112 protein-coding genes, 1 other RNA gene and 1 pseudogene (2 of these 114 cut by a window edge) are annotated in these 114,892 nt (G+C 51.8%); 65 read left to right on the top strand and 49 right to left on the bottom strand.

Translation table 11 applies throughout. From position 1 onward, the window contains the following. The 5 genes from AEST_RS01700 to AEST_RS01720 all read left to right on the top strand — a co-directional run. Positions 1-1,707, top strand: partial view of a TonB-dependent receptor family protein gene (locus tag AEST_RS01700; protein ID WP_008606614.1) — the 3' portion only. Its footprint begins 369 nt before the window's first position; the window shows 1,707 of its 2,076 coding nt (coding positions 370-2,076); its start codon lies beyond the left edge, outside the window; it ends in the stop codon at positions 1,705-1,707. A gap of 188 nt (positions 1,708-1,895) precedes the next feature. Then, on the top strand, positions 1,896-4,328 hold the full coding sequence (locus tag AEST_RS01705; RefSeq protein WP_008606615.1) for a TonB-dependent receptor domain-containing protein: 2,433 nt from the start codon (positions 1,896-1,898) through the stop codon (positions 4,326-4,328). Beyond that, entirely contained in the window at positions 4,315-4,941 is a 627-nt protein-coding gene (locus AEST_RS01710; RefSeq protein ID WP_008606616.1) for a PepSY-associated TM helix domain-containing protein, read from the top strand. Before AEST_RS01705 ends, AEST_RS01710 begins: the two co-directional genes overlap by 14 nt. Positions 4,942-4,967: 26 nt before the next feature. Further along, a complete protein-coding gene (locus AEST_RS01715; protein WP_008606617.1) occupies positions 4,968-5,459 on the top strand; it encodes a DUF2271 domain-containing protein in 492 nt (163 codons plus the stop codon). A 27-nt stretch (positions 5,460-5,486) separates the two neighbouring features. After that, positions 5,487-6,284, top strand: coding sequence for a DUF4198 domain-containing protein (locus AEST_RS01720; RefSeq protein ID WP_008606618.1), 798 nt, complete (start codon positions 5,487-5,489; stop codon positions 6,282-6,284). Between the two features lie 79 nt (positions 6,285-6,363). Here the strand turns inward: AEST_RS01720 and AEST_RS01725 are convergent, their stop codons facing one another. Then, on the bottom strand, positions 6,364-6,837 hold the full coding sequence (locus AEST_RS01725; RefSeq protein WP_008606619.1) for a GNAT family N-acetyltransferase: 474 nt from the start codon (positions 6,835-6,837) through the stop codon (positions 6,364-6,366). 167 nt (positions 6,838-7,004) lie between these two features. On the opposite strand from AEST_RS01725, the gene AEST_RS01730 reads away from it, so the two are divergent. Next, positions 7,005-8,987, top strand: coding sequence for a PhoX family protein (locus AEST_RS01730; protein ID WP_008606620.1), 1,983 nt, complete (start codon positions 7,005-7,007; stop codon positions 8,985-8,987). On the opposite strand, the gene AEST_RS01735 is transcribed toward AEST_RS01730, so the two are convergent. The 3 genes from AEST_RS01735 to AEST_RS01745 all read right to left on the bottom strand — a co-directional run bounded on the left by AEST_RS01735 (position 8,984) and on the right by AEST_RS01745 (position 11,602). After that, positions 8,984-9,880: a DMT family transporter gene (locus AEST_RS01735; protein WP_238534532.1), complete on the bottom strand. Its 897-nt coding sequence runs from the start codon at positions 9,878-9,880 to the stop codon at positions 8,984-8,986. The genes AEST_RS01730 and AEST_RS01735 overlap by 4 nt on opposite strands. Positions 9,881-9,953: 73 nt before the next feature. Beyond that, positions 9,954-10,838, bottom strand: coding sequence for a cysteine synthase CysM (gene cysM, locus AEST_RS01740; protein ID WP_008606622.1), 885 nt, complete (start codon positions 10,836-10,838; stop codon positions 9,954-9,956). Positions 10,839-10,852: 14 nt separating this feature from the next. Continuing rightward, positions 10,853-11,602, bottom strand: a complete 750-nt coding sequence (locus tag AEST_RS01745; protein ID WP_008606623.1) for a TrmH family RNA methyltransferase — start codon at positions 11,600-11,602, stop codon at positions 10,853-10,855. Positions 11,603-11,796: 194 nt separating this feature from the next. Here AEST_RS01745 and AEST_RS01750 point away from each other — a divergent pair, with 194 nt between their 5' ends. Continuing rightward, on the top strand, positions 11,797-12,162 hold the full coding sequence (locus tag AEST_RS01750) for an HPF/RaiA family ribosome-associated protein (RefSeq protein ID WP_008606624.1): 366 nt from the start codon (positions 11,797-11,799) through the stop codon (positions 12,160-12,162). 51 nt (positions 12,163-12,213) lie between these two features. On the opposite strand, the gene AEST_RS01755 is transcribed toward AEST_RS01750, so the two are convergent. Then, positions 12,214-13,866 (bottom strand): amidohydrolase, encoded by a 1,653-nt coding sequence (locus AEST_RS01755; RefSeq protein WP_008606625.1) that lies wholly within the window; start codon positions 13,864-13,866, stop codon positions 12,214-12,216. 320 nt (positions 13,867-14,186) lie between these two features. Between AEST_RS01755 and AEST_RS01760 the strand changes: the two genes are divergently transcribed. Then, on the top strand, positions 14,187-15,548 hold the full coding sequence (locus AEST_RS01760) for a peptidoglycan DD-metalloendopeptidase family protein (RefSeq protein ID WP_008606627.1): 1,362 nt from the start codon (positions 14,187-14,189) through the stop codon (positions 15,546-15,548). A 95-nt stretch (positions 15,549-15,643) separates the two neighbouring features. Here the strand turns inward: AEST_RS01760 and AEST_RS01765 are convergent, their stop codons facing one another. Further along, complete coding sequence (locus tag AEST_RS01765; protein ID WP_051030603.1) at positions 15,644-17,176, bottom strand: S10 family peptidase; 1,533 nt, start codon at positions 17,174-17,176, stop codon at positions 15,644-15,646. A gap of 238 nt (positions 17,177-17,414) precedes the next feature. Here AEST_RS01765 and bfr (AEST_RS01770) point away from each other — a divergent pair, with 238 nt between their 5' ends. The 6 genes from bfr (AEST_RS01770) to ykgO all read left to right on the top strand — a co-directional run bounded on the left by bfr (AEST_RS01770) (position 17,415) and on the right by ykgO (position 20,556). Then, the gene (gene bfr, locus AEST_RS01770; protein WP_008606631.1) at positions 17,415-17,888 is read left to right on the top strand and encodes a bacterioferritin; all 474 of its coding nucleotides are present in this window, start codon (positions 17,415-17,417) and stop codon (positions 17,886-17,888) included. Continuing rightward, positions 17,888-18,355: a bacterioferritin gene (gene bfr / locus AEST_RS01775; protein ID WP_008606632.1), complete on the top strand. Its 468-nt coding sequence runs from the start codon at positions 17,888-17,890 to the stop codon at positions 18,353-18,355. Before bfr (AEST_RS01770) ends, bfr (AEST_RS01775) begins: the two co-directional genes overlap by 1 nt. A gap of 233 nt (positions 18,356-18,588) precedes the next feature. Then, positions 18,589-19,197, top strand: coding sequence for a superoxide dismutase (locus AEST_RS01780; RefSeq protein ID WP_008606634.1), 609 nt, complete (start codon positions 18,589-18,591; stop codon positions 19,195-19,197). Positions 19,198-19,203: 6 nt separating this feature from the next. Continuing rightward, a complete protein-coding gene (locus AEST_RS01785; RefSeq protein ID WP_008606635.1) occupies positions 19,204-20,082 on the top strand; it encodes a ZIP family metal transporter in 879 nt (292 codons plus the stop codon). An 88-nt stretch (positions 20,083-20,170) separates the two neighbouring features. Beyond that, positions 20,171-20,434: a type B 50S ribosomal protein L31 gene (locus AEST_RS01790; protein WP_039924847.1), complete on the top strand. Its 264-nt coding sequence runs from the start codon at positions 20,171-20,173 to the stop codon at positions 20,432-20,434. After that, complete coding sequence (gene ykgO, locus AEST_RS16925; RefSeq protein WP_083840379.1) at positions 20,431-20,556, top strand: type B 50S ribosomal protein L36; 126 nt, start codon at positions 20,431-20,433, stop codon at positions 20,554-20,556. Before AEST_RS01790 ends, ykgO begins: the two co-directional genes overlap by 4 nt. Positions 20,557-20,604: 48 nt before the next feature. On the opposite strand, the gene AEST_RS01795 is transcribed toward ykgO, so the two are convergent. Continuing rightward, positions 20,605-21,195 (bottom strand): hypothetical protein, encoded by a 591-nt coding sequence (locus AEST_RS01795; RefSeq protein ID WP_008606640.1) that lies wholly within the window; start codon positions 21,193-21,195, stop codon positions 20,605-20,607. Positions 21,196-21,418: 223 nt separating this feature from the next. Here AEST_RS01795 and AEST_RS01800 point away from each other — a divergent pair, with 223 nt between their 5' ends. The 5 genes from AEST_RS01800 to AEST_RS01820 all read left to right on the top strand — a co-directional run bounded on the left by AEST_RS01800 (position 21,419) and on the right by AEST_RS01820 (position 28,858). Beyond that, a complete protein-coding gene (locus AEST_RS01800) occupies positions 21,419-22,168 on the top strand; it encodes a ZIP family metal transporter (protein WP_008606642.1) in 750 nt (249 codons plus the stop codon). A gap of 81 nt (positions 22,169-22,249) precedes the next feature. Then, complete coding sequence (locus tag AEST_RS01805; protein WP_008606644.1) at positions 22,250-24,709, top strand: TonB-dependent receptor; 2,460 nt, start codon at positions 22,250-22,252, stop codon at positions 24,707-24,709. 57 nt (positions 24,710-24,766) lie between these two features. Continuing rightward, a complete protein-coding gene (locus tag AEST_RS01810; protein ID WP_008606646.1) occupies positions 24,767-26,116 on the top strand; it encodes a hypothetical protein in 1,350 nt (449 codons plus the stop codon). Positions 26,117-26,627: 511 nt separating this feature from the next. Further along, entirely contained in the window at positions 26,628-28,016 is a 1,389-nt protein-coding gene (gene ltrA, locus AEST_RS01815) for a group II intron reverse transcriptase/maturase (protein WP_039924848.1), read from the top strand. A 287-nt stretch (positions 28,017-28,303) separates the two neighbouring features. Further along, the gene (locus AEST_RS01820) at positions 28,304-28,858 is read left to right on the top strand and encodes a hypothetical protein (protein ID WP_008606650.1); all 555 of its coding nucleotides are present in this window, start codon (positions 28,304-28,306) and stop codon (positions 28,856-28,858) included. Positions 28,859-28,974: 116 nt separating this feature from the next. Here AEST_RS01820 and AEST_RS01825 read toward each other — a convergent pair whose 3' ends face one another. The 6 genes and pseudogenes from AEST_RS01825 to AEST_RS01845 form a co-directional block, all read right to left on the bottom strand. Continuing rightward, entirely contained in the window at positions 28,975-29,652 is a 678-nt protein-coding gene (locus AEST_RS01825) for a response regulator transcription factor (protein ID WP_237709321.1), read from the bottom strand. Then, complete coding sequence (locus tag AEST_RS01830) at positions 29,630-31,237, bottom strand: sensor histidine kinase (RefSeq protein ID WP_008606653.1); 1,608 nt, start codon at positions 31,235-31,237, stop codon at positions 29,630-29,632. Before AEST_RS01830 ends, AEST_RS01825 begins: the two co-directional genes overlap by 23 nt. Before the next feature lie 80 nt (positions 31,238-31,317). Further along, the gene (locus AEST_RS16930; RefSeq protein WP_238534534.1) at positions 31,318-31,515 is read right to left on the bottom strand and encodes a DUF1826 domain-containing protein; all 198 of its coding nucleotides are present in this window, start codon (positions 31,513-31,515) and stop codon (positions 31,318-31,320) included. After that, positions 31,439-32,144, bottom strand: a pseudogene (locus AEST_RS17490) (GTP-binding protein). Before AEST_RS17490 ends, AEST_RS16930 begins: the two are co-directional and overlap by 77 nt. A 269-nt stretch (positions 32,145-32,413) precedes the next feature. After that, entirely contained in the window at positions 32,414-32,722 is a 309-nt protein-coding gene (locus AEST_RS01840) for a type II toxin-antitoxin system RelE/ParE family toxin (protein WP_008950315.1), read from the bottom strand. A gap of 5 nt (positions 32,723-32,727) precedes the next feature. Next, positions 32,728-32,970 (bottom strand): type II toxin -antitoxin system TacA 1-like antitoxin, encoded by a 243-nt coding sequence (locus AEST_RS01845; protein ID WP_008606656.1) that lies wholly within the window; start codon positions 32,968-32,970, stop codon positions 32,728-32,730. A gap of 230 nt (positions 32,971-33,200) precedes the next feature. On the opposite strand from AEST_RS01845, the gene AEST_RS01850 reads away from it, so the two are divergent. Next, a complete protein-coding gene (locus AEST_RS01850; RefSeq protein ID WP_008606657.1) occupies positions 33,201-33,377 on the top strand; it encodes a hypothetical protein in 177 nt (58 codons plus the stop codon). 135 nt (positions 33,378-33,512) lie between these two features. On the opposite strand, the gene AEST_RS01855 is transcribed toward AEST_RS01850, so the two are convergent. Genes AEST_RS01855 through AEST_RS01875 form a run of 5 tightly spaced genes read right to left on the bottom strand, consistent with a single transcriptional unit; the run spans position 33,513 to position 38,325 of the window. Beyond that, entirely contained in the window at positions 33,513-35,192 is a 1,680-nt protein-coding gene (locus AEST_RS01855) for a M28 family peptidase (RefSeq protein WP_008606659.1), read from the bottom strand. Then, on the bottom strand, positions 35,192-36,553 hold the full coding sequence (locus AEST_RS01860; RefSeq protein ID WP_008606660.1) for a dihydroorotase: 1,362 nt from the start codon (positions 36,551-36,553) through the stop codon (positions 35,192-35,194). The genes AEST_RS01855 and AEST_RS01860 overlap by 1 nt, the downstream gene beginning before the upstream one ends. A gap of 59 nt (positions 36,554-36,612) precedes the next feature. Further along, positions 36,613-37,689 (bottom strand): CobW family GTP-binding protein, encoded by a 1,077-nt coding sequence (locus AEST_RS01865; RefSeq protein ID WP_008606662.1) that lies wholly within the window; start codon positions 37,687-37,689, stop codon positions 36,613-36,615. Then, positions 37,679-38,113, bottom strand: coding sequence for a TraR/DksA C4-type zinc finger protein (locus tag AEST_RS01870; RefSeq protein ID WP_008606664.1), 435 nt, complete (start codon positions 38,111-38,113; stop codon positions 37,679-37,681). Before AEST_RS01870 ends, AEST_RS01865 begins: the two co-directional genes overlap by 11 nt. Next, positions 38,110-38,325, bottom strand: coding sequence for a hypothetical protein (locus AEST_RS01875; protein WP_039924851.1), 216 nt, complete (start codon positions 38,323-38,325; stop codon positions 38,110-38,112). The genes AEST_RS01870 and AEST_RS01875 overlap by 4 nt, the downstream gene beginning before the upstream one ends. 204 nt (positions 38,326-38,529) lie before the next feature. Between AEST_RS01875 and AEST_RS01880 the strand changes: the two genes are divergently transcribed. Continuing rightward, positions 38,530-40,584 (top strand): TonB-dependent receptor, encoded by a 2,055-nt coding sequence (locus AEST_RS01880; RefSeq protein ID WP_008606669.1) that lies wholly within the window; start codon positions 38,530-38,532, stop codon positions 40,582-40,584. A 192-nt stretch (positions 40,585-40,776) separates the two neighbouring features. After that, complete coding sequence (locus AEST_RS01885) at positions 40,777-43,650, top strand: insulinase family protein (protein WP_008606670.1); 2,874 nt, start codon at positions 40,777-40,779, stop codon at positions 43,648-43,650. 174 nt (positions 43,651-43,824) lie between these two features. On the opposite strand, the gene gorA is transcribed toward AEST_RS01885, so the two are convergent. Beyond that, the gene (gene gorA / locus AEST_RS01890) at positions 43,825-45,180 is read right to left on the bottom strand and encodes a glutathione-disulfide reductase (protein WP_008606672.1); all 1,356 of its coding nucleotides are present in this window, start codon (positions 45,178-45,180) and stop codon (positions 43,825-43,827) included. A gap of 211 nt (positions 45,181-45,391) precedes the next feature. On the opposite strand from gorA, the gene prlC reads away from it, so the two are divergent. The 13 genes from prlC (at position 45,392) to AEST_RS01955 (ending at position 58,289) form a co-directional block, all read left to right on the top strand. Continuing rightward, on the top strand, positions 45,392-47,443 hold the full coding sequence (prlC, locus tag AEST_RS01895; RefSeq protein ID WP_008606673.1) for an oligopeptidase A: 2,052 nt from the start codon (positions 45,392-45,394) through the stop codon (positions 47,441-47,443). 31 nt (positions 47,444-47,474) lie between these two features. After that, positions 47,475-47,981, top strand: coding sequence for a hypothetical protein (locus tag AEST_RS01900; RefSeq protein ID WP_008606675.1), 507 nt, complete (start codon positions 47,475-47,477; stop codon positions 47,979-47,981). Positions 47,982-48,034: 53 nt separating this feature from the next. Further along, positions 48,035-48,736 (top strand): DNA-3-methyladenine glycosylase I, encoded by a 702-nt coding sequence (locus AEST_RS01905; protein WP_008606677.1) that lies wholly within the window; start codon positions 48,035-48,037, stop codon positions 48,734-48,736. Beyond that, on the top strand, positions 48,733-49,476 hold the full coding sequence (locus AEST_RS01910) for a class I SAM-dependent methyltransferase (protein WP_008606678.1): 744 nt from the start codon (positions 48,733-48,735) through the stop codon (positions 49,474-49,476). The genes AEST_RS01905 and AEST_RS01910 overlap by 4 nt, the downstream gene beginning before the upstream one ends. Before the next feature lie 45 nt (positions 49,477-49,521). Next, positions 49,522-49,995 (top strand): peroxiredoxin, encoded by a 474-nt coding sequence (locus AEST_RS01915; RefSeq protein ID WP_008606679.1) that lies wholly within the window; start codon positions 49,522-49,524, stop codon positions 49,993-49,995. 77 nt (positions 49,996-50,072) lie between these two features. Then, a complete protein-coding gene (gene glf, locus AEST_RS01920; protein ID WP_008606680.1) occupies positions 50,073-51,221 on the top strand; it encodes a UDP-galactopyranose mutase in 1,149 nt (382 codons plus the stop codon). 12 nt (positions 51,222-51,233) lie between these two features. Further along, positions 51,234-52,061: a DUF707 domain-containing protein gene (locus tag AEST_RS01925; RefSeq protein ID WP_008606681.1), complete on the top strand. Its 828-nt coding sequence runs from the start codon at positions 51,234-51,236 to the stop codon at positions 52,059-52,061. A gap of 13 nt (positions 52,062-52,074) precedes the next feature. Next, positions 52,075-52,815 (top strand): glycosyltransferase, encoded by a 741-nt coding sequence (locus AEST_RS01930; protein WP_237709320.1) that lies wholly within the window; start codon positions 52,075-52,077, stop codon positions 52,813-52,815. An 8-nt stretch (positions 52,816-52,823) separates the two neighbouring features. Next, positions 52,824-53,591 carry a glycosyltransferase family 25 protein gene (locus tag AEST_RS01935; RefSeq protein ID WP_008606683.1) on the top strand — a complete coding sequence of 256 codons (768 nt, stop codon included), beginning with the start codon at positions 52,824-52,826 and terminating at the stop codon, positions 53,589-53,591. A 2-nt stretch (positions 53,592-53,593) separates the two neighbouring features. Continuing rightward, positions 53,594-54,739: a glycosyltransferase gene (locus tag AEST_RS01940; RefSeq protein ID WP_008606684.1), complete on the top strand. Its 1,146-nt coding sequence runs from the start codon at positions 53,594-53,596 to the stop codon at positions 54,737-54,739. Then, positions 54,740-56,785, top strand: a complete 2,046-nt coding sequence (waaA, locus tag AEST_RS01945; protein WP_008606685.1) for a lipid IV(A) 3-deoxy-D-manno-octulosonic acid transferase — start codon at positions 54,740-54,742, stop codon at positions 56,783-56,785. A gap of 1 nt (position 56,786) precedes the next feature. Then, positions 56,787-57,968 (top strand): BaiN/RdsA family NAD(P)/FAD-dependent oxidoreductase, encoded by a 1,182-nt coding sequence (locus AEST_RS01950; RefSeq protein WP_008606686.1) that lies wholly within the window; start codon positions 56,787-56,789, stop codon positions 57,966-57,968. A 12-nt stretch (positions 57,969-57,980) separates the two neighbouring features. Then, a complete protein-coding gene (locus tag AEST_RS01955) occupies positions 57,981-58,289 on the top strand; it encodes a hypothetical protein (RefSeq protein WP_008606688.1) in 309 nt (102 codons plus the stop codon). A 77-nt stretch (positions 58,290-58,366) separates the two neighbouring features. Here the strand turns inward: AEST_RS01955 and AEST_RS01960 are convergent, their stop codons facing one another. Continuing rightward, positions 58,367-59,032, bottom strand: a complete 666-nt coding sequence (locus tag AEST_RS01960) for a thiol:disulfide interchange protein DsbA/DsbL (RefSeq protein WP_008606689.1) — start codon at positions 59,030-59,032, stop codon at positions 58,367-58,369. 140 nt (positions 59,033-59,172) lie between these two features. Between AEST_RS01960 and AEST_RS01965 the strand changes: the two genes are divergently transcribed. Together AEST_RS01965 and AEST_RS01970 are read left to right on the top strand one after the other, a co-directional pair. Further along, positions 59,173-60,201, top strand: a complete 1,029-nt coding sequence (locus AEST_RS01965; RefSeq protein ID WP_238534535.1) for a DUF4862 family protein — start codon at positions 59,173-59,175, stop codon at positions 60,199-60,201. 1 nt (position 60,202) lies between these two features. Further along, positions 60,203-61,222, top strand: coding sequence for a zinc-binding alcohol dehydrogenase family protein (locus AEST_RS01970; protein WP_008606692.1), 1,020 nt, complete (start codon positions 60,203-60,205; stop codon positions 61,220-61,222). Between the two features lie 91 nt (positions 61,223-61,313). On the opposite strand, the gene AEST_RS01975 is transcribed toward AEST_RS01970, so the two are convergent. Together AEST_RS01975 and AEST_RS01980 are read right to left on the bottom strand one after the other, a co-directional pair. After that, positions 61,314-61,916, bottom strand: a complete 603-nt coding sequence (locus tag AEST_RS01975) for a YkgJ family cysteine cluster protein (protein ID WP_008606693.1) — start codon at positions 61,914-61,916, stop codon at positions 61,314-61,316. A gap of 114 nt (positions 61,917-62,030) precedes the next feature. After that, entirely contained in the window at positions 62,031-63,212 is a 1,182-nt protein-coding gene (locus AEST_RS01980; RefSeq protein WP_008606694.1) for a 7TMR-DISMED2 domain-containing protein, read from the bottom strand. 92 nt (positions 63,213-63,304) lie between these two features. Here AEST_RS01980 and AEST_RS01985 point away from each other — a divergent pair, with 92 nt between their 5' ends. Then, positions 63,305-63,622, top strand: coding sequence for a c-type cytochrome (locus tag AEST_RS01985; protein ID WP_008606695.1), 318 nt, complete (start codon positions 63,305-63,307; stop codon positions 63,620-63,622). Here the strand turns inward: AEST_RS01985 and recQ are convergent. Beyond that, the gene (gene recQ / locus AEST_RS01990; protein ID WP_008606696.1) at positions 63,580-65,397 is read right to left on the bottom strand and encodes a DNA helicase RecQ; all 1,818 of its coding nucleotides are present in this window, start codon (positions 65,395-65,397) and stop codon (positions 63,580-63,582) included. The two genes, AEST_RS01985 and recQ, sit on opposite strands and share 43 nt — an antisense overlap. 126 nt (positions 65,398-65,523) lie before the next feature. On the opposite strand from recQ, the gene AEST_RS01995 reads away from it, so the two are divergent. Then, the gene (locus AEST_RS01995; protein ID WP_008606697.1) at positions 65,524-65,976 is read left to right on the top strand and encodes a thioesterase family protein; all 453 of its coding nucleotides are present in this window, start codon (positions 65,524-65,526) and stop codon (positions 65,974-65,976) included. A gap of 43 nt (positions 65,977-66,019) precedes the next feature. Then, positions 66,020-66,697 carry a DUF599 domain-containing protein gene (locus AEST_RS02000; protein WP_008606698.1) on the top strand — a complete coding sequence of 226 codons (678 nt, stop codon included), beginning with the start codon at positions 66,020-66,022 and terminating at the stop codon, positions 66,695-66,697. Between the two features lie 110 nt (positions 66,698-66,807). Here AEST_RS02000 and dolP read toward each other — a convergent pair whose 3' ends face one another. From dolP to AEST_RS02020, 4 genes are read right to left on the bottom strand one after another with little or no spacing between them, the layout of a single operon-like run. Further along, positions 66,808-67,371 (bottom strand): division/outer membrane stress-associated lipid-binding lipoprotein, encoded by a 564-nt coding sequence (dolP, locus tag AEST_RS02005; protein WP_008606699.1) that lies wholly within the window; start codon positions 67,369-67,371, stop codon positions 66,808-66,810. Then, the gene (locus AEST_RS02010) at positions 67,371-67,958 is read right to left on the bottom strand and encodes an SIS domain-containing protein (protein WP_008606700.1); all 588 of its coding nucleotides are present in this window, start codon (positions 67,956-67,958) and stop codon (positions 67,371-67,373) included. Before AEST_RS02010 ends, dolP begins: the two co-directional genes overlap by 1 nt. Before the next feature lie 11 nt (positions 67,959-67,969). Further along, entirely contained in the window at positions 67,970-68,317 is a 348-nt protein-coding gene (locus tag AEST_RS02015) for a YraN family protein (RefSeq protein ID WP_008606705.1), read from the bottom strand. 5 nt (positions 68,318-68,322) lie between these two features. Then, positions 68,323-70,197: a penicillin-binding protein activator gene (locus AEST_RS02020; protein WP_008606706.1), complete on the bottom strand. Its 1,875-nt coding sequence runs from the start codon at positions 70,195-70,197 to the stop codon at positions 68,323-68,325. Between the two features lie 75 nt (positions 70,198-70,272). Here AEST_RS02020 and rsmI point away from each other — a divergent pair, with 75 nt between their 5' ends. Continuing rightward, positions 70,273-71,121: a 16S rRNA (cytidine(1402)-2'-O)-methyltransferase gene (gene rsmI / locus AEST_RS02025; protein WP_008606707.1), complete on the top strand. Its 849-nt coding sequence runs from the start codon at positions 70,273-70,275 to the stop codon at positions 71,119-71,121. A gap of 39 nt (positions 71,122-71,160) precedes the next feature. After that, an RNA gene (rnpB, locus tag AEST_RS16785) (RNase P RNA component class A) lies at positions 71,161-71,535 on the top strand. Positions 71,536-71,585: 50 nt separating this feature from the next. Here rnpB and AEST_RS02030 read toward each other — a convergent pair. Beyond that, positions 71,586-74,429, bottom strand: coding sequence for a TonB-dependent receptor (locus AEST_RS02030; RefSeq protein ID WP_008606708.1), 2,844 nt, complete (start codon positions 74,427-74,429; stop codon positions 71,586-71,588). 186 nt (positions 74,430-74,615) lie between these two features. On the opposite strand from AEST_RS02030, the gene AEST_RS02035 reads away from it, so the two are divergent. Both AEST_RS02035 and AEST_RS02040 read left to right on the top strand, forming a co-directional pair. Further along, positions 74,616-76,013 carry an SH3 domain-containing protein gene (locus AEST_RS02035; RefSeq protein WP_008606709.1) on the top strand — a complete coding sequence of 466 codons (1,398 nt, stop codon included), beginning with the start codon at positions 74,616-74,618 and terminating at the stop codon, positions 76,011-76,013. Between the two features lie 11 nt (positions 76,014-76,024). After that, complete coding sequence (locus tag AEST_RS02040; protein WP_008606711.1) at positions 76,025-77,119, top strand: dipeptide epimerase; 1,095 nt, start codon at positions 76,025-76,027, stop codon at positions 77,117-77,119. Here AEST_RS02040 and AEST_RS02045 read toward each other — a convergent pair. Next, entirely contained in the window at positions 77,116-77,976 is an 861-nt protein-coding gene (locus AEST_RS02045; RefSeq protein WP_338009701.1) for a MurR/RpiR family transcriptional regulator, read from the bottom strand. The two genes, AEST_RS02040 and AEST_RS02045, sit on opposite strands and share 4 nt — an antisense overlap. A 335-nt stretch (positions 77,977-78,311) precedes the next feature. Between AEST_RS02045 and mraZ the strand changes: the two genes are divergently transcribed. The 16 genes from mraZ (at position 78,312) to lpxC (ending at position 95,874) form a co-directional block, all read left to right on the top strand. Further along, positions 78,312-78,776 (top strand): division/cell wall cluster transcriptional repressor MraZ, encoded by a 465-nt coding sequence (gene mraZ, locus AEST_RS02050; protein ID WP_008606714.1) that lies wholly within the window; start codon positions 78,312-78,314, stop codon positions 78,774-78,776. Next, positions 78,777-79,715, top strand: coding sequence for a 16S rRNA (cytosine(1402)-N(4))-methyltransferase RsmH (gene rsmH, locus AEST_RS02055; RefSeq protein WP_008606715.1), 939 nt, complete (start codon positions 78,777-78,779; stop codon positions 79,713-79,715). Then, on the top strand, positions 79,715-80,023 hold the full coding sequence (ftsL, locus tag AEST_RS02060; protein ID WP_008606716.1) for a cell division protein FtsL: 309 nt from the start codon (positions 79,715-79,717) through the stop codon (positions 80,021-80,023). Before rsmH ends, ftsL begins: the two co-directional genes overlap by 1 nt. Beyond that, positions 80,020-81,771, top strand: a complete 1,752-nt coding sequence (locus tag AEST_RS02065) for a peptidoglycan glycosyltransferase FtsI (protein WP_008606717.1) — start codon at positions 80,020-80,022, stop codon at positions 81,769-81,771. Before ftsL ends, AEST_RS02065 begins: the two co-directional genes overlap by 4 nt. Then, complete coding sequence (locus AEST_RS02070) at positions 81,761-83,215, top strand: UDP-N-acetylmuramoyl-L-alanyl-D-glutamate--2,6-diaminopimelate ligase (protein ID WP_008606718.1); 1,455 nt, start codon at positions 81,761-81,763, stop codon at positions 83,213-83,215. The genes AEST_RS02065 and AEST_RS02070 overlap by 11 nt, the downstream gene beginning before the upstream one ends. After that, positions 83,212-84,591, top strand: a complete 1,380-nt coding sequence (locus AEST_RS02075; protein ID WP_008606719.1) for a UDP-N-acetylmuramoyl-tripeptide--D-alanyl-D-alanine ligase — start codon at positions 83,212-83,214, stop codon at positions 84,589-84,591. Before AEST_RS02070 ends, AEST_RS02075 begins: the two co-directional genes overlap by 4 nt. Continuing rightward, the gene (gene mraY, locus AEST_RS02080) at positions 84,585-85,667 is read left to right on the top strand and encodes a phospho-N-acetylmuramoyl-pentapeptide-transferase (RefSeq protein WP_008606720.1); all 1,083 of its coding nucleotides are present in this window, start codon (positions 84,585-84,587) and stop codon (positions 85,665-85,667) included. Before AEST_RS02075 ends, mraY begins: the two co-directional genes overlap by 7 nt. A gap of 6 nt (positions 85,668-85,673) precedes the next feature. Further along, positions 85,674-87,005: a UDP-N-acetylmuramoyl-L-alanine--D-glutamate ligase gene (gene murD / locus AEST_RS02085; RefSeq protein ID WP_008606721.1), complete on the top strand. Its 1,332-nt coding sequence runs from the start codon at positions 85,674-85,676 to the stop codon at positions 87,003-87,005. Continuing rightward, a complete protein-coding gene (ftsW, locus tag AEST_RS02090) occupies positions 87,002-88,201 on the top strand; it encodes a cell division protein FtsW (RefSeq protein ID WP_008606722.1) in 1,200 nt (399 codons plus the stop codon). The genes murD and ftsW overlap by 4 nt, the downstream gene beginning before the upstream one ends. Beyond that, positions 88,194-89,279 (top strand): undecaprenyldiphospho-muramoylpentapeptide beta-N-acetylglucosaminyltransferase, encoded by a 1,086-nt coding sequence (gene murG, locus AEST_RS02095; RefSeq protein WP_008606723.1) that lies wholly within the window; start codon positions 88,194-88,196, stop codon positions 89,277-89,279. The genes ftsW and murG overlap by 8 nt, the downstream gene beginning before the upstream one ends. Then, on the top strand, positions 89,276-90,730 hold the full coding sequence (murC, locus tag AEST_RS02100) for a UDP-N-acetylmuramate--L-alanine ligase (protein ID WP_008606724.1): 1,455 nt from the start codon (positions 89,276-89,278) through the stop codon (positions 90,728-90,730). The genes murG and murC overlap by 4 nt, the downstream gene beginning before the upstream one ends. Further along, positions 90,727-91,638: a D-alanine--D-alanine ligase gene (locus AEST_RS02105; protein WP_008606725.1), complete on the top strand. Its 912-nt coding sequence runs from the start codon at positions 90,727-90,729 to the stop codon at positions 91,636-91,638. The genes murC and AEST_RS02105 overlap by 4 nt, the downstream gene beginning before the upstream one ends. Positions 91,639-91,641: 3 nt before the next feature. Further along, positions 91,642-92,394, top strand: a complete 753-nt coding sequence (locus AEST_RS02110) for a cell division protein FtsQ/DivIB (RefSeq protein ID WP_008606726.1) — start codon at positions 91,642-91,644, stop codon at positions 92,392-92,394. Continuing rightward, positions 92,391-93,626, top strand: a complete 1,236-nt coding sequence (gene ftsA, locus AEST_RS02115; protein WP_039924862.1) for a cell division protein FtsA — start codon at positions 92,391-92,393, stop codon at positions 93,624-93,626. Before AEST_RS02110 ends, ftsA begins: the two co-directional genes overlap by 4 nt. A 28-nt stretch (positions 93,627-93,654) precedes the next feature. After that, positions 93,655-94,821 (top strand): cell division protein FtsZ, encoded by a 1,167-nt coding sequence (gene ftsZ / locus AEST_RS02120; RefSeq protein WP_008606728.1) that lies wholly within the window; start codon positions 93,655-93,657, stop codon positions 94,819-94,821. A gap of 141 nt (positions 94,822-94,962) precedes the next feature. Further along, positions 94,963-95,874, top strand: a complete 912-nt coding sequence (lpxC, locus tag AEST_RS02125; RefSeq protein WP_039924923.1) for a UDP-3-O-acyl-N-acetylglucosamine deacetylase — start codon at positions 94,963-94,965, stop codon at positions 95,872-95,874. 270 nt (positions 95,875-96,144) lie between these two features. On the opposite strand, the gene AEST_RS02130 is transcribed toward lpxC, so the two are convergent. Continuing rightward, positions 96,145-96,612: a DUF721 domain-containing protein gene (locus AEST_RS02130; protein ID WP_008606730.1), complete on the bottom strand. Its 468-nt coding sequence runs from the start codon at positions 96,610-96,612 to the stop codon at positions 96,145-96,147. A 237-nt stretch (positions 96,613-96,849) separates the two neighbouring features. Here AEST_RS02130 and secA point away from each other — a divergent pair, with 237 nt between their 5' ends. Next, on the top strand, positions 96,850-99,570 hold the full coding sequence (secA, locus tag AEST_RS02135) for a preprotein translocase subunit SecA (protein ID WP_008606733.1): 2,721 nt from the start codon (positions 96,850-96,852) through the stop codon (positions 99,568-99,570). Continuing rightward, positions 99,554-99,961, top strand: coding sequence for an 8-oxo-dGTP diphosphatase MutT (gene mutT, locus AEST_RS02140; protein ID WP_039924865.1), 408 nt, complete (start codon positions 99,554-99,556; stop codon positions 99,959-99,961). The genes secA and mutT overlap by 17 nt, the downstream gene beginning before the upstream one ends. Before the next feature lie 9 nt (positions 99,962-99,970). Here mutT and yacG read toward each other — a convergent pair whose 3' ends face one another. From yacG to AEST_RS02180, 8 genes are all read right to left on the bottom strand, one after another. Further along, positions 99,971-100,204 (bottom strand): DNA gyrase inhibitor YacG, encoded by a 234-nt coding sequence (gene yacG / locus AEST_RS02145; RefSeq protein WP_008606736.1) that lies wholly within the window; start codon positions 100,202-100,204, stop codon positions 99,971-99,973. Between the two features lie 58 nt (positions 100,205-100,262). Continuing rightward, the gene (gene zapD, locus AEST_RS02150) at positions 100,263-101,012 is read right to left on the bottom strand and encodes a cell division protein ZapD (RefSeq protein ID WP_008606737.1); all 750 of its coding nucleotides are present in this window, start codon (positions 101,010-101,012) and stop codon (positions 100,263-100,265) included. Beyond that, on the bottom strand, positions 101,002-101,643 hold the full coding sequence (gene coaE / locus AEST_RS02155) for a dephospho-CoA kinase (RefSeq protein ID WP_008606738.1): 642 nt from the start codon (positions 101,641-101,643) through the stop codon (positions 101,002-101,004). Before coaE ends, zapD begins: the two co-directional genes overlap by 11 nt. Beyond that, positions 101,640-102,518: a prepilin peptidase gene (locus AEST_RS02160; RefSeq protein WP_008606739.1), complete on the bottom strand. Its 879-nt coding sequence runs from the start codon at positions 102,516-102,518 to the stop codon at positions 101,640-101,642. The genes coaE and AEST_RS02160 overlap by 4 nt, the downstream gene beginning before the upstream one ends. Then, the gene (locus AEST_RS02165) at positions 102,518-103,747 is read right to left on the bottom strand and encodes a type II secretion system F family protein (RefSeq protein WP_008606740.1); all 1,230 of its coding nucleotides are present in this window, start codon (positions 103,745-103,747) and stop codon (positions 102,518-102,520) included. The genes AEST_RS02160 and AEST_RS02165 overlap by 1 nt, the downstream gene beginning before the upstream one ends. Positions 103,748-103,822: 75 nt before the next feature. After that, a complete protein-coding gene (pilB, locus tag AEST_RS02170; protein WP_008606741.1) occupies positions 103,823-105,523 on the bottom strand; it encodes a type IV-A pilus assembly ATPase PilB in 1,701 nt (566 codons plus the stop codon). Between the two features lie 188 nt (positions 105,524-105,711). After that, a complete protein-coding gene (locus tag AEST_RS02175; protein WP_008606742.1) occupies positions 105,712-106,521 on the bottom strand; it encodes a substrate-binding periplasmic protein in 810 nt (269 codons plus the stop codon). A gap of 93 nt (positions 106,522-106,614) precedes the next feature. Then, on the bottom strand, positions 106,615-107,361 hold the full coding sequence (locus tag AEST_RS02180) for a PilZ domain-containing protein (protein WP_008606743.1): 747 nt from the start codon (positions 107,359-107,361) through the stop codon (positions 106,615-106,617). A 313-nt stretch (positions 107,362-107,674) separates the two neighbouring features. On the opposite strand from AEST_RS02180, the gene AEST_RS17125 reads away from it, so the two are divergent. Then, complete coding sequence (locus tag AEST_RS17125; RefSeq protein ID WP_008606744.1) at positions 107,675-108,466, top strand: NF038132 family protein; 792 nt, start codon at positions 107,675-107,677, stop codon at positions 108,464-108,466. A 134-nt stretch (positions 108,467-108,600) separates the two neighbouring features. Here the strand turns inward: AEST_RS17125 and AEST_RS02190 are convergent, their stop codons facing one another. Continuing rightward, the gene (locus tag AEST_RS02190; RefSeq protein WP_008606745.1) at positions 108,601-108,876 is read right to left on the bottom strand and encodes a BrnA antitoxin family protein; all 276 of its coding nucleotides are present in this window, start codon (positions 108,874-108,876) and stop codon (positions 108,601-108,603) included. After that, entirely contained in the window at positions 108,860-109,129 is a 270-nt protein-coding gene (locus AEST_RS02195; RefSeq protein WP_008606746.1) for a BrnT family toxin, read from the bottom strand. The genes AEST_RS02190 and AEST_RS02195 overlap by 17 nt, the downstream gene beginning before the upstream one ends. 147 nt (positions 109,130-109,276) lie before the next feature. Between AEST_RS02195 and AEST_RS17495 the strand changes: the two genes are divergently transcribed. Beyond that, positions 109,277-109,411 (top strand): hypothetical protein, encoded by a 135-nt coding sequence (locus tag AEST_RS17495; RefSeq protein WP_008606747.1) that lies wholly within the window; start codon positions 109,277-109,279, stop codon positions 109,409-109,411. A gap of 169 nt (positions 109,412-109,580) precedes the next feature. Here the strand turns inward: AEST_RS17495 and AEST_RS02205 are convergent, their stop codons facing one another. Continuing rightward, a complete protein-coding gene (locus tag AEST_RS02205; RefSeq protein ID WP_008606748.1) occupies positions 109,581-110,393 on the bottom strand; it encodes a nidogen-like domain-containing protein in 813 nt (270 codons plus the stop codon). A 238-nt stretch (positions 110,394-110,631) separates the two neighbouring features. Between AEST_RS02205 and AEST_RS02210 the strand changes: the two genes are divergently transcribed. After that, a complete protein-coding gene (locus AEST_RS02210; protein WP_274517112.1) occupies positions 110,632-111,330 on the top strand; it encodes an NF038132 family protein in 699 nt (232 codons plus the stop codon). 268 nt (positions 111,331-111,598) lie between these two features. On the opposite strand, the gene AEST_RS02215 is transcribed toward AEST_RS02210, so the two are convergent. The 8 genes from AEST_RS02215 to AEST_RS02250 form a co-directional block, all read right to left on the bottom strand. After that, positions 111,599-111,895 carry a CcdB family protein gene (locus AEST_RS02215; RefSeq protein ID WP_008606750.1) on the bottom strand — a complete coding sequence of 99 codons (297 nt, stop codon included), beginning with the start codon at positions 111,893-111,895 and terminating at the stop codon, positions 111,599-111,601. Continuing rightward, positions 111,895-112,140 (bottom strand): type II toxin-antitoxin system CcdA family antitoxin, encoded by a 246-nt coding sequence (locus AEST_RS02220; protein WP_039924869.1) that lies wholly within the window; start codon positions 112,138-112,140, stop codon positions 111,895-111,897. Before AEST_RS02220 ends, AEST_RS02215 begins: the two co-directional genes overlap by 1 nt. A 348-nt stretch (positions 112,141-112,488) precedes the next feature. Then, on the bottom strand, positions 112,489-112,764 hold the full coding sequence (locus AEST_RS02225; RefSeq protein WP_008606745.1) for a BrnA antitoxin family protein: 276 nt from the start codon (positions 112,762-112,764) through the stop codon (positions 112,489-112,491). 234 nt (positions 112,765-112,998) lie between these two features. Further along, positions 112,999-113,709, bottom strand: coding sequence for a transposase (locus AEST_RS02230; protein WP_008606752.1), 711 nt, complete (start codon positions 113,707-113,709; stop codon positions 112,999-113,001). 122 nt (positions 113,710-113,831) lie between these two features. After that, complete coding sequence (locus tag AEST_RS02235) at positions 113,832-114,113, bottom strand: BrnA antitoxin family protein (protein ID WP_008606753.1); 282 nt, start codon at positions 114,111-114,113, stop codon at positions 113,832-113,834. Further along, positions 114,088-114,387, bottom strand: coding sequence for a BrnT family toxin (locus AEST_RS02240; protein WP_338009702.1), 300 nt, complete (start codon positions 114,385-114,387; stop codon positions 114,088-114,090). The genes AEST_RS02235 and AEST_RS02240 overlap by 26 nt, the downstream gene beginning before the upstream one ends. A 71-nt stretch (positions 114,388-114,458) precedes the next feature. Next, positions 114,459-114,650 (bottom strand): hypothetical protein, encoded by a 192-nt coding sequence (locus AEST_RS02245; protein WP_039924871.1) that lies wholly within the window; start codon positions 114,648-114,650, stop codon positions 114,459-114,461. Then, a protein-coding gene (locus tag AEST_RS02250) for an ATPase (RefSeq protein ID WP_008606755.1) crosses the window boundary here: on the bottom strand, positions 114,643-114,892 show its 3' end. Its footprint extends 326 nt past the window's final position; the window shows 250 of its 576 coding nt (coding positions 327-576); its start codon lies off the right edge, out of view; the stop codon is at positions 114,643-114,645. The genes AEST_RS02245 and AEST_RS02250 overlap by 8 nt, the downstream gene beginning before the upstream one ends.

Genomic DNA, 114,892 nt, shown 5'->3' on the forward strand with positions numbered 1-114,892 from the left:
GCACCAGGCTTATTTATCGGTAATGATCGCTACTTTAACACCCGTATTCAGCGGGTGGAGTCGGTTGAAGTGTTAAAAGGTTCGGCCTCTTTACGTTATGGCCCTTCGACTATCGGTGGCGTAGTAAACTATATCACCAAAACTCCTACTGATGGTGTACAGCTGTCTGCCCGCGCCGGTTCTTTCAATCTACGTGAGATGACACTGGAAGCCGGTGCTAAAAACCAGGCCGAAGATGCCTTCTTAGGCGTGGTGGCCACTAAAGCCAAGAGCGATGGCTTTATGGACAAGGGTTACGATATGTCTGATGTGATGGTTAAAGCCGGTTTAGCCATTAGCGATAAGCAAAAAGTCGGGATTAAATTTGCCTATCATGAAAATGAGGCCAATATTTCCTATCGTGGACTTTTGCTGCAGCAATACCTGAATGGTGAGCGTAACAACCCGGCACCGGATGACTGGTATCTGACCGATCGCACGGCTTTTGACCTGAACCATGAATATCTGTTCGACAATAATGCCAAATTAAATACGCTGATTTACTGGAGCGATATTACCCGTGATTACTGGCGTTATGATGTTAATACTGCCGCCTCGAATACCGCAGGGCGTTGGGTTTACACCAATAATATCGTCGGTAACAACCGTAGTTTTGAACGTTTGGGCATTGAAAGCCGGTTAAGCTTTGATCAACAACTGTTTGGTTATGCTGCCGCTACCGAGTTTGGTCTGCGCCTGATGGAAGAAGAATCGAATGATACCCGGATCCGGGCGACCCGTGCGGCTGATCGCTCAGGTAACAATGACCGTCATATTATTGATTCTGCTAACAGTGTCGCCGGCTATGCGCAAAGCCGTATTCAGCTGACTGATGATTTTGCCGTTACCCCAGGTTTACGGGTTGAGTCTTATGAGCAAAAACGTACCATCCTGACGCAGAATGGCGATAGTGCTAAGACCTCCAACACCGAATTGCTACCAGGCGTAGGCGCAACCTATGAGTTAACAGCAAATGCGCAATTATACGGTGGTGTCTATCGTGCTTTCTCGCCAGCATCAAATGGTGTAGCACTGGATGGTTTAACCGATCAGCAGTTAGATGGTGAACGTTCAGTTAACTATGAGCTGGGTTTACGTGGCACAGTGGGTGCGGCTAACTACGAAGTATCGGCTTTCTATATGGACTTTGCCAATCAGGTCGTTACCGGCAACAGTGATCCCAACCTGTCCCAATCCAATGCCGGTAAAACCGAGCATACCGGTATGGAGTTTCTGTTTGGTTATAATCTGGGCGCCGGCTTCCGCTTAGATACCAATGCGACCTGGGTGCCGACTTCTGAGTTTAAAACGGGTGTCAATGCCGGTAACCGTCTGCCGTATGCCCCCAAGGTACTGGCCAATGTGGCCTTAAGCTACAGCGCTGATGCCTTTAGCGTTGCTCTGACCGCACACCACCGTGGTGAACAGTTCGGCGATCCAAGCAACCGCATCGATATTCCGGCTAACGCTGCTGGCGGCATCTGGGGTGGCTTATTACCGGCTTACACTGTCTATGATTTACTGGCGCAATATACTGCTTTTGAAGGCTTTACTGTTTATGGCTCAGTGAAGAATCTGACCGATAAGCAGTATATCGCAGGTCTGCGTCAGGGGATCTATGTTGGTCCTGAGCGCGCCTTTGAAGCCGGTTTCCGTTACCGCTTCTAAAGCTAAACATTGGTATGACTAAGCCCGCTTTGTGCGGGCTTTTTTATGAACCACTATTGCTGTTTATCCAGCTTAAAAAAGTTCCCTAAATCACAACAATCCTCATTATCGATATTGATCTTAATAATGATAATGGTTATCATTTGCGCCATCTTTTAGGGCGGGAAGCCATTACAGGAGTTAGGTTAATGTTGTTTGCTGATAAGTCACTGCTTCGTCAAAGTGCTTTGGCGCTGGCTATCGCCAGTGCGCTGAGTAGTCCAGTTACCCAAGCGGAAGAGGCGGCCGGTAGCCATATAGAGGTGATCGTGGTAACAGCCTCGGGTTACGAACAGAAGCTGGTGGATGCACCGGCCAGTATCTCGGTGATTACTCAGGAAGAGTTGCGGGCGCGGCCCTACACCACACTGTTAGATGCAGTTAGAGATCTGGAAGGTGTCGACATTGGTGAAACGCGCGATAAAACCGGCCAGGGTACCATTAGCCTGCGCGGTATGGGCGCGGATTATACCCTGACCCTGGTTGACGGTAAGCGGCAGAATAACCATGGCGATATCTATCCGAATGCTTTTGCTGGCAATCAGTTTGGCCATATTCCACCGCTGGATGCCATTGATCGGATTGAGGTGATCCGCGGCCCGGCGTCAACCCTGTATGGCGCCGATGCGCTGGGCGGCGTGATCAATATTATTACCAAAAAGGTCACCGAAAACTGGAGCGGCTCTGTGACCCATAGCCGTTCAAAACAAAGCGACAGTGCTTACGGCGATGATATTACCACCGACTTTAACGTAATGGGCCCGTTGATCCCCGGTGTATTGGGCATGGCAGTACGCGGCAGCGTCTATAATCGTCTAAGTTCGACGCCAGAGTATGCGCCTGTCGTTTATCCAAATGGTGAAACTCGCACCCGCTCGCTGGGTTTTGGCGGTGGTGGCAAAACCGTAGATAACGAAAACCGGGTACTGGGTGGGCGTTTAAGCTGGACGCCGACCGCGCAGCAGACGATTTGGTTTGATATCGAGTCTTCAACGCAGGACTATGACAATACGCCCTTTATTAATGCTAATGGCGTGCGCGAATTCCCGCTCGGTACTGTAGATAATATCAATACCATCTGGGCGGCCGGCTTTTTCTGTAAAAACGGTGTCGGTAGTCGTGAAGCGGCTTGCGTACAAAGTGGCGGCACCTGGGCGCGGCGCGCTAACCCTCAGGTCGGCTACAGTGAAACCCAGGAGTTTACCCGTGATACCTGGTCGCTGACTCATGAAGGCAAATGGGACCAGCTCAACAGCTTTATCTCGCTCTCTTATGTCGATACTAATAACAACGGTCGAACTCTGCCTTTTAGTGTGGCAGAGCGGGCGTTGCTGCTGCAAATGATTGATGGCACGGGGTCTTACACTGGTTTAACCGAAGCGCAGCGTAAAGCATTGGCGGAAGCGACCTTCCTGCCGCGACCGAAGCGGGTGATGAATAGCAATCAGTATACCCTGGACCTGAAAGTCGACTTTCCGTTTGAAGCCGCCGGACGGCATACCATGGTTATGGGGGCGCAACTGATCCGTGGTGAACTGGAGGATGGCGTTTTTGGGATTGAAAGCGGCACTCCGGGGGCAGTACAGAAACATAATATGTGGTCCCTATTTGCTGAAGATACCTGGGATCTGACCGGCGCTTTCTCGCTAACTGCTGGCCTGCGGCACGATGATCATCAAGTCTTTGGTAATCAGTTAAGTCCGAGAGTCTATGGTGTTTATACGCTAAGCGATGCCTGGACCATTAAAGGTGGCGTCAGTACCGGCTTTAAAACACCTAAAACTACTCAGTTGTATGATGGCGTAGTCGGTTTCGGCGGTCAGGGCACCTCGCCGATGTTTGGTAACCCGGATTTAAAACCGGAAACCAGTGTATCGACCGAGCTGGCGGTGTATTGGAGTCATCCAAACGGGCATAACGTTAACGCCACAGTGTTTAAAAACGATTTTGATGACAAGCTCGCATCCCAGCCTTGCGGTGCGGGTACGAGTATTGTCTGTACTGAAACCGGTGAATTTGCCGAACTGGGTTATGCCACCAGCAGTAAGACCGTCAATATTGACAAGGTCACTATTCAGGGCGCTGAGCTGGCGGGCCGGGTCGAGTTGCTGGCACAACTGGCGCTGCGTGCAAACTATACCTATACCGATAGCGAACAGAAAAGCGGTGCGTTAAAAGGCCGTCCGCTGGGTAATACCGCCAAACATATGGCTAACCTGACATTAAGCTGGCAGGCCAGCGATATGTTAAATCTGTTCTTAACCTCTGAGTACCGCGACCGGCGCTACCGCTCCTGGGATACCGTGAACAACGAAGCGCTGTACTTTAAAGGCTATAACGTGCTGCATCTGGGTGCGGCTTATCAGGCCAGCGATGCGGTGAGTTTTAATTTCCGCATCAATAACCTGCTGGATAAAGACTTTACCTCATACAACATTGTGTTTACTGAGTGTAATGATACCGCCGCCAGCTGTGTTCGCGATAGCAGTGGCCAGAACGGTTACAGTGCCGCCTTTGTTGATGATTTCAACAACAAGGACAAAAGTCGCAATTACTGGGTAGGGATGAATGTCCGCTTCTAATCGTAAGAAGCCGGCAGCAGCCATGGCGCGCCTGATGCGCGCCCTACACACCTACAGTGCAATGTGGGTGTTGTTGTTACTGCTGTTTTTCTCTGTTACCGGCATCACCCTTAACCATCCGGACTGGCAAAGCAAATGGGGAGCGCGACAGCAGTTGCAGCAGTTGCCGCTGCCTGAACCTCTGCAGCATTGGCCACTTACCACGCAGCAGCAGGAATATGCAACAACGCTGGTGGACTGGTTGAAACGCACTCATGGCGTCGCTGGCATCAGCTGGCAAGCCCGTTTTGACAGCGATGAACAAACCCTGGAGCTGAGCTTTAAACGACCAGCGGGTTTTGCCGTAGCCCTGGTGGACTTTTCTGCCGCAGAAATAGAGCTGGAGCAACAGTTTAACGGCTATCTGGCGTTGGCAAATGACCTGCACAAAGGGCGGGATAGCGGTGCCCTGTGGAAAGCCCTGATTGACATTACCGCTATCGCCTGCCTGTTGTTTGCGCTGACTGGTTTTTATCTGCTGCTGAAAATGCCATCGAAAAAGCAGTTAGGTAACGCCCTGGCTTTGCTTGGCGGCGTGATGGCCGTGCTGGCGTATCTGCTGGCCTTTCACTAAAGCCGATCATTAACAAGGAGAACATTGTGAGAAAACCGCTATTTGCCCTGGCATTGCTGCTCGGCCTGGGCAGCCAGCCGCTGTCGGCGGCACAGGCCGACATTGTGCTGACGATCCCCGAGATTGCTACGGCGCAGTACTACCGGCCTTATGTCGCTGTCTGGGTGGAAGACGCCCAGCAGCAACCGGTAAAACTGATTGCCCTGTGGCGTAAGGAGCCTGACTGGCTAAAAGATATCCGCCGTTTCTGGCGCAAAATTGGCCGTAGTGATACTGCGCTGGTTGATGCGATGACCGGTGCCACCCGCACCCCCGGTCAGTACCGGTTAAGCTGGGACGGCACCGATGATCAGGGGCAGGCGCTGGCCCCTGGTGCTTATACGCTCTATGTCGAAGCCTCGCGGGAGCAGGGCGGGCGTAGCCTGCAAAAAATTGATTTTCAGTTAAATGGTCAACCACAACAACTGAATGCGGCGGCGGCTGAAGAGCTGGGGCCGCTGACGCTGACGCTTAAATAAGTGACTAAACAGAAGAAGGATATAGCGATGAAGAACTTACTTACTGCTGCCATGCTGGCACTTTTTAGCCAGGCGAGTCTGGCCCATACCCTGTGGGTGATGCCAAGCCATTTTATATTATCTGGCGAAGATACCTGGATTTCGGTCGATGTGTCTGCCGCCAATATGACCTTTGTCGCCGATAAAGGGGTGTCGCCGGACAATCTGAGTCTGGTGTTTCCCGATGGCATCCGGCATAAGTTTAGCCAGAGTTACCAGGGCAAACGCAAATCCCAGGCCGACCATCAGCTGGTGCAGGAAGGCACTTACCTGATTGAAAATGGTGGCCCGGCGCGCTACTTCACTATGTTTGAGGTGAACGGCGAGCGTAAGCGCATTATGGCGGATAAGCGGGCGGCGGCTAAAGAGCTACCGGCTGGCGCGACTAAGGTGACGACCAGCCGGGGGCAGAGTAAAGCCCTGGCGGTGGTGACGGTAAAGGCACCGAATCGCACTGCGCTGGACCCGAAAGGGGATGGCTTTGAACTGAACTTTATTACCCATCCGGCGGATTATGTGGCAGAGGATAAGATTGAATGGCAACTGCTAATGGACGGTAAACCCGCTGCCGGTGTTAAGGTCGAGCTTTCTCAGCAGGATGAGTTGTACCGTAATGCGGCCGGGCGTCAGACGCTGGAAACGGATAACGCGGGTAAACTGGCTTTTATCCCGGCGCAGGCAGGTCGTTACCTGATCGAGGCCAGCTATCAATCAGCAGAAAAAACTGAACTGGCAGATCAGATCCGGGCGACACTGACCCTGACTTTTGAAGTCGGTTTACCTTAACAGTAGCCTACTTTTACGGGGCCTATCTTTAAAGGGGATTAAGGCGACGGCTGTCTGTGCGGGCAGCCGTCGTCGCACTTTATGCTGTTGCAGTCTGCTGAAAGTACTTAATCATCTGTAAATGCGGAATATCGTCTTCCAGGTAAGGCTCACTGGCGGCACGGAAACCGAGATCTTCATAAAACCGCTGCAAATAGCACTGAGCTGAAATATAAATATCCGTTGCCGGCCACAATTCATTGGCCACCGCCAGCGTACGCTCTACTAACACCCTGCCAAGCCCCAGGCGGCGTGCCGTTTGTGACACACAAACCCGGCCAATGCCCGGATAGCCGGCAAAGCTGACGTTGGGGGCCAGTACTCTGGCATAAGCAATCACCTTGTCGCCTTTCTTCAGCAGCACATGGCGACTTTGCGGCTCTAAATCCTTTTCATCTAACTCCGGATAGGGACAGTTTTGTTCGACGACAAACACATCCACCCGCAATTGCAAAAGGGAGTACAGGGTTCGCGTGTCCAGCTCGTCGAAGGTCAACACCTGCCATTGCATCATTTGGGTTCCTCTGGTTTACTCTTTTTTACTATAGCAAAGCAGACTGGGCGACGACCAGCCCGCTGTGCTGCGAAATAGCCCGAGCATAGCCTTGGTCGTCACAAATTTGCAATCAACTGCTGGCATATTAAGACTATTTTCCCGAATGATAATTATGGCGAACGTGAATGACTAAATCCCAGCAAGTACACTACGACATTTCTGGCGTTGAGCCACAGGCAAATTTTTCTGATAACCCCAGTTTTCAGCAGGTCGTCGCGCAGCGGTTAGATCGGCGCCAGTTTTTGCGCGGTGCCATGGCACTGGCGGTCGGCAGTTTTATTGGTACTAGCCTGGTAGGTTGCGCTACTAAGGTTAGCGCCGTCAGTTCAGCAGTCAAACAGGGTTTAATGGGCTTTGAAGCTGTGGCGGTAAACCGTTTTGACAGTGTCACTGTGCCAACGGGTTACACTGCTAAGCCATTTTTACCCTGGGGCACACCGCTGCTGGACGGCGCGGCGCCCTATAAAGCGGATGGCACTAATACCGCCGCCGATCAGGAAAAACAAATTGGCTCGCACCATGATGGCATGCACTTCTTCCCGATTGATTTAAAGGATGGTGGCACGGACTCGGGTGAAGGTTTGCTGGTGATGAACCATGAGTACTGCGATCCGATGATCCTGCATGCCTTTGGTGGTGCCGGTTTACCCCGGCAGGCGGAAGAGGTGCATAAGGAGTTGGCGGCACATGGCGTTAGTGTGGCGCATATCAAACGGGATGATAGTGGTCAGTGGCAACTGGTTAGCGGCAGTCAGTACAACCGTCGGATCACTGGCATGACACCGATGCAGCTGACTGGCCCGGTGCGCGGTCACGCCAAGGTGCGTACTCAGTACAGCCCGGATGGCACCGCCACCCGCGGCACACTGAATAATTGTTCGCATGGTGTCACCCCCTGGGGCACCTATCTGACCTGCGAAGAGAACTGGGCGCTGCTGTTTGTAAACCGTGATCAGCGGATGCCGCGTGAGCATCGCCGTTATAGCGTGTCAGATTTTAATAGCATTATGCATTGGGAAACGGCGGCCAGGCAGGATCCGCTGCTGGCGCGTTTTGATGCATCAGCGGTTGCCGAAACTGCGGAGCAGGATTTTCGGCATGAGCCCAACACCTTTGGCTGGATTGTTGAGATTGACCCCTTTAACCCGAGCAGTGTACCGGTTAAGCACACGGCCATGGGGCGCTTTGCCCATGAAGGCGTGATTTTCGCCAAAGCAGAAGCCGGCAAGCCGCTGGTCGCCTATTCCGGCGACGACTCACGTTTTGAGTATATCTATAAATTTGTATCTAAAGAGCTCTATGATCCGGCAACGGCCGGTCCGCATCTGCTGGATAACGGCACCCTCTATGCCGCCCGCTTCAATGATGATGGCAGCGGTGAATGGCTGCCGCTGGACCTGGCAGATGCCGACTTCCGGGCCAAGGCCGAGGCGGCCAAGGTCGAGTTCAGTGATCAGGCTGATGTGCTGTTAAATACCCGGTTAGCGGCTGATATCGCAGGAGCTACCAAAATGGACCGGCCGGAATGGGGCGCGGTGCACCCGCAAACCGGCGAAGTATATTTTACGCTGACTAACAATGATCAACGGCATAGCTCACAGCTCAATGCCGCCAATCCGCGAGCCAGCAATAGCCAGGGCCATATTATCCGCTGGCGTGAGCAGGCACAGCAGCGCTTTAACTGGGATATCTTTATGCTAAGTGGCGACGTCTTTACCTACACGCCGCAGCATCAGTTTATGTTGACAGCTGAGAATCACCACGCCTCGCCGGACGGGCTTTGGTTTGACCCTAATGGCTTGCTGTGGATCCAGACCGATATGTCGGGCAGTCAGCTCAGTGGCGGGGCCTTTGGTAACAACCAGATGCTGGTCGCTGATGTGGCAACGCATCAGATGAAACGCTTCCTGGTGGGGCCGGTGGGCTGTGAAATCACCGGCGTGGTGATGACGCCGGACTGCCGTACTATGTTTGTCAATATTCAGCATCCGGGGGAGGGGTCAGGCCCGTACAGCTTTAGCAGTACCTGGCCGGATCGCGGTACCCGCAGGCCACGCTCGGCAACGGTAATTATTACCAAGGATGATGGCGGCATCATCGGCAGTTAACGGATCAATAGGGCGATACCCGCTACGGTTAGCACGGCGCCTGCCCAGGCGCCCCAGGCTGGCCGGCGGCGGTATACCAACCATAGCATAGGTAGAATCAACACCGGGCTGACAGAGGAAAACAGCGCTACCATACCGGCATCACCACTTTTTAGCGCCTGTAGAATTAACGTCATGCCCAGCACCATCGACAGGCTGGCGTTAATAAACACATAGCCAAAGATTTTCGGTGTCAGGGGTAAATAGCTTTTCGCAATACGCCAGCCCAGTAACCAGACCAGCAGGTGTAACGCAAAGCCGGTGCTCATCCGCACGGCAGAACCGGCTATTGCATCCAGGCCCTCTACCATCAGCGGTTTCAGCATCAGGGTTGAGACGGCCTGACAGAGTGCCGACAACAGCGCCAGTGCCACCCCGCTTTTCATTGCCGCGGGTGACGCCTCCCACTGATGTTGCTCTTCACGTCTTTTACCAAAGGAAATAGCGATCATCACGCCGCCAACTAACAGCCCACTGCCAACCAGCGTCATACCCCACAGCGTTTCACCGAGAAACAGATAAGCCAATAGCACCGAAAACAAGGCATGGGTAGCGAACAGCACACCAGCGCGGCGTGGCCCTAAGCGGTTCATCGCGGCAAAGAGCGCAGTATCACCGATAAAGATGCCAATTGCACCTGACAGGATGAGTAACAATACCTGGGGCAGTTGCAGACTTTGCCAACTGCCGGTGGCGAAGCTCAGCAGCCACAGCAGCGACATGGCAATCAGCATTCGGTAGCGGGTAAAGGCAAAGGCACCCAGATGCGTTGCCGCCTGCGCCGACAATAAACTGCCAAAGGCCCAGCAGGCAGCTGCCAGCAGCGCCAGATATTCGTATGACAAAAGGGCCACTCACTTAGCCGAAAAGGCCCTTATTATACCGCCAGCCGGTAGTTTAGCGTGCGGGCTTTAAGAACATTTTATGCTAATAAATACCGGATGATAAGTAACGGTCACCGCGATCACAGATAATCGCTACAATCACCGCATTATCCAGCTGCTCTGCCAGTTTGATCGCCGCATAAACAGCGCCACCTGAACTGACACCGGCACAGATGCCTTCTTCCCGGGCCAGCCGGCGCATCATCTCTTCGGCATCTTTTTGGTAGATATCGATTACTTGATCGACGCGCTCAGGCTCAAAAAAGCCCGGCAGGTATTCTTTGGGCCAGCGGCGGATGCCGGGGATACTGGCGCCATCTGCCGGTTGCAAGCCAATAATCTGAATCGCCGGATTTTGCTGCTTTAAATAGCGGGAGGTGCCCATAATGGTGCCGGTGGTGCCCATGCTGGAAACGAAATGCGTAATGCAGCCATGCGTTTGTTGCCATAACTCTGGGCCGGTACTGACATAATGCGCCGCCGGGTTATCAAGATTATTAAATTGATCCAGTACTATGCCCTTGCCCTCGGCCTGCATTTGTAACGCCAGATCACGCGCGCCCTCCATTCCCTGCTCTTTGCTCACCAGGATCAGCTCGGCACCATAGGCGCGCATCGAGGCTTTGCGCTCTTCGGTGGCGTTCGCTGGCATAATCAGCGTCATCGGGTAACCTTTAATGGCGGCTGCCATCGCCAGCGCGATACCGGTATTGCCGCTGGTGGCTTCAATAATCCGATCACCGGGTTTGATAGTGCCACGCAGTTCGGCCTGCACAATCATATTCAGCGCTGGCCGATCTTTTACTGAGCCGGCTGGGTTATTGCCTTCCAGCTTGCATAGTACCGTGCTGTTGGTATGGTTCGCCAGCCGTTGTAAGCGGACCAGCGGCGTATTGCCCACATAGGCTTCAATAGTCGGAAAGTTCATAGCCAGTTCCCGGTTCAGGCGCCGCTTAAGCGACGCAGATTATCGCAAATAATAGCGCAGGCAATACCAACATTCAGCGATTCCGCCTGACCAAAGGCCGGAATCGTCACTTTACGGCTGATATGCTGACCGACAGCTGCGCTGATGCCATTGGCTTCATTACCCAGCACCAGGTACCCCCCGGGCGCAGCCAGCGCTAACTGATGCACCGACTCTCCGCCCAGGTAAGCGCCATATACCGGACGCGCGGCGTGTTCCAGCAGCGGTACTAACGGCTGATAATGCAACTGCACCCTTAAAAATGATCCTTTGGCGGCAGCAATGACCTTGGGATTAAAGGCATCCGCGGTATCCTCGGAGCAGAGAATGTGCCGGATGCCGTACCAGTCGGCAATCCGAATAATGGTCCCCAGATTACCCGGATCGTTAATGCTGTCTAAAACCAGCACCCACTCGTGAGGTGCCGGTGGGCTAAAACTTCGTTGCGGTATCCGTACCACCGCCAAGGCGGCATCATTGCTGCTAAAGGTGCCCACCCGCTCCAGCTCGCTACTGCTGCAGCTTTGTAGTAGGTCAGCGCGTTGACTGTGCACACCGTGCGCGGAAAGAAAGCTTTCAGTGGCAAATAAGGCGACGACCGGCCAGTCTGACTGTAACAGCTCCAACACCGCTTTCTCACCTTCGACGAAGAACAGTTGCTCGGCTTTACGATGCTTTTTCAGGTGCAGCGATTTAATGAGCTTGGTCCACTTATTACTGATCATGCGCTTATATTTGGGCTGTAAGGTATAGCGCTATTTTAACCAGTCTTGCCAAAGATGTCTGACTTTCTCGCTTTATTTTCTGCGTCAGCCCTTGAAGTTAGCGCCAAGCGGTGCCAATTATTCGTTAAGACGACGCAACCTATCGACTAAAACGGCGTCTTACTCTGCAGTCCCTATTGCCACAGGAGTGACCTATGCAAGTTCAGATTAACAGTGACCGCAATATTCAGGCGGATGAGCGCCTGGCCGAATTTGTCCGCGATACGCTACAACATAAATTACAGCGTTTTGCAGATCACCTGACCCGGGTTGAGGTACACCTGAGTGATGAAAACGGTAGCACCAAACACGAAGGTAACGACAAGCGCTGCTTGCTGGAAGCCCGCCCGCAAGGGCTGGAGCCGGTAGCGGTAACCGAGTTTGCCCCGACAGTGGGGCAGGCCATTACCGGTGCGGCTGACAAGCTACAGCGCAAATTAAGTACGGTTATTGGCAAATTACGTGATAAGCAAAGCCACGGCCAGCGCCCGGACTTTGTAACAGAAGACGAAGTTAACTGAGGTTAGTTCAGGCCCGCCACCAGGCGGGCCTGAACCTTACTGCTATTTTGGTTAGCGGCTAAAACGTAGCTGACCGTGGATCCAGGTTTGCTGAGCGCGGGTTTGCCACAGTTGTTCTGCCGGTATCGCAAAAATATCGCGGTCGACCAGAATAAAATCAGCCCAGCTACCCGGTGCCAAGGTGCCCATTTTGTCTTCCTGAAAGGCACCGTAGGCGGCATCAACGGTAAAAGAACGCAGTGCTTCAACTAAGGTCAGGCGCTGTTCTGGCAACCAGCCACCAACCGGCTGATTTTGCTGATCTTGCCGGGTGACTGAGGCGTGTAAACCATGAAACGGATTTGCCAGCTCTACCGGAAAATCTGACCCCCCGACAATAATACTGCCCTGATCAACAAAGGTGCGCCAGGCATAGGCACCACGTAAGCGGGATACGCCAAGCCGGTCGCCGGCCATATTCATATCTGACGTAGCGTGTACCGCCTGCATCGAGGGCAGAATGTGCAGCGCTTTAAAGCGCGGAATATCCTGTGGTGAGACAATCTGCGCATGTTCGATGCGATGGCGGCCAGCGGCGCGCTGTTCGGCTGAGGCCAGCAATTCAAAGCGATCCAATACCAAACGGTTAGCCCGATCGCCAATCGCGTGCACATTGGCCTGATAGCCGGCGTTAATGGTCAGTCGCATAATCTCAGTCAGGGCATCGGGTTCGGTAACTAATAAGCCGCGCTGGCCGGCCTGATCGCTATAGTCAGCTAACAATGCCGCACCGCGGCTACCCAGGGCACCATCGCCATAAATTTTTACCGAGCGGATATCCAGCCAATCAGTCGGGTCGTCAACGATGCCGTTAGTCAACCATTGCTCCAGTGCCGGATCCTTGGCTGATAGCATCGGGTATACCCGGACGCCCAGCGCCTGCTCCTGCTGTAATTGCTGATAGAGCGCGACCAGTTCGCTGCTGACACCGGCATCATGCACTGCAGTGATCCCCAGTTCCTGCAAATGGGCAAATGCTGTTTGCAGTGCGGCTCTTTTATCGTCAGTGCTGGGGGCAGGGATTTGTTGCTGTACCAGGTACATGGCGTTATCAATTAACACACCGGTCGGTTCGCCGGCGGCATCTCGGATAATTTCTCCGCCTGGTGGATCCAGGGTGTCTTTGCTGATACCGGCCAAGGCCAGCGCTTTGCTATTGACCCAGGCCGCATGGGCGTCGATCCGCACCAGATATACCGGCTTATCCGGTAATAGTTCATCCAGTGTCTTTTTCGCCGGAAAAGCATTGCTATCCCATAACACCTGATTCCAACCGCGGCCAACCACCCATTGCTGTTCCGGGTTCGCGCGGGCAAACGCCGCGACCTGAGCCGCCGCAGCCTGTTCACTGCTTAGGCCCCGCAAGTCGGCTTGTTTCAGATATTCACCCAGCCCCAGTAAATGGCCATGGCCATCGATTAAGCCCGGCAGCAGGGTTTGTCCCTGACCATCAATCACCCTGGCCTTTGGATAGTCGGCAGCAATGCCGGCTGCGCCGCGAGCCAGTACCTGGCCGCTTTCATCATCAAATACCAGCGTCTGGAAGTTCACCAGTTGCCGCTGCTGGTCAAAACCATAGCCCTGAACATTTTTCAGCACCACAGGCGCGGCCGACAGGCCAAAGCTTGTCAGCGTAGCGAGTAATAACAAGGGTTTAAGTTGCATACGGGATCCTGCTGTTAATTTTGACATCAATATAACAACAAAGTAGCGGCCGTTCATCTGATATGCGGTGAAGTCGAAGTTAAAAAAGTTGTATGATTTTTCGCCGCATTCTGGTAAAAGTTTTGTCTGGGATATAATACAGGGCATAAACGCTTGTCGTGCTATGTCGCCAGGTGGCGGGTGCAATTATCGTTGCTATGTCATAGAATGAACTTATTGAGGGTACGGTTATCTTAGGTAGCCAGAGTCGGCCGCCGCTGATAGCAGGTTGCGCCAGCGCCATCCACACTAAAATTAGAATAATGATTACGATTTAATTCATGCCGAACAGTTTAATTCAACAATTCCGGGACCGTGTGCCCGTGCTGCATCAACGGTTGATGCTGGGCTGTGCGCTGGGCTTGAGCGTGTTGCTCGCCTGGCCGCAGCCTAAGCCAACACAGAGTAGCCTGGGCTTTATGCCGTTAATGCTGGGTATGGGGCTACAACATGGGCCCCAGCAGCTGCAGCAATTTCCGGTGGCCGAGCTTACCGCCTGGTTGCAAAGCCAGTTGCATATTGCACCCGCCGAAGATCCCTTTATCAAAGTTTATAATATCCGTGCCGGTGATAGCCTGAGCCGGATCTTTGCCCGCTATGGCCTGAACTACCAAACTGTACAGCAGGTGATGGCGGCAGACGAGTCCTTGCTGGCGTTAGACGTACTGCGCCCCGGTAATCGTCTGACCCTGCAGCTGGATGAAAATGGCCAGCTACAGAGCATGGAGTTGTATGTGCATGCCGGCAAGAAAGTGCTGTATAAACGTGAAGCCGCCGATGAATTCAGTTATCAGGAACTGCTGGATGAAGGAGTATGGCAAAATACGATTCTGGTGGGTGAAGTCTTTGGCAGCTTTTACGCTTCAGCCCAGCGAGCTGGTTTGAATGATGCTGATATTTACAATATTAATCAATTATTTAAAGAGCGGATTAATTTCGCCCGCGACTTGCAAGCCGGAGCCCAGTTTCAGGTATTGCGCAGTGAAAACTTTGTTGGTGAAGAAAGTACGGGCTTAAGCCGGATTGAAGGCATCCGTATTCTAAACCGGCGTCAGACGTTAACCGCCTTTATGCATGACGACGGCCAGTACTATGATGCCAATGGCGATAGTCTGGAGCGGGCTTTTTCGCGCTTACCTCTGGCTAGCCAGGTCCGGGTTAGCTCACACTTTAATCCACGCCGTCTGCACCCTATTACGCAACGGGTGTCGCCGCACAATGGTACCGATTTTCCGTTACCGATCGGGACGCCGATTATTGCACCGGCCGACGGGGTAGTGACCCGGATTGAAAACCATCCGTTTGCTGGTAAGTACATTGAGATCCAGCATTTTGGTAACTATAAAACCCGCTACCTGCACTTAAGCCGCTTTTTGGTTCAGCGTGGGCAACGAGTGACGCGGGGACAGCGTATTGCCTTATCCGGCAATACCGGGCGCTCCACCGGACCACATTTACATTATGAGCTGCATGTGAATAACAGACCGGTAAATCCGATGACCGCGCATATCCCATTGGCGCGTCCGGTACCAGCAGAATCCAAGGCCGCTTTTGCTGCCCGGGTGAAGCAGCTGACGGCGCAGATGGAGCAACAAACCCTGTTAGCCAAACAGCAAAGCGCCGAACAGGAACTGGCAGACTAAGTGAGTTACCGTAGATCTCAGACCTAAAAAAGCCCCCGCTGTTGCGGGGGCTTCTGTTTCAAATACTGACGGCACTCGGCAGTAACAATTACGGTTTAGTATTTAGCGGGCTGGCCAGCAGCGGGTAATGATTGCAGGATAAACTCGCGCAGATCATCATTTGATTTCTTTAAATCTTCATAGCGTAAATACATCATATGGCCGCTGCGGTAGCCTTTGAAGCTGAGGCGATCTTTCATTTTACCGCTCGGGTCCAGCTGCCACATATTGTACTTAGCATCAAAGTAGTTAGTGGCGCCGTCGTAATAACCTGCCTGCGTCAGCACCCGCAGATAGGGGTTTTGTGCCATCGCCTGGCGCAGGTTTTCACCGGTATTGTCGTTACTGCGGTCCCACGGGTGCACATTGCCGAACATATTGTACTTAATATCGGTTTTATAATTCAGCTCAGTGCGCAGATAGTGATTAATTGCCGGGGTAAAAGAATGTAACCAGGAGGTCAGCTCGGCCCAGTAGTCCGGGCTGGCACCGACATCATTTTTATCGATCCCCAGATAACGTGAATCCAGCCGGCCAACGGTTTGACCACGGTCGCGTAATAGCTCTTTCCAGAAGTAGCTGGTGCTGATATCCAGATTAGAACGCAGCACATTCTGCACGCTGATACCGGAATAACGGCTAACCTGCTCGGCAATACGTTGCTTGTCCTGTGCCGGCAGCGAATTGCCGCGGGCCAGTGCTGGCAGGTATTCGTTCAGCGTAAAGTTTTCAACTTCCGGCAGAATATCATACAGATCTTTTTGTTGTAGATCGGCCGGCAGGGCTTGGTGATACCAGGCCGTCGCGGCAAAGTATGGCAGGCGATTGGCAGCCTTGACCGGGCCCTGACGTTCAATGCCAATATCGGTCGGCGACACCAGGATCACACCATTTAAATACATCCACTGATTGTTTTGCAGTGCCAGCGCCAAACCGGCGACCCGGGTAGTGCCATAGCTCTCACCAATCAGAAATTTAGGCGACGGCCAGCGCTCGTAGCGGGTGACAAAGCTGTTGATCCAGCCGGCAAGGTAGTTAACGTCAGCATTGACGCCAAAGAACATTTTCTGTTGTTGTTCACGGGATGGCATTTTACCGTCTGGCCCGGGCAGGACACGCGAATAACCGGTATTAACCGGATTTACAAAGACGATATCGGCGACATCGAGTACCGAGTAAGGGTTGGTTTTTACGCCGTATGGCTGAATAGGGTAGCCTTCGCTATCAATAATCAACGCTTTGGGGCCGGTGTAGGCGATATGCATCCAAACTGATGCCGAGCCCGGACCACCGTTAAACGAAATCAGCAAGGGGCGCTTGCTGTTATCCTTAATATCAGTGCGCTGATAGTAGGTATAAAACAGCGTAGCAGTGGGATGGCCATTGTCATCCCACACCGGCTGGGTACCGGTATAAGCTTTGTAGCTGATCCTTTGGCCGTTAATCTGCGTGCGGTGTTCGGTAACCACCACACTATCGGCGTCGATACTGATGGCTTCGGTTTTGTTGTTAGCCAGCGCCGGTAGCGCGGGGCCTAGTGTTAAACCCAAACCCAGCAAAAGGGGCAGGGCGTAGCAGGATAGTCGCATAATGTTGTCCAAGGTCGATAATGAAAATCTTATGCTTACCATAACGTTAAATGCCAGCGCTGCGAAGCAACTTGCGATTGGTTGCAGATTTACAGGACGGAGGGCTGTGCTGAGCCTGGTTGACAGTAGAAATGCAAAGCATTCTTAATTACATATTGCTGATATTAAACATAATTTTGCTTAACTGCACGGTTTGAACTAAGCTTAAAGCCTGCTTTTAATCTAGCCGGAGTCTGCTATGCACGGTCATCCACAGGTACTCAGCAAATTGAATGAAGTACTGACTGCCGAATTAACCTCTATTAATCAGTATTTTCTGCACGCCAGGATCTATAAAAACTGGGGGCTAAAAGCCCTGAATGATGTTTGCTACAAGAAATCTATCAAAGATATGAAGCAAGCCGACGAACTGATTGAGCGTATTCTGATGCTGGAAGGGTTACCGAATTTGCAGGCGCTGGGTAAGCTCAGGATTGGTGAAGATACGCCGGAGATGCTGCAATGCGATCAGGATTTTCAGCTGGAGCAATTGCCGTTATTAAAGGAAGCGATAGCACTGTGTGAGAGTTTGCAGGACTATGTTAGCCGGGATCTGTTAACGGAAATCCTGGAGTATGAAGAAGAACATCTGGACTGGCTGGAAACGCAACAGCATCAAATTACGGTGATGGGATTAGCCAATTATCTGCAAGCGCAGCTGGGAGGTGAATAATGCAGGGTAGTCCGAAGGTAATCAGTGCCCTGAATTTGTTGCTCGCTAATGAGCTGGCGGCAATGGATCAATATTTTATTCACTCCAGAATGTATCACGACTGGGGCCTGCACAAGCTGTTTGAGCGCATCGATCACGAGTTCGACGATGAAAAAGGTCACGCTTCGGCGCTGATTGAGCGCATTATCTTTCTCGGCGGCACGCCGGATATGAGCAAACGCGATGCCATTCAGGTCGGGCAGACGGTGCCGCAGATGTTGCAGAATGATCTGAATGTTGAGTATGCGGTGCAAAAGCTGCTGAAACAAAGCATGGCCTTGTGTGAACAGGAACAGGATTTTGTGACGCGTAATATCCTGCAGGGGCTGCTGGACGATACCGAAAATGATCACGCGCATTGGCTGGAGCAGCAACTCCGCCTGATTAAACTTCTGGGATTAGAGAATTATCTGCAATCGCAGCTCTAATGGATAGCAGTACTCGCCATCTCGAATAGTACCGCTGAGCTGTGTTGCAGGCAGCGGTGACAATCCAAAGCATGCCGGCACTGTTCATGCCTGAGCCGGCAACGCAATCTTTTCCAATCCTCTAACCAACACATCTGTAGTCCTCCTTTGGCAGGTAATAACCACCAGTTTGGCTTGCCTTTTATCTTTTTGCAAATGATAATGATTTTCAATACGACAAAAAGGAGTGCAAGATGCCGTTCCAACTACCTGCTTTGCTCTATGCTTATGATGCACTGGAGCCTTATATTGATAGTCAGACCATGCAAATTCATCATCAGCGCCACCATCAGAGCTATGTTAACGGCTTAAATCAGGCGCTTGCCGATACTGAGTACGCTGACTGGACTCTGAATGCGTTGTTGCTGAATATTGCCATGCTACCGGTATCGATTCAGACTGCAGTAAGAAATCATGGTGGCGGGCATGCCAACCACGCCTTGTTCTGGCAGGTTATGTCACCCGATGGCGGTGGAGAACCTAAAGGTGAACTGGCCAAAGCCATTCAATGTGATTTTGATAGCTTTGCCGCCTTTAAACAGCAATTCATCCAGGCGGCTATCAGTCGTTTTGGCAGCGGCTGGGCCTGGCTAGTGATGACAGAAGAAGGGCGCTTAATGGTGACCAGTACCGCGAATCAGGACAGTCCGCTGATGGAAGGGCTAATTCCGCTGCTCGGCCTTGACGTTTGGGAGCATGCCTATTACCTGAAATACCAAAATAAAAGACCTGATTATGTGGCGGCCTTTTTTGAAGTCATGAACTGGGCAGAAGTCGCAAAACGCTTTGAGTTAGCGGAGTAATTAGCCATGCAACAGGTACTTCCCGCCCGTTCTGTGCTGCGCCGGCTAAGCGGCTGGACCATCCTGCTGGCTGGCACGGCTTATGGGTTAAGCCAGTTCGTGCTGTTACTGCAGCAACAGCCGGCAGTGCGTTACGCCTTTTATGCCGGGTTGATCGCAGCGGCAGCGACGGCATTGGGGACTTTGCCTGCTTTAGTCTCAGCAAGGCTGTCGGCCAGAAGTAATGCCGCGATGTTGGGATTTGGTGGTGGTGTCATGCTCGCCGCCAGTATCTTTTCGTTATTGCTACCTGCGCAAACGCTGTTTACTCAATACAGTAGCGCTTTTGGCCATTACTATCTGGCGCTGGCCTTAGTTTCAGGTATGGCATTGCTGCTGCTGTTAGAGCGACTGATCCCACACGAACATTTTATCAAAGGCTCTGAGGGGCAGCAGGCGTTGGCACTAAAGCGTAGCTGGTTATTTGTGCTGGCGATAATGTTACACAACATCCCGGAAGGACTCGCGATCGGCGCGGCCTATGCCGGTGGTGAAGCGGTGGGCGCCACAGCCTTGGCCATGGGTATCGCTATTCAGGATCTGCCAGAAGGTTTAGTCATTGCAATGGCGCTGCTGGCGGTTGGCTACCGGCGGCGAACCGCGGTACTGGTGGGGAGTCTATCCGGCCTGACAGAACCGATTATGGCAGTGTTGGGAGCTAGTGTATTGGTGACAGCGAGCGTCTTTTTACCCTGGGGGCTGGCGCTGGCTGCCGGGGCAATGTTGTTTGTGATTAGCCACGAAATTATTCCGGAGTCACACCGGCAGGGACATGAACTGTCGGCAACGCTGGGCTTGTTACTAGGCTTTATTCTGATGCTATTGCTGGATAGTCAGTTTGGCTAAAGTGTGACAATATCGCATATATTTATTGTAGTGATAATTATTTGCATTTAAAATGCAGGATTAGATTGATCTTTACACGGAGATTGTTATGAAACCTGCAATACACCCCGAGTATCGTCCGGTACTATTTCATGATATGGCGGTAGATACGTTCTTTTTAGTTGGCTCGACCATTAAAACCACCCGCACTCACACCTGGACTGACGGCAAAACTTATCCTTATGTTACTTTGGATATTTCCAGCGCCTCCCACCCTTACTATACCGGTAAGCAAAAGCAGGTGAGTAATGAAGGGCGTTCAGCGAATTTTGATAAGAAATTTGGCCGTTACGTCAAAGGTGGCACAAAATGAAGATACTCGCTTCGTTAAAAACAGCAAAAAATCGCCACCCAGACTGTCAGGTTGTAAAACGACGCGGCAAATTGTACGTGATCTGCAAAACCAATCCGCGTTTCAAGGCACGTCAAGGATAAGTCATTGAGAGGCTTTGCTGCGAGTCGCCACACGCAGCAAAGTTAATCTCATCCGCAGCGGATATAGATTAATTGAAACCGAATCGCCTGTTGCTGCAGCCAGTGATAGCAGGCGCGAGACACGCAATCTGTGGTGACACAGTGCAGGTTGAGGCTGTCGTCCGTATCCCAAGATTCTAACACCTGAAAACGTCCCGCTATTAGCCTGGGCTGGCTGGCCAGCCAGTCATTTAGCGCTGATGCCGGTATTTGACAGGCTTGAGTTAAATCAACACAGGAAAGAGCCTGACAGAGCGGCACCCGTTGCCGTGCAAACTGTACTATCTGACAGCCACTAAGTCTGAGTCGGGTTAACCAGAGTGCCACCTGGCTATAGCTATTCTGAGGTTGTAATTCCAGCAGTGTTGGCAATACAAGCCTCTCTGATGGCGATTCCAGCTTCAGCATAAACTCGTACCCCGCGCTATGTTCAGCCAGACAGCGATAACCGAGAATGCGTAAATGTTGCCAACCGGCAGCAGGTGGAAATAACACCTGTTGTTGACAGGGGGCGGGCGAGCTGTTGCTGCGTAACGATGGCCAGCATTCGGCCAGGATACCAAGCGCTTTCTTCAGGGATCCGGCTGCCAGCAATGGCATAATTAATTTTCCTCCAAAAAAAGGGCAAGCAAGCTTGCCCGAACAATGCAGGACGAGCCACAAAGACCAGAGAGATGCCATCCATGACCGGCTCTTAATCCGTTGCAGAGAGTATAGCGCGGCTTTTTGTAAATGCAAATAGTTATCATTAATAATTTGTGTCAGGCAGCAGCATCGGCTACACTAGCAAGTGAAATGTTATATTATCACAATTTGGTGTCTTATGCTGCAGATCGTCTTTGCCTGTTTCCTGGTTTGTTTGGTATCGCTAAGTGGTGGCTTGTTGCTGCGGTTGTTCGGTAGCCTGCTGCACAGCGTTATCCCTTGGTTGTTAGCGGTGGCCATCGGCGTATTGCTTGCTGATGCGCTTTTTCACTTATTACCCGAAGCCCTTGCCAGTTCGGCGACGGTCTGGCCCGTTCTAAGCTGGCTGGTCGTAGGGCTGGGCGTATTCTTTCTTTTCGAGCGGGGACTCAACTGGCAGCATCGCGTTTTTCACCGCGCTTATCCGCCAGCCATGGCCAGTTTTGGCTGGGTAAGCCTGAGTGTTGATGCTCTGCATAATCTGATTGACGGCGCCCTGATTGCGACCAGCTTTCTGTTAGATCCGGCCTTGGGTTGGGCGACGACGCTGGCGATTCTGCTGCATGAATTGCCCCAGGAAATCAGTGATACCGCCATTTTGGTGGCGGCGGGCGCGAGTTTGAAAAAGGCAGTTGGCTTGAATTTGCTGGCGGCGAGCACTGTTTTTATCGGTGCCGCTTTGGTGTTGAGTTTGGGCCAGATCCTAACTTTGCCGGTAGCAACCTTGTTGGCTATTACGGCCGGGGGCTTTATTTACATTGCATTATTCGATTTATTGCCCAGATTGCAGCGGCCGGTAAATATCAGAGTCTTGGGTTTGCAAATCTCCTGTGTAGCAGTCGGTATGGTGTTTATCGAGGTTTTACATCTGTTAAACGCACATCATTAAACCCCTGCATTGTTATATCATCACAAAAGTTGTATATTGTTACGATATAACATTTTGAGCCAATCCTGGAGTTAAGGACCAATGATCAAGCAGAGTGCGATAGCCCTAACCATAGCAGCGGCCTTGCATAGCGCCACAGCACAAGCCAATACCATTAGCGGTGTAGTGAAAGATCCTAAAGGGCAGCCCGTTGCCAATGCTGAAGTTGATGTTATTGGCGCCGCGGCCAAAACACGCACTGACGAATTTGGTCGCTTTACATTGCGCAATGTACCAGTGCGGGAAGTAGAGTTGCATCTGGCGGCCCGTCGTTTTGGTCACAGCAACGTGAAATTATCTGTTCCGGCAGCTGGGTTAACCGATGTGGAACTGCAGCTGACGCCAAGCAGCTTTGAAATTATTGATGTCACGGCCAGCCCGTTACATGCCTCAGTAACAGAATCCGCCCTGCCAGTCAGCGTGTTAGCAGGTGATCGGTTAAAGATGCAACAAACTACCTCGCTGGGCGATACGCTGAGTAAAGAAGTTGGTGTGCATTCGAATTTCCATGGCGGTGTTACCAGCAGCCCGATTATCCGTGGCCTGGATGGCCCGCGGGTACTGATTATGCAAAATGGTCTCGATGCCGGTGATGCCTCACGTATCGGCCCGGACCACAGTGTGGCGACAGAAACCAGTACCGCAACCCAAATTGAAGTATTGCGCGGCCCGGCGACCTTGTTCTATGGCAGTGGCGCCATCGGCGGTGTAGTCAATGTGGTCGATGATCGGATCCCGACAGATAGCACGCCGCGTGCTGAGTGGCTCACCGAGCTACAAAGCGTCGACTCAGCGAAGCTGGTTGCCGGCTCACTGGTTAATGGCAATCAGGATTATGCGGTTTATCTGGATGGTTTCTGGCGCGACAGCATTAATTACAAGGCACCGCACGATTGGATGCACCGCCAGGACGAGCACGATCATGATCACGACCATGCTGATGAGCATGATGAGCACGGTCGTCGCATTGCGAACACCTTCAGCACCAGCAAAGGCTTTACCGTTGGTGGCAGTCGCTTGTTAGATAATGGCTTTGTCGGGCTGTCATACGGTCGTTTAGAGCGGGAATATGGTATCCCTGGTCATAGCCATGGTGGCGAAGAAGATCACGCTGAGCATGACGAAGAGCTGGTCTATGCCGATAAAAAGCAGGATCGGCTGCAGCTACAAAGCGAGCTGTTTTTTGACAATCCCTGGCTACGTCAGCTGAATAGTCGTCTGGCCTATACCGATTATCAGCATGCTGAGATTGAAGACGGTTTTGTCAGTACGGTGTTCCGCAACAAGAGTCACGAAGCCCGTTTCGAGTTATTCCACCAGCCGGTATACGACTGGAAAGGCGGCCTGAGTCTGCACTATAAATTCAGCGATTTCGAGGCGGTTGGCAGCGAGGCCTTTACGCCACCATCTGAATCTACCATGTTGGCCTTGGGTTGGATGGCTGAGCGTCATTTTGGCCCGGTATTGTTGCAGCTGGGCGCCCGCGCTGAACGGGTAAAGATTAGCGCTGACCGGGTGCTGCTGCCGGAACTGGACATTCATGGCCATGACGATGACCATCACGACCACGATCATGACCATGATCATGGCGGTGTTGAGATCATCCGTGTGTTTGGTGTCGAGAATAAATACACGCCAGTCAGTTTATCTGCCGGTGTGGTCTGGGACTTTGCTGAGGGATATAACCTTGGTTTATCCTTATCCCAGGCTGAGCGGGCGCCGAGTGCGGCTGAGTTGTTCTCCTTTGGTCCTCACCTGGGGACTCGCAGTTATGAAATCGGCTCGTTATTCCGTCTCAATGCCGATCGGGATGGCTTTGAGTTAAACCGGGACGGCTTTGAGTTAGAAAAATCACGCAATCTGGACCTGACGTTCCGCAAGTTTGGTGGTGATTTTGGTTTAGTACTAAATGCCTTCTACAACCGGGTTGATAATTACTTCTATCAACGTAACACCGGCTTATTTGCCGAATATAGCCACCAGCACGAGGATGAGCATGATGGTCATGACCATGGCGATCATGATCATGGTGGCCACGACCATGGCGGTGAATTGCCGGTTTATCTGTACGTTAACGAAGACGTTGATTTGCACGGCTTTGAAGCTCAGTTTATCTGGCAAATCAGCGCACCGTATCGGCTGACCATTCAGGGCGACTATATTCGGGCCCGGCTGCGCGCTGGTGGTGAGTTACCACGCACACCACCAATGCGTTTGATGACCGAGCTAGCGTATCAGGGTAATCATTTTGATGCTGATCTCAGTATCAGCCGTTACTTCCGGCAGGATAAAATCGCTGAATTCGAGCAGGCTTCTGCGGGGTACACCCTGGTTGATGCCAGTGTGAGCTATCGCTTTAACTTAGGTTCGCAGGATCTGGTGGCGTATCTGAAAGCGCAGAACCTGACCGATGAGCTGGCGCTGGTTCATACCTCCTTCTTACGTGACATCACACCACTCCCAGGTCGTAGCTTTGCTATTGGCCTTAGAGGTTCATTCTAACTTTAATCAACAATTAGGGGCCCTGGCGACAGGGCTCGAGTATCAGAGGAAGACACTATGCGTTATCTAACACCGACCCGGACTGTTGCCGTGGCCGTAGCCGCAGCTTTGCTTGCGGCTTGTGGAGATACGACAATTAATATTAACGAGCAGGAGCCGATTGTTATTGAGCGGCCGGGTCATGATCATGACCATGATAAGGTGAATCCGGTAGGCCGGTTAGTGTTAACCGCGATTGATAACCCTTTCGTGCAAATCTTAGAGTTACCCGCTAAAACCGAACTGAACACCTTTATGGTCAGTGCGACACCCAGTGATCTTTATGCCAGTGGCGATTACCGCTATGCAGCTGTGGTACAACGTACCCAGGATCTGGTGAACTTTATTGATGGTGGTTTATGGCAGGAAGACCATGTCGACCATCTGCATGATTATCAGGAAGCGCCACGTTTTATGCCGTTTCAGTTAACTGGCGTCAGACCGACACACTTTCAGCAGGCTCCGGGCCAATTGGCGGTATTTTTCGATGGTAATGCCGCAACAGGTGCGCCTGCCAGTGTCGCGGTGTTAACCGATGCTGATATTGGTGAAGATCGCACTGACTATCCGAAATTAACCTTAACGACTCACCAGCATGGTGCAGCGCAGGCACGGGGTGAGTTTTTAGTCAGTACTCTGCGCGATGTAAACAGCAGCACTACCCTGCCAAGTCAGGTGGCACTGTATAAACGTCACGGTGATCATTTCCATCAGGAACAAGTCTTTGCCGAAAACTGCCCTAACTTACACGGCAGCGCACAGAATCATGATTTTGTGGCCTTTGGTTGTTCGGATGGTGTATTGCTGATTGAACAGAATGGAAATACCTTTACTGCCAGTAAGCTGGCGAATACCGCCGACTTTACCGGGTCGCTGCGTATTGGCACCCTGGTCGGTGACAAAGAGGCAGAGCATTTTATTGGTTTAGCAGGTGCTCAGGTGTTCGCGATTGACGCTGAAGATGTCAAAATGGAAAAGCTGGATTGGCAGCCAGGTGCCGCTAACGCGATCTGGGGCTATGGCTTTGCCGATGGTGCTGAGAAGTTTGTCCTGCTGGATAACACCGGCCAACTGACCATTTTTAACTACCATGGTCATGCCCACGCTGGCCAAAGTGCCTTTACCTATGCGGCTAAAGTTGCAGTATCGAACGCTGATCTGAGCCTGTTACCGGCAGGGGCCCGTTTCCAATTAGCGATTTCGGCGGCCGATGACAAAGTTTATATCACCGATCCGATCCGCAAAGAGCTGATTACGGTGGATGTGCATGATGCAGAAATCAAAAGCCGCAAACAGCTAAACTTTACACCACACCGTATTACGTGGCTGGGTATTGCTGAGCCGGCAGATGATCATCACGACCATTAATTAACACCCTAACTTCCTGGTGGGTTTGGCCGCTGCAACTGCAGCGGCTTTTTTATGGTGCGCCGGGCATGGCGCGCAGCGCCTTGACCGGCGCTATCTGCTGACTGTGGTGGTTAGCAGGTGACTTGGAGGTGAAAGTCCTCTTCACACCGGGCAAGGGGAAGTGTTAGCCGAACGGCAAGGGTGTTCACCGCGAGGTGAAATCTGAAGGAAGCCGAAGGCAAAATGCTGGCCTGACGAACAGGAAGCGGTTTAGGCGTGGCAGCAGGGTGAGGTGGCATATATCACTAAAGCCCAATACTTGCACGGAATGCTGCAACGTAAAGCCGACAGGCATAAGCAGGAAGGTCGCGCGAATTACCCCGGGAGGTCTGATGGTCTGCCAAAGTGCTACTGACATCGGAAGGTGTTGGGACGGGCCATCAGAAGTCAGCCGAGGCCGTAGTAGTGCTGAAAACCGACAGCATGAAGGGCTGAACATGTTTAACCGCGATTAGGACATTGGACCTCGATGTTGATTGATGATGCACAAGCGCAGGAAACTGCGGCCATGAATAGCAGATGCGAGCAGAACTCGCCGACGCTGCATTATGGTGCTGAAATTAACACGGCGGCCAATGAGCGAACGAAAGCGGAAGTACCGTTGACGATGGAAGCGGTGATAACCCGAGATAACCTGATGCTGGCGTATCAGCGAGTGGTGGAAAACAAGGGTGCAGCAGGGGTTGATAACCTGAGTGTATCGGCGTTGAAGCCGTGGCTGAAAGCACACTGGCCAAGTGTCAGAGAAGCACTGATAACGGGGAGCTATCTGCCACGGAGGATACGCAAAGTCGATATTCCCAAGCCAAATGGCGGGATAAGGACACTGGGCATACCGACCGTGGTAGACAGACTCATCCAGCAAGCGATAGCGCAAGTGCTCACCCCTCATGTTGAGCCCGGATTCTCACACTCCAGTTATGGCTTCAGACCAAACCGCAATGCATGGCAAGCTGTGCGCCAAGCGCAGCAATACATCCATAGCGGCAAGCGCTGGGTTGTGGATATGGATTTAGAGAAGTTCTTTGACCGGGTAGATCACGACATCCTGATGTCGAGGTTAGCCCGAATTATCAAAGATGGCCGGTTACTCAAACTCATCCGCCGATACCTGAAAGCAGAGATGGTAGATGAGCAGGGTGTGTTGAAACGCGATAAGGGTATGCCACAAGGCGGACCACTGTCCCCACTGCTATCAAATATCCTGCTGGACGAACTGGACAAGGAACTTGAACGGCGCGGACACAGCTTCTGCCGCTATGCGGATGACTGCAATATCTATGTCAGTAGTCAAAAGGCAGGCGAGCAGGTACTTTGCAGCATCAGTGAATTCTTAGAGAAAACATTGAAGCTGCAGGTGAATGAGCAGAAGAGCGCGGTCGCCAGGCCCTGGGAGCGTAAGTTCCTGGGATACAGCTTCACCAAGCACCAGGTCGTGCGACTGAAAATTGCGCCAAGCAGCGTAGACAGGCTGAAAGTTAAAATCAGAAGTCTGACTACGGGAAACGGCTCAAAGTCAGTGGCAAAGGTTATCAGTGAATTAACACCGGTGCTGCGAGGATGGATAAGCTACTTCCGCCTGACTGAAGTCAAAGGCGTGCTTGAGGAGCTGGATGGTTGGATAAGGCGCAAACTACGTTGCTTGTTATGGCGACAATGGAAGCGACCTTACACCCGAGCCACAAAGCTAATGAAAGCGGGTCTTGATGAAGTCAGGGCGTGGGTGTCAGCTTGTAATCAACGTGGAGCGTGGTGGAACTCGGGAGCCAGCCACATGAATCAGGCATACAAGAAAAGTCTGTTCCAGAAAGCTGGACTAGCATCACTGCTGGATTGCCACCGGCAGTTCCAGTGTTAACATGAACCGCCGTATGCGGAACCGCACGTACGGTGGTGTGAGAGGACGGCGGGAGTGATCCCGCCTCCTACTCGATTTGCGCTTTATCCCAACGGCTACGTTGTTGTCAGCCTTTGCCGGGTTTCATTTGCACAAGCACCGCTGGATTTTCAGGTTAATTTAATCTAAACACTGTGGCTTTTTCATCTTAGTCAGACCGTTTTGTTCATCGCAGCGCTTTAATATGCACAGCAGTTAACAACAAACTTGGTGCCTGCGGAGTCGGGCCTGACTAAAAAGGTAAAACGATGAAAACAGCAAAATTATCATTCTTTACTGCCAGTTTTTTACTGGCCGCCGCAGTGCAGGCGGCACCCGGTTATAAAAACGTCATTACCGAAGCTGAACTGCAGGCCGCACAGCAGGCCTGGGGTGAGGCGCTGATCAGTATTAGTCAGGCTTATCAGCAAGGTGGTCGCGACCAGGCGACCAGTCGGGCGCGCGAGGTGCTGGATGCGGCTTATGGCTATAACCTGGGCCCGGTATTGTTTAAACCGACGCTGGCCAGCGGTGAGCAGACTTTCCGCACCAGCTACGATGGCGCCCTGGCATACTTTGTCGGCGGTAACAGCGCCTTTGCTGATGACAGTGGTTTTGCCCTGAAAGGCTGGCAAGGTTATCAGTTCCGCAATGCGGCGGTGCATATTAACGGCGATCTGGCGTTGACGATGGGGCATGTGATGCTGACCAATGCGGCCGGCGAGGTGACCACTGTCGATAAAACCTGGGGTTTTAAAAAAGATGACCAGGGTGCGCTGCGGATCGTGTTACATCATTCCTCCCTGCCTTTTAGCGCAAACTAAAGGCAACAACATCCCCTCCTGAGTTCCCATCATGGCTTTTGGCTGGTAAGGCGCCTCTGCTTACCAGCCTTTTTTGTCGCAAAAGATAACAGCCCGTGACAGCAGAAGGCTAAGGTTTACTCGGCCTGCAGGCAATAGCCCAGACCGCGGCGGGTGTGTAACAGTTTTTGCGGATGGTGCTCGTCCACTTTTTTACGCAGCCGGGCCATATACACATCCACGATATTGGTCAGCGGATCTTCGTTCAGCCCCCAAACATTGGTCAGGATCCGCTCGCGGCTGTAAACTTTACCGCTATTAGCCATCAGCAGCTCCAGGATCGCCAGCTCTTTGGCGGTAAGCAGTAAATCACGGCCGGCCCGCTGCACCCGCATGGTGTCTAAATCTAACAGTAAATCGGCAACCTGCAGCTGACGGCTTTGTACCGGGCTTAAGCCCCGTTTGGCCAGACTTTCAATCCGGGCTAATAATTCCTCGAAATGAAACGGCTTGCCGAGGTAGTCATCTGCGCCACAGCGTAGGCCCTTTACCCGCTCTTCAACTTCCGATAACGCCGATAGCATCAGGATGCGGGCATTAACCTGCTGGCTGCGCAATTGCTGACAAAGGGTCAGGCCGTCCACCTGCGGCAGCATCCGATCCAGCACGATGATATCCGGCTCGAACTGACGTACAGCCTCCAACACATCCCGACCATTGGTAATTACCTGCGTCAGATAGCCCTCAGCCTTCAGGCCGCGGGCCAGAAAAGCGGCAACCTTATCATCATCTTCAACGATCAGAATCTTCATCATTCACTCCCGGAAACAGCGGTAAGGTTAGCGTTACGCAGGTACCACGCGGTTGGTTCGCTGACAGGCGGATGCTGCCATCATGAGCTTCCATAATATCTTTGGCAATACAAAGGCCGATACCCAGGCCATCCGGCCTGGCCTGTCGGGCGGCAGAGCTGCGGTAGTGACGGGCAAAGACCTGGGCGATTTCATCCGGCTGGATCCCGATACCCTGATCCGCCAGCGTCAGCTGTAACTCGGTCTCAGTAGCACAGAATTTCAGATTCAGCGCCGGACTGTCTTTGGCATATTGCCGGGCGTTATCGACAATAATACGTAGCACGGCAGAAAATTTTTCGTCGTCGACCAACAGGTAAAGTGGATCGGCCGTGCGACCTGAAATATCAGTATGTAGTGGCACCGCGGCCGGTAACCATTGCTGTATCGTGCTGATACTTTGCTGAATAAACTGTGCCAGCGGTTTGGTATGCAGCTGTACCTGACGCAGGCGATCCTCACCGCGTGCCAGCAGCAGTAAGTCGTCAATCCGACGGCTAAGTTGCTGGCTGGCACTGAGGATCCGGCTAAAGGCGTCCTGATAGTCGCTGGTGCTTTTCGGCTGACCGCGTAAGCTGATTTCTGCCTCACCCTGAATACTGGTCGCCGGTGTTCTCAGCTCATGGCTAATGTCTGCTAGCAGTTGCTTTTGTCGGTACTCGGCCTGATGTAACTGGTCCAGGGCCTGCTGTAACTGACTGGTGCGCTCGGCAACCAGTTGCTCGGCCGCCAGCTGGCTTTGTTTTTCGCGTTTGGCATAGTCAGCAATATAGCCGGACATCAGATTAAACTGGCGCGCTAGTTCAGCAAATTCGCCCGGGCCCTGCTCAGCAATGCGGTATTCAAAATGCCCCTGCTGCAGCTGCTTAGTGCCATCCAGCAGCGATTGTAGTGGCCGGCTTAACGCGCGCGCCAGATAAAAACCCAACATAACCGCTAGTATCAAGCCCAGTAGGCTAATCAGAATAGTGGTACGTTTGACACTTTGTACTGCTCTCAGAGCATCGCTTTCGGTGCTTTGCGCCCGCTGACGTTGCCCTGCGATAGCTTGTTGCAGCAATTCTGCCAGATCGGTGTCCTGAATTTTATCAAATAAACTGATTAGTGCGGTCCAGCGTTCAGCATCATCTTTGTAGCGGGCAATTTCGCGGGTTTTCAGGGCCTGTTCTAGCGTTTGCAGATTGGTTTGCAATAGTGAAATCACCTTAACCTGCTGCATAGTATGTTGTAAGTCGGTTTCAGTGGTGTGGTAAAGTTGATCGCGAATGGCCAACTGCTCTAACGTTGTCAGTTGTTGCTGCATTCGAGCAAACAAAGTGTCACGAAACTGGGTATTAGCGTCTTCTGTAAGCAGGTACTCGGCTAGCCATACTTTCAGTCTCTGCTTGTCCGCACGTAATGAAATAAATTCCGCCAGCATTTGGTTGGCGACCCGGTTGCGTTCGGTATGGAACTCGGAATTTTGCTGTGCCCAAAACGCCATGCCCGCCTGCAGCAGAATAATGCTTAGCAGCACACAGAGCGAGACTGCCAACTTTCGTAAAAACATGCTGCGCTGCCTATCTGGTCAATTTAGCGATCAGTATAGAGCTTTCAGTGAGGCGGATCATGAAAATCAGGTTAACGTGCTCAGTCTTGCCAAACCGGATCTAAAGTCAGTAGCAGGCGAGGTGCTGCCAGTGCCGGTGAGCGATGGCTAATGGCATAGGTGGCCATATTTTCCCAGCCACTGCCTTTAAGGAGTGCGACATCAGCTTGCTGTAGCTGCTGCCCCCGGGCGTTGTTGTAACGCCAGATCGGCGATAAAGTCGTCCTTACCCGGCGCATCCTGCAATTGCTGTCGCAGGGCGGCCTGGTTGAGTTGCTGGCCAATAAACACCAGTTCCTGCCGGCAATCGCCAAAGGGATCATGAAATTGCGCTAAAATTGCAGCCTGCGATTCGGCATCGTCCGGCCACTCGTCGCGCGGTACCGCCTGCCAGAACAACCTGGCCATGCCATAGCGGGCAATGCCACCGGCCTGATGCCATATTCTTCGGTTTCTGGCGTATGCTCACCGCGTAGCTCCTGTAACCAGCCTGGCGCCTGCGCCGCCTGCCGTCTTCATGTTCAAAGGTAAAGGTTTCGGCAATCGGCAGTGGCTCGGAAATCCCGGTCGATTCAATTACCAGATAGTCAAAACGCCGCTCTTGCGCCAGTTTGCCAATTTCCAGTAATAAATCTTCGCGCAGGGTGCAACAAATACAGCCATTGCTCATCTCGATCAGCTTTTCTTCGGCACGGTTCAGGCTGACTTCTTTATTAACCTGGGCGGCATCAATATTGATTTCACTCATATCATTAACGATCACCGCAATACGCAGACCATCGCGGTTATGCAGAATATGGTTCAGTAAGGTGGTTTTACCGGCGCCGAGAAAACCGGATAACACCGTTACAGGTAATGCTGTGGTCATGGAATAGCCTGTGCGTTGCTTTGCAATGTTATAGTATATCAATTATAACCTGCCTGAGTGGCAAGTCTATAGCCAATAGATTTCGCGATAGCGGCTTAGCAAAGACCGAGTAAACAGACTAATCAGGGGAAATGGTGCAAATCTACGCCCACAAGTAGCAGATCACTGTGCCAAGGGAACTGGAGCAGCAGATATGAATTAAGTTAGGTGGACTCCGCTTCACACTGTTAGGGACATAACATTGAGCGGTCAGCATTCTGACGGCGATCTTAACCCAATCGCTCTTTCAGCCGAGTCACAATATCCCGGCGTTCATGGATGATACCGATAATCACTGGTTTGGGGGATGCACCCTGTATATAAAAAATATAGTGGTATCGGTATTTTGCCACTAAAAGGTGAGGGAAAGTGCTTGAGAAAGATCTACCTGGTAGCGCTTTGGTAGCAATGGCATGGAAGGCCTCTTTAAGGCCGTCCCGGTACTGTTTCAGCATGTCGCTGCCCCAATGGTCCAGGGTATAGCGTGCCACTTCCAGCAGGTCTTGTTCTGCGTCGGCGGTAAGCACATAGGGCAGCATTGTTGTTAACCCTTTTCCCGTTCAGCCTCGGCAAAAATCTCGTCAACCGTGCGGGTGGCAAACTTACCCTGTTCGGCAGCCTGGATGCGCGGCGCCAGAAAGGTTTCCAGCGCTTTCAGGGCGCTTTCTTCATCACCATTAGGCAGTGTGCGCTCAAGTACATAGTCCTTGATGGATTTGCCTTGCAGGGCTGCGGCGGCTTTCAGGCGCTGATGCTGTGCCGGGGTAACTTCGATGGAAAGGCGCATGGGGAGCTCCTCGTCGCGATAAGGGACTTATGCCAAGTATAGGTTGGCTGTAGCAAATGTTCAATAGTAGACATTTGTTGTTTTGTTGGCAGCCAGATGAATATGGTTATTGTGCTGCCGTAAGATAAATTCAGTGCCCAGTGCTTTAATCCCGCCAACATTGATTTGTATAGCTCTTTGTAATAGCGGGTGAGTAAAGACAGGGTAATTAGATTAGTTATTGAGTCTGTTTGGCTTTTCTTTTAGGTCTGCCTGTTGATGTGATTATTGGTGTGAATGCCAAGGTGTTTGCTCAGGCGCAGGGCGTACCCTTTGTTAATGCAGCAGGTGAAGCCCTGACGCCGGCAACAATGCATTACTATTTTACTTTTGTTTCAACTTTTGTATTGGCTGCCGTTGGCGCCTAGGTGACTAAAATCATCTAATAACTCCGTTTTCTATGGGGTTATGATAGATAGATTTAGCGGTAAAGCACTGCGACAAATTGTCGCAGTGCTGGAACTACTCGGTGTGAGCCGCAGGGGACGTTGAAGGGAAGGTGCTTACTGCCTTGTTTGTCTTAATTGCTGTCCAAGCTGATAAAACTCACTTTGCGTTGACCAATTTGGCCATTGCCCGCTATTGGCTAGATCTTCCAGTACCAAATAATGCAGCTGAGTGTCTTGCAGTAAGGCACCAAAGTCCCAATCCGGGGTAAAGATATCATCCGGCGTATGGTAGCGCGCCTGAGTGGCTTGCAAAGCCGCTTCACCTACCGCTTTTCCACCCTGCAGGCTGTCGGTTCCCGGCCCCATAAAGAGTCCTGGAATACCGACCTGGGCAAAAGCAAACTGATCTGAACGGTAGAAAAAGCCTTTTTCAACTTCAGGATTGCCTATCACCACCCGTTGCTGCTTAGCGGCCTGAAATCTGACAACATCATCCAGCTCGGATTGTCCTAAACCGATGATCCAGATATCACGGGTTTCGGGCACTGGGAGTAGGGCATCGATATTAATGTTAGCGACAATCTGTGCTAATGGCACTGTGGGATTGGCAACATAGTGCTTGGTACCGAGCAAGCCTGATTCTTCCAGCGTGATCACTAAAAACAGCACTGAGCGCTCAAAACCGCCCTGAGCAACGGCTTGCTCTGCGATAGCTAACAAGGCGGCAACCCCACCGGCGTTATCAATGGCGCCATTGTAAATCGCTAGCGCCCCATCCTCTTTTGGAATGGCTCCGAGGTGATCCCAATGCGCGGTTACCACTAACCATTCGTCTGCACGGCTTTTGCCGGGTAAGGCAGCTAACACGTTATTCGAGCGGCCGGTCTGCACATCTAGCTTGATGCTGGCACTCAGCTGATGGCCTTCCAAGGCGACCGCCTGAAAACCTGGTTGGGCGGCACGGGTCTTCAGCGCCTGAAAATCTAAACCGGCGCTGGCGAATAACTGCTCAGCACCTTCAGTAGAGAGCCAGCCGATCACCGGTGTTTTGGCACTTTGATTATTGGCTAAATCAAATTGGGCGCGCTGCATCATATTTTGCACCACATTAAAGCCATAACCGGCAGCTGCGGTATCGTGCACAATTAAACAGGCTGCGGCTTGTTGCCGGGCACATTCTTCATATTTGTAGGTCCAGCGGCCATAGTAGGTCATCTCCTCGCCTTTAAATAAGGCGGGATCTTTACTGGCAAAGCCTGGATCATTTACCAGCACGATAACCGTTTTACCTTTGGCATCCAGTGCCGCGAAATCATGCCATTGATACTCGGGAGCAACCACGCCATAGCCGGCAAACATAATATCGCTGGCACTCAGATTTACCTCTGTTTGCCCGGTACGGGAGCTAACCACGATATCTGTGCCTACCTGCGGTTGCCAGCCATTAGCACTGCCGGTTAAACGGACTTGCGGCTGACCGATATTCGTGACCTGCATATAGGGTACAGCCTGAGTAAAGCTGTCATTATTACCGGCTTGTAAGCCCAGTTGTTGGAATTGTTGTACCAGATAATCGACGGTAAGAGTTTCGCCCTCGGTACCCGGCTGGCGGCCTAAAAAGGCATCACTGGCCAGTTGTTGGATATGCCGGCTTAACTGCTCAGCCTGAAATTCAACCTGTGCTGTACTTTGATGGCCACCGGCATTTTGCGACAGGCTGGGTTCGGGGGCTTTGCCGCAACCGGCAATGATTACAACCGCACTAAGTAGTGGTAGTACAAAATGTTTTTTCATCAAAACTCCTGCTCAAAGGTTTCTGCAAAACGAAAGGCTTGCCCTTGCGGCTGCCCCTGCACCTGATCACTGTGCATCACCAGTTTGCCGTTAATTAGGGTAGCAATAGGCCAGCCGGTTACTCTTGTACCATGATAGGGCGTCCAACCGACTTTACTGGCAATCCAGCTGTTGTCGATCTGACGTTGTGCCGCTAAATCAACCAGCGTTAAATCGGCATCATAGCCCACGGCTAGCCGGCCTTTGCCGATTAAACCAAAGATCTGTGCCGGATTGCTGCTGATTAAATCAACCAATCTTAATAGACTCAGGCGCCCTGCAGCAACGTGATTCAACATTATCGGCAGCAGGGTTTGTACCCCGGTCATACCGCTGGGAGAATCCGGATAGCTTCTGGCTTTCTCTGCCAGTGTATGGGGGGCATGATCGCTACCGAGGATATCGACAGTGCCATCGCTGATCCCCTGCCACAGCGCGGCTTGATGCCAGGCTTCCCGTACCGGCGGATTCATCTGTGCCAGGCTGCCTAATTGCTGATAGCAATCCGGTGCCACCAGTGACAAATGATGAGGCGTGGTCTCGACCGTTAGCCAGTGTTTAAAGGCTGCCAGATACTGCATTTCCTCCGCGGTCGACACATGCAGGATATGCAGCGGGCGCCTGGCTTGCTGGGCCAGTGCCACAATTCGTTGTGTGGCCAGGAAGGCACTTTCGCTATCGCGCCAGACTGTATGATTACAAACATCATTAGCGGTTAACGGTTTGCGTGCTCTTAAGCGCGCTTCATCCTCGGCATGGATCGCTACCCGCCGCTTACCATCCTGTAAAATGCTTAACAGCAGTTCGTCTTGCTCTGCCAGTAAGTCGCCAAAGGAGCTCCCCATAAATACCTTAATACCGGCACAGCCCGGTAGCTGCTCTAATTGGGCTAATTGTCCCAAATTTGCGGCGCTGCCACCGATATAAAAGGCATAGTTGCAGTAGCTGTTTTGGGCTGCGATATCGAGTTTCGCTTGCAGGCAAGCGGCAGACAAGGTCAGTGGATTGGTATTCGGCATCTCGAAGAAGCCGGTAACGCCGCCCAACACAGCGCCCTTACTGCCGTGCGCAATATCTTCTTTATGGGTTAAACCCGGTTCACGAAAATGCACCTGCGTATCGATAGCGCCGGGTAATAGGTGCAGACCAGTGGCGTCCAATTGTTCGGTAAAGGTCCAGCCGCTGGCGCCGATAGCGGCAATCTTGCCGGCAACCACCGCCAGATCTGCCTGAATAATGCCGGCCGGTGTGACCAGCTGTCCATTCCGAATCAAGAGATCGGCATGTTTTTGCTGTATTTGTTTAAGAAAAGCACTTGCCATCAAATTGCTCCTTAATAGGGAGGGGGAAGCGGCAAACACGCTGTTTCACCGCCTTGGGCTTAAAGCAAAAAGGTTTCTATGGTTCTGGCCAGTGTTTCCCGCTCGATATCATAGGTAATAAATACCAAACGGGTTTGCCGGTCAGCGTCAGGCCAGGCAGTTAAAAAGGCCGCCGGATGAAAGATATGTTGCACCCCATGGATCACCACAGGGCCGGAGTGCCCCACGACATTAACAATGCCCTTCACCCTGAGCATATTCGAGCCCATTAATTGCATCAGGATATTAAGCCAGCCTTCCAGCCGACCTGGTGTAATGGCTTGTGGCAGCGTAAAGCAATGCGTCTTGATATGATCATTATGGCGGTTGGGATCATTCTGGCTAAGCGTGGTACTGGGCGCGCTGAGACTGGCAAGTTGCCCCGGCACAGTGTCACTCAGGCTGGTCAGTGAAAAGGCGGCACTGTTTAGCCATTGCCGCAGTGGGATAGTGCTTTGCTGAGGTTCAATATGGTCAAGACTCAGCAGCGCTTGTGGTTCTAAGTTGCCTTGCTGGATGGTTCTGATCTGAGCGGCCGGATTAAGCTGCTTTAACCGTGCAGTAAGCTGCGCCAGCTTTGGTGTTGGCTCAGCTTGTAAATCGGTTTTAGTTAGTAGCAACAAATCTGCTACCGCCACCTGCTTTTGCGATTCCGGATGCCGGTCCAGGGTTGCGGCAGCATGCAGGGTGTCGAGTGTGGTAATAACACCTTGTAGCCGGTATTTGGAGGCGAGGGTAATATCCGTCATCAGGGTATGCATAATAGGTGCTGGCTCAGCCAGGCCCGTGGTTTCAATAATCACCCGATCGAAACTGCGCTCGCCCTGGCGGGAGAAGCGCCAGTGAATATCACGCAAGGTTTTAGCCAGATCGCCTCGGATGGTGCAGCATAAGCAGCCACTGGCCAATTCGATAATCGTATCGTCACTGGCATGGCTGACCAGTAAATGATCCAGGCTGACAGTGCCAAACTCATTAATAATAATCAGGGTTCTGGCCAGCTCTGGCTGTTTTACCAGCTGGTTTAATAAGGTGGTTTTGCCACTGCCTAAAAAGCCAGTCAGTAAAAATACCGGTAAACGGGTGTTATTCGTCATAAAAATGTTTCTCAGCGCCTTCGTGCAGTAGTTTGACATCGGCGCAGTATTCCGAGACCGGCCTGATAAATAAGCGCGCCAAACCAATAGGCTCACCCGTTTCCAGGCAGTAACCGAATTCCTTGCGGGCGATGCGCGTTAGCGCCTGATCAATTTTCGGTAATAGCTTACGCTCGCGATCCATAATGCGCAGGCTAAGCCTCGACTCTTCTTCATATTGCGCCCGATCAACTTCATCACTAAGCTCTGGTGGGCTACTAAGCTGCTGTTTTAGTTCATCGACATGCAACATAGTGCGTTGTTTTAAATCGAGTAAATACCCTTTAAAAAATTCGAGTTGTTCTTCATTCATATAGTCTTCGTCTGGCGAGGCGAGCAGCCTGGCATGCTGCTCTGCGCGTTGGCTCAGATATTCGGCAGTCATATCTTTACTCCTGTTGCAAGCCGGGCAACTGCATCGTGGGGATGCAAGCTGTCCTGATGCTTGAATTCAATTGAGAACATAGGAAATTGCGTGCTGGGTAAATCAATATCTTGCATACCCACATAATCTAAATCGTTCCCAGGGTTGCTAAGGTGAGCCGAGGTGATCTCAATTAGCGATGAAGGGCTGATTTCAGAGGATAGTTGCAACATAGTACGGTCTGCGAGCTGAACAATAATGTGATATTATCACATTGCTGTTCAGGGCCAAGCACTTTGCGCAAATTAGCGCTTACTCCAGCTTGCACGGCTAACAAGCTTATAGCCCTGGTTTTTCTGGTGTTAATCGAACAGAGCTTGCAGCGCATTGCGCTGCACTTTAGTATGCGGCAACTCTTAGAAGGTGAATAAATTGTGATGTTTAGACTAGCCAAAATCTCGTTAGCCGTAGTGACGGTGCTGGTACATAGCCAGGTTGCGTATGCGGAGCAGTCAGAGGCCATTGCTTCAGAGGCTGCTGCTAAAGTGGAACGTATTGAAGTGCGCGCTTCAGGTTTAAAGCGCGAAGTCGTCGAAATGGCCGGTCCGGTTTCGGTATTAAGCGGTGAAGAGCTGCTGCGCCGCACCGACGTCAGTATTGGCGAAACGCTAAAATACGAAGTGGGCGTACATGCCAATTATTATGGCCCGGTGGCCTCGAGGCCGGTAATTCGCGGTCTGGATGGTGCACGGGTGCAGGTGGTGCATAACGGCATGGGCACCGGCGATGTGTCGCGTGAAGGGCCAGATCATACTATTACCGCCGATGCAGTAACGGCACAGCAAATCGAAGTACTACGTGGCCCTGCCACTTTGCTCTATGGCAGTGGTGCCATAGGTGGCGTGATCAACGTGGTCGATAACCGGATCCCACAGCAAAGGCCACAGCACAGCGATACCGTGATCCAAACCCGATTTGGTACTGCCGCCAGTGATCGTAGCTTAAGCTTTGCCCATGATAATGGCGCAGAGCAGTTTGCCTGGCACCTTGATGGCAATGTGCGTAAAGGCAATGACTATCGCGTACCTTTATATCAAAACGATGAGGGGGATAGCAGTAAGCGCTTGCAAAACTCCTGGTCAGAGCATCAGGTGCTGAATATCGGCTCCAGCTATATTGCCGAGCAAGGCTTTGTTGGTGTTAGCTATGGCATCATAAAAACGGAATACGGCTTACCGGAAGGCCCTGCTGCAGCAGAGGAAGAAGGTGAATATATTAAGCTTAATCAGCGGCGGGTTGCTCTGGCAGCGGAATATCGGCCAGTGAACAGCCTGTGGCAAAGTGTTACTGCTGATATTGCCTTTACCGATTATGATCATGCTGAATTTGAAGAGGGTGAGCCGGGTACTGAGTTTTTAAGTGAAGCTCTGGAGCTACGTACTACAGCAACCTATGAACTGGCAGACAGCTGGCGCGGTATTGTTGGTTATCATGCTAATTTGCGGGATTATCAGGCCTTAGGCGAGGAAACCTTTACGCCAAACACTGATACTGACAGCCATGCCCTCTTTATGCTGCATGAAAAACGCTTTGGTGTCATTAAGCTGGAATTTGGTAGCCGCTACGAGCAGCTCACGCATCAGGCCTATGAGCTAACCGACAGCCTGGGCAGCCGTGATCTAAAACAAAAATTTAATTTGTTTAGCTGGTCTTTTGGCGCGGTTTACGATGTTATGCCAAATCAGCAGCTGACCTTATCTTACAGCCAGGCTCAGCGAGCACCTGCCGCCAATGAACTCTACGCTAACGGCATTCATATCGGCACCCGCTCTTACGAGATTGGCGTAGGCTACGAGGTGAGCAATAGTAACGGCGCGACGCAAATTGTGCATAATCCGGCGCTAGCCAGCGCTGAGCAGGCCAATAACATTGATTTAGGTTGGCGCGGGCAATTTGCCAATATCAGCACTAATGTTAATCTGTTTTACAATCAAATAGATAATTACGCCTTTTTAGCCAATCTTGGTTTTGAGATTGCTGATTTTGCCGCTTACCAATATCAGCAGCAAGATGCCCGTTTACATGGTATGGAAGCCAGTATTAGCTGGCAAATTACCCCTGAGCATCAAGTTACGCTGATCGGTGATACCGTGGTCGCCCGTTTACGCGATGGTGGTTATTTACCACGGGTTCCGTCCTACCGTTTAGGCGCCGAGTATGCGTATCGGGCAGATAGCTGGGGCGGGCAGCTTGGACTGACGCACTATGGTAAACAAAACCGGCTGGCCGAAAATGAAAGCGCGACCGCAGGCTATACTCTACTGGAAGCGGGCCTGAACTATTACTTCGACTGGCAGCAACAGGAAGTGATGGCCTTTGCCAAGGTGCAAAACCTGACCAATCGCCTGGGCTTTGTGCACAGCTCCTTTATTAAGGAAGACGCGCCTCTGCCGGGACGACAGTTGGTACTGGGTTTACGCTTAAGTTTCTAACCCCCTCCATCCTCGATACACCATTGCCGGACGGCTTGCTGAACGGCAATGGTGCTTCTGCAGCTTAGTGCTGCCGCCCTTGTGACATATTTTCTTACAAATCCGCTACCGCTCAGACTGGCGTGTTATTAGCGTTTTCGTTAGTATCAGGCTACGTATTTTTTACATTTTTTCGGTAGAAGGATCCGCAAAATGAAAAAACTCTTTATTGTCAGTGCAGTAGCTTTAGCTGTAATCACTGGCTGTGCCCAGCAACAACCGGTGTCACAAGGAACCGCTGTCGAGCAACAACAAGCTACCGCGATTCTGGTTAGCCCTAACGATCAACGCCAGTATAAAACCCTGACCCTGCCGAATAAAATTGAGGTGATCCTGGTATCGGATCCAACCACTGAGAATTCAGCGGTGTCGCTGAGCGTCGGTGCCGGCATGTTGCAAGACCCGATGACACAGCAGGGCCTGGCGCATTATCTGGAGCATATGCTGTTTATGGGCACTGAACGCTACCCGGATCCGGCGGAATACAGCAACTTTGTCAGTCAGCACAATGGTGCTGCTAATGCCTATACCTGGCTTGATATCACCAACTATATGCTGCAGATCAACAATCAGGCCTTTGATGAGGCCTTAGATCGTTTTTCTGACTTCTTTAAAAGTCCGAAATTCTATCCTGAGTATTCAGATAAAGAGCGCAACGCCGTCAATGCCGAGCAATCGATGCGCCGTGAACAGGATTTCCTGGCCCAGTTTGAGCTAATGCGCCGGATGTTTGGCGAGCACCCGTCAAACCGTTTTCTGGCGGGCAGCCTGGAAAGTCTGAGCGACAAGCCCGGTAGCAAGCTGCATGATGAAATGCTGGCTTATTTTGATAAGTACTACTCGGCCAATAATATGAAGCTGGCGCTGATTAGTAATTTGCCACTGGCGGAGATGGAGCTACTGGCGCGTAAGCATTTTGGTGAGATCGTCAATAAAGATATTGAGATCCCAAAGGTAACAGCAGAACTGGATAATAGCCTGTTTGGTGCTAAGCGCATTCACTATGTACCAAATCAGGATGTGAAACAGCTGCGGTTAGATTTTACCATCCGTAACAACAGCGAGCAGTATGCGGTTAAACCCAATGAATTTATTGCGTATTTGTTACGTTCTGAAATGCCGGGTACTGCCGCCGCTCAGCTAAAAGCGGCGGGCCTGGTTTCCAGCTTTAATGTCTCGGTGACCCCGGATCTCTATGGTAACTACGGTACCCTGGCGATAGATATGAACCTGACTGATGCCGGTATGCAGCAGCGGGAAGCCATCACAGCGGTGGTGATGCAGTATCTGGATCTGATTAAGCAGCAGGGTGTCGATAGCAAATACTATAACGAGATCAAAACCAGCCTGGCCAATCAGTTCCAGTTTCTTGAGAAAACCGATGGTTTTGGCTACGTTGCCGGTTTAACCGCCTCGATGTTAAAGCTGCCGGTAAAACATGTGGTGGCAGCGCCCTATATTTACGAGCGTTTTGATGCAGAGGCCATCAATGATGTGTTAACCCAGCTGACACCGGCCAATCTGCGGGTGTGGTATATCAGCAAGCAGGAGCCACATGACAGCGAACTGATCCGCCATGTCGGTAAATATAAAATCGTTGATATCACTGCCGAAGAAAAAGCCGCCTGGCAACAACCGCTGGTGGCGTTGAACCTGCCGATGGTCAACCGCTTATTACCGGAAAGCTTCGCCATCAAAGCCCGTAGCGCGCAGCAAAAACCTGAGCTGGTTGTCGAGCAGCCGGGCATTAAGGCCTGGTTATATCCAAGCCAGGCGTTTGCCGACCAACCTAAAGGCCGGCTGGATATCGTGCTGAATAGCCCGGCGGCACAGCAGGATATTAAAGCCCGCGTCGCCTTTGCGCTGTGGCGTGATCTGTATAGCCTGGAGCAAAGTGCACTTCGCACCGAAGCCAGTGCTGCCGGCATGGATGTTTGGTTAAATGATGGTAATGGCCTGATTTTAAACCTGGACGGCTTTACCGATAAGCAGCCGCTGTTACTGGAGCAGTTATTAGCCGGTTTAACACCGAAGATCACGGCGGACGGTTATGCGCAAGCGGTTGATCGCTATGTGCGGGGCCTGGCAAACCAAACCCGGCAGGTACCATTCCGTCAGGCATTCTGGGCCTTTAACAGCCTGTATCGTGGCGGCAGCTATAATCCGGAGCAGTTAATTGCGACAGCTCAGGCGATGACGGCGGCAGATTTGCAGCAATTTATCGCCAGTACACTGCAGCAAAATCAGGTACGGGTGTTTGCTTTTGGTAATTACGATAAGCAGGATGTGCAAACTCTGGTCAGTAAGTTACAGGCCGCCTTACCGGCTGAGCGTACCGTAACGCCTTACACGCAAAGCCCGTTCTGGTTACCCAAGCCGGGTGATGTGATTACCCTGCAGCGTGATATTGATGTCACAGACGTGGCCTTAGTGGATATGCATGTACATCCGGTTAAAGGGATGGCAAGCCGGGCAGCGGCCAGTGTGTTGGCTTCGCACTTCTCCAATCAGGCGTTTGACAAACTTCGTACCGAAGAGCAATTAGCTTATGCGGTGGGTGGTACGGCGATTGATCTGAACGATTACACCGGTTTTGGTTTGTACATTCAGACCCCGGTCAAGGGCCCGGCTGATATGCAGCAGCGCTTTGAGGAATTTAAACAGCAGTATTGGCAAACCCTGCAACAGGTCACGCCGGAGCAATTTGCTACCTTAAAGCAAAGCTTGCTGATTAGTCTGAACGAGCCACCAAAAAATCTGCAGGAAGAAATGGGACCTTTAGTCAGTGACTGGTATCGCGAGCGCTTTGACTTCGATTCCAAGCAGCAACTGATTGCGGCTGTGGAGCAGGTAACCTTAAAAGATGTGCAGGATTTCTACCAGCAAACGCTGCTTAACCCGCAGGCCGCCCGCTTATCGGTGCAAATGCGTGGTACCAGCTTCCGGGAGCAGCCGTTCGCAACACTACCGAATCAGCAAGTCGTGACCGATATCGCAGAGTTCCAGCGCAAGATGGCTAAGCAATAGTCACGGTTAACACAGCACAAGATCCCTCCGGCAGACACTGCGGGGGGATTTTTTTATGGCCGCCCGGCCACTTCAGTTAGGCTGCTAACTGATATAAAAAGCAGGGTAAATGTCGTGTCAGTTCGGCTAGCGGGCCAAACAAAGGCAGGCGCCAGCCCTGTTAATGCCGGCGCACTAGCGCATGGTCACGAACTCTTCCGCCGAGGTTGGATGCAGCGCGACGGTGGCATCAAAGTCAGCCTTGGTAGCGCCCATTTTAATGGCAACGGCAAAGCCCTGCAGCACCTCGTCCATGCCCTCGCCAATGCCATGCAGGCCAATGACTTTTTCTTCCGGCCCTAAGCACACCAGTTTAAAGGTACTGAGGGCGCGGTGCGGGGTAATGGCGTTATACATCGCCGCAAAGCTGGAGCGATACACTTTAATTTGCTCTTTGCCATACTGCGCTATGGCTTGCTGTTCGGTCAGACCAATAGTGCCAATCGGCGGGTGGCTAAAGACGATAGTGGGGATTAGCGAATAGTCCATTTTCGCATCCGGCATAGCCGGGTTAAATAGGCGCTCGGCCAGCATACGGCCAGCTTTTACTGCCACCGGCGTCAGTTGTGCTTCGCCGGTAATATCACCGACGGCATAAATGCCCGGTACATTGGTATTTTGATAGGCATCGGTGCGGATATAGCCTTCGCTATCTGCCACCACACCGGCGGCAGCCAGGTTAAGCTGATCGGTTGCCGGTTCACGGCCAATGGCCCAGATCAGACAATCGACATTAAACAGGATACTGCCATTTTTCAGATAAACCGTTAGCCGGCCTTCGCCGGCGGCTTCCACTTTCGCTACCTCGGCTTCGGTATGCAATTGCAGTTCATCCTGCTGCATCCGGCTGAGCAGGGCGTCGGTAATATCGCGATCAAAGCTGCGTAGTGGCCGATCGCCCCGCACTAATAAATGCGTTTCAGTGCCAAGGGCATGCAACACCCCGGCGATTTCTACCGCGATATAGCCGGCCCCGACGACGACTGCTTTGGTAGGTTGTTGCGTCAGGGCAAAAAAGCCGTCGGAGTCGATACCCAGTTCAGCTCCCGGAATATCAGGTTTGGTCGGGCGGCCGCCAACGGCAATAGTGATATGATCGGCGGTAATGCGCTCACCGTTGACTTCCACTGTTCTGTGGTCGACAAAACGGGCAAAGCCCTGGATCAGTTCCACGCCATTACTGGCAAAACCACGCTGATAGGCACCATGAATACGCTCAATATAGGCTTCACGATTTTTGACCAGTGTGTCCCAGGCAAAGCCCTGTTGCTGCAGGTTAAAACCATAGCTGGGGCTATATTTTACCGCTTCAGCAATATGGGCACCGTACCACATGACCTTTTTCGGGACGCAGCCGACATTAACACAGGTACCACCTACGGCTTTGGCTTCAATAACAGCTGCTTTAGCGCCACGTTGGGCGGCGCGGTTGGCTGAGGCGATACCGCCGCTACCGGCACCAATGGCAAGATAATCATAATGACGAGTCATAACAGGGCCTGTCAGTTAATAGGGTAAAGACTGAACCAGATTTAAGGTTAAACCCTAACTCAGGTTGATAGATAGAGCAGATATAGGGCTAACCCGCGCCCAATACAAGCGTAAAGCTACAGGAATAACCAAAGATGGGGCACTGGCGCTTGACAAAGTGCCCGCCGACCCCAACATATTCACAATAGAATACTTTACAGGAACCCTGCCAATGAGCGCCATGAGCGATAATCCGTTACTTAGCTTTACTGACTTACCACCCTTTTCGAAAATTCAGCCCGAGCAGATAAAACCTGCGGTGGAGCAGGCGATCCGTGACGCCAGAGCCGTGGTTGAGCAGGTGGTCGCCAGTAGCGAGATCAGTTGGCAGACGATAGTGGAGCAGTTGGAGCAGGGCTCGGATCGGCTAAATAAGCTCTGGTCACCGGTATCGCATTTAAACTCTGTGGCCAACAGCCCGGAGCTGCGAGCGGCTTACGAGAGCTGTTTGCCGCTGTTATCTGATTTTAGTACCTGGCTGGGGCAGCATGAGGGCCTTTATCAAAAGTATCAGGCGCTGGCGCAAAGTCTGGAGTTTGCCGGTTTGACGACCGCGCAACAAAAGGTGGTGACCAATGCGCTGCGTGACTTTAAGTTATCCGGTATCGGTTTGCCAGAGCAGAAAAAGCAGCGCTATGGCGAGATCCAAAGTCGGCTGTCGGAATTAAGCTCTACCTTTTCCAATAATACGCTGGATGCAACTCAGGCCTGGTTTAAGCACGTCACCGATGAGGCTGAACTCGCTGGCTTGCCGGAAGATGCACGCATCGCGGCGGCCGAAGAGGCGCAAAGCCGTGAGCTAAACGGTTGGGTATTTACGCTGGAATTCCCCAGCTATATCGCGGTAATGACCTATGCCGATAATGCGGCCCTGCGCGAAACAATGTACAGCGCCTACTGTACCCGCGCGTCTGATCAGGGCCCGACGGCTGGACAGTTTGATAACAGCGCCATTATTGAAGAAACCCTGGCCTTAAAACATGAACTGGCGCAGCTGCTGGATTTTAATAATGCCGCCGAAGAGTCGCTGGCGACTAAGATGGCACAGAGCCCGGCGCAGGTGCTGGACTTTCTAACCGATTTAGCGCGTCGTGCCAAACCTCAAGCCGAGCGTGACCTAGCTGAGTTACGAGCGTTTGCCCAGAGTGAATTCGGTGTAAGTAGCTTAAATGCCTGGGATATCAGTTATTATTCGGAAAAACTGAAGCAGGCCCGTTACGCGATATCGGATGAGCAGTTACGGCCTTATTTCCCGGCTACTAAGGTGGTGCCGGGCTTATTTACCGTGTTAGAAAAACTGTTTGGTATTCGGATTGCGGCGCGTGACGGGGTCGATGTCTGGCACCCGGATGTACAGTTTTATGATATTTTCGCCGCCGATGGCAGCTTGCGCGGTAGCTTTTATCTGGATTTGTATGCCCGCAGCAAAAAACGCGGTGGTGCCTGGATGGATGATTGCCGTGGCCGGCGCTGGCTGGCCGATGGCCAGTTGCAAACGCCGGTTGCCTATCTGACCTGTAACTTTAATAAGCCGGTCGGTGGCAAGCCGGCCCTCTTTACCCACGATGAAGTGATTACACTGTTCCATGAGTTTGGTCATGGTTTGCATCATATGCTAACCCAGGTCGATGCCGCTGCGGTGGCCGGTATTAATGGCGTGGCCTGGGATGCGGTGGAGTTACCAAGCCAGTTTTTAGAAAACTGGTGCTGGGCGCCCGAGGCGTTACAGCTGATCTCCGGCCATTATGAAAGCGGCGAGCCACTGCCGGCCGACTTGCTGCAAAAAATGCTGGCGGCGAAGAATTTTCAGTCGGCGCTGTTTTTAGTGCGGCAACTGGAGTTTGCCCTGTTTGATATGCGGCTGCATGCCGAGTACGATCCGGCGCTGGGCGGTAGGGTACAACACTTGCTGGATGAGGTGCGCAGCCAGGTATCGGTGATAGTGCCGCCACGCTTTAACCGTTTTCAACACAGTTTTGGTCATATCTTTGCCGGTGGCTATGCCGCAGGCTATTATAGTTACCTGTGGGCCGAAGTGTTATCGGCCGATGCTTTTAGCCGTTTTGAAGAAGAAGGCGTATTTAACCCGCAAACCGGCCAGGATTTCCTGCACTGGATTTTAGAGCGAGGTGGCAGTGCTGAGCCGATGGAGCTATTTAAAGGTTTCCGTGGTCGTGAGCCATCAAATGAGGCCTTGCTGCGACATATGGGCATCGCCAGTTAAACTGGATACCGTATTACTTTAAGGACAATCTATGAGCAAGCTAATTCCGCGCAAGCTTTTCCCGTTGTTGTTGGCGACGGCAGCCTTAACACTCAGCGCCTGCCAACAGGCGGCCGGCAGCGGTGAAGCCCGGGTTGCACCGGCGCCGCTGGTAGAAGCCATTGATCCGCAGCGAGACCCAATAAAAGCGACACAAGCGAGGAAGCAACTGATGAGTCAAATTGAGCAAGTCGCTGACGTCAACGAGCTGCGCCGCGAAGTGCTGGCGTTGATTGCCGATAAAAGCGCCGACAATGTACAGCAGTGTCTGGTATTACCGCTGGGGCATAAGCCTTGTGGTGGGCCGGCGGAATATGTTGCGGTCTCGACCAAAGGTAAGGACCAGGCGGCACTGTTAAAGAAACTGGAAGCCTATAATCAGGCGGCAGAGGCTGAGAATCTGCGGCTGGGCCGGATGTCCGACTGTGCAGTGGTGCCTAAGCCGCAGGTGCAACTTGTTAACGGTCAATGTACGCTGGTTAATGAAGTAACCTATTAATCCTTCCAACGCTAAGGGCCGTTACAGACACGGCCACGATCGAGGTTAGACGCTTGCGTCAGGCAGAATCTTTTAAACTGATCTTACAGCGCGCCGAGGCCCGTAAAGGCGGCCCGGCGGCGCTGCGTGCTTTGCTGAGTGAACCACGCACTACTGCAGAACTCTCGGCCTTACCGGATAATCTGCTGTTAGCCGAGCTGACCAAGAAAATTTTTCAGTCGGGCTTTGTCTGGCGGGTGGTGCGGCAAAAATGGCCGGGTTTTTGTGAAGTGTTTTTCGACTTTGATATCGAAAAAATGCTGCTACTCAGTGATGAAATGCTGGAGCAAAAAGCGCAGGATCCCCGGATTATCCGCAATTTAAGCAAGGTGTTTACCATCCGTGATAATGCATTGATGATTTATCATCTGCAGCGTGAGCATGGCAGCTTTGCGAACTTTATCGCGAACTGGCCAGCAAGCGATATTGTCGGGCTTTGGGCTTATTTGAAAAAGCATGGCGCCCGGCTGGGTGGCAATACCGGTCCTTATGCGCTGCGTGCCATCGGTAAAGATACCTTTTTGCTGACTCAGGATATTGAAGCCTATCTGAAAGCCTATGGTGTTTTTGACGGCAGTAGCAGCAGTAAAAAGAGCCTGCAACAGATCCAACAGCAGTTTAACCAATGGCAGCAGGAATCCGGACTAAGTTTGCAGCAAATTAGTCAAACCATAGCGCTGAGTATTGGCGAAAACTATGCCGGGATGCAGCAATGAGTGTATTGCTCACCTCCTTACCGGCAGACTATGCCGATGAGCTACAACAGCGTTTCCCGTTAACCGTTATTACTGAGCCCGCTGGTTGGTACCTCTGCTGGGCAGATCAGGCGCTGGTATTGCGCCATGCCGACTTACCAAAGCAGGGCGATATTCTGGTCGATTTTGCCAGCGGTGCGGCCAGTTACCGGCGCCAGTTTGGTGGTGGCAAAGACGAAGCCATTGCTAAAGCTTGTGGCCTGAGTAAAAAGCGTAACCTGAGTATTATTGATGCTACCGCCGGTTTAGGGCGTGATGCCTTAGTGCTGGCCAATCTCGGTGCCGCTGTGACCTTGGTGGAGCGCAATCCACTGGTGGCGGCTCTGCTGTATGATGGTTTGCGCCGTGCCGCGGCCAATCCGGCGACAGCAGACCTCGCGGCGCGCATGCAACTGCATTTTGCTCCGGCATTGCAGGCGCTGACGGAACTGCCGCCAGCCGATGTGGTCTATCTGGATCCGATGTTCCCGCCACGCGAAAAATCGGCGCTGGTTAAAAAAGAAATGCGCGCCTTTCATGATGTGGTGGGCAGTGATTCCGATGCTGATGCACTGCTGGCGCCGGCATTACAGCTGGCGCGCTACCGGGTGGTGGTAAAGCGCCCCGGTTATGCCGAAGTACTGGCGCAGCAAAGCCCGCAGCTAGTGGTAAAGGGCAAGAATAACCGCTTTGATGTGTATATAAATCAGGCGATTGCCTGATATTAATTTAATAGCTTTGCGCTATGGCGCACTAAGGAATAAGCAATGATTAAAGTAGGCGATAGATTACCAGAAGTCAGCTTCTCACAATTAACAGCCGATGGCATGAAAAACCCCACTACCAGCGAGATTTTCGCCGGCAAAAAGGTGGTGTTATTTGCTGTACCGGGTGCTTTCACACCAACCTGTTCTGCCGCGCATTTGCCAGGCTATATTGCGCTGGCCGATCAAATTAAAGCCAAAGGCGTGGACACTATCGTTTGTACCGCCGTCAACGATGCCTTTGTGATGAAAGCCTGGGCTGATAGCCAGAACGCGGAAGAAATTACCTTTTTAGCCGACGGTGGTGGCAGCTTTCATAAAGCCATTGGCCTAACGATGGAAACGGCCGACTTTGGTGGTTTGCGGTCGCAGCGTTATGCGATGATTGTCGAGAATGGTGTTGTTACCCTGCTAAATGTCGAACCACCAAAAACCTTTGAAGTCAGTAAAGCCGAAGTGCTATTGGCTGCGTTATAATAACTCTCTGCAATGACAGCTGGCCGCAAGATGACGCGGCCAGTTAAATTCTTAACTGTTGTTATAGGAAAAATAGTTTGAAATCAATCGGTATTGCTGGGGCGGGGTTTTCCGGCGCTATTATTGCGAATGAATTGGCGCAAGCGGGTTATAAGGTTGCGGTGTTTGAGCCTCGCTCGCATATCGCTGGTAACTGTTTTTCTGCCCGTGACGCCCTAAGCGGTGTGATGGTTCATAAATATGGCCCTCATATTTTTCATACCGATAAAGAACATGTTTGGCGCTATGTAAATCAACTTAGCGTCTTTAAACCTTATGTCAATCGCGTCAAAGCGAATGCGGGTGGCAAAATTTATTCGTTACCAATTAATTTGCACACCATTAATCAGTTTTTTGGTAAGGCCATGTCTCCAACAGAAGCAGCTGAGTTTATTCGTCAGCAAGCTGATAATAGCATTGCAGAGCCAGAAACTTTTGAGCAGCAAGCTATGAAGTTTGTTGGAGAGGCTTTGTACCGAGCGTTTTTTGCGGGCTACACACAAAAGCAATGGGGTTTATCACCAACAGAGCTTCCAGCCAGTATTTTGAAACGCTTACCGCTACGTTTTAACTATGATGATAATTATTTTAATCATCAATTTCAGGGGATGCCCGAGCACGGTTACACCCCTTTAGTTGAAAAGCTGCTGGACCATCCGAATATCACTGTTCATCTGGAAACGAAGTTAAGCCGCGCAAAGTGTGCAGACTTTGATCACGTATTTTGGTCTGGGCCCTTAGATGCCTACTTTGATTTTAGTTTAGGCCACTTACCCTATCGTACGCTGGAGTTCAAAGAGATTCGTGCCAGCGGTGATTATCAGGGCACAGCAGTTATCAATTACTGCGATCCAGAGATCCTTTACACCCGCATTAGCGAACATAAGCACTTTGCGCCTTGGGAACAGCATGCGGATACAGTGTGTTTTGCTGAATACAGTCGTCAGGCGACTCAAGATGATGAACCATACTACCCGGTACGTTTAGTTAACGATAAGCAGCTGTTATCTGATTATGTGGCACTGGCGCAGCAAGAGCAGGCTATTACTTTCGTCGGTAGATTAGGGACTTATCGCTATTTGGATATGGACGTCACCATTGACGAAGCCCTACAAACTGCCAAAACCTTTTTACAGACACAGGCCGCCAAGCAAGCTATGCCGGTTTTTGTCATTTCACCACTGTAACGGATGTTTTTGATGATAAAGCCTTTCTTAATCGTTGCCCGTGTTGGCGATCGTTCTTTGCATCCACATTGGTTACAAGACGGTGCACCAATGTTTGATGTATTTCTGAGTTATTTTGGTGATGAACCACAAAAGTATCGCGATCAAGCGACTTACTATGAACAGGCAAAAGGCGGTAAATGGCCGGAGATTGGCCGTATTGTAGAGCAGAACTGGCACCTGATTAGTCAGTACAAAGCAGTATGGTTCCCGGATGATGATTTGCTAATAAATGCGAGTGAAATAAACCGTTTGTTTAGTTTTATGCTGGCTTTCGATTTAGCGCTTGCCCAGCCGGCGCTTAGTATGGATTCGTACTTTTCGCATTCCAGCTTACTGGTGCAACATAATTCGGCGTTACGTCTGACTAACTTTATTGAAGTGATGGCTCCCGTCTTTTCAGCGAAAGCTCTGCAAACCCTGCGACATACTTTTAAACAGAGTCCCTCTGGATGGGGGCTCGACAATCTGTGGCCTCATTTGTTAAGTGCGGACGATAGAATCGCAGTAATTGACGCTGTAACGGTCGTGCATACCCGGCCGGTAGGTGGGGAGTTATACAAGAAAAACCCCGACTTGCACCCGGCGAATGATGTACGCAAGTTGGCGGAAATGTATCCTGAACTGGATATTAGCCGAAGCAGCTTTAAGAATAAATTCAGGGTTTTTGCTCAGCTTCGGTATGCGATTAGCCATAACCCGCTGTCTGCATTTATCTTAGGTAAGAAGCAGCGCATTTTAAGTAAGAAACGTTCCAAACAGGTAACAAAGTATGGGCAAAGCCCAAAAACTGGCGTCTAGTGCCGAGGAATTTATGACAACAGTAAACGTACTATGTATCAAATGGGGTAAAAAATATGGCCCTGAATACGTAAATAAGCTGCACTCGATGGTTAGCCGCAACCTCACATTGCCATTTCGCTTTGTTTGCCTAACTGATGATAGTGTAGGAATTGATAGCAAGATTGAAGTGAAACCCATACCTGCAGTTGGTTTCAAAGATTTTGATGAGCGTCAGCCCTGGAGCTTTGGCCACGGTTGGCTAAAGGTTACCAGTTTTGCTGACCCGCTTTACGACCTCAGCGGCCCTACGTTATTTATCGATCTCGATGTGGTGATTGTTGACAATATCGATTGCTTCTTTCAACCGCAGGGCGAATTCTTCGTTATAAAAGAGTGGGACAAGTCTGACGATACTGGTAATACCTCTGTATATCGTTATGAGATTGGAGCACACAGCGATCTGATTGAGTTATTGAAAAACCATAAAGACCGTGAGTTGGCTAAGGTACGCAATGAGCAAGAGTTTGTGACTCAGAATCTGGCGCGGCAAGGAAAACTGCAGTACTGGCCGGAAGGCTGGTGTGTTAGCTTTAAACGCCATTGCTTGCCAAAAGGCATTATGAACTGGTTTAAGCCTGCTACCATACCTAAAGGAGCTAAGATTGTCGCTTTCCATGGTAAGCCGAATCCGCCGGATGCTATCGCCGGCGTCAGTGGTAAGTGGTACCGCCGCGTACTGCCGGTGCAGTGGGTTAAAGATATGTGGCAGTAAGGCCGCTTATGAACTTTAAAATATTTATCATCAATTTGGATCGCTCAGTCGAGCGATACCAGCACGCCGTCGCTCAGTTAGCTGCTTGGCCCGATCTGCCGGTAGAGCGATTAAGTGCGGCAGATGGAAGTAGAATGAGTGAAGAGGAGCTAAACCAATATTATTTGCTCACTCTGAACCAACAGCATTATCACAAACTCTTGAAGCCCGGAGAGAAAGGCTGTTATATCAGCCATATAAGGTGTTGGCAGCAAATCGTGGCACAGCAACTCGATTTTGCGCTGATTTTGGAAGATGATTTTGTAGTGCAATGCGATCTCCCCGCTCTAGTTAATGAGATTAGCCAACTCAAAGAGCAGTGGCATTATATTAAGCTGGCGATGCCAAACAAAGCTCAGCCGGTTATACAGCGTAAAGCGCTAGGGGCAGGGTTTTCCTTGGTTCATTACAAAAAACATCCGGTTTCTACTGTTGCACAATTTGTAAGTTTGGCAGGCGCGCAATTACTGCTGGATAAGGCGGTTCCATTCTATCGACCTGTTGACGTTATGCTGCAATATCACTTTGCTCTGGGTATAAAAGCACTGGGCATTTCGCCACAGCCCTTTTGCCCGGAACATAGTTTTGATAGCAACATCTATACTCGAGATAAAGCGGATAAAAAGCAGTGGTTGTTCTTTAAGAATCGACTAAGCTACTTTTTTCAAAGCCAGTTTTTCAATTTGAGAACCTATGGTCTTAAGTCCTTTCTTAAGGCCCGCAAGTTATCGGAGTAATTGTGTCTGACAGTAGTATGATGTCTTGCTCAACGAAACTTAAGGTTTTGCATTTTGTTACCGGTGGTTTTTCCGGAGGTGCAACACAGGTAGCTATTTCGTTGGTGCGTGCAGCGCTGAACTCTGAGCAACTGAGCCCGACCTTGGTGCTGCGCAAAAAACGTCGCGGCGACCCAGCGCGTATTGCCGAGCTGCAGCAGCAAGGCGTTCCGGTAGTCGTAGTACCGGGTTGGAGTAAGATTGCAACGATTTGGGCATTAGTAAAGTTATGTCAACAGCAGCAGCCTGATGTATTGGTAGCGCATGGTTTTAGTGAGCATTTGTGGGGCCGCTATGCCGGACTATTGGCCAAGGTTCCGGTATTAATCCATGTCGAACATAATACCCGAGAGCGTTACAATTGGTGGCGCTTAGCGCAGTCACGTTGGTTGAGCCAGCGAACTGCCGCAATAGTTGGGTGTTCTGAGGGTGTGAAAGCTGTGTTGCTCGCACAAGGTATGCCCGTTGAGCGCTGTTATGCAATCTCTAATGGCATCAACACCCAGCCATTTCAGACTCCGGTTCCTCTCCTGACAGAACGCGCACCCAATATCGTTATGGTGGCGCGTTTTTCAAAACAAAAAGACCATGCGACCTTGTTTCGGGCTCTAGCGTTACTCAAAGCGGAAGGTTTAGCGCCGGAGTTATTGCTGGCCGGTGGAGGTAAAGCCTTGCATCGTAAGCCACTGGAAAAACTGGCGCAGCAACTCGATATTAGCGAGCAGGTGAAGTTTTTAGGTGTGGTAAGGAATGTTCCGGAGTTGTTGCAACAAAACCAGATCGCAATGTTAAGTTCACATTACGAGGGTATGCCTCTGGCGTTGTTAGAAGGGATGGCTGCGGGGTGTATCGCGATCGGCAGTAAAGTGCCGGGCATTCAGGAAGTGATCAAGCATGGGGAAGATGGCTGGTTAGTGGCAGAAAATGACGTTTCGGCGATGGCGCAGCTACTCAAAACCTGTTTACTGAGTGCTGAGCAGCAGCAATCATTGGCTGACGCCGGCCGAGCCCGGGCCTTGACCGAATTTAGTCGCGAGCGGATGAATCAGCAGTACGAAAACCTGTGTATTCAGCTTGCTGTCGCGGTTAGAAAGCACCGGGAAGCCTAAGTGACTCGGTTTAGTCTGGCGCTTTACCAACTCGGACTCTATTTACTGTTGCCGTTGCTGCTGCTGTATTTTGTTTGGCGTGCACGCAAGGACCCGGCGTACCGGCAGCGTCTGCTTGAGCGTTTTAGCTTGGGTTTAAAAAAACGTGGGTTGCAAGCAGGCGGCATAGTGGTGCATGCGGTCTCAGTGGGCGAAACTATTGCCGCTACACCTTTGATTAAGCAGCTGCAACAGCAATATCCGACCCTGCCGCTGACCGTCACCGGCACGACCCCAACGGGTTCGGCGACCATCAGTAGCCGCTTTGGCAACACTGTACAGCACTGCTATTTGCCACTGGATTATCCCGGCAGTGTCCGGCGCTTTTTAGACGCGCTTCAGCCAAAGCTGCTGGTGATTGTGGAAACAGAGCTGTGGCCTAACTTACTCGCTGCTTGCCGAAAGCGACACATTCCGGTGGTGGTCGTTAATGCCCGTTTATCGACCCGCTCAGCTAAGGGGTATCGTCGTTTTAGTGCCTTAACCCGGCCGTTACTGAATAATATCAGCCTGTTATTAACCCAGGATCGCGCCAGCGCCCGCCGCTTTCGGGCGCTGGGTTTTGGTAATACCCTGCAAGTGACGGGTAATCTAAAGTTTGAACTGGCGATCCCAGCGCAAACCGCGCAGCTGGTAACGCAATTTTCGCCGCTATTAAAAACGCGGCTGGTATGGGTCGCTGCCAGTACCCATGCCGGTGAGGATGAGCAGTTACTGGCGCTTTATCCACGCTTAAAACAGCGCTTCCCGCAGTTATTACTGTTACTGGTACCACGCCATCCGGAGCGTTTTGACAAGGTCGCACAGCTGGCGCAAGCCCAGGGGTATAGCGTCTGGCGCCGCAGTAGCGGGCAGTTACCCGGAGCAGACACCGAAATTGCGGTCGGTGATTCGATGGGCGAGCTGCTGGTCTGGTATCAGCTGGCCGATCTGGTGTTTATCGGTGGCAGTTTAATCGAGCGCGGCGGCCATAATCCGCTGGAAGCCATTTGCTTTGGCAAGGCAGTACAAAGCGGGCCGCATATTTTTAATTTTAATGAGGCGTACCGGCAGCTGCAGCAACAGCAGGCCGTGGTGCTGGTAGCCGATAGTGAGCAGCTGTTTGCCAGCTGTTGTCAGCTGCTTAGCGATGTCAGCTTACGTCAACAGCTCGGGCAACGTGCCCAACAGTTTTTCTCCCGGCAGCAGGGCGCCACGGCGCGTACCCTGGATGCTATCAACCTTTTTGTTGCAGGAACCCTTATGCCAAGCCAGCCTTTAGCGCACACGTCAGCCTATCAGACTAAGCAAGCCGGTAACGCCAGCTATTGGTACGATCCGGCGTTTTTTACTGAGATCGCCGCTGAGCAGTTTCAAAGTGCCTGGTGGCAACAGCAACAAGCGGTGATTGGCAGCTCCAGCGGCCGCAATACCGCCTATTTTGTCCAACATGGCGGGCATAAACTGGTGCTGCGGCATTATTACCGTGGCGGCCTGGTCGGCAAGCTGCTGCATGATCAATTCTGGCTGCAGCCGGTGGCACAAAGCCGGGCGATGCAAGAATACCAGTTATTAAGCTGGATGCGTGCGCAGGGCCTGGCGGTGCCAAGACCGGTAGCCGCGCGGTATCAGCGTAGTGGTTTAATTTATCGCGCTGACTTACTGATTGAGCTTATTCCCGACAGTAAAGATCTGGCGGCGATTTTGCAGCAAAGGGCCATGACTGCCGAGGAATGGCAGGCTGTGGGCCAGGCGATCGCACAAATGCACCGGCTGGGGGTTTATCATTCGGATCTGAATTGTCGCAATATTATGCTGGATAGCGCTGGCAAGGTCTGGCTGATTGATTTTGATAAATGCGAGCGCCGCGAGCCGGGACCGTGGACTGAGCAGAATTTAGCGCGTCTGCTGCGCTCCTTCAATAAAGAGCGCGGTAAACTCGCCGTGTTCCACTGGCAGGATACGGACTGGGCAGCGCTGTTAGCCGGTTATCAGCAGTCGCGTAGCTCTGTGGCGGAGCGCAACTAAGATGCAGCAGTGGGATGTTATCGTCGTTGGCGCGGGTGCGGCCGGCTTATTTTGCGCCATTGAAGCAGCGAAGCGTGGTCGTAAAACCTTAGTACTGGATAATGGCAAACGCATCGGCCGCAAAATTCTGATGTCGGGTGGTGGCCGTTGTAATTTCACCAATATCTATGCCAGCCCGGCCAATTATTTATCGCAAAACCGCCATTTTTGTAAGTCGGCACTCAGTCGCTACACGCAGTGGGATTTTATTGCGCTGGTGCAGCAATATGGCATTGCCTACCACGAGAAAACTCTGGGCCAGCTGTTTTGTGATGACAGCGCCAAAGATATCGTTGAGATGCTGCAACAGGAGTGTGATAAAGCCGGGGTGCAGATTGCACTACAGCAGGAGATCACGACGGTTAGCTATCAGGATGGTCAGTATCAGGTTGTTACGCCACAGCTTAGCCGGCAGTGCCAAAGCCTGGTAATTGCCAGCGGCGGCCTAAGCCTGCCTAATCTCGGTGCTACCGCCTTTGGTTACCAACTGGCTGAGCAATTTGGCTTAAAGGTGCTGCCACTGCGCGCCGGCTTGGTACCGCTAACCTGGCAACCGGCCGATAAAGCGGTGTTTGAAGAAATCAGCGGGGTGTCGCTGCCGGTGACCGCCGAGGCCAATGAGGTGCTGTTTCCGGAAGATATGCTGTTTACCCATCGCGGCCTAAGTGGCCCGGCAATTTTGCAAATCTCCAACTATTGGCAACCCGGCGATGAGCTGACGATTAACCTGGTGGCAGGCCAGGACTTAACCACACTGCTCACCGAGCTGCAGCAACAGCATCCAGCGCAGGAACTAAAAACCGCGCTGTCACGGGTGCTACCTAAGCGGTTGGTGGAGAAATTATTAGAGCTTAATGTGTTTCAAAATCAGCCGCTGAAAGCGCTAAATCCAAAAAGTATTGAGCGGCTGGTCGACAGTCTGCAGCACTATATTTTTAAACCGAATGGCACCGAAGGCTACCGCACAGCTGAAGTGACCTTAGGTGGCGTGGACACCGATGAGCTGTCGTCCAAAACGATGGAGGCAAAAAAGCAGCCGGGTCTGTATTTTATCGGCGAGGTAGTCGATGTTACCGGTTGGCTCGGTGGCTACAATTTCCAATGGGCCTGGAGCTCCGGCTGGGTCGCCGGGCAGTATTGTTGAATAAGAAGCAAGATGAAAAAACTTTCTAAAGTACAACTTAAACAACAGGCCGCCGTAATGGCGGCGGTGACCAGTCTGGAGCAGCAGGCGCTGGCGGAATTATCTGGCGTAGTGCAGGCCTGGTTTAGTATGGAATATGAAGCCTTTCCGGGGTCTTTGCTGGTGCGGCTGCAATTTGCTGAACAGGCACAGTTAGAGGCAGCACAGCCACAGTTATTGCTGTGGCAAAAGCGGCTGAGTGCGTTAATGCTGAAAAAGGGTTTTGTGCTAAAAGATTTACGTAAACATCTGGTGTTTACGCTAAGCGGGCCGGACGATTAATCCGGCCTGTTTTGCTCTGGCGCTAACATTGCGTCTGACAGCCTAAGCTGCAGAGGTTTCAGCTTAGGTGCGCTGCGTTAGTCTTTTTGCAGCAGATAATCCAATAGCTGAAAATAATCTTCATTTGACTGAATATCGTCCGGTAACTCAGTACCGACCAGATACTTACCCTTTACCACAATCGCCGGCACGCCCTGAATACGGTTATCCAACATCTCGCGGTTAGCCTGCTCCATTAGCGCCCGTGCCTGCTCTGAGTTTGCCAGTTCACTAAAGGCGTTGCTATCCAGCTGATGCTGCGCCAAGAAGGCATTGATAGCTGCCAGATCAGGGAGCTGGTTTTTCTCTACCCGGGTGTCTCGGTACAGCGTAAAGAGCGCATCCGTCAGGGCAGCGTTGCCCCCTAATTGCAAAGCATAAAACACACTGGCATCAAAAGCCCAGCGCTCGCCTAAAGCCGGATGGCGGCGCAGCAGCGAGACTTGTGGCCGCTCAGCCAGATAAGCTTTTAATAAGGGTTCAAAGTTCTGACAATGCGGACAACCGAGCCAGAAATATTCGGTTAAGCCTTGCTGCGCGGCCGGCTCGGTGAGCGGCTTGCTCAATACCTGATAATGCTTACCACTGGTAAAGATCCGCGCCGGGGTGGCAGCGTCTGTACTAAGGGCCTCACTGACCGGTGGTGTTTGGGGTGAGCAGGCTGCCAGCAGCGCAAGCGGTAACAGCAGGTATAAGAACTTCATACAACAACCTTAACGTTAAAAGCGGGAGAGTGCAGTGTACGGATTTTCGCGGCCTACCACAATTATCCGGCGCCGCGCGGCAGATGCTAACCGATGAGCGGCTAACAGGCTGCGACTTTTCGCCTAATCAGGTTATGATAATGACATCACAGGTTAAGCGATGGAACAACATGGGATATTTTCTTGGTGCTTATGCCGCTTCGGCCAATGTCAGCGGTTGGGACGCGCAGCTGGAGGCCGACTATTATCGTGGGCTGGCAGGCTTAGCAGAGGTCAAAGGACTAGAGCATCCCTTTCTCGGGCAACTGCATCAGCATGATGATGCCTGGTTTTTACAGCATCTGGCGCCGCACTGGGATTATGTATTTACGACTATTCCCGGGGTGATGAATGCACTGGCGACTCAGCCCGGCTTCGGGCTGGCATCGACCGATCCGGCGGGGCGCCAGGCGGCACTCGACTTTATGCAGGCCGCCCGCCAGGCGATTCTGAAGTTAAATCAGCATCTGGGGCGACAGGCGGTTAAAGCTATCATGCTGCACACAGCGCCGGCACGGGACAAGGTTGCAGGTAGTGCCGCCTGCTTTATGGCGTCGATGCAGCAGCTGCTCAGTTGGGACTGGCAGGGTGCCCAGCTGCTGGTCGAGCATTGTGATGCCTATCTGCCACCGCAGTTGCCATCTAAGGGCTTTTTGAGCCTGAGCGATGAGCTTGCCGTCTTAAGTCAGTTAAAACAGCAGGGTGCTGCCCCGGTTGGCGTGGTGATTAACTGGGGGCGTTCGGTATTTGAAGGTCGTGATCCCGCTGCGGCTATTGCACACATTCAGGCGGCAAAAGACGCAGGGCTGCTGGCCGGTCTGATGTTTTCCGGCGTCTCCGGCGAAGACAGTGCCTATGGTGCCTGGCGCGACAGTCATCAACCGATCCGTAATACCCAGGCACCTGAGTTGGGCTCGGCCTGTTCCTGGCTGACCGAGCAGGAGGTTGCCGCGGCGCTAAAGGCAGCCAGCCCGGTTGAACACTTAACAGTACTGGGCCTGAAAATCGGTGTGCGGCCAGTTACCGCTACTGTGGCCGAGCGCTTAACTTTATTGCAGGCGCAGTTACAGATCCTGACACAGCAACAGGCGTTAATCACGTCCATTTCACCAGTTAACGGGAGCATCTAAGATGAAAGCAGTCGGTTATCAGCAATCACTGGCCATTAGCGAGCCGGCGTCGTTATTGGATATCGAGTTAGCCACTCCGGTCGCCGCAGGCCACGATATTTTGGTTAGGGTGGCAGCGGTTTCGGTTAATCCGGTGGATACCAAGATCCGCAAGAGAGTCACGCCCGCCGCCGGTGAATATAAGGTGCTGGGCTGGGATGCCGCCGGTGAAGTGGTCGCGGTAGGTGAGCAGGTTAGCCGCTTTGCGCCCGGTGATCGGGTGTATTATGCCGGGGCATTGCAGCGACAGGGCTCAAACGCCGAATATCAGCTGGTCGATGAACGGATCGTGGGTAAGATGCCAGCGAATCTGAGCTTTGAACAGGCGGCGGCCTTACCGCTTACCGCCCTGACAGCCTGGGAGCTGTTGTTTGATCGCCTCGAGCTGGCGACGCCCAGCTTAAAACATCCAAAGCCGGTATTACTGGTAACAGGTGCGGCCGGTGGTGTCGGCTCTATACTGGTGCAGCTGGCCCGCCAACTGACGACAGTGACGATAGTAGCGACGGCGTCCCGGCCGGAGAGTCAGCTGTGGGTGCAAGAGCTCGGAGCGCACTATGTGGTTAACCACAATCAGCCATTAATACCGCAGCTACAGCAGTTGGGGATCCAGGCGGTCAGCCACGTTGCCAGCCTGACCCAAACTGATCAGCACTATGCTGAGCTGGTGCAGTTGCTGGCGCCACAAGGCAAGCTGGCATTAATTGATGATCCGGTTGGCGGTCTTGATATTATGCCGCTCAAACAAAAGAGTATTTCGCTGCACTGGGAGTTTATGTTCACCCGCTCGCTGTTTAGCACACCGGATCTGCTGACCCAACATCAAATTCTGACCGATCTTAGCCGCCTGATTGAGCAGGGCCAGATTAATACCACGCTCAAGCAGAGCTTCGGCAAGATTAATGCGGAAAATTTAAAGCAGGCGCATGCGCTGTTAGAGAGCGGTAAGGCAATAGGTAAGATTGTGCTGGCCGGGTTTTAAACCTGAGCCTGGTTGGCTCGGGGATGAAAAGTGCATGCCGGGTTTGCTAGCCCGGCATGCGGTCTGCTTAATTTAGATTAATTCAGTTAAATCAGGCGATTTGCTCGCCGTCAAAACTGCTGTAATAGGCTTTTAACAGCACCTTTTCCAGCGCCAGTTTAAAGGCCTGGTTAATCGGGTAGTGTTTATTGCCCAGCTCGTAATCCAATTGGCTGACTTGCTCTTTAATGCTCATCATCATTGGCGGTGGATTAGCGGTCAGCATAATTAAATGTTGCTGATATTTCTCCAGTTTATCCGCTTTAATCACCTTGCAGACCGACAGTGCAGCCTGGCCTTGTTTGTCGCGATAGCCGGCCGCGCCAAACATCCGGCAAATACTGGGTCTTTGCTGATACACAGTACAATGGCCTTGTTTACCATCAAAGGATAAACGCTGATAAAAAAAGCAGCCAGATACCTCTGGTAACTCTTCGAGTTGTGTCAGTGTCTGCTCTGCTTTACCCTGATCAAACAGGTGTAATGCCAGCGGCAACGCTTCCAGCACCGTCGCCTCAATGGTGGTTTGAGTGCAACACTCACCACAACTGTCACGGCAGGTTAGGCCGCTGGCACGTTGATAACCGGAAAAGGTGTCCGCCATTTCGCCATACACAGCCTCAACACGACGCGATAACTCACGCAGTCGTTGCATAAAGACTCCGAACGAAATAACTATTAATGAATTGTAGTCGTGAAACGGCGACTTGCCGCCGGCGCATTTTAGTGTGCCGGATGGCTGCTACGCAATAGGCTGTTGTAAAAATCGTCAGTTGAGGTGCTGTGACCGTGCCGGCTGCAACAGCAAGGCACTGGAGACTAACAGCAAAAAAATAGCCAGATTTAACCACTCGGCAAACCCCGACAGGTAGCGGGTTTGCACAAACAGCAGGCAAAAAGTGCCGAGCGTCGCTTGTAGGGCGTAGCGGGGAGCGGCCTTCAGCTCAGTGGTCAGGCTGATATAGATGGCCTGAATAATAACGATGCTCAGGGTTACGCTGACACTGACGAACAGCAGCTGCAGCTTCAGCGGGCCGCTGGCAAATAAGGGGCTAAAGATCAGTAGCAAGGCTGCCGCAGCAGCCAGCATATTGAGTTGTCTGGCTCTGGAGCCAGCATATTGCAGCAGACTACGGCGGCTAAACAGGGTTAAACAGAGCAGGCAACTGCCGACTGCAATATAGAGAATCACCGGGTTGAGCTCAGGGTAAACCGGCCATAACTGATTAAAAGCCAGCCCGTTTAAAATACCCAATACCAGCGCAAAGCTCAGATAGAAGCCGGCCAGAAAACACAGCGCTGTATTACGCTGTAACCAACTGCAATACAGGGTGGTTAAAACCAGCAACAATAATACGCCACTGAGTAAGGCATCTTCCAACAGCTGTTGCTGCGCCTCGGCCAGTAAGATCGGTAAACTGGCTAGCCTGAGCTCAGTGCCTAGCAAGGAGGCATCCTGAATTTTCAACAATAAGGTTGCGCTGCCATTGGCCTCCAGAGAAATGGATTGTACATAACCCCGTACCGGCAGGGCGCGCTCGCTGTATGGCAACAAACTACCGGTTTTACCCAATAGCTGGGCGCTGGGGATTTCTGGTTGTAATTGGTAAAAGCTGAGGCGATCTGCCGGTAAAAATGGGTAATGTAGCCAGGCTTGCCAGGTTTCTGGAAACGGATTGTTCAGTTGCACCAGCAACCAGAGTGCTTGTTGTGCTGTGACTCTGAGCGTGGCCTTGCCGGCAGGTAAATCATTAAACTGGTGAAACAGCGCCCGGTCCCGCACTAATTCTTCGGCACTGAGTTCCACCGCCGTAATCTGATACTGCACCTGGGGTACCACTATGGAGCGCTGTAACAGTTGCTCTGCCAGAGGCTGCTCAATAGCGTAGCTTTGCTGGCTAAAGACCAGGGCCAGCAGCAGACAGGTGAAACGGCATAACCACAGCAGCAAAAGAAACTCCGGAATAGACGTGCAGATGGCTTGAGCAGCAGGCCAGTTTGCGGATTAATAGGGTGATAATGATAATAAACAGAGGGATCCTAATGTACAAGCATGTTCTGTTACTGTTGTTGGCCTTAGCCTGGCCAGCGTTGGCGGCTGATATTGAGCAGGGCCGGCAAAAAGCCGCGGTCTGCGTGGCCTGTCATGGCGCTGATGGTATAGCGGTGATTGCCGAGTACCCGAATCTGGCTGGTCAGAAAGTGAAATACTTGCAGCTGGCGATTAAAGCCTACCGCGATGGTGAGCGCCGCCATGCGGTGATGTCACCGATGGCAAGCGGACTGTCAGAGCAGGATATCGCCGATATCGCTGCCTTTTACGCCAGCTTACCGCCTGCAGGCAATTCGGCCGCTAAGTAGTCGTTAATTTCGGTCAGAAAGTCGGCGCCATAGCGGCCGAGCTTGGTATAGCCAACGCCGCTTACCGCCAGCATACCAGCATTATCGGTCGGCAGTTTCTGGCACATATCAATCAGGGTGGCGTCGCTGAATACCACAAAGGGCGGCACATCATCGCGCTCAGCGATCCTTTTGCGCAGTGCCCTGAGCCGGGCAAACAGCTGACGGTCATAATTCTGATTGGCCAGTTTCGCCGGGGCTTTCGCCACGCTTTGTAGCCTGGGTACTGCCAGAGATAACTGTTGCTCACCGCGCAGTACCGGCCGCGCTGCCGGTAACAGCCGCAGTACTGAATGATGGCTGATATCCTGTTGTAATAAGCCAAAATGGATCAGCTGACGGAAGATACTCAGCCAATAATCGTGACTCAGTGCTTTGCCCAGGCCCCAGGTCGAGACCTTGTCATGACCAAAATCGAGAATTTTCTGCGTCTGGCCACCGCGTAGTACCTCAATCACATGATGTAAACCGAAATTCTGACCAACCCGGTACACGCAGGATAGCGCTTGTTGCGCCAGCTCGGTGCCATCAAATTGTTGTGGTGGGTTCAGGCAGATATCGCAGTTGCCGCAGGCCTGTTGCCGCGCTTCACCAAAGTAATTCAGCAGTACCAGCCGGCGACAGGTTTGCGCTTCTGCAAAGGCGGCCATCGATAAAAAGCGCTGCCATACCACTTCGGCCCGGCCCGGGTTTTCTTCAGCTTCCAGCCAGCGCTTCATCCGGCCGATATCTGCCGGATCAAACAGCAGCACGGCCTCTGCCGCCACACCATCCCGACCGGCGCGGCCCGTTTCCTGATAATAGGCTTCAATGGTGCGTGGCAATTCAAAATGCACCACAAAACGGATATTCGGCTTATCGACCCCCATGCCAAAGGCCACGGTGGCGACAATCAGGTTGATATCGTCACGCTTGAAGGCATCCTGCACCCGTTGCCGTTCGGTTGAGTCATGGCCGGCGTGGTAGGCCGCGACTTTATAACCCCGTTCCTGCAGTTGCGCGGTCAGTTCATCGACTTTACGCCGGGAGCTACAGTAAATAATACCGCTCTGATTTTCCTGTTGCTTCAGGTAAGCCAATAGTTGTTCCAGCGGGCGGAATTTTTCCTGTACCGTATAGCGGATATTCGGCCGGTCAAAGCTACCACGATGAATATAAGGGTTGCTTAACCCCAGTTGCTGCAGAATATCCTGCTGAGTCGCCGGATCGGCGGTAGCGGTCAGAGCAATAAAGGGCACACCGGGAAAGCGTTGTTTCAGCTGCGACAAGGCCATATAGTCGGGCCGGAAATCATGGCCCCACTGCGAGATACAGTGGGCCTCGTCAATGGCAAACAGGCTGACGCCAACCTCCTGCAAGCGCTCCAGAAAGCTCGGTTGCAGCAAACGCTCGGGTGCGACATACAGCAGTTTCAGTTCGCCATAACGCAGCTGATTCAGCACGTCCAATACCGCTTCCCGGCTCAGACTGCTGTTGACATAGGCTGCGGCAATACCGTTGGCGCGCAGGCTATCGACCTGATCTTTCATCAGCGACATCAGCGGCGATACGACCAGGGTTACGCCGGGCAATTGCAGAGCAGGCAACTGATAACAGAGTGACTTACCGCCGCCGGTGGGCAATAACACAAAGCAATCCCGGCCCTGCAGCACAGCCGAGATAATCTCCTGCTGACCGCTACGCCAGCTGCTGTAACCGAAGCTTTGCTTTAATACTGCCAGCAGTTGTTCTGACACCCGAAATCCACCTCAGAAAAAACGCCTATTGTATGCAGAAAAGCCTGAGTTTTACAGCGGCATTGGCTTTGCAGCGGCCACCTTTGCCGCTACACTGGCAGAAAAGGTCTTACCACTGAGCTGAAAATGACGCCGGAACAACTACTTAACTATATCGCTGCCGCCTTTAACGAAATGCCGTTTAACAAACTACTGGGCCTAACGGTTACCCGCTTTGATGAGGAGGGGGCTGAAGTGCGTTTCCGTTGGTCAGCGCAGCTGGTCGGTAACCCGTTACAGCAAATTCTGCATGGCGGCGTGATTGCCTCGGTACTGGATGTGGCCGGCGGCTTAATGGCCGTTGCCAGTGCCCTGGGACGGGTTAGCAGCGTGGCGCCGGCTGAGCTGGCAGAGCGCTTTGGTAAGATGAGTACCATTGATATTCGTACCGACTATCTGCGGCCCGGTCGTGGTGACGAGTTTATTGCCACGGCGCGGGTGATCCGGGCCGGTAACAAGGTCGCAGTATGCCGCATGGAGCTGCATAACGAGCAAGGCTTGCATATTGCGCTCGGTACCGGCACCTATCTGGTCGGCTAAAGTGCTACAATAGCGCTCAGGTGTTAGTGATAGAGAGGCAAAGATGCTGAGTTGGCTGGATATAATAGCGGTGCTCTGGTTCAGTGTAGTTTGGTCTGGTTATACGCTGTATGCCAAGAAAAGAGCGAAAACGGCGACCTGTTTATCATTTGAAATGCGCCGCAAACGCAATGACTGGATGCAGCAGATGCTGCGCCGGGATAATAAGATGGCCGATGTCGGCTTGATCTCTACTCTGGAGCGCAATGTGTCGTTTTTTGCCTCCAGCTGTTTGCTGATCCTGGCGGGTTTACTGACAGTGCTGACTTCCAGTGAGCGACTCAGTACCATGCTCAGCGGCCTGATCCCGTGGAGTGTGCAGTCGGAAATGCAAATCCAGCTGAAAATCCTGTTATTGGCCTTTATTTATGTGTTTGCTTTTTTCCAGTTTACCTGGTCGTTACGGCAGTATGGTTTTGGCGGCGTGCTGATTGGTGCCGCGCCGGATGGTAAAGCCCTGACGCCGGAAGAGCAACAGCTCTATGCCAACCGCACTGCTAAGGTGATTGATCAGGCCGGACACTCTTTTAACTATGGTTTAAGAGCGATTTATTTTTCGCTCGCGGCCCTGACCTGGTTTATTGATGCCGCTTTGTTTATGGTGGTTACGGTGCTGGTGCTGCTGATCCTGAAACACCGCGAGTTTCATTCCAAGATCCTAAAAGCCTTGCAGGAGTGTTAATCCTGGCAGGTTGGATTTTGTTCGTCTGATGGTGTTTCGAGCGTGAAACGAGCTGGGCGTTAGCACAGTACCCGGCTGCGTGATAGAGCCGCCGGGTGTGTTAAGTTATGTTACGGGTTTTCAAAGGCTTTAATTACCCGCACTACACCTTCGACATTACGGGCAATATCCACAGCGCGATCGGCCTCAGCGCCACCAACTAACCCCATCAGAAACACTTCCTGGTTTTCGGTGACCACGCGAATATTCAGGCCGCTGACCCGCTCATCTGCCAGCAACTGTGTTTTTACCTTAGTCGCAATCCAGCTATCGCGGGTGCGGGTGGTCATGGAGGTATTGTTGCCCAGCCGGATTTGGTTATGCACCACCTTTACGCTCGGAATATCCTGCACCAGACGCTGCGCCTGCTCTTTAATTTGTTCGCTGCGGGTCTGCCCGGTAAGCAATACCACGCCGTTATAGCTGGTGATATTAATATTGCTGCCTTTGGCGGTCAGCTGATCGTCACTCAGCGCCCGGCGCGCCTTAATCACTATGCTATTATCGTCAATCTGTGAACCCAGGGTGCGTCTGTCATGGGCTGAGGTCACCGCAGTAGCGCCTCCGGCAACAACGGCAGCAGCACAGCCTTGTAGTACTAACAATGCAGCCAGTAACGGTAATAATTTAGCCATCAGAACTCTCCTTGCTGTGGAAACAGCGTCATATCAATTAATTCGCAGACACAATGTAACAGGAAGGTGTAACACTCCACTACCCGCGCCGGGCGATGCGCCGGCACCTTTAATTCCACATCCTGCTGATTAAGCAAACCGGATAACTCGCTGCTGTTATCCACGGTCAGCGCGATCACTTTCATATCTTTGGTTAAGGCTGCTTCGGTAGCCCGGATCAGGCTTTGCTCAGCGCCGTTGAGTGAAATCACCACCAACACATCCGCCGCTTGCCCCAGGGCGCGCACCTGACGCGCCAGATAATCATGGTTTTGCTGGTTACCCGGTTGCAAGCTGGATGCATCCGCCTGCAAGGCAAAGGCCGGCAGGCAAGGGCGTTCGGTTTCAAACTGATCTAACAATAATTGGGCGAAATGGCTGGCCAGGCTGCGGGAGGCACCCTCGCCACAGCAAATTACCTTGCCGCCATTAATCAGAGCGTCCACCAACAGTAAAGCACTGCTTTCAATCGGGCCGGCCAGCGCCTCGCTGGTGGCAATCATGGTTTGGATATTTTCACTAAACAGATGTCTGATATGTTCCTGCATCCTGATTCCTGTTAACTAAAGGCATTTTGCAGCCACTGGTATTGGTATGGCGCCGGGCCTTGCACGGCTAAGACATCGATCCGGCAAGGTTGTTCACTTAAACGGTGTAATTGACAATACCACTGTACCGCACGGCGGACCTTTTGTTGTTTGCTATAGGTTACGGCTGCCAGGGCGCCACCAAAGGCTTGGCTGGCCCGGTATTTTACTTCAACAAAGACCCAGCAGGAGCCTTGCCGCATCACCAGGTCAATTTCGCCGGCTTTGCACTGAAAGTTCTGTGCCACCAGTTGTAACCCCTGCTGTTGCAGGTTACTGGCGGCCAGTTGCTCGTAGTAGGCTCCCTGCTGCTGATTCAAGGTGTTTAAGGCTCCTGCACCGCAACCAGACGGTTGCTTTGGTAGCTGGCCCAGCTGAGTTGCCGGCTGATGCTGCCGTCACTCAGCACGCTGAGGCGGCCGGTAAAGCCGGGGAAGCTTAAAGACGGTAATTGCTGTTGCTGTTTCAGGCTGCCCACCAGCTGGTAGGCGTCAAAGCCCATCGCAAATAAGCGTTGCAGGCTTTCATCCTGCTCCGGAAATAGCTGCAGGTACTGCTCGCGTACCGCCAGAATATGTTGCTCACCCAGTAACCAGGGCGTTTCAGTAAAGGTCAGGCCATTTAAATCACGCAGATCATTGGCATCACCGCCAACGGTATAGCTGCGGGAGCTGGCGTAAATCGGTAAGCGTGGGCCATGCTGGCTGACGGAGACGTCCAGAAAGGGTTTAAACATCCGGGTTTGTACCGGATCGGCAATCAGATAAATGGCGTCAATATCGCGCCGGCTGTGCGGTTCGCTTTCGACCTTGCCGCTGATCAGGCCTGAGATCTGACGAATACGCTCGCGGCTGGCGTCGGTTTCTAACAGCCGGGTGACCAGCGCTTCCAGCTCGTCACGGGCAGTAAATTCGTAATTTTCCGGTGCCGCAAAGCCAAGTTGTTGCCACTGCCGGCTAAACTGCTGCAGCATACGCTGGCTAATGGCATTGCGGGCACTGATCACAACTGGCCGTTGATAATTTTTACGGGCGAATAGCTGTGCCATCTGTGAGGCTTCATCTTCCATATTCAGCGCAAAGTAAAAACGATCAGCCTGAGGCTGCCGGCTGCTGTCGCGGCTGTTCAAAAACAGCGTCGGGTAACGCCAGTCCTGTAGTTGGCTGATGGCATCAACCTGATCCCGCAATAGTGGCCCTATGACAAAATCGACACCCGCAGTGGCAAGTTGTTGCTGCAGCGCTGCCATCGGTTGCTGGCTATCAAAAAACAGTAATTGGCGCTCAGAGGTCTGGTTCTGAGCCGCAGCGGCTAACAAGCCATATTGAATGGCCCGGGCCGGCTGACTGAACTGGCCGCTAAAAGGCAGTAATACCGCAATCTTGCGCGGTTGATAGGGCTCTAACGCCAGTTGCTGTTGTAAATTCGCCGGTAGCTCGCGCAGTGACGGCAGCTGCGGATAGCGCTGCTGCCAATCGGCCAGTGCAAATTGCAGTTGCTGCGGCGCTCCCAGGTAGTTGCGTACCAGCTCCAGCAAATTCAGCCAGCCGAGACTGCGTTGACTGGCGCCTACTTTCAGGTTGTTCAGCTCGGTATTATCCAGATTACTGAGCTGCTGCCAGAGTTGCGCCTGTAACTCCGGATAACCGGGTTCAGCCTGGCGGCTGTCGGCTAGCAGTTGATCCAATTGCAGTAAGGCACGGGCAGCAGCATAGCTGCGGCCCAATTGCTGATACAGGCTGGCGCTGGCCCACAAAAATGCCGGCCAATCTGCCAGCGGCAGCTGAGCCGGATTGGTATTCTGGACTAAACGTTCAGCCAGACTCAGTTCGCTATGTGCCAGATAGGCTTGCAATAATGGTAATTGATTCGCCGAGCGGATAGCGGTTGTTTCGCTCAGCTGCAGGCTATCGCTGATGGCCAGTGCCAGTTCGGCATTTTGCTCTGCCAGGGCCTGGCGTGAGGCACGTAGCAGTAGGCGTTGCTGCCGTTCGCCGTTTTCGCTGGCTGCTTGCTGTAATAGCGACTCGGCGCTATCTGCACTCGGCGTTACCGAGGGGGCAGGCTTAGTCGGTGCGACAACTTGCGGACGCTCGACAGCGCTGACTTCCAGTTCAGATGGGGCCGGTGTTTGCGCGCAGCTGCTTAAAAGTGTGGCGCAGGACAACAGGAATACAGGCTTCAGTTTGCTGGTTTTCACAATGCACAGTACCATAAGGTGTTAATAGTGGTATCTTACTGACACTACCCGTTAAGCTCAATGAAATAGCGACTTATGACTAAACAAATCGGCTCACTTTATGTTGTAGCCACGCCAATCGGCAATCTGGACGATATCAGCCAACGCGCAATCTGCACCTTACAGCAGGTTAGCTGTATCGCCGCTGAAGATACCCGCCACAGTGGTAAGCTGTTACAGCATCTGGGAATTAGCAACCGTTTATTCGCCTTGCATGACCATAACGAGAAACAGCGCGCCGCCAGCATTATTGAAAAATGCCTGGCGGGTGAAGAGGTGGCACTGATTTCCGATGCCGGTACACCGCTGATCAGCGACCCGGGCTACAGTCTGGTACGGCAGTGTCGGGATGCCGGTGTGCCGGTAGTACCTATCCCCGGGCCTTGTGCACTTATCACCGCACTCTGCGCTGCCGGCCTGCCTACCGATAAGTTTCAGTTTATCGGTTTTTTAGCACCGAAATCGACGCAACGGCAAAACCAGTTAGCCGAGGTACCCGCCGCCGGTGGCACCATTATTTGTTATGACACAGCGCGACGCATTCTGGATACGCTGCAAGATGTGGTCGCGGTGTTCGGGGCCGAGCGTCAACTGGTGCTGGCAAAAGAACTAACAAAAACCTTTGAGCATTTTGCCTGTGGCACTGCAGCAGAGATCAGTAGCTGGCTGACGGAGGATCCGCAGCGCTGCCAGGGCGAAATGGTGCTGATGATTGCACCGGCACCAGCGAAAGCCGATGAGGCGGTCAGTGAGGAAGTGCAACGTACGCTAAAAATCCTGCTCGCTGAGTTGCCGCTGAAGCAGGCAGCCGCGCTGGCGGCACAAATTCATAACGAAAAGAAAAATGCGCTCTATCAGTTGGCGCTGAGTTGGCAAACAGATTAGCGTTAGCCCTTAACGCGATTCTCGCGTATAATCCACCACGGAGTCGGCCAGGGCAATCGCTGCTTGCGCAAGCAAGGGGAGGAAAGTCCGGGCTCCACAGGGCAGGGTGCCAGGTAACGCCTGGGAGGCGCGAGCCTACGACCAGTGCAACAGAGAGCAAACCGCCGATGGCCCAGCTGTTTACAGTTGGGATCAGGTAAGGGTGAAAGGGTGCGGTAAGAGCGCACCGCGCGACTGGTAACAGTTCGTGGCACGGTAAACTCCACCCGGAGCAAGATCAAATAGGCCCCCTATGGCGCGGCCCGCGTTGGGGGCGGGTAGATTGCTGGAGGCTTAGGGTGACCTAAGTCCTAGAGGAATGATTGCCACTCTGGCAACAGAGCACAGAACCCGGCTTACCGGCTGACTCCACATCTCAAAAAAAGCCCGCGCAAGTTGCGCGGGCTTTTAGCATTTAAGCTGCATTACATAAATTTGTATTCCAGCAACAAGGTATAGGCACGACCCCGTGGGTCGGCAATCCGTGGTTCCCAGGCGGCACCGGCAGCAAAGTCGTTCTGATGCGCGGTAAACGGTGGGTCCTGATCAAACAGGTTTTTGATGCCGAAGGTAAAGCTCAGGTTATCAAAACCACTGTAGGTCATGCTGTAGTTATAGGTGGTATAACTACTGACATTTGGATTCCAGCCACTTGGAATATAGCTACCATTACGCACACTAACCGGTAACTCATCTTTGTAGCCATCGCGGTAGATCTGGGTCAGGTTATGGGTCCAGTCACCCTTCACATAGCTCAGATTCAGCGTATGTTTCCACTTAATCGGTAAGTTAAAGTAACGTACATACTCGCCAACCAGGTTATCGCTATAGGGCAGAATTTCCAGCCCTTTAGTTTTAAAGGTATCAATATAACTTCCGTTCAGGTTCAGGCGCCATTTGCCATTAGCGAAATCACCGGTCAGGTTAGCATCAATTTCAATACCACGGGTCAGGGTGCCGCCTGAGTTAATAAAACGGCGGTCGATGGCGACGATCTGGCCATTACTATCCCGGATCCAGTTTGACTGGAATACCTCGTAGTTGTTGATCAGCACATCCCGTGGTGCAGAGCGAATGGTATCGGTACGTTCAATTTCCCACCAGTCCACGCTAAAGTTAAAGTTATCAAAGGGCGCAACCACCACACCGAAACTCTTCTGCTCTGATTCTTCCGGTTTCAGGTCTGGCTTACCACCAAAAATCTCCACCGGCCGGATCGAGGCACAACCCGGAATGGTCTCACTGGCGACTGCGCCCGGACAAGTTGCCGGGTCAGCCAGATCTAAGCCGGTATACTGCGACTCGGTATTACCGTTAAATAACTGGTTAAAGGAAGGCACTTTAAAGCCGGTACTAAAGGCACCGCGGATCATCACTTCTTCTATCGGGCGATAGTTAAAGCTGATTTTCGGGTTAGTGGTGCTACCAAAGCCATCATACTTGTCGTAACGACCGGCCAGGCTGATATCCAGACTGTCCAGCAGTGGCACATAGAACTCGACAAACACGGCCTTAATATCGCGGCTGACTTTATCCAGCACGTTGGCGTTATCGAAAGGCGCGTTAAAGATCGGCCGCATCTGTGAGCGTTGGTCACCGTTAAACTTAAACTCCTCGCGGCGTAAGTCGGTACCGATCGCAGCCTGAATTTCACCACCTGGTAGTTCGAAACCTAAACCGCCAGTAAAGGTCGCATCCAGCTGTGTCATCAGTGACTCACCGTCATACAAGCGTACACCGTCAGCAGACGCGGCTTGTAAGGCTGCCATACCGGCATCAGACTGGCGTTGTCCCGGCAACAGGAAAGGGTTGATTAAACCGCTACCCAGTACCTGCTGTAAAGCATCAGTGTAATGATAGCCGCTGGCCAGCACCGAGTTGGAGGTACTGGAGGCGCGGGATAAGCCGACGGCATAGTCCCAGTCAAAAGCACTAATAATGCCTTCGAATGCAGCATTAATGCGGTAAGATTTGGTTTCGGTATCAATCTGCCGTGGTCCGCATGCCATACAGCGCCAACGGTAGGCAATAGGTTCGCCATAGTTTAGTTGGCTGGTGCCAAAGTAGTTTGCCAGTGCGGTATAAATTAAGTTATACGATGCCCCTGTTACCGGATACCAGGTGCTCCGGTTAAAAACGGCACCCGGAGAGATTTGGTTGGGTTCAAACGCCTTGCTGACATCAACTTTTGAGCCAACAAACTCAAAGTACGCCATATGCTCATCACTAAGCTTGAAAGAAGCCCGGCTGATAAAATCCAGACTATCCATTGGCTGCTGGATCCGCGCGGCGGCAGGATAATCCCAGGCACAGGCATAACGTGACGAAATCGAACTCCAGAGCCGCTCATCATAAGGGCCCATATTCGGACCGCCATTTTCACAACCTAAACCGCCTGGTAAATCCAGAATGTTAATGGCAATCATATTCAGGCCATCACGTGGATCGCGTAAACCGGTACCGATCAGGTTGCGTTCTGCCGCCGGCCGGTTAAATACTGTTGCAAAAGGGGTACCGCGGGTATCGGGTGATAAACCACGCTCCGGCTGGAAAGTATTGGAGAAAGCACGATCGGTACCCTCCAGCGTCTCATTTTTCTTGTAGCTCAGAGTACCAAACACGTTCCAGCCATCTTTATTAATATCACCGGCACCGAGTAACAGGTTAGTACGATAGATATTACCGCCACCGGCTTCAGTCGTATCGGCAAAGGCCGAAACTTCAGCGCCGGTATAATCTTTCTTGGTGATAAAGTTGATAACACCACCGATGGCATCGGTACCGTACATGGCAGAAGCACCATCACGCAGTACTTCAACCCGTTCCAGCGCTGCAAAAGGGATTGAATTCAAATCTACTGCCCGACCTTTTAACCCGTGCGTTGCCACCCGGCGGCCGTTTAACAGCACCAGTGTCGCATCTGCGCCCTGACCACGCAGGTTGGCACCGGATACACCATTATTACCGCGCTGCTCTTCTGAGACGATACCGCCATTACTGGCCAGGTTATCTGACGCGTTACCGGCGATATTCAGCTGCATTAATAGCTGTTCTGCGGAGGTAATACCCTGAGCATCGATTTCCGCTTTGCTAAATACGGTCAGCGGCAGCGAACCTTCGATATTGGTTCTTTTAATGCTGGAACCGGTAACCCGGATCCGTTCTACTTTTGCATCCTCGGCGTCCGGAACTGCTGTGTCCTGCGCCATGACGACTGATGAGCCCAAGCCGGCAAGGGCAATGGACTGAATGAGCCTGTTCAACTTCATTGCAATCTCTCCTGGATATTACACCCTTTATAATTATTTCATCGTTACGCTGCTTAGCCGTGCGGCGCTGTGCAGGGATGTAGATTTTCTGCACAAAATTAACATAGCAATCTTTTGTTGGTTTTGAAAATAATTTATGCTAAAAAATAACAAATTCAGGAATATTTCATTCCGACGGAGTCTGGGTTGAACAGAATACTGGCTGTAAGCACCTGTTTTTGGCTGATGATGCTGCCATTATTGTTGCCGGGTAGTGGCCGTGCCCAAACCCCGGACTGGCAGTCTGACATTCCGCTACTACAGCAACAGCATCTAAGCGCAGACTACTGGCTGACGAAACTGCCAGAAGCTCAGCAACTACTGCTCGACGCGCAACAAATCCAGGCTTTTAATCAGCGCACCTTTGCCGTGCAGCCAGAAATGCAACCCATCGCCGAAATCCCGCTTAGTCATTCCCGCGAGCAGTTGTTAGAGCGGTTGAATAAGGTTAGCAGTATTCCGGGCAGTGCGCGCTTTTTTGCCGATGGCCGGGCGCTGGTTGAAGCAGATTGGTTGCCACTGCAAGCTGCTCTGAATCGCGATGGCATTGCTGAGATTAATCCGACGCGGTTTGCCCTGGTCACCCGACGCAGCTTGCTGTTAGCCTTTCCGACGAAACTGCGGATCTTTAATGACGCCATGGCGCTGGATTTAAACCGCCTGCAGGAAACTGCCGTCTTCGTCGGTGAGCCGCTGGCGGTGTTACACCAAACCGCGGACCAGCAATGGTCACTGGTTCAGAACTATCATTACACCGGCTGGGTAGAAACCTCAGCGCTCGCGATCGGCGAAAGGCAACAGGTATTAGCCTATGCTGCAGCTGAACCCTTTCTGGTAATCACCGGCGCCAGAGCGCACACTAATTTCAACCCAGAGCTGGCCGCTATTTCTGAGCTGCAACTGGATATGGGGGTGCGGCTACCGCTACTAACTGCCGCCAGTCAGGGGCACAGTATTTATGGCCAGAATCCGCATGCCAGCTATATTGTACAGCTACCCATACGGGGCGCGGATGGCAACCTAGAGCTGGTGCCAGCCTTGATTGCGCGCAACCAGGACGTGTCGGTGGGCTACCTGCCATACACCACAGAGCAGCTGCTGCGCCAGGCGTTTAAATACCTCGGGCAGCGATATGGCTGGGGCTATGACTATAACAGTGTTGATTGTACCGGCTTGCTGGTCGATGTGTTCCGTACCTTTGGTCTGCTGATGCCGCGTAATTCCGGTGAGCAAGGTTATGGAGACTTTGGGCAAAACCGGCGTTTTGCCGAAGATTTACCGGTGGCGGACAAATTGGCGTTGCTAAAGTCAGCACAGGTCGGTGATTTGCTGTATCGCCCCGGCCATGTGATGATCTATCTGGGCGAAAGTGGCGGTGAGCCCTTTGTGCTGCATTCGGTATTTGATCTGGCCTATTACCAACAGGATGGTCGTTTTTATCGCGGTACCTTGAACGGAGTGGCTGTAACACCCCTGACTCCGCTTTATCTGACAGCAGAGCAGAGTTATCTGCACCGGCTGTATAATATTAAATCGCTGCGTTAACCGAGGTGCGCATGAAAATTACCGATATCCGGCTGGGCATGCTACGGGTGCCGCTAAAGACGCCATTCAAAACGGCATTGCGGACAGTGAATCAGATTGAAGATGTGGTGGTGGTGGTAGAAACCGATACCGGCCATCTGGGCTATGGAGAGGCACCGGCAACGGCGGTGATCACCGGTGATATTCATGGCTCCATCATCGAAGCGATCCGTACCGTAATCAAACCCAAGCTGTTGGGGCAGGAGATTAGTGATTTAAATCATATTATCCGGCTGATCCAAGGCTGTATTATGAAAAATTACAGCGCCAAGGCGGCTGTTGAGATGGCGGTGTATGATTTGTTCGCGCAATCCTATCAGGCGCCACTGTATAAGGTGCTCGGCGGTGGCGTGCCGCGGCTGACCACCGACATTACCATCAGTGTCGATTATATCGATAAGATGGTCGCAGATTCACTGGATGCGGTCGCCAATGGCTTTGAAACCCTGAAAGTTAAGGTGGGTAAGGATATCGGCGTCGATATAGAGCGGGTAAAAGCTATTTATAATGCAGTGGCTGGCAAAGCTTTGATCCGGCTGGATGCCAATCAGGGCTGGACTGCCAAAGAAGCCGTTTATGCGCTGCATAAGCTGGAAGATGCCGGGGTGCGGTTAGAGCTGGTGGAGCAACCGGTGAAATACTACGATCTGGAAGGGCTAAAATATATTACCGAGCGGGTTCATACGCCGGTGATGGCCGATGAAAGCAGCTTTGGCCCGCGCGAGGTGATTGAGCTTATCAAGATGCGGGCCGCCGATATCATCAATATAAAGCTGATGAAAACCGGTGGTATTTCCAACGCCATTAAGATCGCCGATATTTGCTCCTTCTACGATATGCAGTGCATGATCGGTTGTATGCTGGAGAGCAGTATCAGTGTCGCAGCGGCGGTGCATGTTGCGGTGGCGAAAGCGGATGTGATTACCAAGGTCGACCTGGATGGGCCCTCGCTCTGTGCCTTTAATCCGGTGCATTGCAGTGTGAACTTTAACGGCCCGGATATCACCATAGGTGAGGCGCCGGGTCTGGGCGTCACTGCGATTGATGGCCTGGAGTGGTTAAACTAACTCTTTTCCAGCAACGCCAGCAGCTTATTATGCTCAGTAATATGCTGGCGGTAACTGGGGCTTTGGCAAAGTAACAAATAGAGTAAATGACACAGATGCTGCTGTGCTTGCTGGGTGACCAGCCGCGCCAAATGTTCATCGGTTTCGGTATCCAATGTAAATAAGGTCACGTCAGCCACCGCACTTTGCGCACTGGTTTGAAAACGGGTCAGGGAGATGATCTGCAATTGCCGGCGTTTGGCATATTTCTCCAGCCGCAGTAAATCCGCATTCTCACCACTATCAGAAATCAGCAGTACGATACTGCCCTCGGGCAGGGTGCGGGCCAATTGTAAACTGACCGCCGGATCACTGTGAAACAGCGCCAGTTTACCCAGCTCCAGTAAGCGGCTTTGCATATCAGCCGCGACTACCGCGGAATGCGCACTGCCAGCCAACAGAATTTGCCGTGCTTGTTGTAGCAACTTGGCCGCTTGCTGCAGCCGGCTTTCCGGGTTGATGGTCAGCAAGCCGCGCAGGCCTTGCCATAAACTCTGCTGCAGTTGCTCTGCTAACTGCGCCAGGCCACTAAGTTCAGCATTATTTTCCGGTGCTTCCCGTTGCAGGGTGGTGGCAGTGACCACCGCTTCCGTGATCGCCAGCTTTAGATCGGGGTAGCCTTTATAACCCAGTTTCTGGCAAAATTTCACCACGCTGGACTGGCTGATCCCAACCGCATCCGCCAGTTGCTGTGACGAATAGTCGCGTAACAGGTTGGAGTTATCCAGAATAAAGTCTGCCAACTTACGCTCGCTGGCAGAAAGTTGGTCTAACATTCCTTTTATTTTCAACAGACTAAGCATCGGATGGCGCCTCATAATGTGCTGGCCAGTCTGGACAGAGGTTTTATATTGAATAATTTATTCCGCAATAGCAAGTTTCACTATTCCGTTGCCGCAGCGATTTAATTTCCCACTAAATCATTTACTTCCTCCAAGCCGCGAAATTAGCGGGATCTTATTCGATCTGTGATGCTGTTTTTACCTTGACAGGTGCCGAAGTGGCACCCTAAACTGTCTCATTGTGGGGATAAGTGGGTAATTGTGGATCATTTTGGAGTGCAGAACGCGCTTAGTGGGATAACTAAGGTGTCACTGCCACGCCATTTAGCGCCACTTTAACGACCGTTAACACTTAATACAGGCAAACAACGATGTTTCGTGGATCATTCACACTGACATTAGATGACAAGGGCCGGTTAGCGCTGCCAGCGCGTTACCGCGACCGCCTTTTGTCTGAAAATCAGGGGCAATTGATCTGTACCATCGACCTGCATGATCCCTGTTTATTACTGTTTCCGCTGGCAGAGTGGGAAGAAATCGAAGAAAAATTGCAGTCACTCTCCAGTTTGAACCCGCAGGAGCGCCGTTTACAGCGCATTTTGCTGGGTAACGCCACCGAATGCGATATGGATAAAAGCGGCCGGATCCTGCTGCCAGCCTTTTTAAGGCAGCATGCCAGCCTGGGCAAAAATATCCGTTTGGTGGGCCAACTCAATAAATTTGAAATCTGGGATGAAACCACCTGGCAAGACCGTCTGGCCGCTGATATTGAGCTGGAACAGGCGCAAGCTGGCTCGGTGGAGTTATCCGAACGCTTACAGGATTTTGTACTGTAAATGACCACAACTGAGCATATTTCGGTACTGTTGGCGGAAACGTTGACAGGCCTGGCGATCAAGGCTGATGGCATCTATCTGGATGGCACCTTCGGCCGCGGTGGTCACAGCCGGGAAATCCTGAAACAGCTGGGCCCGCAAGGCCGGCTGTATGCCATAGATCGCGATCCTGCCGCCATCGCTGCCGCAGCCCCACTGCAAGCTGATGCGCGTTTTCATATCACCCACAGCCCCTTTGCCGCCCTGGCGAACATTGCCGAATCTCTGGCTATTTTTGGCAAAATCGACGGTATTTTATTGGATCTTGGCGTTTCTTCCCCACAACTGGATGAAGCTGAGCGTGGTTTTAGTTTTATGCGTGATGGTCCACTGGATATGCGAATGGATCCGACCAGTGGTTTGTCAGCCGCCGAGTGGTTAGCCAGTGCTGATGTTGAAGATATCAGTTTTGTGTTGCGTGAATATGGCGAAGAAAAGTTTGCCTGGCGCATTGCCAACAGCATTGTTAATAGCCGCGCCGAGCAGCCGTTAACCCGTACCGGCCAGCTGGCTGACCTGATTAGCCGCGCGGTGCCCAAGAGTGCCAAAGAGAAAAAGCACCCGGCTACCCGCAGCTTTCAGGCGATCCGCATCTATATCAACAGTGAGCTGGAGCAAGTGAATCTGGCACTGCAGGGCGCTATGGCGGCACTTAAACCCGCTGGCCGCCTGTGTGTCATCAGCTTTCACTCGCTGGAGGATCGGCTGGTGAAACAGTTTATGCGGCGTCATTCCAAGCCTGAAGCGGTGCCGCGTGGTTTGCCGCTGACGAATGCCCAGCTGCAACAAGAGGTGCCGTTAAAACTGATCGGCAAGGCCATCATGCCATCTGATGCTGAATTGGCGGTCAACCCGCGCGCCCGTAGTGCGGTGCTACGGATCGCTGAGAGGACTGGCTGATGAGCGAGATCCGGTTATCTACTCAAATCAGACAACAATGGCAGCAGCGCAAGCTGGTGCTGTTGTTGTTATTGGCTTGTGTGTTAACCGGCCTGGCCGTGGTGCAGATGGCGCATTTAAACCGGCAATTAACGATCCAGCAGGATCAGAATTACCAGCAGCGTGATCAGCTGGATACCGAGTGGCGCAACCTGTTGCTGGAGCAGCGGGCGCTGGCCGAGCATAGCCGGGTGGAAGAAATTGCCCGCCGGCAACTGAATATGGAAAGACCGAGCGGCAATCGGGATATCACGGTGAGGCAACCATGAAGCGGCCCGTAGCGAAAGCCCAGGCAAAAACCAGGAAGCACCCGACAGTGTTGGGTTGGCGGTTTGCTTTTGTGATGCTCAGCTTAAGCGCGGTCTTTGTGGCACTGGTTGCCCGCGCAGCCTGGTTGCAAGTGCTGGAGCCGGATATGTTGGTCACTCAGGGCGACCTGCGTACCTTACGGATTGAATCCGACAAGGTGATGCGCGGTATGATCCTCGATCGGCATGGCCAGGCGTTAGCGGTCAGCGTGCCGGTGGAGGCGATCTGGGCCGATCCGAAAGAAGTGATCGAACGCAATGCCGCAGCCGATGAACGGCGCTGGCATGCGCTGGCTGAAATTCTGCAAATGACGCCGCAACAATTATTACAGCGGATTGGTGATAACCCGAGTCGGCGCTTTGTCTATTTGCAGCGTCAGGTAAATCCTGCCGTAGTGGAGTATGTGCGCAAATTAAAGGTGCCTGGAATCCACTTCCGTCAGGAATCGCGGCGCTTTTATCCGGCGGGAGAAGTTGCAGCGCAGTTGATTGGTTTTACCAATATTGACGATGTCGGTGTTGAGGGTATCGAGAAGCGGTTTAACGACTTATTAACCGGTACCGCCGGGCGCAAAGTGTTTCGTAAAGACGCCAAAGGCCGCGAAATTGAAGTGCTGGAGCGTGAAGCGTCACAGGAGCCGGCGGATGTTGTGCTGAGTATCGATCAGCGGATCCAGGCGGTCGCTTATCGCGAGCTGAAAAAAGCCGTGCTGGCGCATGGCGCAGCTTCCGGCTCTGCCGTGGTGGTCGATGTGCATACCGGCGAGATCCTGGCGATGGTCAACAGCCCGTCGTTTAACCCGAATAACCGCCGCAATACGCCGGTGCATCGTTTCCGCAATCGCGCCATCACCGATACCTTTGAGCCCGGTTCTACGATGAAACCACTGGCGGTACTCAGTGCGCTGGAATTTGGCAACGCCAAATTGGATAGCATGGTCGATGTTAGCCCCGGCGTAATGCGGATTGGCGGCAGCTGGGTGCGGGATCCGAATAACTATGGCAGCTTGAGCCTGGGCGGTATCATTCAAAAGTCCAGTAATATGGGCGTGGCCCGTCTGGTGTTACAGATCCCGCATCAAAATGTCATTGGCTTATACAGTAATCTGGGCCTGGGTCAGGATACCGGCACCGGCCTAACCGGCGAAAGTAGCGGTATTTTCAGTTTCCGTCAGCGTTGGTCTGATTTTGAACGCGCCACCTTCTCTTATGGCTATGGCTTATCCGTCACTGCAGTACAGCTGGCCAGAGCCTATGCCACCATTGGCAATGGCGGGGTCAACCGGCCACTGAGCATTCTGAAAGTGGAGCAGCCTGAACCAGGTGAGCGGGTATTAAAACAAGAATATGCGCTGGCGATGTTAGAAATGATGGAAAGCAGTATTGCGCCCGGCGGCACTGCAACCCGGGCACAAATTCCGGGTTACCGCGTCGGTGGCAAAACCGGTACTGCCCGTAAAGCCGTCGCTGGTGGTTACGGTAATGACTATATCGCCTCCTTTGCCGGTGTTGGCCCAATCAGTAATCCACGCTTGGTAACAGTGGTGGTGATTAACGAGCCGGCCGGTGATTTCTACCACGGTGGTGAAATCGCGGCCCCGGTATTTTCCCAGATTATGGGTGCTGCCATGCAGTTACTGAACTTACCGCCGGATGCGCAAAGCCGGCCCAGGATCTCTGCCGTAAGGAGTACACAAAATGCCGGTTAACAGTAAAGTCTGGTTAGCAGCGCAGTGCCCCCAGGTGCCGGAGTGCACACTGGCGGATTTGCGCATTGATAGCCGTCAGGTGCAAACAAATGATGTCTTTATTGCCCTGCCGGGTACCCATACCGATGGTCAGCATTTTATCAGTCAGGCGCTGGCACAAGGCGCAGCCCTGGTACTTACCCATACCGGTAGTTACAGCGATCCGCGGATTCAGGTATTACCCGAGCTGAATACAGTGTTACCCGAGTTGGCAGCCAGTTTCTATGGTCACCCGCAACAACAGCTGACGTTGGTGGGAGTGACCGGCACTAATGGTAAGTCCTCGGTCTGCAGTTTTATCGCGCAGTTGGCAGAGCAGCTTGGACTGAAAAGCGCCATTATCGGTACCCTCGGCTATGGTTCCTGGCAGCAATTAACGCCATTAAAAAATACCACGCCGCACTTTGTTGATTTGCAGCGGATTTTCGCCGAAATGCTGGCCAGTGGTGTATGTCTGGTGGCGATGGAGGTGTCATCTCATGCCTTAGTGCAGCAGCGGGTTGCCGGCCTGGAGTTCGCGGCCGCCGTCTTCACTAACCTGAGCCGGGATCATCTGGATTATCACGGTAGTATGCAGGCCTATGCTGAGGCTAAAGCATTATTGTTTCAACAGTCGCAAAGCCGGTTGGCGGTGCTGAATCTGTCTGATGAAACCGGTCGCATCTATGCCACCAATTGCCAGATCCCGGTGTTTGCTTATGGCAAAACCGCGGACTGTAACGACCCTGCCGCTCTGACCTATCAGTGCGCGGCGCCAAATGAGCAAGGCATTTACTGCGAGCTACAGGCTGACGGTGTGCATTATCAGTTGCAATTACCGCTACTAGGCGAATTTAATGTGCAGAATGCGCTGGCGGCGATACGTTGTCTGCAGGCGCTGGGGCAGCCATTAGCCGCACTGTTACAGGCAGCCGCCAAGCTGAAAGCTGTCGCCGGGCGGATGGAGCAATTTCCGTTTAAAACCGGCGCCACTGTAGTAGTCGATTATGCCCATACCCCGGATGCATTGCGGCAAACCTTACTGGCGCTGCGCGCCCACTGCAGTAACCATCTGTGGACCGTCTTTGGCTGTGGTGGTGATCGCGACAAAGGCAAGAGACCTTTGATGGGGCAACTTGCTGAGCTGTTATCTGATCATGTGATTCTGACTTCGGATAACCCGCGTACCGAAGATCCGCTGCAGATATTGCAGGATATCGCTGCCGGCTTTAGTAATGATCACTGTTATGTGCTGGAGCCGGATCGCCGTTCTGCCATTAAGTTAGCAGTGGCGCAGGCTCAGGCTGGCGACATAGTGCTGCTTGCCGGTAAGGGCCATGAAACCGAGCAAATTATTGGCCAGACTGCGCTGCACTATGACGAACGCGCCTATGTGCAGCAACTGCAACGGGAGATGGCCCTATGATCCCGCTCCATTTATCCGAGTTGGCAACCATTCTGCAGGCCCCATTAGTCGGCGAAGACCGGCTGATTGAAAGCATCAGCACCGACAGCCGCACCCTGGAAGGTGCAGCGCTGTTTTTGGCGTTAAAGGGCCCGAATTTTGATGGCAATCAGTTTTTAGCTGAGGTGGCGGCAAAGGGTGCGGTAGCGCTGATTTGCAATCAACAGCCGCCGGTTGCCCTGCCTTATATTCTGGTACCGGATGGCCGCATAGCTTTGGGGCAGATTGGCGCGGCCCTGAAACAACGGCTGGCGCCAAAAACGGTGGCGATTACCGGTAGTGCCGGTAAAACCACGGTAAAAGAAATGCTGGCAGCGATCCTAAGCCAGCAAGGACCGGTATTGGCGACTGCGGGTAATTTTAATAATGACATCGGTGTGCCCCTGACCCTATTGCGGTTAATGCCGGAACACCAATATGCGGTACTTGAACTGGGGGCCAACCATCCCGGCGAGGTAGCTTATACCACGGCGCTGGTGAAGCCGGATGTCGCCTTGATCACCAATGCCGCCGCATCGCATCTGGAGGGCTTTGGCGACGTTTATGGCGTAGCCCGTGCTAAAGCAGAAATTTACAGTGGTTTAACCGATACCGGCAGCGCCGTAGTGTCACTGGACAGTGATTTTAGCGATTACTGGCTGGCGCAGGTCAGACAGCAAGCCTGCCAGACCTTTAGTTTACAAAATCCGGCAGCAGATTTTTATGCCTCTGACATTCGTCTGGATGCCAGTGGTTGTGCGCATTTTCTGTTACATAGCCCGCAGGGCAACGCGCAAATCCAGCTGAAAATCCCCGGCCGGCATAATGTTGCTAATGCGCTGGCCGCTGCGGCAGCCGCCCTCGGACTGGGCCTGAATTTACAGCAAGTACAGCGCGGCCTGCTCGGGATGCAAGCGGTTAAAGGCCGTACTAATTTGCTGACGCCCAAAGCCGGTCTGAAAATTATTGACGATACCTACAATGCGAATGTGGAATCAGTAAAAGCGGCCATTGACTTGCTGGCCAGCTATTCTGGCTTCCGTGGCCTGTTACTCGGTGATATGGGGGAGTTGGGTGCTGACGCCCGTTTATACCACGAACAGATTGGCGACTATGCCAAAAAAGCCGGTATTAATCTGTTATTCACTGTTGGTGTGTTATCACAGAGCGCCAGTGACCGCTTTGGTGTTACTGGTGCCCATTTTAGTCAACAGCAAACGCTGGTCGAGCATTTGCTGCCAATCATTGCCGGTCAACAAGACGTTACGCTCCTGGTGAAAGGTTCACGCAGCGCGAGAATGGAAAAGGTTGTACAGGACTTGCTAGAACGTTGTCAGCAGGAGACTCAGCCATGTTAGTGTGGTTAGCAGAGTATTTAACACAGTATATCAGCGCCTTTAATGTGATCAGTTATCTGACATTCCGGGCGATTTTGGGCGTATTAACCGCCTTGTTACTCAGCCTGTACCTTGGGCCCAAGCTGATCGCCGCCTTGCAGCGGATGCAGATTGGGCAGGTAGTACGCAATGACGGTCCGGAGAGCCATTTCTCGAAGAAAGGCACCCCGACGATGGGCGGACTGTTGATCCTGGGTTCAATTCTGATTTCTACCTTGTTATGGGCCAACCTGAGCAATAAATACATCTGGGTGGTGCTGTTTGTGCTGGTCAGCTTTGGCACCATCGGCTTTATTGATGATTACCGCAAAGTGATCCGCAAGGATCCCAAGGGTCTGATCGCGCGCTGGAAGTACTTCTGGCAATCGGTATTTGCGCTGTTAACCGCGTTTTTCCTTTATGCCACGGCTGAGCGGCCGGCAGAAACTGCGCTGCTATTGCCTTTTTTCAAAGAGGTGATGCCACAGCTGGGCTTACTGTTTATTGCGTTGGCCTATTTTGTGATTGTCGGCACCAGTAATGCCGTCAATCTGACCGACGGTCTGGATGGTCTGGCCATAGTGCCGACTATTATGGTCGCCGGCGCCTTTGCCATTATTGCCTATGCCAGCGGTAACGTGAACTTTGCCAACTATCTGAATATTCCTTTCCTACCTTATGCCGGGGAGCTGGTCGTGTTCTGCGCCGCCCTTATTGGTGCAGGTTTAGGTTTCCTTTGGTTTAACACCTACCCGGCGCTGGTGTTTATGGGCGATGTCGGTTCCCTAGCGCTGGGTGCGGTGCTTGGCGTGATTGCCATTCTGGTACGGCAAGAAATCGTGCTGTTTATTATGGGCGGGATCTTTGTGATGGAAACCCTGTCGGTGATCCTGCAAGTGGGCTCCTACAAACTGCGCAAACAGCGGATTTTCCGGATGGCGCCAATCCATCACCATTACGAATTAAAGGGCTGGCCGGAGCCACGGGTGATCGTGCGCTTCTGGATCCTGTCGATCATCTTTGTGCTGGTAGGGTTAGCCACCCTGAAACTGAGATAAGAAGTTATGCCAGATTTGTTGACTGCTAAACGTATCGCTGTCGTCGGGCTGGGCCAATCAGGTCTGGCCACGGTGCGTTTTTTGCTGTCAAAAGGTCTGAAGCCGGTGTTAATGGATACCCGTAAGCAACCGGCCGGGCTGGAACAGATCGCACCGGAAAAGGTAGATGGTATCTATTTAGGTGAGCTAGATGCCAACCGTCTGGCACAGATGGAGCTGATTATTGTCAGCCCCGGCTTATCAGTTAAGCATCCGGCGCTGCGTTTTGCCCGCCTGCAGGGTGCGACAGTGCTGGGGGATGTCGAACTCTTTGCCCGTTTCAACACTAAACCTGTGGTGGCAATAACAGGTTCTAATGGCAAATCTACCGTCACCCGCCTGACCGAAGCGATGTTACAGCAAAGTGGTATCAAAGCGCTGGCCGCTGGCAATATCGGTTTGCCGGTATTGGATGCGCTGGCGGAGCCAAGCGCAGAGGTCTATGTGCTGGAATTATCCAGCTTTCAGCTGGAAACAACCGACAGTTTACAGCTCGTTGCCGCGGCTAACCTGAATGTCAGTGCCGACCACCTCGACCGCTATAACGATTTGGCCGATTACGCTGCCGCCAAGCAACGTATTTATCAGCACAGCGCGTTGGCGGTTTACAACGCGGAAGATAACCTGACGCTGCCGGCAACCTCCGGGCCACGGCTTGGTTTGAGCTTACAGGATACCGGCAGTGGCTATGGTATAGTGCAGCATCAGCAGCAGGAGTATCTGCTGGTCGCCGGGGCGCCATTGTTGCCGGTATCTGAGCTGAGTTTATTTGGCAAACATAACCAGTTTAATGCGCTGGCTGCTGCAGCCTTAGCTTTAGCGGCAGGTGCCAGCCGCGAGGCGATTGCCACCACATTAAAAACCTTCCGTGGCCTGGCGCATCGTTGTGAGCTGGTGCTGGAGCGAAACGGCGTACGCTGGGTCAACGATTCCAAGGGCACCAATATCGGCGCAACCCTGGCTGCGTTGGCCGGACTGCGTAGCAGTGTCAAAGGCAAGCTGATCCTGATTGCCGGCGGTGATGCCAAGGGCGCTGATCTGACTGAATTGCAACCGGCGCTGCAGCGCGATGTGCAGCAACTGATTACGCTGGGGCAGGATGGTCCGGCGCTTGCGGCACTGTTACCTGACAGCATTCAGGTAAAAACGCTGCAGCAGGCGGTAAAAACAGCGGCCAGTCTGACGAAACCCGGTGATATGGTGTTGTTGTCGCCGGCCTGCGCCAGCCTGGATATGTTTAAAAGTTATGCCGATCGCGGTGAGCAGTTCGCGGCTGCAGTCCGGGAGTTAAAGCCATGAAAGCCTTAACCCTGCCAGCACGTTTTAACCCCTTGCCACGTTTGGATGCCTGGTGGCAAGCCCGAGACGAGGGCACCTTTGACAATGTGTTCCTGACCGCATTGCTGCTGGTGCTGGCCTTTGGTCTGGTGATGGTGACCAGTGCCTCGATCCCGGTAGCAGAGCGGCTCTATGGCAATCCGCTGCACTTTACCATCCGGCATTTAATTTATATGGTGATGGGTTTTACCGCAGCCTATGTCGTGACCCGTTTACCGGTCAGTTTCTGGCACACTTACAATATGCAGCTGTTATTTGCTGCCCTGGCCTTACTGGTTGCGGTATTGATTTTTGGTAAAAACGTCAATGGTTCTACCCGTTGGCTGGCGTTAGGCCCGATTAATATTCAGGGTGCTGAGCCGGCGAAGTTATTCTTTTTCTCCTACCTGGCCAGCTATCTGGTGCGCCGGCATGAAGAAGTACGGGAAAACCTGATGGGTTTTTTAAAGCCACTGCTTATGCTGTTTGTCGTGGCGGTGTTACTGCTGATGCAGCCTGACTTAGGAACCGTTATCGTGATGTTTGCGACGGCGGTAGTGCTGTTGTTTTTGGCCGGTGCCAAGCTCTGGCAGTTTATTGCACTGATCCTCACCGGTCTGGCGGCGATCGCGGTGTTGATATTTTACAGCGAGTATCGCTGGCGTCGGGTGACGGCCTTCCTCGATCCCTGGGCCGATCCTTTTGGCAGCGGCTATCAGTTAACCCAGTCGTTAATGGCCTTTGGCCGTGGCGGCTGGTCTGGTCAGGGGCTGGGTAACAGTATTCAGAAGCTGGAATACCTGCCGGAAGCCCATACCGACTTTATTATTTCGGTGATTGCCGAAGAAACCGGTTTCTTCGGTGTGGCGTTGCTCCTCAGCCTGTTGTTCCTGATGGTATTCCGCGCTTTATTGATGGGCAGCCGGGCGCTACAAAAAGGCATGAGTTTCCATGGTTTTCTGGCCTACGCCCTGGCGATCTGGATTGGCTTTCAAACGGCGGTCAATGCCGGTATGGCCAGTGGTTTGCTACCAACCAAAGGTATGACCTTGCCCTTTGTCAGCTATGGTGGCAGTAGCCTGATTATTATGCTGATGGCTGCAGCCTTGCTGCTGCGGATTGATTTTGAAGTCAGATTACAGGGTAAACAAGCAGTGAGTGGAGGTAAGCATGACTAAACCTCTGGCACTGATTATGGCCGGTGGTACCGGTGGCCATATTTTCCCGGCGCTGGCGGTGGCCAGAGCGCTGCAGGCCGATGGTTGGGACATCGCCTGGCTCGGTACTGCAGATCGGATGGAAGCACGGCTGGTGCCGGAATTCGGTTTACCCTTTTACCCGATTGAGGTGGCTGGGTTACGCGGTAAAGGTTGGCGCAGTAAGTTGCTGGCACCCTGGATGCTGGTCAAAGCACTGCTGCAGGCCAAACGCCTGGTTAAACAATTGCAACCGACACTGGTATTGGGCTTTGGTGGTTATGCCAGTGGTCCTGGTGGTCTGGCGGCACGCTTAAGCGGCATCCCCTTGTTGATCCACGAGCAGAATGCGGTACCGGGCAGCACTAATAAACTGTTGGCACAGCTCGCCGTTAAGGTGCTGGTAGCCTTTCCGCAGGCCTTTGCCGAGTCGGTGAAACAGCAGCTGGTTGGCAATCCGGTACGCAATGAAGTGATTAATTGCCGTCTTGGCCGGCAACAGAATCCCGAGCTGCGGGTACTGGTGGTCGGAGGCAGCCTCGGCGCCAAAGCGCTGAATGAACAATTACCAGCGCAACTGGCGCAGCTGGCTAGGCAGGGGCAAGTTGCGGTCTGGCACCAGACAGGTGAAGCCATGCGCGATACGGTCGATGCCGCTTACCAACCACTACGTCAGCTTGGCATGACGGTTGAAGTTGAGGCCTTTATCAAAGATATGGCCGCTGCCTATCGCTGGGCCGATGTGGTGATTTGCCGCGCTGGTGCACTGACGGTAAGTGAAGTGGCCGCCGCCGGCATTGCCGCCATCTTTGTGCCGCTGCCCACCGCCATTGACGATCATCAGACCGCCAATGCGCGTAGTCTGACCAGTGTCGATGCTGCCTGGCTAGTACCGCAAAATCAGCTGACACAGCCGGGTATAGTGCCATTACTGGCCGGCGCTTTAACAGATAAAACCGAGCTGCAGCGCCGGGCAGATAAAGCCCGGGCTTTTGCGCTCGATAATGCAGCGGCAGAGGTGGTGACCTTATGCCGGCAAGTAACAGGACAAGTAGTATGATTACGACACTGCAACAGAAAAAACAGGCCATGCGCCGGGTCGAACGGATCCATTTTGTTGGCATCGGTGGCGCCGGTATGGGCGGTATTGCCGAGGTGCTGCTAAACGAAGGCTATAAAGTCAGCGGCTCTGATATCGCACCAGGTGCAGTAACCGAGCGTTTAATCAGCCTGGGGGCTGAGATAGTGTTTGGTCATGCCGCCAGTCATGTCCAGGGCGCCAGTGTGGTGGTGGTTTCCAGCGCCATCAAACAGGAAAACCCGGAGGTGGCTGCGGCGCGCGAACAGCGGATCCCGGTGGTGCGCCGGGCAGAAATGTTAGGTGAATTGATGCGCTTTCGCCATGGCATCGCCATCGCCGGCACGCACGGTAAAACCACGACCACCAGTTTAATGGCGTCTGTTTTTGCTGAAGCCGGTGCCGATCCGACCTTTGTGATTGGTGGCTTGTTAAATTCTGCCGGCTCTAACGCCCGGCTTGGCGCCGGGCGCTATCTGATTGCCGAAGCCGACGAAAGTGATGCCTCCTTTTTACATTTACAGCCGATGGCGACGGTAATTACTAATATCGAAGCCGACCATATGGATACCTATCAGGGTGACTTTGAGAAGCTAAAAGCCACTTACCTGGAGTTTTTGCATAATCTGCCGTTTTACGGCTTAGCGGTTGTCTGCCTGGATGATGCGGTGCTACGCGGCCTGATCCCGCAAATTGGTCGTACTGTGCTGACCTATGGCTTTAGCGAAGATGCGGATTACCGGATCAGTGAATTTAGCCAGCAAGGTACCCGCAGCCAATTTGTGATCACCGATCCGGCCGGCAATCAGCGTGAGATCAGTCTGAATTTACCGGGCCGGCATAATGCACTCAATGCCACAGCGGTATTTGCGCTGGCGCAGGATGAGGGCATTGCAGAGCAGGCAATTCTGGCGGCATTAAGTAAATTCGAAGGCATAGGCCGGCGTTTTCAACAATACGGCGAATTTGATACCGGCCGTGGTAAGGTGCTGCTGTTAGATGATTATGGTCATCACCCGACCGAAGTGGCCGCTACTGTTGCTGCTGTGCGCAGTGCCTGGCCCCAGCGCCGTCTGGTAATGTGTTATCAGCCACACCGCTATACCCGCACCCGTGATCTCTATGATGACTTTGCCCGGGTTCTGTCAGAAGTGGATACGTTGTTGCTGCTGGAAGTGTATGCTGCCGGTGAAGCACCGATAGCTGGCGCTGACAGTCGCAGCCTGGCGCGCTCTATTCGCGCCCGTGGCCAACTGGAGCCGATCTATGTTGCACAACCGGCAGATTTGGCAGCCAGTCTGGCAGAAGTATTACAGGATGGTGATGTGGTGCTGACACAAGGTGCCGGCAATATTGGTAGCCTGGTGAAACAGCTGGCTGCCATGCAACTCGATATTGAACAGTTAAAAGCAACCAAAGGAGCTGCGCAATGAGCCAGAATGCAAAAGTTGCCGTGATGTTTGGTGGCCGCTCGGCAGAGCGCGAGGTGTCGCTGCGCTCCGGTAAGGCAGTATTAGCGGCGTTGCAGGATGCCGGTATCAATGCCTTTGCTTTTGATCCGAAGGAACAACCACTGGCCAGCCTGAGCGCCGATAAAGTCTTTATCGTGCTACATGGTCGTGGTGGTGAAGATGGCACCATGCAAGGTGCTTTACAGCAACTGGGATTACCCTATACCGGCAGCGGCGTGCTGGGCTCAGCGCTGGCGATGGATAAAATTCGCTGTAAATGGCTGTTTCAGGCGCAGGGCTTACCAACAGCACCTTTCTTAGTAGTGCGTCCGGGCGATACCGATTATGCCGCCATGTTGCAACAGCTCGGCGGTAAGGTGATGGTTAAACCTGCTAATGAAGGCTCCAGCATTGGCATGAGTGCGGCCAGCAATGCGGCGGAGCTGGCAACGGCTATCGCCACCGCCCATCAATATGATCAGGAAGTGCTGGTTGAGCGTTGGATTGACGGCCGGGAATTTACCATTGCCATTTTAAATGACCAGGTATTACCGATAGTTGAAATGCGCACGCCGCGCGCGTTTTATGATTACGAAGCCAAATATCAGGCCAATAGTACCGAGTATCTGTGTCCGGCGCCATTGACGGCGGAGCTTACCGCGGCAATGCAGCAAAGCGCGCTGGCCGCTTTTAAAGCGGTAGGTGCCAGTGGCTGGGGTAGGGTTGATCTGATGCTGGATCAGAGCGGACAGCACTATTTACTGGAAGTGAACACTGTACCGGGAATGACTGAGAAATCGCTGGTACCTATGGCGGCCAAGGCGGCCGGTTATAGCTTCCAGCAATTAGTACTGGCGATTTTACAACAAGCTGACAGCGCCCGGAGCTAATGGATGAAAGCTGAGCAGACGCAGATCACACCACGCAGCCGCACCGAGTTTGTGCTGGGCCTGGTGTTCTTTGTCTGTTCGATATTGTTTTTACTGTATCTGATTGCCGAGGTGCGCAACTGGGTACGGGATCAACAAAGTGCGCCGATTTCGCAGGTACGGTTGTATGGCAAGTTTCAGCAGTTGGATGTCAACAGCCTGCAGCAGCGCTTGCATCAGGAATATGTGGGTAATTTTTTTCGGGTGGACGTGGATCAGGTGCAGCAGTTCCTGCAACAGCAACCATGGGTGTATCAGAGTGCCGTGCGCAAACTTTGGCCTGATACGCTGGTGGTGGTGGTAACGGAACAGCAGCCGGTAGCAATTTGGAATGGTGAGCAGTTACTGAACGAGAAAGGGCAGGTGTTTGCTGCCCCAATACAACAACTGAACCAACCCTTGCCCTGGCTGTACGGTCCGGATGGGACCGAGCAGGATGCCCTGAACATGTTCGGCCGCATGCAGCAGTTAATGGCGCTGCATCAGTTTGATGTGCAAAAAGTGTATTTAACCGAACGCTTTGCCTGGCGGCTGGAACTGGCCGATGGCCTGAGTTTGCAGCTGGGCCGCGAAGATACGCTGAAGCGGTTACAACGCTTTATTGAGTTGTACCCGACGATGCAACAGCACCAGGCCGGGATGGCTGAGGTGGATTTACGTTATGACACGGGTATTGCCGTGCGCTATGCAGTAACAGACACTAAGAGAAAAACATGACAAAGTCAGCAGAACGGGATTTGATTGTTGGTCTGGATATCGGCACCGCCCAGATAAAGGCGGTAGTGGGTGAGATCACCGCCGACAACCAGTTAAGCATCGTCGGCGTCGGCACTCATGCCTCGCGGGGTATGGATAAAGGTGGCGTCAACGATCTGAACCTGGTGGTGCAGGCGGTGCAACGCGCCATTAACGAGGCCGAACTGATGGCCGATTGCCAGGTCTCCTCGGTGTATCTGGGGATCACCGGTAAGCATATCCGCTGCCAGAACGAAAGCGGGATGGTACCGATCAATGATACCGAGGTCACGGCCGATGATGTGGCCAGCGTGATCCATGCTGCCAAGTCGGTACCGATCTCTGCCGAGCGCCGGATGCTGCATGTGTTACCGCAAGAGTTTTCGGTTGATATGCAGGAAGGTATTAAAAGCCCGGTTGGCATGTCGGGTGTACGGATGGAGGCCCGTGCCCATATCATCACCTGCGCCAATGATATGGCGAAGAATATTGAAAAGTGTGTCGAGCGTTGCGGCTTACAGGTTGATCAACTGATTTTCAGCGCCCTGGCGTCCAGTTATGCGGTACTGACTGATGATGAGAAAGAGCTCGGCGTCTGCGTGGTTGACATCGGTGGCGGTACCATTGATATCGCCATCTTCACCAATGGTGCTCTGCGGCATACCGCAGTGATCCCGGTGGCCGGTAATCAGGTGACCAGCGATATTGCCAAGATTTTCCGCACACCAATCAGCCATGCTGAAGACATTAAGGTGCAGTATGCCTGTGCCCTGCGCAGTATGGTGGGGAAAGAAGAAAGTATCGAAGTACCCAGTGTCGGTGGCCGCCCAGCTCGTTCTATGTCGCGTCATACGCTGGCAGAAGTGGTAGAGCCGCGTTACCAGGAATTGTTTGAACTGGTGTTGGAAGAAATCCGCTCCAGTGGTTTGGAAGAGCAAATTGCTGCCGGTTTGGTGCTAACCGGTGGTACCGCCAAGATGGAAGGTGCGGTCGAGTTTGCAGAAGATATTTTCCAGATGCCGGTACGACTCGGTTATCCGATGCATGTTACCGGACTACGGGATTATGTCAGTGATCCGGCTTATGCCAGCGTCATTGGCTTATTACTTTATGGCAAAGATGTGCGCAGCCAGCAAAAAGCTGCCGGTCAGAGCCGGGAATCTGTTAGCGGCTGGCTGAAAAAGATCAGCAGCTGGTTTAATGGTCAATTTTAAGTAAGCGTAAAAAAACGGAGAGAGAGCTATGTTTGAGTTAATGGAAAACCACAGCGAAGAAGCTGTCATTAAAGTAGTAGGGGTTGGCGGTGGCGGCGGTAACGCCGTGGAATATATGGTCGCCAGTAATATCGAAGGGGTAGAGTTTATTGCTGCCAATACCGATGCCCAGGCGCTGCGTAATTCCTCAGCCAATGTCACCCTGCAGTTAGGCGCGGGTGTGACAAAAGGTCTGGGTGCCGGCGCCAATCCGGAGATCGGGCGTCGTTCTGCTGAGGAAGATCGGGAAACCATCAAGAAAACCCTGCAGGGCGCAGATATGGTATTTATCGCTGCTGGCATGGGCGGTGGTACTGGTACCGGGGCGGCACCTATCGTTGCCGAAGTGGCGAAAGAACTGGGGATCCTGACGGTTGCCGTAGTGACCAAGCCATTCCCGTTCGAAGGTAAAAAGCGCAGTGCCTTTGCCGACGAAGGGATCAGCGAACTAAGCCAACATGTCGATTCATTGATCACCATCCCGAACGACAAGTTATTAAAAGTACTAGGCAAGGGCACGAGCTTGCTGGATGCGTTTAAAGCTGCGAACAACGTATTATTGGGCGCAGTACAGGGTATTGCCGAGTTAATTACCCGGCCGGGTCTGATCAACGTGGACTTTGCCGACGTACGTACAGTAATGTCGGAAATGGGCACTGCGATGATGGGTACTGGCCGTGCTACTGGCCCGGACCGTGCCGAAGAAGCCGCCGAGCAAGCCATTTCCAGCCCGCTGCTGGAAGATATTGATTTGTCTGGCGCTAAGGGCATTCTGGTTAACATCACTGCGGGTCTGGATATCAGTATCGAAGAGTTTGAAACGGTCGGTAACGCCGTAAAAGCCTTCGCGTCTGAAAATGCGACTGTGGTTGTCGGTGCCGTAATTGATCCGGAAATGCGTGATGAGCTGCGGGTTACTGTAGTTGCAACTGGTATTGGTGCTGATCGCAAGCCGGATATCAGCCTGGTGCCAACTCACCGCCCTGAGCCGGTGAACCACGGTTATGTACAACATGGTAATACCATGCGGCAAAGTGCACCGCAGCCAGCAGTGCAACGCGAAGAAATGTTACAGCCTAAGGTACAACCGGAAGTGAAAGGCGGCGGTATCGATATTTTTGATATCCCGGCGTTCTTGCGTAAACAAGCGGACTAAGGTCCGCGTTGTTGCGCGGTAGACAGGCGTCAGGCAGCAGATGCAGTTCATCCGCTGTTCAGTCACTATTTGGCATAGTGTCTTGCATGTGTTATGCTGCGCGCCCATTTTGTTTGCTTAGATAATGAGCAGGATAAAATTATGATTAAACAACGTACCATCAGCCAAATCGTCAGCACCGTCGGTGTTGGATTACACAAAGGTGAAAAGGTTACGCTTACTCTCCGGCCTGCGCCTGATAACACGGGAATTATTTTCCGTCGTGTTGATCTGGACCCGGTAGTTGACTTTAAAATCACCCCCTCTCTGGTGGGTGATACGGTCATGTGTACCTGTTTAATCAATGAGCAGGGCGTGCGCCTGTCTACTACAGAACATTTAATGGCCGCTATCGCTGGACTTGGCATCGACAATCTGGTGATTGATGTTGATGCCCCGGAAATTCCGATTATGGACGGTAGCGCCAATCCTTTTGTTTACCTGTTGCTGGAAGCTGGCATCAGCGAACAGCGGCTGGCGAAAAAGTTTATCCGCATCAAGCGGCCGGTTCGGGTTGAAGATGGCGATAAATGGGCCGAGTTTAAGCCTTACAATGGCTTTAAGCTGGACTTTGCCATCAGTTTTAACCATCCGGTGATCTCTGAAACCACACAGCATCTGGTGATGGATTTCTCAGCTGCCGCCTTTATTAAAGAAATCAGCCGTGCCCGTACTTTCGGTTTCCTGCATGAAGTTGAGTATCTGCGGGCGAATAATCTGGCGCTGGGCGGTAGTATGGATAATGCGGTGGTACTGGATGAGTACCGTGTATTAAATCAGGATGGCTTGCGCTACGAAGACGAATTTATCAAGCACAAGATCCTGGATGCCATTGGTGACCTTTACATGGCTGGCTACAGTATTCTGGGTGAGTTCAAATCCTTTAAGACCGGGCATGCGCTAAACAACCAGCTGTTGGCTGCGGTACTGGCTAATCAGGAAAACTGGGAATTTGCCACCTTTGACGATAAAGCCGAGCTGCCAATCTCCTATCTGGCGCCGCAACTGGCCTAAATCACCAGGGCGTATTGACCTTTGCTGCTTAGGTTTGTTCGCACTGGCGGCGCTTTGATCGCGAAACGAGGAGCGCAGTTTAGTTATTCTAAATAAGTGACGAGTGACAAAGAGCAAAGCGTCGCCAGTGCGAACCCTTCGGGCAGCGTTTGGCTGGCGTTTCTACTGCGTTATCGCTTGTTCATGTAGAATAACTACACATCACAAGCTCTGCCTTGTATAAACACCAGCCAAACGGCTGCAAAAGCAAGCAGCAAAGGTCAATACGCCCTAGTTCTTCCCCTGCAACAGGCGTTGTAATGCTTGTTGCAGCGGCCCTGCCGTTTGTTCTGCTAACTTTGATAATTGCTGTCTGGTTTGCTCGCTCAGCGCTGTTTTGCTGTGCTGATAAGGCTTAGCGGCCGTCTCCTGCACACTAAACCTGCTATTTTGCCCATTTGGCGAAACCTCAATGTCAAGACCCGCTAAATCAGGCAAGATTTTTTGCCGGAAATTGGCTAAAATGGCGTCGCGCTGCATTTTCAGTCGGGTAGCCCAGGCTGCTGAGCTGCACAGGATCACTGCTCGTCCGTCTTTCAGATTCACCACCTGACAAAACCCCAGGTCCGGTAATTGGAGCAGGGCGGCGAGTTCGGTATTAAATTGCTGTAACAGGCTGTATTGCTGTTGCACTGTGGCCAGTGGACTGTTGCTCAGTAAATGAGAAAGATCTTCCGGTTTGTGATTATAACGTTTCATCGGATCATTGACCTGGCAGACTGAAGCTGCAGTTTAGCAGTTTTTTAGTGGTGGCCATAGCTTTGCCCTTGAAAGGCACTGTCAATAGCGCCATATCCTGCTAACATCTGCCGGTACTGGCCTGCTGCGCGGGTCACAGCATACGAATAACACTGGCGAAGCCAGGGCTGCAGCAACACTCAGGGCAAGTAATGCCGGCTGGGGCTGGCAGTTTCAACTAAGAATGGTATTGGGATAATGTTTGGAAAACTCTTCGCCAAATTGATTGGCAGCCGTAACGACCGCTTTTTAAAGAAACTCAAAAAAACTGTGCTTCAGATTAATGCCCTGGAAGAGCAGTTTACCAAGCTGAGTGACGAACAACTAAAAGAAAAAACCAGCGAATTTAAGCAGCGGGTTCAGGCCGGCGCTACTTTGGATGACATCCTGCCGGAAGCCTTTGCAACAGTGCGTGAAGCCAGTAAGCGGGTGTTCAATATGCGCCATTTCGACGTGCAGTTGATTGGTGGTATGGTACTGCATCAGGGCAAGATCTCAGAAATGCGTACTGGTGAGGGTAAAACCCTGACCGCGACCCTGCCAGCCTACCTGAATGCCTTAAGTGGTAAATCGGTGCATGTGATCACCGTTAACGACTATCTGGCGAAGCGCGACGCCCAAACCAACGAACCCTTATTTACCTTCCTGGGGCTAACTGTTGGCGTAAACGTGCCGGGGATGGCACACCATGAAAAGCAACAAGCTTACGCCGCTGACATTACCTATGGTACCAATAACGAATTCGGTTTTGACTATCTGCGCGATAATATGGCGTTTTCGCCGCAAGACCGCGTACAACGCGATCTTGCCTATGCCATTATCGACGAAGTTGACTCCATTCTGATTGACGAAGCCCGTACGCCGCTGATTATTTCAGGCCCGGCCGAAGACAGTTCTGAGCTGTATAAGCAAATTAATAAGCTGGTGCCGCTGCTGGAAAAGCAGGATAAAGAAGACGAAGAAGGCAAACATGGTGACGGCCACTTTACGGTGGATGAGAAAGCGCGCCAGGTGTACCTGACCGAGCAAGGCCAAATCAAAGTAGAAGATATGCTGCGTGAGCAGGGACTGATCGCCGAACACGATACCCTGTTCTCTGCGGCCAATATTACCTTGTTGCACCACGTTTACGCTGCCTTACGTGCCCATCAGCTGTTTAAACGCGATGTGGATTATGTGGTAAAAGACGGCGAAATCGTGATTGTTGACGAGCATACCGGCCGTACTATGGAAGGCCGGCGCTGGTCTGAGGGCCTGCACCAGGCGGTGGAAGCTAAAGAAGGCGTACGGATCCAGAACGAGAACCAGACGCTGGCTTCAATTACTTTCCAGAACTATTTCCGTTTATACGACAAGCTGGCCGGTATGACCGGTACTGCCGATACTGAAGCCTTTGAATTCCAGCAAATCTATGGTCTGGAAACCATCGTGGTACCGACCAATAAGCCAATGGTGCGCGATGATATGGCAGATCTGGTCTATCTGACCGCCGAAGATAAATATAACGCCATTATCGCCGATGTGCTTCAGGCGCGCGATGCTGGCCGGCCGGTACTGGTGGGTACCGCCTCAATTGAAAGCTCAGAATATTTATCCAGCCTGCTGAATAAAGCCAAAATTAAGCATCAGGTACTGAACGCCAAGTTCCACGCCAACGAGGCGCAGATTATTGCCGACGCTGGTCGTCCTGGCACCGTTACCATCGCGACTAATATGGCCGGCCGCGGTACCGATATCGTGCTCGGTGGTAGCTTACAAGCAGAATTAAAAGCGCTGGGACCTGATGCCAGCAGTGAACTGATCGAAAAAACCCGTACCGACTGGCAACAGCGGCATGATGCGGTGATCGCCGCGGGTGGCTTACATATCATAGGTACTGAGCGGCATGAATCGCGCCGTATCGATAACCAGCTGCGTGGCCGTGCCGGCCGGCAAGGCGACCCGGGTTCATCACGCTTCTATCTGTCACTGGAAGATGCGCTGATGCGGATTTTCGCCTCAGATCGCATGGCGGGCATGATGCGCCGTCTGGGTATGGCACCGGGTGAGGCTATCGAGCATCCCTGGGTTAGCCGGGCGATCGAAAATGCGCAGCGCAAAGTCGAAGCGCGTAACTTTGATATCCGTAAACAGCTGCTGGAATTTGATGATGTGGCTAACGATCAGCGTAAAGTGGTGTACGAGCAGCGCAATGACCTGCTGGATGCTACTGATATCGCTGATACGATTAATGCGATCCGGGAAGACGTGGTAGAGCGGGTCATTAACGAATATATCCCGCCACAATCGCTGGACGAAATGTGGGATATCCCGGGCCTGGAACAACGTTTACAGGCGGATTTCGGCGTCGAGTTACCGGTTGGTCAGTGGCTGAAAGACGATAAAAAACTGTTTGAAGAAAAACTGCGTGAGCGTATTCAGCAGGATGTGGCTGCGGCCTATGCACTGAAAGAGCAGATGGTTGGTGAGCAGGTGCTGCGGCAGTTCGAAAAAGCGATAATGCTGCAAAGTCTGGATAGCCACTGGAAAGAACATCTGGCGGCGATGGATCACCTGCGCCAGGGCATTAACCTGCGCGGCTACGCGCAGAAGAACCCGAAACAGGAATACAAGCGCGAAGCCTTTGAGCTCTTTACGACGATGCTGGAAAACCTGAAGCTGGACGTGATTGGTATTCTAAGCCGGGTGCAGGTTCGTGCTTCGGAAGATGTCGAGGCAGTCGAGGCGCAGCGTCGTAAAGCCGAGCAGGTACCACACCAGTATCAGCATGCTGAAGCCGAGCAAGTCGGCGGTGAGCTGCCAGACAGCGTACGTGGTACAGCCCCGGTATATCGGGATGGGATGAAGGTTGGCCGTAACGATCCCTGTCCTTGTGGTTCCGGCAAAAAGTATAAGCACTGCCATGGTCAGCTCAGCTAAGCCCAGGTTGCATGTTGCTGTGGGTGTGATCCTGCAGCAACAGCAGGTGCTGCTGGCGAAGCGCCATGCCAGCAAGCATCAGGGCGATCGCTGGGAGTTTCCCGGCGGTAAGTTAGAACAAGGTGAGTCGGTGTTATCCGCGCTGGGGCGTGAGCTGCAGGAGGAAATCGGCATTACAGTCACGTCGGCTGAGCCTTTGATGCAACTGAGCCATGATTATCCGGAGCGGGAAGTGTTGCTGGATATTTATCTGGTTACCGCCTTTAGTGGCGAACCGCATGGCGCTGAAGGTCAGCCACTGCTTTGGGTACCGATACAGCAGCTGAACACTCTGGCGCTACCTGACGCCAACCAACCTATCGTTACCCGCTTGCAACAGCAGTTCGCCTGACCTGCTGTCTTAGTCTTTAAAAAAGCGGTTATCCGCTGCCTGCATCTCCTGCTCCAGTTCAGCCAGAAATTGCTCTGACAACTCAGGATCAATACTGCTTTTATCGGCTATGCGGTGGTTTTCCGCTGCCCAGTCGCCCAAATCAATTAACTTACAGCGCTCAGAGCAAAACGGGCGAAACGGTGAAACATCAGACCAGACAACTGTCTTTTGGCAAGTTGGACATAATACGGTCGCAGTCATAACGGCTCCTTTCAGACAACAGCAGCGATTCTAGCAGAATTTGTCGGATGGCGCAGGTTTAGCAGCAGGCGAGCTGGAATTGAACCGATTCAGCGCAGGCGCTTCGGCCGTCTTGCTCTGATAATTGCATAAAACGGATCGCATAGCGGTACCTGTTACCGCTGACGGTGGGGAAGGAACAACAGGCGTGGCTATATTTAATCCGCAGCAACTCATATTGTTCAGCGTTTTGCTGAAAGAAACCATTCTCTGCTTCAATTGGTGTAAATTCGCCGCGCTGGCGGATAAAATTCAGCACAAAGGCCAGCGCCTGCTCGGTCAGCGCGAGCTGGGCTAGCCAGTCGTTAAATTGCTGTCGCTGTTCGGCCTCTGGCAGGCTAAGCCAGTATTGCAGTTGCGGTACATCAAAATAGCAACAACCGCCGGGCAGCGCAAAACGCTGGCGTAACGGTGCCAAAAACTTATCTTCTTTTAACGCCTGGGCTAATTTACCGGCGCGGAGTAATTCGGTTTGAAAGCGCAGCGCTTGCTGCAGTAAGGGCTGTAACTTCTGATCGGATACTGAGGGATGGCGTGACCAGAGCACCAGCTGACTCTCGCAGCGCTCTAAATCTTTTAGTAGATCGGGTTTTATATCTGAGCGATCCAGCACATCAATCAGCGCAAACAGGGTAGTAAAGAAACTGAGCTGCTGCGCTTCACCGCCTTGCTGGCCCAGCGCTGACAATTGGGTAAACAGATGCTCAATCCGCAGATAGGTACGGATTTTATTATTCAGCGGATGTTCGTATACTATTTCAGCAGTCATACTGCTCTTTGTGTCTTATTTCCTGGCTAAGTTCAAGATATTTTTCATGTAAATGCTGAATTTGTTCAATAAGTTGCGCCAGGCTGCCGTTATTGTCCAGCAAATCATCGGCCCGCGCCAGTCTGGCACTACGACTAAGCTGGCTCGCCATAATGGCTTTTACCTGTTCAGCACTGTTCTGATCCCGTGTCATGGTGCGGCTTAGCTGGGTTTGCTCGCTAATATCTACTACCAACACCCGATCGGTAAATTGATCCAGCTGGTTCTCCAGCAGCAATGGCGCCACCAGCAGCGCATAGGGCGTGGTTAACTGTTTTAATTGCTGAAACAGCTGCTCGCGGATCGCCGGGTGCAGTAATTGTTCCAACCAGAGTTTTTCTGCGGCATCGCTAAAAATCAGCTGGCGCAGCAGTGGGCGATTAAGACTGGCATCGCTATTCAGGATCTGCGGGCCAAAGTGCTCAACAATGCGCTGCAGGCAGACAGAACCTGGTGCGACCACCTGCCGTGCTACCTGATCGGCGTCGACATAGCCGGCACCCAGCTCCCGGAATGCCTCGGCAACAGTACTTTTACCACTGCCGATACCACCGGTCAGGCCAATCAGCAGCTTGCCGGTAACCGCACTCATAAGCCCAGATAGGCCAGGTAAGCGTTAGTCAGTTGTTCACCCCACAACAGGGCAATCCAACCGGCGGCAGCAATATAGGGGCCAAATGGAATAGGGGTGGCTTTATCTTTACCCTGAATTACCAGCATCGAGGCACCGATCACTGCGCCAACCAGAGAGGACAATAAAATAATCAGTGGCAGTTGTTGCCAGCCAAGCAGGGCACCAAATACCGCCAGTAGTTTAAAATCACCATAGCCCATACCTTCTTTGCCGGTAAGCAGCTTAAAGGCCCAATAGACTGACCAGAGGCTAAGATAACCGGCCGCAGCACCGACAATGGCGCTGGCAGGGTCTACCAGGGCTGCATCGGTCAGGCTAAATAGCAGGGCTAACCACAGCAGCGGCAGAGTAAGCTGATCGGGTAGCAGCATCTTATCAATATCAATAAAGGTGAGCGCCACCAAACCAAAGGTAACAATAACTAACACCAAGGTAGTCAAGCTAGGGCCAAACTGCCAGGCAACCAGGGTTGCTAATAGTGCGGTCAGCAGCTCTACCGCCGGATAACGCAGGCTAATTGGCGCCTGACAATGCCGGCAGCGACCTTTTAATAACAGATAGCTTAACAGCGGGATATTATCCCGCGCCGCAATAGGGGTATGGCAACTGGGGCAGGCCGAGCGCGGTACCGCCAGATTATAGCGGGCGGGTGCGGCACTTTGGCTCTCTGGTTGAAAATAGGCCTGAAATTCGCTTTGCCATTCCAGCTCCATCATCTTGGGTAGCCGGTAAATTACGACATTTAAAAAGCTGCCAATCATTAAACTGAAGATAAACACCAGTAACAGAAACACTGCCATATTAGCGGTAAGTAAGTTAATCAGCTCCATCATCAGACAATATTACCCATCTGGAAGATTGGCAGATACATCGCAATAATCAGACCACCGATAATCACGCCTAGCACGGCCATAATTAGCGGCTCAAGCAGCGCCGTCAGGCCATCGACAGCATCATCAACTTCCTGTTCATAAATATTGGCCACCTTGGCCAACATACTATCCAGTGAGCCGGATTCTTCACCAATTGAGACCATTTGTACTACCATTTCCGGGAACTGGTTAGTCTGTTTCATCGCAAAATGCATTTGGTTACCGGAAGATACTTCATCCCGGATATCCAAAATGGCTTTTTTATAAATTTCATTGCCGGAGGCACCGGCGGCAGATTCCAGCGCTTCGATTAGGGGCACGCCGGCAGCAAAGGTGGTCGATAAGGTACGGGCGAAGCGGGCAACAGCTGCCTTATTTAGAATCATGCCAAAAATTGGTGCCTTTAATAGCATCGCATCACAGCCGGTACGAAATTTCAGGCTATTACGATAACCTTTGGCAGTAAGGTAAGCGGCAATTACTACTGCAGCCAACACTACCCACCAATATTGCTGCATTAGCTCGGAAATCCCCAATACAAACAGGGTAAAGGCCGGCAGTTCGGCACCAAAGCTACCAAAAATCTCGGCAAATTGTGGTACGACAAAAATTAATAATATAGACGTAACAATACCTGCGACAACCATAACGGCAGCAGGATAAAACATCGCTTTTTTAATCTTCGATTTTAACGCTTCCGCTTTTTCTTTATAGATGGCGATACGGTCAAAGATTTTATCTAAAGCACCGGATTGCTCACCGGATTTAACTAAATCACAGTACAGATCATCAAAATACTTGGGGTGTTCGCGTAAGGTATCGGATAGCGGTAAGCCAGCCTGAATTTTTACCGAGATTTTTTGCATCAGCGCCCGTAAACTTTTATTATCCGAGCCATTAGCAATCAGATCAATAGATTGCACCAGCGGTACCCCTGCACCCAACATAGTTGCAATTTGCCGGGTCACCACCGCGATATCCATGGCGCTAATACGTTTTTCGTCACCAAAGAGTGATTTCGGCTTTTTCTTCACCGCAGAAGGGGTGACACCTTGCTGGCGTAGCAATGCTTTGGCTTCAGCAATACTGGTGGCTTTTATTTCGCCATTTCGCTTATCGCCTTTGCGGTTAATCCCTTTATAGAGAAAGACCTGCAGTTCTTTAATTTTATATTTTGTTGACTGCGCCATTTGCTGATTCCTTGTATGCGCGAACCGCCTGAATAACTAGAGTATAGTGGCCAAAAGCTACCTTATAACAAACCTTTAGCCTTTCGTCACCCGGTTTACTTCGGCCAGACTGGTTACGCCGGCCGCGGCTTTAATCAGGCCGGATTGGCGCAGGTTATTAATGCCTTCAAGCTGGGCCTGGCTGGCAATATCCAATGAATTACCGTTTTCCATAATAATATCGGCCATCTTCGGGCTAATTGGCATCACTTCATAAATACCGACCCGGCCTTTATAGCCGCCGGTACAATGCTCACAGCCAACAGGTTTGAAAATGGTTATTTTGTCCAGCTGATCTTCGCGAAAACCCTGGCGAATTAGCTCGGCCGGCGGAATATGCTCCGGCTGCTTACACTTGGGACAGAGCCGGCGGGCCAGCCGCTGTGCAATAATCAGCGAGACCGAGCTGGCCACGTTATAGGCTGGTACGCCCATATTCAGTAAGCGGGTTAACGTTTCTGGTGCGGAGTTGGTATGCAGCGTCGATAATACCAGGTGGCCAGTTTGCGCCGCTTTAATGGCGATTTCAGCGGTTTCCAAATCCCGGATTTCCCCCACCATCACCACATCAGGATCTTGCCGTAAAAACGCTTTCAGGGCTGAGGCAAAGGTCAGACCGGCGCGCGGATTAACCTGTACCTGGTTAATCCCCGGCAGGTTAATTTCGACTGGATCTTCCGCGGTGGAAATATTGGTTTCTTCAGTATTCAGAATATTTAAGCCGGTATATAGCGATACCGTTTTACCGCTACCGGTAGGACCGGTAACCAGGATCATCCCTTGCGGCTGCGCCAGCGCATCAAGATAACGCTGTTTTTGCTCCGGCTCATAACCCAGCACATCAATGCCCAGCATCGCACTGTCAGAGTCGAGGATCCGCATTACAATTTTCTCTCCCCACAGCGTTGGCAGGGTGCTAACGCGAAAATCAATCGATTTTTTGGCGGAGAGTTTAAGTTTAATCCGGCCATCCTGCGGAATACGTTTTTCTGCAATATCCAGTCGCGACATTACCTTTAACCGTGCCGATAAACGGGTTGCCAAGGCAACGGGTGGGCTGGCGATTTCATTTAAAATGCCATCAATCCGAAAGCGAATGCGATAGGCTTTTTCATAGGGTTCAAAGTGCAAATCGGACGCGCCTTTGCGGATAGCATCCAACAGAATTTTATTGATAAAGGTAATAATCGGCTGGTCTTCTTTATCAGGCTGCGCAGAAACGCCCTCGTCATCAGCCTCTTCCACCACACCCATAGCGGAGAGATCCCAGTCACTATCCCCGCCACCCAGGCTGTTATAGGCATTTTCAAAGAGTTTTTCGACCAGTTTATGTAGCTTATCGTAGTTAACTACCACGACTTCAGCATTCATGCCGGCGTTAAATTCAAAGTCTTCGATGGCGGCGATATTGGTCGGGTCAACTACTGCCAGGTACATAGTACGGCCACGCTTGCTGAGTGGCAGCATATCGGTTTTGCGGGTTAGCTTTTCGTTACGCAGCTCATCGGGAATTGAAGCAGGGTTAAAATGCTCCAGATCTAAGGTCAGATGATTACCAACACTGGCCGCCACTTCGGCCAGCGTATTGGCATCCAGTAATTTTTCAGCGATGAGAAGTTCTGGTAATGTTTTGTATTGGCGGGATTTTTCTACCACCAGCCGCTGCGCTTTATCGCCATCGATAAAGCCCTGCTGAATTAAGCGCTTAAGTAAGGTAGAGTTGGTATTTACTGCCATAACCGGCTATATATCCCAGAAAATATTCAATTATCAGATACGTCTGATTATGCCAGTATCCCTTAGTTATTCAAGGTTTACTGCTATATTGATCCCTGCTGGCACAGCCTGCTATTACGCGGGCTGTGCTGTAAATGTTAAAGTGTAAAAAAATCAGTTAAATTGCTTCCAGCATGTTTCAGTCGGAGTTAGCGCTGATATTGCCGGATTAGCTGTGTTAGCTTGCCATTTTGTTGTAAGCGGCTGACGGCGGCAGTAATCTCCTGTAGCTGCGCCTCACCCATACTGGCTTTGCTTAGCATCAGATAGACATCCGAAGCCGGCAAACTGATAGCGGTGGCGCTAATATAGCGATCCAGCCCTTTGCGGCGCAAGATGGCAGTAGCGACCATACTGTCTTCCAATAGGGCGCTGATTTCCTCATCCAGTAAACGCGCCATATTTAATTCACTAAGTTGAGCACTGACAAAAGCATCGGGTTGCTGCCCTAATAACTCATCAATCTCAGCGCCATAATAATAGCCGCTGACCAGGCCAACCTTATGGCCTGCAGCCACCAGGGCCAGCACATTAGGGAAATTTAGTGTGGCTTCAGTACGGCCATACAGCACAAACTGTTCTTGCCGGTAGGGACCGGCAAACCAGGCGTAGCGCTCACGTTCGGTACTGCGCGAGGCACCGGGTAAAATATCAAGTTCGCCGCTTTGTAAGCGCGCCAGCAAGGCAGCCCAGGTATCTTGTTGCAGTGTTAGCTCACAGTTAAGCTCTGCAGCAACTGCTTGCAAAATTTCAATATCCAACCCTTGCGCTTGTTCGCCCTGACCAAGATAGTGATAGGGCTCCCAGGCGTCAAAGCCTGCTCTAAGGATGCAGCCCGGCACAGGTTGGGCGGCAACTGTGCTTGTTGTATCTTCGACCTTGTTATGTTCAGCTGCTGGCTGGCAAGCCAGCAAAAAGAGTGTTAACAGTAGAACCAGCGTTAAAGGAAGACTGCGCATAGCAAAACTCCTTACAGGTTTTGATGTTACCTTTAGTGTAGCTGGCACTTTGGGTTATGCCAGTCTTTCAGCGGTACTTTGACCGCGGCAGCCTCAGGACGGAATATCGGGTTGACCAGCCAGGCGGTATTGAAGTGCCAAGCCCGCAGCAGCCGGATTAATATCGGCCAGTTTGTTAACCAAGGCAGTTTGTGGGGTAGCGAACTGGATCCCGGCAGTCAGGCCATACTCATCTATTCTGGCATTGCGTATCGTACCACTTAGGGTTTGTGTTGAGCCGGCCTGCGTATCGGCAAGCTGAATAATGACATCCGCAAGGCGGATCTGCTCCGGCTTATAGGTGGTGCTAAATAGAAAGCGACAGCCATTTTTCGAAATATCGATAATTTGGCCAGGTACGACAGCAGGCTTGCTGGCTTGTCCAAGATAAAGTTGCAAGTTGGCATTAAGATAAATACTGCTGCGCTTTTCGTTGCGCAAGGCTCTGCGCTGCACGGTTTGCGGAAAGTTAATCAGGATCACTTTATCCGGAAAGCGGGTAATATGTAGCAGTTCGCTGCGAAAAGCAAAGCACTCGCCCAGCGCATCTTCAACCAGAAATCGGCAAACCAAAGGTAAGCCTGTGACCAGTAACGCATCCGGCACGGCGTCTTCTTCCAGGCGAAAAAGCACATATTTACCGGCTCGATAACCCAGTAGTTCGCAGAGGCAGCGGATTTTACGTTGGCTTAGCAGTTCAAGGTCGAAACGCTGGCCAATTTTAATATGACTAAGCCAATCTTTATTATTACCGCTAACTGTGGGGCTTTCTTCAAATAAAAGCTGTAAGGAGTCTGACATAGCCATCCCTGGACCGATGATTTTAACACTTACTAATGTGCGTAATTTTTCCGCTAAGTTCAAGTAAGATCAGATAAAGTGTCTCCACTTAGCGGTAGTTTTAATACTAGTTAGCGAAATATGCCTCGAGTAGTGCAAGCCGCCTTTCCTGGAATTAGCAATAATGTCAGCTTTATTTACATTGCCTGACATGACGCCGGGTTACTTGGTTAGCGTGTTTAATTAAATTCAATAAAAACAGCCATCTAATTTTTTAATTTTGGTTGGCTTAGTTTTTGCTTTGCATTGCTGCTTTTTTAACAAGGATGCAAAAATGAACTCAAAAGTAGCAAAAGTTTCAATCGCAGCCTCGCTGCTGCTCGCCGCCTCGGGCGCAGCACAGGCGGCACCGGTATTTGATATCGGTATTCCGGCTAGCTGGTCTTGTCAGGGTAGTTGCGGTGCCAGTGGCGCTGACGGCGTCGTCACTCTGGCGCCAAACGGTGGTAATAACTATGCCTGGGTTTCTACCTCTGGCGGCGTCGCAGGTGTAGGCTTAGCCGGTGTTGGTGGTTCTGGTAGCCCGCAGAATGGCTCAGTATTACGCTCTGGTTTGTTTAATGCCAGCGTTGATGATGTACTGCGCTTCTCCTTTAATTATATCACCTCAGACGGCGCCGGCTTTGCTGACTACGCCTGGGCGCGTTTATTAGATAGCAGTACCAATCAGGTCGCATTGTTATTTACGGCCCGGACTACACCAAATGGTTCTGTTGTGCCAGGCTTTAATATGCCGGTACCCAGTGTGACATTAGATCCGTTAACAGTACCAATTATTAGTGGCGCGCCGGTCTGGTCACCCTTAGGCGCCTCTTCTGGTACCTGTTTTAATTCTGGCTGTGGTTATACCGGTTGGGTAAATACCAGCTTTAGTATTGCTAATACGGGCAGCTACTTTCTGGAGTTTGGTGTCGTCAACTGGAGCGATAACGATTTCCAGTCTGGCCTAGCCATTGATGCTGTAACTATTAATGGTACGCCCGTTGGTGCAGTATCAGCTCCCTTTACCTTATTACTGCTGTCTTCTGGCTTGCTAATGCTGCGTCGTCGCCGTAATCTGCTGTAGAGCTTGCCGGTATTAGGCTGAGTCTCCGGTATGCTTGCTGTGCCGGAGACGAATCTGCGATAGTGATTCCTGTTCCAGGATAAAACAAGAACATGGTTCGGTATCTGATCTAGTCCGGTATCTGACCCCGAAGGTTAATGCGTAGCCAGCCACTCTTTTAGTGCATTATTCATCCGGGTTTGCCAGCCTTTTCCGGTTGCTTTGAAAGCAGCTAAAACATCTGCATCAAAACGAACTGTCGTCGACACTTTAGGGTTATCAGATATAGGACGACCACCACGATTTAATTGTGCCAGTACTTTTGCCGGTAAAACGTCAGATGCGGGTTTGAAACGATCCAGCTCTTCTTTCGTCAGATCGTCACGCAGCTCGCCATCTTCTGTAGTTAATGGTCTATTTAACTGTGCCATAGCGCTGTACCTCTCTTTTATTGGCCTTTCGAAAACTGATAACCCGAATGCCATCTGGAATTAGTGTAAACACCAAAGCATGCACGCGGCCATCCAAAATGCCTAATGCTGAGTAGCGTATTTCTCCGTACTCTTTGCGATCATCCTTTGCAATTAATGCTGTGGCAAACTCAAAAAATACCGCATCATCAAAAGCTAAACCTCGCTCATTAATGTTACGCTGATTTTTTTCAGGATCGTAAGTAATGTGCAAAATTGCATCCGAATCTTCAATGTTATATCAGTTATTGTAGTAACAAAAACTAAGGTGATCAAGATAGGGATTCTCTTCGGTATCTGACCCCGAAGGTTTCCCGAAGGTTTCCCCAGAACCACAGATGCAGCTTTACGTTCACTGTATATGGAAAGCCAGCAAAAGAATAACCCGGTTAGCTACTTTCTGGATTTACTCGCAGATACTGAAGCCCAAGCTGCAGCACAAAGTATTCAATTAAAACTGGAAGAAGTTGACGATCATTGGTCTGTTGCAGCTTAAAATTAACAGAGCTCTGGGGGTTTGATAGTTCAGTATCGCAGTTTGGGATTTGGGGCAAAAAGCAAGACCTGACCCCAAAGACTTGGCGGCAAAAAATGAAGAACCGATGCAGCATTTTACTAACACTGCATCGGTTTGCATGATTTCAGCCGTATTAACAAGCCTGAGACTAACGACCTGATTGGCGCCGCAATAACAACAAGCCCGCAGCAAGTAAGGCCAGGCTGGCTGGAGCCGGTACCGGATTAGGTGTCGGATCAATACTGCCATTACGGGCATTAAAGATATAACGACCATCAAGATTGCTATTCAGGCGGTTGCTAATCAGTGCATTAGGGCCGCCATCTAAAAAGGCGCCGTTAATGGCTGAACCGGTTAGCTCAAAAAAAGTGCCGGCCAGACCGGTACCATTAGAGAAGCCAGCCCGCGCAGAGTTGCCGCCCAAGCCATCCGCATTACCACCACTGGCAGTACCGGTTTCCCACTGAATTTTGTCGTAGTTAAAAATAATATCAAAATCACCCACGCCAATATCAGAGCGATCAACCAGGATCAGCTGAAAGCTATTTTTATTGCTATGTGCAGCCGAGCTAGAGAAGTAATCAACATCAATCCAGTTTACGCCAAAGGCGTTACGGCCATCCCATAAACCCTGACCATAAGTCACAGGGTTACCGCTATTGCGGGTATCAACGTCAGCAAAAAAGGGCGCAATAATTTGCCGGTTGGTTGCAGTCAGGTTAAAAGGGGTAAAGGTGCTGAGTGCACTGTCAAAAGTCACGTTACCGTTATTATTGACATACAGCTGGGTAAAGTTAACGCCGAAAAAATTTGCGCTAAAACCCAGATCGACCAAACCGGTTGAGCCATCGTCATTGCGGGCTAAAGTGGCACTGTCGAAACCACTAACAATAGCAGCTGAAGCAGGTAAAGCAGTAAAAATAGTCAGGCAGGCACCGAGGCAAAGCGTTTTTAAGTTCATATAAAGTCCTTTTAAATGGGAGTTAGGTCGTGTTATCAATACAATGCCAGAAGCATGCCAATTAAAATTGTTGATTAATATCAATTTCTTAGTTTGGTGGGTGCTAATGGTGTTGTAGATTTCGTTAAATAAGCTGACACCTAAAAATGAAATCAAAATAGCACAATTTACAGTAGCAGCTTCGCTGTTACTGACCGCGTAAGGTGCGGTACAAGCAGCACCGGTATTTGATATCGGTATTCCAGCCAGCTGGTCTTGTCAGGGTAGCTGTGGCGCCAGTGGCGCTGACGGCGTAGTCACTCTGGCACCAAACGGTGGTAGTAACTATGCCTGGGTTTCTAGCTCTGGTGGGGTTGTAGGCTTAAGTTTGGCGGGTGTCGGTGGATCTGGTAGCCCGCAAAATGGCTCAGTATTACGCTTTGGCTTATTTAATGCCGGCGTCGATGATGTACTAAGCTTCTCTTTTAACTATATCACTTCAGACTGTTCCGGCTATGGTGACTGCGCCTGGGCGCGTTTATTGGATAGCAGTGCCAATCAGGTTGCGCTGTTATTTACGGCCCGAACCACACCAAATGGTTCTGTAGTACCAGGCTTTAGTATGCCTGCACCCAGTGTCACTCTTGACCCATTAACAGTTCCAATTATTTCTGGTGCACCTGTGTGGTCACCATTAGGCAGTTCTTCGGGTACCCGTTTTAATGCTGGCTGTGGCTATACCGGTTGGGTAAATACCAGCTTTAGTATTGCCAATACTGGCAGCTACTTTCTGGAGTTTGGTGTGGTAAACTGGTCTGACAACAATTTCCAGTCTGGCCTGGCGATTGATGCGGTAACTATTAATGGTACGCCAGTTGGCCCAGTTTCAGCTCCGTTCACCTTATTACTGCTGTCTTCTGGTTTGCTATTGCTGCGTCGTCGCCGTAATCCACTGTAACGTATAGAAGTATTAGGCTCTGTCTCCGGTATGCTTGCTATACCGGAGACGATTTTGCGATAGTGATCCCTTCCTTAGGAAAAAGCAAAGCCGCATAACATTGAATTCTTTTTGTTTAATCGTTTTTACTTCCACTTGCTGTCAAGCGGTGTCTAAGATTAAACCCGCTATTTTACTGCCTGGCTTATTGTTCGGTATTTGCCTCCGAAGGTTTGCTATAGACGCCGAGAGGCTAATGGTGGACCCAACCTTCGGAAGCTTTAAAAGGTTAAAAACCAACAAACAGCATATCCAGCGCTTCAGATACTTCTTGTTGATGGTCAATCAGACTGCCAACTTTCTGCTTCAATTCGGCCTCTGGTACGGCTGCCATAAACTGCGTTGCCATCAGAAACGCTTGATTGTTAATGTCAAAAATAGGATTTAAGCGTTTGGCCGCTTTAGGTGCATTGTCCAGAGGCAGTAGTGGCACAACTACACGGGTGTTCAGACCAGCCAGTAAATCTGTTTGCACATCTAGTAAGTAACCGCTACTACTGGTTAGATAGACATCGAAGCGGGCCATTAGAAATGCCGGTACTCTGCAAGCGGTAAGCCATGCTGAGTAACAAAATCATTTGAGCTTTCAATTGCTTGGCTATTATCTTTAAGCCAGCGCTGCTGTTTTTGCAGTTTAACAGCTTGTGCAAGCCCGGCTTCTGCAGCTTGCGAGACATTAATACCCAATAGCTTTGCCTCGAGCAATAACTGACTATCAATAGAGAGGTTGGTGCGCTTTTTGTGGCTGGTTACCTGGCTGTTGGCTACCATAGCAATACCCTTACTTGCTGTTGTGTAGTAAATATACACACCAAAGTGTTGCGCTTCAAGCGCAGCTTTTCAACATGCTCTTATGGTATACCTACAGCTACATCACCTGGACAGACGGGAGAACAGAGGGTTTTCGGGGGCCACAAGTAGCCAGGGGCCGAACGCAGTGAGTTTAGAGCCTTGATCCTGATGGGTGACTGGTGCGAACTATCGCAACCAGCAACGAGAACTAAATTGCGAAGGTTTTGGGCTTGCAGGGCGAAAAGATACGCGCACTTGCGCGCGCGGGTTCGGTTACACTATTGACACCGGGAGGCTAATGGGTGACCCCGAAGGTCCGAAAGTCTTTTAATGCGTTGCCAGCCACTCTTTAAGTGCATTATTCATCCGGGTTTGCCAGCCTTTTCCGGTTGCTTTGAAAGCAGCTAAAACATCTGCATCAAAACGAACTGTCGTCGACACTTTAGGGTTATCAGATATAGGACGACCACCACGATTTAATTGTGCCAGTACTTTTGCCGGTAAAACGTCAGATGCGGGTTTGAAACGATCCAGCTCTTCTTTCGTCAGATCGTCACGCAGCTCGCCATCTTCTGTAGTTAATGGTCTATTTAACTGTGCCATAGCGCTGTACCTCTCTTTTATTGGCCTTTCGAAAACTGATAACCCGAATGCCATCTGGAATTAGTGTAAACACCAAAGCATGCACGCGGCCATCCAAAATGCCTAATATTTCGCTGATTTTTTTCAGGATCGTAAGTAATGAGCAAATGTGCATCCGAATTTTCGATGTTACATCAGTTATTGTAGTAACAAAAACCTGAGTGAGCAAGCGGGAGCTTCTTCGGGATCTAACACCTAAGTCTCTTCATTGACCGGTTCCGAATAAGTAGGTTGTTTTCTGCTTGGTGTGATTGATCTCTGTACATTAAGCTGCGCATTTATCTGCTGTTTGAAGTGTTCACTGCCAAGAACCCACTCACCCTGGCTGGCTAAGCGTATTTCCGCCAACGCTTTATCCGAAAAAGGTTGTGAAAAAAGCTCTCGGTAACTTTGTTGACGTTGTGCTGCAGTCTCACCCAAAACCAAATAGGCCGGTAATGGCTGCCAAAGTTGAATGGTTTTACCTAATGCATTCGCCTGATAGCTTGACCATGGATAAGCTGCAGGATGATCAACCATACCGGCTCTAACTGGATTAAGTTCAATATAACGGCTAACTGCTAAAGCATAGCGATCATTATCAACCAAGGTTGCTTTATATCTCCCTTCCCAGAGAGTACCGGTTCTGCCATAGCTTTTATTTATGTACCGCACATAATAACGCCCCAAGTCTTGCATCATCAGGCTCAGGCTATTTTCTAACTGCGGGGTTGCCAGTAAGTGTACATGATTCGTCATCAGTACAAAGGCATGGATAGCGACCTGATGCTGCTGGGCATAGTGTTGCAGCCTTTCAAGGTAAACAGTGTAATCCTGCCTGGTGAAAAAACAGACCTGACGATTGTTGCCCCGCTGAATAATATGTTGTGCATACCCGGGTAAGCTAAAACGTGGTTGTCGCGGCATAACGGTTTTGTTATTTAAATAATGTTAAATATTGTTTAAATAACTTGGTTTTTCAAGTTTTGGTTTAAGTGCCCCACGCAGGTTGGCTTGCTGTTCAGTATCTGACCCCGAAGGTCCCAAGGTCAGGGGTGTGATTGCATATAATCTTTCAGTGCCTGTTCAAGCCTTGTTTGCCATCCTTTTCCACTGGCACGGAAATAACCCACCACTTCAGGCGACAAACGAATCGTTACGCTTTCTTTTTTAACCGCAGCTTTAGGGCGGCCCATTTTGGCCAGTGGCTGAAACTGCGCAAAGTCATCGGCTGTTGCTTCAAAATCATCTGTATCAGCAGCTATCATTTCGTTAATTTGCTGATCCTCTTCCGGCGTTGGCCGATTAAGTTGTCTGTTTTGTTGCTTCATATAATGCGACCTCTCTGCTATTCGCTTTACGTAAGCTGATAATGCGGATGGCATCTTCCCGATGAGTATGTACCACACAGTACAGCCTGTTTTCAGCCGGCATAATGGCATAGCCACGATAACGCACTTCACCATAATCTCGACGCACGTCTTCAGCACCTAACCAGGAATCCCAGTCCAGGTTTGCTGCCTCGGACAGTGAAATCCCGCGTTCAGTCTGATTCCTCAGATTTTTTTGTGGATCATAGGTGATATTCATGCACTTAGTGTACATACACAAAGTGGTTTAAGCAAATTGAGACGCTGAGATTACAAAGAAAAACAAACCCGCACGAGGCGGGCTTGTTATTCGGTATCTGACCCCGAAGGTTTTGTTAAAACGGGTGCGTCTGGCCCCTCAAGAACCAGTCGGTTAGCTTGCCACATTACACTGTAATGACCAAGTTTCTTTTTTCTCTCTAACGCTTTACGAACCGCATTACGTAAAGCATTATGTGTGTCTTCAACTGTATATTTTCCAACATCTTGGCTAGTCATAAGCAGCTCCCTGAATTAAAACATCAAAAAGAGTAGGCTCTTTAATGAGACGAACTTGGCCTTGCTGTTCAAATATAAGCACAGGCTCATCATCGGCGTTCATATAACATTGGCAGTGATCAACCAAAGGCGAGTAATGTAATAGCAAGTTAACCAAACTTCGCGGAAAGCGACGTTTGATATCACGTAGCGGTATGTTATGACCGCCATGTTTTACACGTTCAGCAACACGGAGCTGTGAT

The sequence above is a fragment of the Alishewanella aestuarii B11 genome (assembly GCF_000280055.1).
Lineage (GTDB): Bacteria > Pseudomonadota > Gammaproteobacteria > Enterobacterales > Alteromonadaceae > Alishewanella > Alishewanella aestuarii.

Coding starts and splice junctions, on each gene's coding strand:
- AEST_RS01765 (WP_051030603.1), bottom strand. CDS start 17,176: ATGCGACTATCCTGCTACGCCCTGCCCCTTTTGCTGGGTTTGGGTTTA.
- secA (WP_008606733.1), top strand. CDS start 96,850: ATGTTTGGAAAACTCTTCGCCAAATTGATTGGCAGCCGTAACGACCGC.
- AEST_RS02220 (WP_039924869.1), bottom strand. CDS start 112,140: ATGGTAGCCAACAGCCAGGTAACCAGCCACAAAAAGCGCACCAACCTC.
- mutT (WP_039924865.1), top strand. CDS start 99,554: ATGGTCAGCTCAGCTAAGCCCAGGTTGCATGTTGCTGTGGGTGTGATC.
- AEST_RS01840 (WP_008950315.1), bottom strand. CDS start 32,722: ATGCTGCCCTATGTGCTTACCGCCGACGCAGAACAAGACCTGCTGGAA.
- AEST_RS01750 (WP_008606624.1), top strand. CDS start 11,797: ATGCAAGTTCAGATTAACAGTGACCGCAATATTCAGGCGGATGAGCGC.
- ltrA (WP_039924848.1), top strand. CDS start 26,628: ATGTTGATTGATGATGCACAAGCGCAGGAAACTGCGGCCATGAATAGC.
- AEST_RS01985 (WP_008606695.1), top strand. CDS start 63,305: ATGTACAAGCATGTTCTGTTACTGTTGTTGGCCTTAGCCTGGCCAGCG.
- AEST_RS02075 (WP_008606719.1), top strand. CDS start 83,212: ATGATCCCGCTCCATTTATCCGAGTTGGCAACCATTCTGCAGGCCCCA.
- AEST_RS02000 (WP_008606698.1), top strand. CDS start 66,020: ATGCTGAGTTGGCTGGATATAATAGCGGTGCTCTGGTTCAGTGTAGTT.
- ftsZ (WP_008606728.1), top strand. CDS start 93,655: ATGTTTGAGTTAATGGAAAACCACAGCGAAGAAGCTGTCATTAAAGTA.
- AEST_RS02235 (WP_008606753.1), bottom strand. CDS start 114,113: ATGAAGCAACAAAACAGACAACTTAATCGGCCAACGCCGGAAGAGGAT.
- ftsL (WP_008606716.1), top strand. CDS start 79,715: ATGAGCGAGATCCGGTTATCTACTCAAATCAGACAACAATGGCAGCAG.
- AEST_RS01870 (WP_008606664.1), bottom strand. CDS start 38,113: ATGACTGCCGAATATCTGAGCCAACGCGCAGAGCAGCATGCCAGGCTG.
- AEST_RS01900 (WP_008606675.1), top strand. CDS start 47,475: ATGAGCAAGCTAATTCCGCGCAAGCTTTTCCCGTTGTTGTTGGCGACG.
- bfr (WP_008606631.1), top strand. CDS start 17,415: ATGCACGGTCATCCACAGGTACTCAGCAAATTGAATGAAGTACTGACT.
- yacG (WP_008606736.1), bottom strand. CDS start 100,204: ATGACTGCGACCGTATTATGTCCAACTTGCCAAAAGACAGTTGTCTGG.
- ykgO (WP_083840379.1), top strand. CDS start 20,431: ATGAAGATACTCGCTTCGTTAAAAACAGCAAAAAATCGCCACCCAGAC.
- AEST_RS01885 (WP_008606670.1), top strand. CDS start 40,777: ATGAAAAAACTCTTTATTGTCAGTGCAGTAGCTTTAGCTGTAATCACT.
- murD (WP_008606721.1), top strand. CDS start 85,674: ATGCCAGATTTGTTGACTGCTAAACGTATCGCTGTCGTCGGGCTGGGC.
- AEST_RS02230 (WP_008606752.1), bottom strand. CDS start 113,709: ATGCCGCGACAACCACGTTTTAGCTTACCCGGGTATGCACAACATATT.
- AEST_RS02030 (WP_008606708.1), bottom strand. CDS start 74,429: ATGAAGTTGAACAGGCTCATTCAGTCCATTGCCCTTGCCGGCTTGGGC.
- AEST_RS01705 (WP_008606615.1), top strand. CDS start 1,896: ATGTTGTTTGCTGATAAGTCACTGCTTCGTCAAAGTGCTTTGGCGCTG.
- AEST_RS02070 (WP_008606718.1), top strand. CDS start 81,761: ATGCCGGTTAACAGTAAAGTCTGGTTAGCAGCGCAGTGCCCCCAGGTG.
- AEST_RS01800 (WP_008606642.1), top strand. CDS start 21,419: ATGCTGCAGATCGTCTTTGCCTGTTTCCTGGTTTGTTTGGTATCGCTA.
- AEST_RS01760 (WP_008606627.1), top strand. CDS start 14,187: ATGCCGAACAGTTTAATTCAACAATTCCGGGACCGTGTGCCCGTGCTG.
- AEST_RS02180 (WP_008606743.1), bottom strand. CDS start 107,361: ATGTCAGACTCCTTACAGCTTTTATTTGAAGAAAGCCCCACAGTTAGC.
- AEST_RS01910 (WP_008606678.1), top strand. CDS start 48,733: ATGAGTGTATTGCTCACCTCCTTACCGGCAGACTATGCCGATGAGCTA.
- AEST_RS01935 (WP_008606683.1), top strand. CDS start 52,824: ATGAACTTTAAAATATTTATCATCAATTTGGATCGCTCAGTCGAGCGA.
- mraZ (WP_008606714.1), top strand. CDS start 78,312: ATGTTTCGTGGATCATTCACACTGACATTAGATGACAAGGGCCGGTTA.
- AEST_RS02040 (WP_008606711.1), top strand. CDS start 76,025: ATGAAAATTACCGATATCCGGCTGGGCATGCTACGGGTGCCGCTAAAG.
- AEST_RS01925 (WP_008606681.1), top strand. CDS start 51,234: ATGATAAAGCCTTTCTTAATCGTTGCCCGTGTTGGCGATCGTTCTTTG.
- AEST_RS02215 (WP_008606750.1), bottom strand. CDS start 111,895: ATGGCCCGCTTCGATGTCTATCTAACCAGTAGTAGCGGTTACTTACTA.
- AEST_RS01785 (WP_008606635.1), top strand. CDS start 19,204: ATGCAACAGGTACTTCCCGCCCGTTCTGTGCTGCGCCGGCTAAGCGGC.
- AEST_RS01725 (WP_008606619.1), bottom strand. CDS start 6,837: ATGATGCAATGGCAGGTGTTGACCTTCGACGAGCTGGACACGCGAACC.
- AEST_RS02175 (WP_008606742.1), bottom strand. CDS start 106,521: ATGCGCAGTCTTCCTTTAACGCTGGTTCTACTGTTAACACTCTTTTTG.
- AEST_RS02240 (WP_338009702.1), bottom strand. CDS start 114,387: ATGTACACTAAGTGCATGAATATCACCTATGATCCACAAAAAAATCTG.
- AEST_RS01780 (WP_008606634.1), top strand. CDS start 18,589: ATGCCGTTCCAACTACCTGCTTTGCTCTATGCTTATGATGCACTGGAG.
- AEST_RS02245 (WP_039924871.1), bottom strand. CDS start 114,650: ATGACTAGCCAAGATGTTGGAAAATATACAGTTGAAGACACACATAAT.
- coaE (WP_008606738.1), bottom strand. CDS start 101,643: ATGAGTGCGGTTACCGGCAAGCTGCTGATTGGCCTGACCGGTGGTATC.
- AEST_RS01845 (WP_008606656.1), bottom strand. CDS start 32,970: ATGCGCCTTTCCATCGAAGTTACCCCGGCACAGCATCAGCGCCTGAAA.
- AEST_RS01720 (WP_008606618.1), top strand. CDS start 5,487: ATGAAGAACTTACTTACTGCTGCCATGCTGGCACTTTTTAGCCAGGCG.
- gorA (WP_008606672.1), bottom strand. CDS start 45,180: ATGACTCGTCATTATGATTATCTTGCCATTGGTGCCGGTAGCGGCGGT.
- AEST_RS01950 (WP_008606686.1), top strand. CDS start 56,787: ATGCAGCAGTGGGATGTTATCGTCGTTGGCGCGGGTGCGGCCGGCTTA.
- zapD (WP_008606737.1), bottom strand. CDS start 101,012: ATGACTGCTGAAATAGTATACGAACATCCGCTGAATAATAAAATCCGT.
- AEST_RS02065 (WP_008606717.1), top strand. CDS start 80,020: ATGAAGCGGCCCGTAGCGAAAGCCCAGGCAAAAACCAGGAAGCACCCG.
- AEST_RS01875 (WP_039924851.1), bottom strand. CDS start 38,325: ATGTTGCAACTATCCTCTGAAATCAGCCCTTCATCGCTAATTGAGATC.
- AEST_RS01710 (WP_008606616.1), top strand. CDS start 4,315: ATGTCCGCTTCTAATCGTAAGAAGCCGGCAGCAGCCATGGCGCGCCTG.
- AEST_RS02165 (WP_008606740.1), bottom strand. CDS start 103,747: ATGGCGCAGTCAACAAAATATAAAATTAAAGAACTGCAGGTCTTTCTC.
- AEST_RS01965 (WP_238534535.1), top strand. CDS start 59,173: ATGACATCACAGGTTAAGCGATGGAACAACATGGGATATTTTCTTGGT.
- murC (WP_008606724.1), top strand. CDS start 89,276: ATGATTACGACACTGCAACAGAAAAAACAGGCCATGCGCCGGGTCGAA.
- AEST_RS01865 (WP_008606662.1), bottom strand. CDS start 37,689: ATGACGAATAACACCCGTTTACCGGTATTTTTACTGACTGGCTTTTTA.
- AEST_RS02205 (WP_008606748.1), bottom strand. CDS start 110,393: ATGAACTTAAAAACGCTTTGCCTCGGTGCCTGCCTGACTATTTTTACT.
- AEST_RS02045 (WP_338009701.1), bottom strand. CDS start 77,976: ATGAGGCGCCATCCGATGCTTAGTCTGTTGAAAATAAAAGGAATGTTA.
- AEST_RS17495 (WP_008606747.1), top strand. CDS start 109,277: ATGGAAAGCCAGCAAAAGAATAACCCGGTTAGCTACTTTCTGGATTTA.
- AEST_RS02225 (WP_008606745.1), bottom strand. CDS start 112,764: ATGGCACAGTTAAATAGACCATTAACTACAGAAGATGGCGAGCTGCGT.
- rsmI (WP_008606707.1), top strand. CDS start 70,273: ATGACTAAACAAATCGGCTCACTTTATGTTGTAGCCACGCCAATCGGC.
- AEST_RS02105 (WP_008606725.1), top strand. CDS start 90,727: ATGAGCCAGAATGCAAAAGTTGCCGTGATGTTTGGTGGCCGCTCGGCA.
- dolP (WP_008606699.1), bottom strand. CDS start 67,371: ATGGCTAAATTATTACCGTTACTGGCTGCATTGTTAGTACTACAAGGC.
- pilB (WP_008606741.1), bottom strand. CDS start 105,523: ATGGCAGTAAATACCAACTCTACCTTACTTAAGCGCTTAATTCAGCAG.
- AEST_RS01880 (WP_008606669.1), top strand. CDS start 38,530: ATGTTTAGACTAGCCAAAATCTCGTTAGCCGTAGTGACGGTGCTGGTA.
- AEST_RS02110 (WP_008606726.1), top strand. CDS start 91,642: ATGAAAGCTGAGCAGACGCAGATCACACCACGCAGCCGCACCGAGTTT.
- AEST_RS02190 (WP_008606745.1), bottom strand. CDS start 108,876: ATGGCACAGTTAAATAGACCATTAACTACAGAAGATGGCGAGCTGCGT.
- AEST_RS01745 (WP_008606623.1), bottom strand. CDS start 11,602: ATGATCAGTAATAAGTGGACCAAGCTCATTAAATCGCTGCACCTGAAA.
- AEST_RS01730 (WP_008606620.1), top strand. CDS start 7,005: ATGACTAAATCCCAGCAAGTACACTACGACATTTCTGGCGTTGAGCCA.
- lpxC (WP_039924923.1), top strand. CDS start 94,963: ATGATTAAACAACGTACCATCAGCCAAATCGTCAGCACCGTCGGTGTT.
- AEST_RS01820 (WP_008606650.1), top strand. CDS start 28,304: ATGAAAACAGCAAAATTATCATTCTTTACTGCCAGTTTTTTACTGGCC.
- cysM (WP_008606622.1), bottom strand. CDS start 10,838: ATGAACTTTCCGACTATTGAAGCCTATGTGGGCAATACGCCGCTGGTC.
- AEST_RS01805 (WP_008606644.1), top strand. CDS start 22,250: ATGATCAAGCAGAGTGCGATAGCCCTAACCATAGCAGCGGCCTTGCAT.
- AEST_RS02130 (WP_008606730.1), bottom strand. CDS start 96,612: ATGAAACGTTATAATCACAAACCGGAAGATCTTTCTCATTTACTGAGC.
- AEST_RS16930 (WP_238534534.1), bottom strand. CDS start 31,515: ATGCGCCGGGTAAGGACGACTTTATCGCCGATCTGGCGTTACAACAAC.
- AEST_RS01795 (WP_008606640.1), bottom strand. CDS start 21,195: ATGCCATTGCTGGCAGCCGGATCCCTGAAGAAAGCGCTTGGTATCCTG.
- AEST_RS01810 (WP_008606646.1), top strand. CDS start 24,767: ATGCGTTATCTAACACCGACCCGGACTGTTGCCGTGGCCGTAGCCGCA.
- bfr (WP_008606632.1), top strand. CDS start 17,888: ATGCAGGGTAGTCCGAAGGTAATCAGTGCCCTGAATTTGTTGCTCGCT.
- AEST_RS01960 (WP_008606689.1), bottom strand. CDS start 59,032: ATGAAGTTCTTATACCTGCTGTTACCGCTTGCGCTGCTGGCAGCCTGC.
- ftsA (WP_039924862.1), top strand. CDS start 92,391: ATGACAAAGTCAGCAGAACGGGATTTGATTGTTGGTCTGGATATCGGC.
- AEST_RS17125 (WP_008606744.1), top strand. CDS start 107,675: ATGAACTCAAAAGTAGCAAAAGTTTCAATCGCAGCCTCGCTGCTGCTC.
- AEST_RS01955 (WP_008606688.1), top strand. CDS start 57,981: ATGAAAAAACTTTCTAAAGTACAACTTAAACAACAGGCCGCCGTAATG.
- AEST_RS01970 (WP_008606692.1), top strand. CDS start 60,203: ATGAAAGCAGTCGGTTATCAGCAATCACTGGCCATTAGCGAGCCGGCG.
- AEST_RS01755 (WP_008606625.1), bottom strand. CDS start 13,866: ATGCAACTTAAACCCTTGTTATTACTCGCTACGCTGACAAGCTTTGGC.
- AEST_RS02010 (WP_008606700.1), bottom strand. CDS start 67,958: ATGCAGGAACATATCAGACATCTGTTTAGTGAAAATATCCAAACCATG.
- murG (WP_008606723.1), top strand. CDS start 88,194: ATGACTAAACCTCTGGCACTGATTATGGCCGGTGGTACCGGTGGCCAT.
- mraY (WP_008606720.1), top strand. CDS start 84,585: ATGTTAGTGTGGTTAGCAGAGTATTTAACACAGTATATCAGCGCCTTT.
- AEST_RS01975 (WP_008606693.1), bottom strand. CDS start 61,916: ATGCAACGACTGCGTGAGTTATCGCGTCGTGTTGAGGCTGTGTATGGC.
- AEST_RS01790 (WP_039924847.1), top strand. CDS start 20,171: ATGAAACCTGCAATACACCCCGAGTATCGTCCGGTACTATTTCATGAT.
- rsmH (WP_008606715.1), top strand. CDS start 78,777: ATGACCACAACTGAGCATATTTCGGTACTGTTGGCGGAAACGTTGACA.
- AEST_RS01860 (WP_008606660.1), bottom strand. CDS start 36,553: ATGGCAAGTGCTTTTCTTAAACAAATACAGCAAAAACATGCCGATCTC.
- AEST_RS02160 (WP_008606739.1), bottom strand. CDS start 102,518: ATGATGGAGCTGATTAACTTACTTACCGCTAATATGGCAGTGTTTCTG.
- AEST_RS01830 (WP_008606653.1), bottom strand. CDS start 31,237: ATGTTTTTACGAAAGTTGGCAGTCTCGCTCTGTGTGCTGCTAAGCATT.
- AEST_RS01855 (WP_008606659.1), bottom strand. CDS start 35,192: ATGAAAAAACATTTTGTACTACCACTACTTAGTGCGGTTGTAATCATT.
- ftsW (WP_008606722.1), top strand. CDS start 87,002: ATGAAAGCCTTAACCCTGCCAGCACGTTTTAACCCCTTGCCACGTTTG.
- AEST_RS01825 (WP_237709321.1), bottom strand. CDS start 29,652: ATGATGAAGATTCTGATCGTTGAAGATGATGATAAGGTTGCCGCTTTT.
- AEST_RS01995 (WP_008606697.1), top strand. CDS start 65,524: ATGACGCCGGAACAACTACTTAACTATATCGCTGCCGCCTTTAACGAA.
- prlC (WP_008606673.1), top strand. CDS start 45,392: ATGAGCGCCATGAGCGATAATCCGTTACTTAGCTTTACTGACTTACCA.
- AEST_RS01915 (WP_008606679.1), top strand. CDS start 49,522: ATGATTAAAGTAGGCGATAGATTACCAGAAGTCAGCTTCTCACAATTA.
- AEST_RS01930 (WP_237709320.1), top strand. CDS start 52,075: ATGACAACAGTAAACGTACTATGTATCAAATGGGGTAAAAAATATGGC.